Source organism: Desulfosporosinus acididurans, assembly GCF_001029285.1.
In the GTDB taxonomy this organism is placed as follows: Bacteria; Bacillota; Desulfitobacteriia; order Desulfitobacteriales; family Desulfitobacteriaceae; genus Desulfosporosinus; species Desulfosporosinus acididurans.
In genome coordinates, this window is record NZ_LDZY01000006.1 from 230,686 (window position 1) to 318,145 (window position 87,460).

76 protein-coding genes, 1 pseudogene and 1 other annotated feature (1 of these 78 cut by a window edge) are annotated in these 87,460 nt (G+C 43.6%); of the genes and pseudogenes, 14 read left to right on the forward strand and 63 right to left on the reverse strand.

The features are described 5' to 3' along the window. A protein-coding gene (locus DEAC_RS10340) for a phosphodiester glycosidase family protein (RefSeq protein WP_047809966.1) crosses the window boundary here: on the reverse strand, nucleotides 1–554 show its 5' portion. The gene continues 412 nt to the left of window position 1, outside the view; the window shows 554 of its 966 coding nt (coding positions 1–554); it begins with the start codon at nucleotides 552–554; the stop codon falls past the left edge of the window. Between the two features lie 312 nt (nucleotides 555–866). On the opposite strand from DEAC_RS10340, the gene DEAC_RS10345 reads away from it, so the two are divergent. The 6 genes from DEAC_RS10345 (at nucleotide 867) to DEAC_RS23535 (ending at nucleotide 5,154) form a co-directional block, all read left to right on the forward strand. Continuing rightward, nucleotides 867–1,487: a DedA family protein gene (locus DEAC_RS10345; protein WP_047809967.1), complete on the forward strand. Its 621-nt coding sequence runs from the start codon at nucleotides 867–869 to the stop codon at nucleotides 1,485–1,487. 100 nt (nucleotides 1,488–1,587) lie between these two features. Next, the gene (locus DEAC_RS10350) at nucleotides 1,588–2,466 is read left to right on the forward strand and encodes a hypothetical protein (RefSeq protein ID WP_047809968.1); all 879 of its coding nucleotides are present in this window, start codon (nucleotides 1,588–1,590) and stop codon (nucleotides 2,464–2,466) included. A 174-nt stretch (nucleotides 2,467–2,640) separates the two neighbouring features. After that, entirely contained in the window at nucleotides 2,641–3,369 is a 729-nt protein-coding gene (locus DEAC_RS10355) for an ABC transporter ATP-binding protein (RefSeq protein ID WP_047809969.1), read from the forward strand. Next, nucleotides 3,369–4,112, forward strand: coding sequence for an ABC transporter permease (locus DEAC_RS10360; protein WP_047809970.1), 744 nt, complete (start codon nucleotides 3,369–3,371; stop codon nucleotides 4,110–4,112). Before DEAC_RS10355 ends, DEAC_RS10360 begins: the two co-directional genes overlap by 1 nt. 91 nt (nucleotides 4,113–4,203) lie before the next feature. Continuing rightward, nucleotides 4,204–4,800: a phosphatase PAP2 family protein gene (locus DEAC_RS10365; protein ID WP_047809971.1), complete on the forward strand. Its 597-nt coding sequence runs from the start codon at nucleotides 4,204–4,206 to the stop codon at nucleotides 4,798–4,800. 207 nt (nucleotides 4,801–5,007) lie between these two features. Beyond that, complete coding sequence (locus DEAC_RS23535; protein WP_161796439.1) at nucleotides 5,008–5,154, forward strand: hypothetical protein; 147 nt, start codon at nucleotides 5,008–5,010, stop codon at nucleotides 5,152–5,154. Between the two features lie 3 nt (nucleotides 5,155–5,157). On the opposite strand, the gene DEAC_RS10370 is transcribed toward DEAC_RS23535, so the two are convergent. The 4 genes from DEAC_RS10370 to DEAC_RS10380 all read right to left on the reverse strand — a co-directional run bounded on the left by DEAC_RS10370 (nucleotide 5,158) and on the right by DEAC_RS10380 (nucleotide 10,565). Continuing rightward, a complete protein-coding gene (locus DEAC_RS10370; RefSeq protein WP_047809972.1) occupies nucleotides 5,158–6,714 on the reverse strand; it encodes an ABC-F family ATP-binding cassette domain-containing protein in 1,557 nt (518 codons plus the stop codon). Nucleotides 6,715–6,732: 18 nt separating this feature from the next. Next, nucleotides 6,733–6,888, reverse strand: a complete 156-nt coding sequence (locus DEAC_RS23855) for a hypothetical protein (RefSeq protein WP_088188452.1) — start codon at nucleotides 6,886–6,888, stop codon at nucleotides 6,733–6,735. 116 nt (nucleotides 6,889–7,004) lie between these two features. After that, entirely contained in the window at nucleotides 7,005–9,008 is a 2,004-nt protein-coding gene (locus DEAC_RS10375; RefSeq protein ID WP_047809973.1) for an ABC-F family ATP-binding cassette domain-containing protein, read from the reverse strand. 273 nt (nucleotides 9,009–9,281) lie between these two features. Beyond that, the gene (locus DEAC_RS10380) at nucleotides 9,282–10,565 is read right to left on the reverse strand and encodes an L-cysteine desulfidase family protein (protein ID WP_047809974.1); all 1,284 of its coding nucleotides are present in this window, start codon (nucleotides 10,563–10,565) and stop codon (nucleotides 9,282–9,284) included. A 231-nt stretch (nucleotides 10,566–10,796) separates the two neighbouring features. Between DEAC_RS10380 and DEAC_RS10385 the strand changes: the two genes are divergently transcribed. After that, nucleotides 10,797–11,033, forward strand: a complete 237-nt coding sequence (locus DEAC_RS10385; protein WP_047809975.1) for a YkoF family thiamine/hydroxymethylpyrimidine-binding protein — start codon at nucleotides 10,797–10,799, stop codon at nucleotides 11,031–11,033. Nucleotides 11,034–11,154: 121 nt separating this feature from the next. Here the strand turns inward: DEAC_RS10385 and hutI are convergent, their stop codons facing one another. Continuing rightward, nucleotides 11,155–12,414: an imidazolonepropionase gene (gene hutI / locus DEAC_RS10390; RefSeq protein ID WP_047809976.1), complete on the reverse strand. Its 1,260-nt coding sequence runs from the start codon at nucleotides 12,412–12,414 to the stop codon at nucleotides 11,155–11,157. A 457-nt stretch (nucleotides 12,415–12,871) separates the two neighbouring features. Between hutI and DEAC_RS10395 the strand changes: the two genes are divergently transcribed. Then, entirely contained in the window at nucleotides 12,872–13,702 is an 831-nt protein-coding gene (locus DEAC_RS10395; RefSeq protein ID WP_242847121.1) for an SGNH/GDSL hydrolase family protein, read from the forward strand. Between the two features lie 88 nt (nucleotides 13,703–13,790). Here the strand turns inward: DEAC_RS10395 and yhbY are convergent, their stop codons facing one another. The 8 genes from yhbY to rplU form a co-directional block, all read right to left on the reverse strand. After that, nucleotides 13,791–14,084, reverse strand: a complete 294-nt coding sequence (gene yhbY / locus DEAC_RS10400; protein ID WP_047809977.1) for a ribosome assembly RNA-binding protein YhbY — start codon at nucleotides 14,082–14,084, stop codon at nucleotides 13,791–13,793. A 79-nt stretch (nucleotides 14,085–14,163) separates the two neighbouring features. Then, nucleotides 14,164–15,363, reverse strand: a complete 1,200-nt coding sequence (locus tag DEAC_RS10405; RefSeq protein WP_047809978.1) for an ABC transporter permease — start codon at nucleotides 15,361–15,363, stop codon at nucleotides 14,164–14,166. Then, nucleotides 15,360–16,613 carry an efflux RND transporter periplasmic adaptor subunit gene (locus tag DEAC_RS10410; protein WP_047809979.1) on the reverse strand — a complete coding sequence of 418 codons (1,254 nt, stop codon included), beginning with the start codon at nucleotides 16,611–16,613 and terminating at the stop codon, nucleotides 15,360–15,362. Before DEAC_RS10410 ends, DEAC_RS10405 begins: the two co-directional genes overlap by 4 nt. Before the next feature lie 36 nt (nucleotides 16,614–16,649). Next, nucleotides 16,650–17,924: a GTPase ObgE gene (gene obgE / locus DEAC_RS10415; protein ID WP_047809980.1), complete on the reverse strand. Its 1,275-nt coding sequence runs from the start codon at nucleotides 17,922–17,924 to the stop codon at nucleotides 16,650–16,652. 2 nt (nucleotides 17,925–17,926) lie between these two features. Further along, entirely contained in the window at nucleotides 17,927–18,433 is a 507-nt protein-coding gene (locus tag DEAC_RS10420; protein ID WP_242847122.1) for a Spo0B domain-containing protein, read from the reverse strand. A 138-nt stretch (nucleotides 18,434–18,571) separates the two neighbouring features. Further along, complete coding sequence (gene rpmA, locus DEAC_RS10425; RefSeq protein ID WP_047809982.1) at nucleotides 18,572–18,877, reverse strand: 50S ribosomal protein L27; 306 nt, start codon at nucleotides 18,875–18,877, stop codon at nucleotides 18,572–18,574. Then, nucleotides 18,871–19,317, reverse strand: coding sequence for a ribosomal-processing cysteine protease Prp (locus tag DEAC_RS22680; RefSeq protein ID WP_345788161.1), 447 nt, complete (start codon nucleotides 19,315–19,317; stop codon nucleotides 18,871–18,873). Before DEAC_RS22680 ends, rpmA begins: the two co-directional genes overlap by 7 nt. Further along, nucleotides 19,223–19,534, reverse strand: coding sequence for a 50S ribosomal protein L21 (gene rplU / locus DEAC_RS10435; RefSeq protein ID WP_047809983.1), 312 nt, complete (start codon nucleotides 19,532–19,534; stop codon nucleotides 19,223–19,225). Before rplU ends, DEAC_RS22680 begins: the two co-directional genes overlap by 95 nt. Nucleotides 19,535–19,549: 15 nt before the next feature. Next, nucleotides 19,550–19,632 (reverse strand) — a sequence feature (ribosomal protein L21 leader region). A 199-nt stretch (nucleotides 19,633–19,831) separates the two neighbouring features. Here rplU and DEAC_RS24535 point away from each other — a divergent pair. Then, entirely contained in the window at nucleotides 19,832–19,954 is a 123-nt protein-coding gene (locus DEAC_RS24535; protein ID WP_047809984.1) for a membrane protein, read from the forward strand. A 186-nt stretch (nucleotides 19,955–20,140) separates the two neighbouring features. On the opposite strand, the gene DEAC_RS10445 is transcribed toward DEAC_RS24535, so the two are convergent. Genes DEAC_RS10445 through DEAC_RS10460 form a run of 4 tightly spaced genes read right to left on the reverse strand, consistent with a single transcriptional unit; the run spans nucleotide 20,141 to nucleotide 23,884 of the window. Next, entirely contained in the window at nucleotides 20,141–20,623 is a 483-nt protein-coding gene (locus DEAC_RS10445; RefSeq protein ID WP_047809985.1) for a MarR family winged helix-turn-helix transcriptional regulator, read from the reverse strand. After that, entirely contained in the window at nucleotides 20,586–22,214 is a 1,629-nt protein-coding gene (locus tag DEAC_RS10450) for a DHA2 family efflux MFS transporter permease subunit (protein WP_047809986.1), read from the reverse strand. Before DEAC_RS10450 ends, DEAC_RS10445 begins: the two co-directional genes overlap by 38 nt. 15 nt (nucleotides 22,215–22,229) lie before the next feature. After that, a complete protein-coding gene (locus DEAC_RS10455; RefSeq protein WP_047809987.1) occupies nucleotides 22,230–22,883 on the reverse strand; it encodes an HlyD family secretion protein in 654 nt (217 codons plus the stop codon). A gap of 17 nt (nucleotides 22,884–22,900) precedes the next feature. Beyond that, nucleotides 22,901–23,884: an efflux RND transporter periplasmic adaptor subunit gene (locus tag DEAC_RS10460; RefSeq protein ID WP_047809988.1), complete on the reverse strand. Its 984-nt coding sequence runs from the start codon at nucleotides 23,882–23,884 to the stop codon at nucleotides 22,901–22,903. A gap of 205 nt (nucleotides 23,885–24,089) precedes the next feature. Between DEAC_RS10460 and DEAC_RS10465 the strand changes: the two genes are divergently transcribed. Genes DEAC_RS10465 through DEAC_RS10475 form a run of 3 tightly spaced genes read left to right on the forward strand, consistent with a single transcriptional unit; the run spans nucleotide 24,090 to nucleotide 24,943 of the window. Then, a complete protein-coding gene (locus DEAC_RS10465; RefSeq protein WP_047809989.1) occupies nucleotides 24,090–24,305 on the forward strand; it encodes a helix-turn-helix domain-containing protein in 216 nt (71 codons plus the stop codon). A gap of 49 nt (nucleotides 24,306–24,354) precedes the next feature. After that, entirely contained in the window at nucleotides 24,355–24,657 is a 303-nt protein-coding gene (locus tag DEAC_RS10470; RefSeq protein WP_242847123.1) for a DUF1659 domain-containing protein, read from the forward strand. Between the two features lie 58 nt (nucleotides 24,658–24,715). Beyond that, the gene (locus DEAC_RS10475; protein ID WP_047809991.1) at nucleotides 24,716–24,943 is read left to right on the forward strand and encodes a DUF2922 domain-containing protein; all 228 of its coding nucleotides are present in this window, start codon (nucleotides 24,716–24,718) and stop codon (nucleotides 24,941–24,943) included. Between the two features lie 162 nt (nucleotides 24,944–25,105). Here the strand turns inward: DEAC_RS10475 and DEAC_RS10480 are convergent, their stop codons facing one another. Beyond that, nucleotides 25,106–25,564, reverse strand: a complete 459-nt coding sequence (locus DEAC_RS10480; protein ID WP_047809992.1) for a DUF134 domain-containing protein — start codon at nucleotides 25,562–25,564, stop codon at nucleotides 25,106–25,108. Between the two features lie 154 nt (nucleotides 25,565–25,718). On the opposite strand from DEAC_RS10480, the gene DEAC_RS10485 reads away from it, so the two are divergent. Then, nucleotides 25,719–27,371, forward strand: a complete 1,653-nt coding sequence (locus DEAC_RS10485) for an FAD-dependent oxidoreductase (protein ID WP_047809993.1) — start codon at nucleotides 25,719–25,721, stop codon at nucleotides 27,369–27,371. Nucleotides 27,372–27,480: 109 nt separating this feature from the next. Here DEAC_RS10485 and DEAC_RS10490 read toward each other — a convergent pair whose 3' ends face one another. From DEAC_RS10490 to gmd, 8 genes and pseudogenes are all read right to left on the reverse strand, one after another. Further along, complete coding sequence (locus DEAC_RS10490) at nucleotides 27,481–28,077, reverse strand: hypothetical protein (protein ID WP_047809994.1); 597 nt, start codon at nucleotides 28,075–28,077, stop codon at nucleotides 27,481–27,483. Between the two features lie 110 nt (nucleotides 28,078–28,187). Further along, nucleotides 28,188–30,518 carry a hypothetical protein gene (locus DEAC_RS10495; protein ID WP_047809995.1) on the reverse strand — a complete coding sequence of 777 codons (2,331 nt, stop codon included), beginning with the start codon at nucleotides 30,516–30,518 and terminating at the stop codon, nucleotides 28,188–28,190. Between the two features lie 216 nt (nucleotides 30,519–30,734). Then, nucleotides 30,735–31,277, reverse strand: coding sequence for a metal-dependent hydrolase (locus DEAC_RS10500; protein WP_047809996.1), 543 nt, complete (start codon nucleotides 31,275–31,277; stop codon nucleotides 30,735–30,737). Between the two features lie 15 nt (nucleotides 31,278–31,292). Further along, a pseudogene (locus DEAC_RS24165) lies at nucleotides 31,293–31,537 on the reverse strand (UTP--glucose-1-phosphate uridylyltransferase); the annotation flags it as partial. Nucleotides 31,538–31,840: 303 nt separating this feature from the next. Beyond that, a complete protein-coding gene (gene manA / locus DEAC_RS10510; protein WP_047809998.1) occupies nucleotides 31,841–32,848 on the reverse strand; it encodes a mannose-6-phosphate isomerase, class I in 1,008 nt (335 codons plus the stop codon). Next, entirely contained in the window at nucleotides 32,817–34,133 is a 1,317-nt protein-coding gene (locus DEAC_RS10515; RefSeq protein WP_047809999.1) for a sugar phosphate nucleotidyltransferase, read from the reverse strand. Before DEAC_RS10515 ends, manA begins: the two co-directional genes overlap by 32 nt. A 76-nt stretch (nucleotides 34,134–34,209) precedes the next feature. Then, nucleotides 34,210–35,154, reverse strand: a complete 945-nt coding sequence (locus DEAC_RS10520; protein WP_047810000.1) for a GDP-L-fucose synthase family protein — start codon at nucleotides 35,152–35,154, stop codon at nucleotides 34,210–34,212. 19 nt (nucleotides 35,155–35,173) lie between these two features. Then, nucleotides 35,174–36,235 (reverse strand): GDP-mannose 4,6-dehydratase, encoded by a 1,062-nt coding sequence (gene gmd / locus DEAC_RS10525; RefSeq protein WP_047810001.1) that lies wholly within the window; start codon nucleotides 36,233–36,235, stop codon nucleotides 35,174–35,176. A gap of 239 nt (nucleotides 36,236–36,474) precedes the next feature. On the opposite strand from gmd, the gene DEAC_RS10530 reads away from it, so the two are divergent. Next, entirely contained in the window at nucleotides 36,475–37,335 is an 861-nt protein-coding gene (locus tag DEAC_RS10530) for an AraC family transcriptional regulator (protein WP_047810002.1), read from the forward strand. A 300-nt stretch (nucleotides 37,336–37,635) separates the two neighbouring features. On the opposite strand, the gene DEAC_RS10535 is transcribed toward DEAC_RS10530, so the two are convergent. From DEAC_RS10535 to DEAC_RS10710, 36 genes are all read right to left on the reverse strand, one after another. After that, nucleotides 37,636–38,856: a nucleotide sugar dehydrogenase gene (locus tag DEAC_RS10535; RefSeq protein ID WP_047810003.1), complete on the reverse strand. Its 1,221-nt coding sequence runs from the start codon at nucleotides 38,854–38,856 to the stop codon at nucleotides 37,636–37,638. Between the two features lie 33 nt (nucleotides 38,857–38,889). After that, on the reverse strand, nucleotides 38,890–40,371 hold the full coding sequence (locus tag DEAC_RS10540; RefSeq protein ID WP_047810004.1) for an oligosaccharide flippase family protein: 1,482 nt from the start codon (nucleotides 40,369–40,371) through the stop codon (nucleotides 38,890–38,892). 249 nt (nucleotides 40,372–40,620) lie between these two features. Continuing rightward, nucleotides 40,621–41,841 carry an O-antigen ligase family protein gene (locus tag DEAC_RS10545; RefSeq protein ID WP_047810005.1) on the reverse strand — a complete coding sequence of 407 codons (1,221 nt, stop codon included), beginning with the start codon at nucleotides 41,839–41,841 and terminating at the stop codon, nucleotides 40,621–40,623. A gap of 11 nt (nucleotides 41,842–41,852) precedes the next feature. Further along, a complete protein-coding gene (locus DEAC_RS22200) occupies nucleotides 41,853–43,106 on the reverse strand; it encodes a glycosyltransferase (RefSeq protein WP_053006374.1) in 1,254 nt (417 codons plus the stop codon). After that, the gene (locus DEAC_RS10555) at nucleotides 43,103–44,236 is read right to left on the reverse strand and encodes a glycosyltransferase (protein WP_047810006.1); all 1,134 of its coding nucleotides are present in this window, start codon (nucleotides 44,234–44,236) and stop codon (nucleotides 43,103–43,105) included. Before DEAC_RS10555 ends, DEAC_RS22200 begins: the two co-directional genes overlap by 4 nt. A gap of 1 nt (nucleotide 44,237) precedes the next feature. Further along, on the reverse strand, nucleotides 44,238–45,437 hold the full coding sequence (locus tag DEAC_RS10560) for a glycosyltransferase family 4 protein (protein ID WP_047810007.1): 1,200 nt from the start codon (nucleotides 45,435–45,437) through the stop codon (nucleotides 44,238–44,240). A 30-nt stretch (nucleotides 45,438–45,467) separates the two neighbouring features. Continuing rightward, on the reverse strand, nucleotides 45,468–46,175 hold the full coding sequence (locus DEAC_RS10565) for a polysaccharide deacetylase family protein (RefSeq protein WP_047810008.1): 708 nt from the start codon (nucleotides 46,173–46,175) through the stop codon (nucleotides 45,468–45,470). A 36-nt stretch (nucleotides 46,176–46,211) separates the two neighbouring features. Then, nucleotides 46,212–47,306, reverse strand: coding sequence for a glycosyltransferase (locus DEAC_RS10570; protein ID WP_047810009.1), 1,095 nt, complete (start codon nucleotides 47,304–47,306; stop codon nucleotides 46,212–46,214). A 36-nt stretch (nucleotides 47,307–47,342) separates the two neighbouring features. Beyond that, entirely contained in the window at nucleotides 47,343–48,368 is a 1,026-nt protein-coding gene (locus tag DEAC_RS10575; RefSeq protein ID WP_047810010.1) for a polysaccharide pyruvyl transferase family protein, read from the reverse strand. Nucleotides 48,369–48,433: 65 nt separating this feature from the next. Beyond that, nucleotides 48,434–49,171 (reverse strand): glycosyltransferase, encoded by a 738-nt coding sequence (locus tag DEAC_RS10580; RefSeq protein WP_047810011.1) that lies wholly within the window; start codon nucleotides 49,169–49,171, stop codon nucleotides 48,434–48,436. Nucleotides 49,172–49,588: 417 nt separating this feature from the next. Further along, entirely contained in the window at nucleotides 49,589–50,947 is a 1,359-nt protein-coding gene (locus DEAC_RS10585; protein WP_047810012.1) for a sugar transferase, read from the reverse strand. A gap of 33 nt (nucleotides 50,948–50,980) precedes the next feature. Beyond that, a complete protein-coding gene (locus tag DEAC_RS10590) occupies nucleotides 50,981–51,928 on the reverse strand; it encodes an SDR family oxidoreductase (protein WP_047810013.1) in 948 nt (315 codons plus the stop codon). A gap of 380 nt (nucleotides 51,929–52,308) precedes the next feature. Further along, nucleotides 52,309–53,103 carry a tyrosine-protein phosphatase gene (locus tag DEAC_RS10595; RefSeq protein ID WP_047810014.1) on the reverse strand — a complete coding sequence of 265 codons (795 nt, stop codon included), beginning with the start codon at nucleotides 53,101–53,103 and terminating at the stop codon, nucleotides 52,309–52,311. Between the two features lie 119 nt (nucleotides 53,104–53,222). Continuing rightward, complete coding sequence (locus DEAC_RS10600; RefSeq protein WP_047810015.1) at nucleotides 53,223–53,984, reverse strand: CpsD/CapB family tyrosine-protein kinase; 762 nt, start codon at nucleotides 53,982–53,984, stop codon at nucleotides 53,223–53,225. After that, nucleotides 53,981–54,697 (reverse strand): YveK family protein, encoded by a 717-nt coding sequence (locus DEAC_RS10605; protein WP_047810016.1) that lies wholly within the window; start codon nucleotides 54,695–54,697, stop codon nucleotides 53,981–53,983. Before DEAC_RS10605 ends, DEAC_RS10600 begins: the two co-directional genes overlap by 4 nt. A 108-nt stretch (nucleotides 54,698–54,805) precedes the next feature. Further along, nucleotides 54,806–57,133, reverse strand: coding sequence for a cell wall-binding repeat-containing protein (locus DEAC_RS10610; protein ID WP_047810017.1), 2,328 nt, complete (start codon nucleotides 57,131–57,133; stop codon nucleotides 54,806–54,808). 228 nt (nucleotides 57,134–57,361) lie between these two features. Further along, nucleotides 57,362–66,853 carry a DUF4073 domain-containing protein gene (locus DEAC_RS10615; RefSeq protein WP_047810018.1) on the reverse strand — a complete coding sequence of 3,164 codons (9,492 nt, stop codon included), beginning with the start codon at nucleotides 66,851–66,853 and terminating at the stop codon, nucleotides 57,362–57,364. A gap of 717 nt (nucleotides 66,854–67,570) precedes the next feature. Next, nucleotides 67,571–68,857: an Rne/Rng family ribonuclease gene (locus DEAC_RS10620; protein WP_047810019.1), complete on the reverse strand. Its 1,287-nt coding sequence runs from the start codon at nucleotides 68,855–68,857 to the stop codon at nucleotides 67,571–67,573. A 724-nt stretch (nucleotides 68,858–69,581) separates the two neighbouring features. Continuing rightward, on the reverse strand, nucleotides 69,582–70,283 hold the full coding sequence (locus tag DEAC_RS10625; protein ID WP_047810070.1) for a TIGR03936 family radical SAM-associated protein: 702 nt from the start codon (nucleotides 70,281–70,283) through the stop codon (nucleotides 69,582–69,584). Between the two features lie 5 nt (nucleotides 70,284–70,288). Continuing rightward, nucleotides 70,289–72,145: a TIGR03960 family B12-binding radical SAM protein gene (locus tag DEAC_RS10630; RefSeq protein ID WP_047810020.1), complete on the reverse strand. Its 1,857-nt coding sequence runs from the start codon at nucleotides 72,143–72,145 to the stop codon at nucleotides 70,289–70,291. Between the two features lie 110 nt (nucleotides 72,146–72,255). Beyond that, nucleotides 72,256–73,146, reverse strand: a complete 891-nt coding sequence (locus tag DEAC_RS10635) for a M50 family metallopeptidase (RefSeq protein WP_047810021.1) — start codon at nucleotides 73,144–73,146, stop codon at nucleotides 72,256–72,258. A gap of 16 nt (nucleotides 73,147–73,162) precedes the next feature. Beyond that, complete coding sequence (locus DEAC_RS10640; protein WP_047810022.1) at nucleotides 73,163–73,945, reverse strand: murein hydrolase activator EnvC family protein; 783 nt, start codon at nucleotides 73,943–73,945, stop codon at nucleotides 73,163–73,165. A 113-nt stretch (nucleotides 73,946–74,058) separates the two neighbouring features. Further along, nucleotides 74,059–75,219, reverse strand: coding sequence for a rod shape-determining protein RodA (gene rodA, locus DEAC_RS10645; protein WP_047810023.1), 1,161 nt, complete (start codon nucleotides 75,217–75,219; stop codon nucleotides 74,059–74,061). Nucleotides 75,220–75,369: 150 nt separating this feature from the next. Next, on the reverse strand, nucleotides 75,370–75,648 hold the full coding sequence (minE, locus tag DEAC_RS10650; protein ID WP_047810024.1) for a cell division topological specificity factor MinE: 279 nt from the start codon (nucleotides 75,646–75,648) through the stop codon (nucleotides 75,370–75,372). Between the two features lie 29 nt (nucleotides 75,649–75,677). Then, nucleotides 75,678–76,472 (reverse strand): septum site-determining protein MinD, encoded by a 795-nt coding sequence (minD, locus tag DEAC_RS10655; RefSeq protein ID WP_047810025.1) that lies wholly within the window; start codon nucleotides 76,470–76,472, stop codon nucleotides 75,678–75,680. A 37-nt stretch (nucleotides 76,473–76,509) separates the two neighbouring features. Beyond that, the gene (minC, locus tag DEAC_RS10660) at nucleotides 76,510–77,190 is read right to left on the reverse strand and encodes a septum site-determining protein MinC (RefSeq protein WP_047810026.1); all 681 of its coding nucleotides are present in this window, start codon (nucleotides 77,188–77,190) and stop codon (nucleotides 76,510–76,512) included. Between the two features lie 111 nt (nucleotides 77,191–77,301). After that, nucleotides 77,302–79,407, reverse strand: a complete 2,106-nt coding sequence (gene mrdA / locus DEAC_RS10665; RefSeq protein WP_047810027.1) for a penicillin-binding protein 2 — start codon at nucleotides 79,405–79,407, stop codon at nucleotides 77,302–77,304. 27 nt (nucleotides 79,408–79,434) lie between these two features. After that, nucleotides 79,435–79,941, reverse strand: a complete 507-nt coding sequence (gene mreD, locus DEAC_RS10670; protein ID WP_047810028.1) for a rod shape-determining protein MreD — start codon at nucleotides 79,939–79,941, stop codon at nucleotides 79,435–79,437. After that, on the reverse strand, nucleotides 79,941–80,810 hold the full coding sequence (gene mreC, locus DEAC_RS10675; RefSeq protein ID WP_083996061.1) for a rod shape-determining protein MreC: 870 nt from the start codon (nucleotides 80,808–80,810) through the stop codon (nucleotides 79,941–79,943). Before mreC ends, mreD begins: the two co-directional genes overlap by 1 nt. An 18-nt stretch (nucleotides 80,811–80,828) precedes the next feature. Then, nucleotides 80,829–81,848, reverse strand: coding sequence for a rod shape-determining protein (locus tag DEAC_RS10680; protein WP_047810030.1), 1,020 nt, complete (start codon nucleotides 81,846–81,848; stop codon nucleotides 80,829–80,831). Between the two features lie 300 nt (nucleotides 81,849–82,148). Next, on the reverse strand, nucleotides 82,149–82,832 hold the full coding sequence (gene radC / locus DEAC_RS10685; protein ID WP_047810031.1) for a RadC family protein: 684 nt from the start codon (nucleotides 82,830–82,832) through the stop codon (nucleotides 82,149–82,151). Beyond that, on the reverse strand, nucleotides 82,801–83,439 hold the full coding sequence (locus DEAC_RS10690) for a Maf family protein (RefSeq protein WP_047810032.1): 639 nt from the start codon (nucleotides 83,437–83,439) through the stop codon (nucleotides 82,801–82,803). The genes radC and DEAC_RS10690 overlap by 32 nt, the downstream gene beginning before the upstream one ends. A 1-nt stretch (nucleotide 83,440) precedes the next feature. Beyond that, on the reverse strand, nucleotides 83,441–83,704 hold the full coding sequence (locus DEAC_RS10695; RefSeq protein WP_047810033.1) for a DUF4321 domain-containing protein: 264 nt from the start codon (nucleotides 83,702–83,704) through the stop codon (nucleotides 83,441–83,443). A 675-nt stretch (nucleotides 83,705–84,379) separates the two neighbouring features. Then, nucleotides 84,380–85,789, reverse strand: coding sequence for an aspartate ammonia-lyase (aspA, locus tag DEAC_RS10700; protein WP_047810034.1), 1,410 nt, complete (start codon nucleotides 85,787–85,789; stop codon nucleotides 84,380–84,382). A gap of 263 nt (nucleotides 85,790–86,052) precedes the next feature. Further along, nucleotides 86,053–86,400: a hypothetical protein gene (locus tag DEAC_RS23545; protein WP_053006375.1), complete on the reverse strand. Its 348-nt coding sequence runs from the start codon at nucleotides 86,398–86,400 to the stop codon at nucleotides 86,053–86,055. A 165-nt stretch (nucleotides 86,401–86,565) separates the two neighbouring features. Beyond that, on the reverse strand, nucleotides 86,566–87,460 hold an 895-nt coding region (locus DEAC_RS10710), incomplete at its 5' end, for an RNA-guided endonuclease InsQ/TnpB family protein (protein ID WP_047810072.1).

The following is an 87,460-nucleotide window of genomic DNA, read 5'->3' on the forward strand; positions in this document are numbered from 1 at the left end:
TTAACCGCCTGATTGCCCACATTATTATGGACTATATTCCCATTTTGCACGGTGAGTCCGTCCGGAAATGCTCCGTTCCCTTTACCATTGGGATCGTAGAATCCACCCGCATTAATGCCGGCAACCGCTCCCGTGTCCTTAACAAGATCACTGACCCTTTCACCCGTTACGCCAATCTCTTTAGTAACTGCTACCTTCACTCGTTTCGGGTCTTTAATCAGCATTACTTTCCCTTTGAAGCTTGGTCCTTGAATATCTTCAATGGTAATACCGGAACTGGCATCGGCCATCACTTCTTTACGCCCAATCGTTTGACCGCTGCTAACTCCTTGGGAATCATTAAGATTCATAATTCGATCGATTTCTGCTTGGGAGAGAAATGCCTTGACAACCTGGGGATGACGGGAAGTATAAACGGAACCAACTGCCATCACTTTAAGGGCCTGAAAAGGACCCCAGAACAAAATAAATGGAGCTAAAAGCACAAAAAGGACGAGGTTATAGGCCAAAAATGCAATAATTACTTTCGCTCGAATTCTGCGTTTTCGTTTCATGAAAGAACGTCTTCCCCTTTTCTAAACTAAATCACTAAGAACTTCTCAACTCAAAAGCTATGCTATTTTACCACCCAAAGATTAAAGCAAGATGAAAAATGGCGAAAATTGATGATTAAAAAATATTAATCCAGAGAGAGTTTCTAAGAAAAACTAAAGGTTCGTACTTTATCATGAGGATGAACAAGAGGTTCGAAACTTGTTATTCAACATTTGTTGCGACAGCAATTCCTTTTTATGGAGGTGAAGCTAATCATAGGACATTTAACATTTAGTTAAAGACCTAAGAAATTAAATATAGGGAGAATCAACGTGGAAGCTATTTTATCCCACCTTGGTCAATTTGTTGTCAGTGTTATTTCTCTGTTCGGTTATCTAGGCGTTTTTCTGGCCATGGCTATTGAAAGTGCCTGCATTCCCTTACCCAGTGAGATCATTCTTCCTTTCACCGGTTATATGGTCTTTCTTGGCCGTTTCACTCTATGGCAGGCAACTCTGGCAGCCACCTTGGGCAACCTCTTTGGGGCACTTATTGCCTACTATATCGGACTGTGGGGAGGCCGACCGTTCATAAAGAAGTTTGGACGCTATATTTTTATCCGTGAGCGAGAATTGTCCAACACCGAACAATTATTCGAACGACGCGGCGAATTAACCGTATTTCTTGGCAGGCTCTTGCCTGTAGTACGAACCTTTATCTCCCTGCCCGCGGGAATCGCGAGAATGAATGCTCTCAAAATGGCTGTCTACACTGTCGCCGGAGCCCTGCCCTGGTGCTTAATGCTTATTATCACCGGCCAGAAACTGGGGGAAAATTGGAATACCCTTAAACCATTGTTTCATCGTCTCGATTTAATCGTTGCGCTTTTAATTTTGATGCTGTTAGGTTTCTGGATTATTCGCAAGAAAAAATCGCTGAAGTCTAAACAATAGTCTCCGGCGAATTTTAGGGTCACAATACTCTTACGTTCTGAACATAACAGATCAATCTTCCTTAATACATCTGTTTAGCTAATTAACTGGAGGGAAAAAAATGAACAAAAAAACTATAGCCATGGCTGCAAGTCTAGCCATTGGAGGATCTCTGCTCTTTGGAGCCGTTTTGACAAACGCTTCGCAATTATCCGGCTATGAAGCCTATAAAAACGCCATCAACGATACGAAAAATGTCCAAAATGAAACCATTGATCTGACAGCTTCCATTACCGATAATGGCAGCAGCTTGGCAAGCATTAATTCCAATCTTAAACGCAATGAAAGTTCTAACGCTATGAGTGAAGTAACTACCTTTAAATCAGCTAATGCCACTCAAACCTTCAGCAGTTACGAACAGGACGGGAAAAGAATCATTAAAAACAGTAACAGCGACCAATACTTAGTAAGAGACGACAATCATGCTAAAGCTGTCAAAGATTCCCAAAACCCAGTTGTCGAAAAGAGCATGGGAGTTGTCATCGATACCCTAGTCGGTAGTATGCAGAATAAAGTTACTACAACTGACAACGCGGACGGAACAAAGACTGTCGCCATCAACATCGGTGAAAGTGATGTAACGCCTCTGGTCAATGCTTTGACTTCTTTAGCTTTCACGGCAGAAAATCACAGGGGCTCCTACCAAAACACCGGCAATGAGAAAAATAATATGAAAGACTTCAAAGATCTTATCCCTCAGCTGCAAAACGATATTAAAGTTGTGAGTGTTAACTCAACAGGTAATATTAACAGCAATGATATTATTACAAACCAGACTGCAACAATCGTTGTTTCAGGGACAGATGCTCAAGGAACTCAACATCAACTGACATTTAAAATTGACTTGAACCTGTCCAATATCAACAGCACAACTCCGGATAACGTTGACTTAACCGGAAAGCAAGTAAAAACCGTCAGTTTTCATAATGAGGAAAACTAGTAACTGATTCGAATTAGGAACGGGGATTCGGATTCTGATTAGATTCTGATTTAACCAGATTAGATTACTCTGAGCGAATTGAATTACCTCAGGCTATAAAACAGATGGCAGAAAATGAGCAATTGTTGATTTGCTCATTTTCTGCCAATAAACAAACAAAAATGGGTGAAGCAAGTGGAAAAGGTATTAGAAGTGGCCGGACTTACCAAGATTTATAAAAATGGACGAGGGGTAAAAGATATTACCTTTGATGTTTACACAGGCGACATCTTTGGTTTCTTAGGCCCTAATGGAGCAGGAAAAACCACGGTCATGAAAGGCATTACCGGGTTAAACACAATCCAAAAGGGGAATGTTAGAATATTAGGCTATGACCTGAACTTCCAATTTGAAAGTGCCATGCGAAATGTCGGTTCTATAATCGAGACTGCCGATGTTTATGAATATATGAGTGCTTATGAAAACCTGAAATTTGTTTCTCGCTTTTATAAAAATGTTAACGAAGAAGATATTGATAACCTCTTGGAATTGGTAAATCTGACAAAATACAAGCAAGAGAAAGCCGGTAAATTCTCCCTGGGCATGAAACAGAGGTTAGCACTTGCCAGAGCTTTGCTGCCAAATCCCAAGTTAATAATTCTGGATGAACCTACTAATGGCTTAGATATTGAAGGTACAGTGCAAATGCGCAATCTAATCAAAGAACTTGCCGAAAAAAGAAAAATGACCTTCTTTATTTCCAGCCATTTAGTTCATGAGGTTGAACTAATGTGCAACAAAGTTGCCATTATTCATGAAGGACGTCTTGTCAACAGCGGCATATCCATAGAGAGCATAAAAAAAGATTTTAATTCTCTGGAAGACTTCTATCTGGATCAGGTCAAGGAAGGAGGAAAGGTTTGATGGATAGCCTGAAAGCAAATGTCATAAATGAAGTTAGAAAATTATTCTTAAAGAAAAAGACTCTTGCCTATCTGATCCTCATGGCTATGATGAGCTTTTTGACAGCACTCTTTATATCCAACATTCAGGCCAAGCTCATATTTATTGCTGTCAATTCAATCAGCTATCCCATAATGCTTTTAGCCATCTTTACGAATAGTTTTCTGCCCTTATTTGTTTTTATGGCAGCCTCAGATTTATTTCCCGGCGAAATAGCAGATAGAACGTTAAAGTTGGTTCTTACGATGCCCATAAGCCGTTTCAAGATTTACATCTCGAAACTAATTGCCATCAGCAGTTATGCCTTATTGAATTTTTGCGTTATTTTCTTTGTTTCCCTGCTTTCTGCACTTTGCTTGAATATCAAAATAACAAGCATTACAAATGTTGCCCTCAGTTACTTAGCCGATCTTGTTCCAGCGCTCATTCTGGTTATTTTCGCATCATTTATTGTCCAATTCTTTCGAAGCGGAAGTACAGCTCTCATCAGCTCTATCTTCATATTTATTGCTGTCAAAACCTTGTCACTATTTAATACCTTAGTAAATAACAACCTTTTTACCACCTATTTGAATTGGTCCTCATTGTGGCTGGCAAGTGGAACAAATCCTTTCCGAGAACTAAACTTGCTCTTGCTCCTTTTAGCCTATGGAATTATCTTCTTTACTGCCGGGTATTACTTATTTGACAGAAATGAAGTATAATCTATTTTTAATCTAATTTTAAGATTTTTGTTGTATCATAATATTTATTCCACTCAACTTATTAAACTGACTTAAGGAGGAACCCCAGTACATGAACTCATTTGACCTTCGAGGATACCACCTGTTTAACCAATTTGCCGGACACCACGCGATACTCGATAAGATGTTTTCTTTCTTCGCCCAATACTCTCTTGAAGTTTATGTCGTTCTCTTCATCATCGCCTGGTTTACTATGCCCAAATACGAGACTAAGCAGCGCCACGCCCTGCTCATCATGGGTTTATCCGGCGTCTTAGGACTAATCATCAACGTCCTTCTATCGCACATCTACTTCAGACCGCGACCTTTCACAGTACTTCCAAAAGGGACGTTTACTCAGCTTATTCACCATAGTGCAGACGCTTCCTTTCCCAGTGATCATACAACCGGCAGCTTCGGTTTTGCTGCAGCATCCTGGGGAAAGGCACCCCGCTGGATTACAACCAGCTTTACTATCTTAGCGATACTTAACGGAGTCGGACGCCTCTATGTTGGTGTACATTGGCCAACGGATGTCATTGCCGGAATGATTATCGGCATGCTCTGCGGCCGCTTGCTGTGGAAGTTCAGCTCCTTCTTTCAGCCAATCACAGACTTTGGACTGCGCTTATTCCATTATGGAGCATTTGAACGAAACGCTTTTAAATAGCAGATGACCAAATAGAGATACTCTGTCTGGAAATTCAAAGTATACAGCCCCTAATGGCATCAATTATGCCATTAGGGGCTGTGTACTTTATCCAGTTTTTAAGCCCCCTACTTCTATAAGTGAGGGTGGGTCCTTCGTTAACTTCACGTGGGGTAGAGTCCTCCTTCGCCGATAAGTATTCCTATTGGGTAAGGCGGCTCGGCAATAATGTCACTGGACATTATTGTTCCCTTTAATAAGACTATAAATACCGTCCAATCTAAGCGGCTGGACGGCATTTATAGTTTCTATATTATTGTTCTTTTAACGAGAGGAAATGAGTTCTGCTGCAGTGAACGGGTTTTCTCAGGCTAATTGCTAAACGATCTTTGTCGTCCACTCCTCTAAATTCCACACATCCGTCACCCAATCCTCATAAAAATCAGGCTCGTGGGAAACAAGAACCACCGTTCCGCGATAATTTATAATCGCTTTTTTCAGCTCTTCTTTGGCTTCCACATCCAGATGATTCGTCGGCTCGTCGAGAACCAGCCAATTCACATCTTTAAGCATCAGCTTACATAACCGTACTTTGGCGTTCTCTCCACCGCTCAAAACCATCATCTTGCTGGAAATATGCTCGCTGGTTAAGCCACACCTAGCTAGAGCTCCGCGGACTTCGGCATTAGCCATACTGGGATACTCATCCCAAACTTCTTCTAAGGCCGTCTTCTCATTTCTTCGGCTCGATTCCTGCTCGAAATAACCCGGATACAGGTAATCCCCAAGTTCTACAACTCCGGAAATCGGCTGGATATATCCCAAAAGAGTCTTAAGCAGTGTCGATTTGCCCAGTCCATTAACCCCGCGAATCGCGATCTTCTGACCGCGCTCCAGCGTCAAATTCAAGGGACTGGTCAAGGGTTCATCATAACCCAGAACAATATCTTTAGCCTCAAAAATCACTTTTCCCGGTGCCCGAGCTTCACGAAACTTGAAGGTCGGCTTAATCTTTTCCTTTGGTTTCTCGATTAATTCCATCCTATCCAGCTGCTTCTGGCGGCTCTTGGCCCGACCTGTCGTGGAGATTCTCGCTTTATTGCGGGCAATAAAATCCTCTAAGCGATCAACTTCCTTCTGCTGTTTGTCATAAGCCTTAAGTTCCTGCTGTTTGCGGGTTTCGGCAAGCTGGACAAATTGCTCATAGTTCCCGGTATAACGAGTTAAACTGGCATTTTCCACATGATAAATGACATTAATCACATCGTTTAAGAAAGGAACATCATGAGACACCAGAATAAAAGCATTTTCATAGTTAATCAAATAACGCTTCAACCACTCAATATGCTCAGCATCCAAGAAATTTGTCGGTTCATCCAAGATCAAGATCGTAGGACTCTGCAGCAAAAGCTTCGTCAATAAAACCTTCGTTCTTTGTCCGCCGCTTAAATCGGTGACATCTTTGTCTAAACCGATTTCACCTAAGCCTAAACCATTGGCAACTTCCTCGATTTTGGCATCCAGCATATAAAAACCGTTGTGCTCTAAAATACTTTGGATTTCCCCCACATCATCCAGAAGTTTCGTCATTTCCTCTTCTGAAGCGCTGCCCATCCGATCATATAGAGTCATAATCTCCGCTTCTAAATCAAACATCCCTTGAAAAGCTTCTTTCAGCACATCACGGATCGTCTTGCCTTTGCTTAAGACTGAATGTTGATCCAAATATCCGACGGTAACCCGGTTTGACCATTCGACTTTTCCTTTATCAGGCATCAGCTTCCCGGTAATAATATCTAAAAAGGTAGTCTTTCCTTCTCCGTTAGCCCCTACCAGGCCGACGTGTTCTCCTTTCAATAAGCGGAAACTTACCTCTTCCAGAATCTTGCGTCCGCCAAAACCATGACTCACGTTTTCTACATTTAAGATGCTCATTGACCCTTACTTCTCTCCTTACTTATCAAACATGCCTCCGACTTTACGTCGTTTGATGCCTTTTCGTGTTTCACCGATCTTTTGCGTCGATTTAACGGGGCCTCCCTGCTGCGAACTCTTCAATTTTTTAGCAGCCAGAATCTTCTTCATCTGTTCAATTGTCTTATCATCCATTAATTTATCTCCTATCGATCTAATTTCCCTCATTACGCTATCGAAATTCCTTTGTCCATCTCTTGACCATATCTACGAGATTGTCAATACTCACGTCATGCTCAATTGTCACTTCTTCAGTTCTTTACTTTGCTCTGGGCAATTTTTTCGGCCAGCTCATTTAAATAAGTCCAGCGCTCAATCAGTTCATCGAGCTTGATTTCCAACTCTTGCTGAGTCCTCGCTAACTCATTTAGTGTTCCAAAATCACTGCCTGCCTCATTCATCTTTTGCAGATTTAGTTGCAATTCCTCTTCAACCTGAGCGATGCGGTCATCGATTTGAGCAAATTCCTGCTGCTCCTTAAAGGTCATTTTCAGAGGACGTTCTTTTCTCCCTTCACCTGTTTGGCTTTCTTCACGTCCCCCTGAACCGGTACCTATGCCGGAAGACTTCGCGGAACTATTCCCGGTCTTGTTCGGATTGGCAATCGCCGCTCGTAAAGCCGCTTGCCGAACCTCCTGAGCTTCTTCCTGGGCTGCAGCGTAAAGCTGCTCCCGATAATCCGAATAGTTTCCTACATATTGCCGAATTAAGCCTTCTCCCTCAAAAGAGAAAATCTTCTCCGCCATCCGATCCAGAAAATAACGGTCATGGGAAACAGCAACGACTGCGCCCGGAAAGTCATCGAGATAATTTTCCAGGACCGTCAGGGTCTGAATATCCAGATCATTGGTAGGTTCGTCCAAGAAAAGGACATTCGGAGCTCCCATTAAAACCTTTAAGAGATACAGCCTGCGTTTTTCTCCCCCGGAAAGCTTACGAATAGGAGTCCACTGGGAAGCCGGCGAAAAGAGAAACCTCTCCAACATTTGCGAGGCCGTCAAAAAACCGCCATCTCCCGTTGGAATCACCTCTGCCACAGCCTTGATTTCCTCAATCACACGCCATTCCGGATTTAAAGCCGAGTTTTCTTGAGCGAAGTACCCAATTTTGACCGTTGAGCCGACATCAATAACGCCTTGATCCGGGCTTAAACGACCCGCCAACATGTTTAACAATGTTGATTTCCCGCTGCCATTCGGACCGATAATTCCTATCCGGTCATTGCGCAGCAAAACATAATTAAAGTCTTTAATGACAGTCCCCCGGTTCGGAAAACCCTTTTGCACTGCCTGACATTCGAGGACTTTTTTACCCAGACGGGAAGCCCCGGCAGTGATTTCCAAGTGATCGTTGTTTTCTGAAGGTTTCTCAGCTTGAAGCTTTTCAAAACGTTCGATTCTGGCTTTTTGCTTTGTCGAGCGGGCCTGAGCCCCTCGGCGCATCCAGGCCAGTTCATTGCGCAAGAGGTTCTGGCGTTTTTTCTCGCTGGCCTCTGCCTGCTCTTCCCGTTCCACCTTTAACTCCAAAAAACGACTGTAATTGCCGGGATAAGGATACATCTTGCCCCGATCTAATTCCAAAATGCGCCCTACGACACGATCGAGAAAATAGCGGTCATGTGTGATCATGACTAAAGCACCCTTGCGTTTATTCAAGTATTGTTCCAGCCAATCCACCGTGTCATTGTCAATATGGTTGGTGGGTTCATCCAAAACTAAAATATCCGCCGGGTTAATCAGGGCACTGGCCAAAGCGACCCGTTTCCTCTGTCCTCCTGACAATGTTCCTACAACCAAGTCAAATTTGCTAATTCCTAGCTTCGTAAGAATTGTTTTCGCTTCATTTTCCAGCTGCCAGGCATCCAGTTCGTCCATTCGTTGACCAAGAGCTATTACCTCTTGCTGAAGCTTGGAATCCTCCGGCCGGTCATTCAATCGTTCCAAAGCACTTTCATACTCGCGCAGCAATTTCATAACGGGGGAATTTCCGCGAAAGACCTGCTGCAAAACTGTGGCCTGATCATCAAACTCAGGATTTTGCGGCAAGAACTCTAACTTGACGTTATTGCCCATCGTAATACTGCCTTGATCCGGCGGTTCAACCCCTGCCAGAATTTTAAGCAGGGTAGACTTACCCGTTCCATTTACCCCGATGATCCCGATCTTTTCCCCTTCGTCAATGCCAAAGGTAATATCCTGAAAAAGGATCTTATCACTATAACTTTTCGTCAGATTTTCAGCAGTCATGATATTCATGTCAGTTCCTCCAAATATCTCATTATATCATGCTTTGCGCCAGGATTCCCGCATAAAAGTCCCATAACGATATCGCCTTAGGACATTCGTTATGGGACTAATTTTAAGGTTTCTTGAGCTAATTAAAGTAGTTGTTTTAGATTTGACCCAGTCGTAAGGCTCCCGCTTCTATAAATGGGAGTGGTTCCCACACCTTGCTTCAATAGGGTGTAGAGTCCATCCTCAGCGCGATAGCATTTGTTCTGGGCTAGACGCTTTCGGTGAACGAGTTCTCTAACCAACTTTCTTATTAACCATGATATCAAGAATAATCCGATCCACTTCTTTAGTGCCTTGAGTCGCGAGGCGGCCAAGGTTAGCTATGGTCTGTTCGGCCGTCTGCTCAATAATACCGTCGGTAGACTGAATGGCAAGCCCCTCCATTGCCATGATCGCAGACTGCACCGCAGTGCTCGTACAAGTCGACAGTTTCAGAGCACATCCGGCCTTTGCCCCATCACAAAACATCCCGGCCACATTACCCTGCATATTCTGAATGGCCCTTTGAATTTCATTCTTACCGCCGCCTAACAAATAGGTAATACCACAGCTGGCACCGCTGCCTGACGCTGTTGCTCCGCAAAGAGCCGAAAGACGGCCGATTTTGGTTTTGATATAGATGGCGATGAGATTGCTTAATGCCACGGCCCGTATTAATTGATCCTCAGCAGCGCCTAATTTTTCCCCCACAGCTACAACAGGCAAGGTAGCTGAAATTCCTTGATTTCCGCTGCCCGAGTTACCCATGACAGGCAAGGGACATCCCGACATTCTGGCATCCGAAGCGCCTGCGGTTAAAGCCATAGCCCGGGTGATCAAATCATCCGCAAATAAGCCTTTACGGATATTCTCTTTGATCGTTTTGCCGACTTGTAAGCCATACTCATTGAATAAGCCTTCTAAGCCAATCGTTTTATTCAGCTCAATCGCCTTCTTAATAATCGTCAAATCCTCTGGGTTTACCGCTTGCACAAAGTCCCAGATCGAGTCCAGAGATAAAAAGGAATACTCCGTCTCCTCGTTGTCATCCTTTCCCTCTTCAGCCAATGTATTAAGAATCGTTTGACCATCAACTTCGATAAGAGCAACACGGGTATGTTCATCAGCAACAATAACTCTGGCAAACGATTCAGACGTCGCCAAAATCACTTCAATATATAATTTCTTTGAGGTCTCTGCAACCTCGACAGTAACCCTCTCTTCCCTGATCATAGACCTGGCCTTTTCAACATCGAGCGAACTCAGGCCTTCCAGAACCTCCAGCCCTTTAGTGCTGTTTCCGGCAATAACCCCCAATGCAGCAGCCAAATTAACGCCGCTGTTCTTTGTCCCGGGAATAGTGACAGACATTGCATTCTTAATAATGTTAGCGCTTGCAAATACGTTTATAGACGTGACCTCTCCTTTGACATACGTCTTAGCTAAAGCGGCGGCAAAGGCAATGGCCATAGGCTCAGTACATCCTAAAGTAACGACAAGTTCCTTCTCCAGCAGCCCTAAAAATTCAACATCGTACACTAATTATCCCTACTTTCTCAGCTAAAATAAGTGCATTTTACTTTATTCTTCCCGATTAAGAAAACTCCTTTATTTATTTGCGATGATTTTCTCTTCATTTGAGAAAGAATTACCGGAACGAGAATTATAAACTGAGAAATACATTATATCGATTCATTAGATTTGTTGAACTTGGGAAGACTATTTTGGGATCAGAAATAATTACGAGAAAGTTAAAGGAGGTTATCGCTTATGTTATGCGCCGAAGTATCTGTTTATCCGCAAAAAACGAATAGTTCCAGCGATGTCATCAACAAATCAATCAGCTCTCTTTCCAACGAAAATATCAAGTATGAAGTCGGTTCACTCAGTACTCACATCGACGGAAATGACGAACAAGTATGGAATGGCATCAAGAAAGTTTTTGATGCTGCCAAAACCTCTGGAGAAGTCAGTATGGTCGTAACTATTTCTAATTCAGCTCATTAACTCTGTTGGTATTAAATCTAACTGACACCAAAAAAGAGCCTTGCGGACTTCAGGATCAGAAGTTCACAAGGCTCTTTTAAGATCAAGAAAATCTCTCATGGAGGGAGACAAAGCTCACATCTCAAACTCTCCAGACGATCCTGCCGTTCTTGATCACCACATCAACAGGATTATTGCCAAAATGATACGGTAAATAATCGAGATTAGGAACATTCAGAACTAAGATATCTCCTTGCTTGCCGACTTCCAGACTGCCTGCCTGAGCGGCTCTGCCCACCGCATGGGCCGCATTGATCGTTGCCGCTGTCAAAGCCTCCTCCGGAGTCAGATGAAGATAAAGACAGGCAAGAGTCAGAACAAAAGGCATTGATTCCGTCGGCGATGATCCGGGATTGCAATCTGTTGCCACAGCAACAGGCACCCCTGCTTCGATCATTGCCCGTGCCCGAGCATAAGAATTTTTAGCAAGATTAAAGGAGTTTGCCGGGAGGAGAACAGCAATAACTCCCTGTTCAGCCAGAGCTGCAATGCCTTCAACAGAAGCCTGCAGCAAATGATCGGCACTAACGGCCTCCAGTTTGGCCCCTAATTCAGCGCCTCCGGCGGATTCTAATTCATCCGCGTGAATTTTAAGCTTTAAGTTCAATTCCTTGGCTTTGCTTAAAATCCTCTCACTTGATTGGACACTGAAAACTCCCGGCTCACAGAAAACATCACAAAACTCTGCCAGCCCTTGAGAAGCAACTTGAGGCAGCATATCCTCCACAACATAGTCCGTATACTCATCTTCAGTATACCCAGAGGGGACGGCATGGGCGCCCATAAAGGTTGGAACGAGGTCCAAATCCTGCTCCAGATTTAATTCCTTAATTAAACGTAACATTCGCAGCTCTTCCTCAACGGTAAGTCCATAGCCGCTCTTAACTTCTGCCGTCGTCGTTCCATGACTTAACATCGTCTTCAGACGGCTTCTGGTTTGCGCCTTTACCTCCGCATCAGAAGCCAGCCGCGTATCCCGAACCGTAGCATGAATTCCTCCGCCTTGCTGGAGGGTTTCCATGTAGGGTACACCCTTTAATTTCAGGGATAACTCATTTTCCCTCGAACCTGCATAAATGACGTGGGTATGCGGATCAACAAACCCAGGTGTTACCACTTTACCCTGAGCATTAATTTGCACGGTATAGGGGCCAACCCATCCCTCTGCTAAAATATCCTCTGTCGAACCAACTGCAACAATCTGACCTTCGCGCAGAACTACTGCGCCGTTTTCAATTAACCCGATCTCCGCCATTCCCTCTCGGCGCGCCGGAGAGTCAGAGTGTCCTCTCATCGTCACCAGCATATCAGCAGAATGAATTACAAGATCTGCGCTCGGCATGATATCATCTCCTCTAGAATCTGATTCCTAGTTCCTCTCTTATCCTAAAACCCAAAAACTCTCTTCACTAAGAGCTGCCGATAACAACTATCCCCATTTTCTCTCATTATTGTTTGCCAAACTTTCCCCTCTTACTATACCAGTTAATGCATTGATATCAAGATCTTTTGCCGGTCTTTTTAAAGCCTTTAACAAAGCCATTGCTTACTATATTAAGGACAAGTCCTTCAGAAATAGTGATTATTTTTGTTTTTTAGACATTTTTCCCCTTACTTCGCAAATAAATTATGGGATCATTATGTTAGAATGTTATAAGATAAAATAAGTTTTCGTTCGATAATTGCCCTTTGTTTATCTTACCGACCGATCCGATTTCAATGTCAGAAAGAGAGATAATGATTTAATGACCATTAAAAATAAAACAGCGATAGTTTTGTCCATAGCAATACTGTTCACCATGGCAAGCGTTATCGATTCAAATAATGTTCAAGGAGCGGAGAATACCGCAGCTGCCTCAACAACTACTACAACTACCACAACTACTACAACTACTACTCCTACTACAACTACTACTCCTACTACAACTACTACTCCTACTACGTCTACTACTCCTACTACGTCTACTACTCCTACTACGTCTACTACTCCTACTACTTCTACTACTCCTACTACTCCTATGATTTCTAAGTTAACCGGAATTAAAAAGCTAAAAAACAGTAACATTCGCGTTGTCATACTTGGAGATTCCATCGCGGTAGATCAAGGGGCTTCCAATCCTGCAACAACAGGATGGGAGTCAAATCTTTTTACCTCTTTGACCTCACTCTATTTACATAATATATTATGGTACAACAAAGCTTCTTCCGGTAAGCTTGTTGATTATTGTTTACAAAGGGCAGATGAAATCGAGAAAAATACAGATGCTGTGTTTATTTGCGTAGGAAGAAATGATCGAAACTATTATACGCCTGATCAATTTAGCCAAAAATACATTCAGTTAATCCAGCTCATAAAAAGCAAAGCACCAAATGCGGATATATTCTGCATTGTTGAACCTCCAATGGTGTCCTCTGATGAATCTCTATTTAAAGCGATAAGATTGCAAATAATCAACGTTGCCAAAAATCATGGAGCAAACTTATTGGATGTCTGGAGTGCTTTTCCAACGAATCAAACTGATTTGGCTGCCGTATTATCAGACGGACTTCACCCCAAAGACACAGGTTATAAGCTAATGTCCGATTACATATACAAGCAATTAGTAACAAAGATAAATGAAGATAAGTAAAATACCTATAAAAAAGGCTTCCGGGCTAATCCCCAGAAACCTTTTTCCGCTTCTTTAGCAGAACTTTCGGAGCAACACGCTAAAAGCTCTAATCAGGCAAGACAATCAGCGGCTTTTCTTTCGACGGTCTGTAAAGCAAAAAATTCCTGCCGATGACTTGAACCAGCTCAGACCTTGTCTGTTCGGCCAGTTCAGCTGCGACACTTTTGGGCTCCTCCAGGCAATTTTGCAGAACCCGGCCTTTGATCAGTTCACGAGCCTCCAAGGCCTCATTGGTCTGAGTGACGACGTTTTCCCCAATTCCGCCCTTACCGACTTGAAGAATCGGGTCCATTTCATTACCCATCGCCCTTAAATAACGTTTTTGCTTACCTTTTAACACAAAGTTTCCTCCTTAATTAAACGAAACGCCTTTGTTCCTTCTTTTTTATCATCCTTAATTCGATCTCTTTTACTCAAGCTCATTCATATCTCAAAGCTGTAATCGGTTCAAGTTTCGCAGCCTGCAGCGCCGGGTAATAGCCAAAGAAAAGTCCGACTGCCAGGGAAAACGTCACGGCAAAGAGAATCGCCCATCCAGATAACAGCGGCGGCCAGTTTAAAAGATTCGCCGCCGTCAGAGCACTTCCCACACCCAGGGCAATCCCCACAATACCTCCCGTCACTGCTAAGACAATCGCTTCCAAGAGAAATTGCAGCAAAATATCGCGCTCTTTGGCCCCGACAGCTTTCCGCAGGCCTATTTCATGCGTTCGTTCCGTCACCGATACCAGCATGATATTCATGATGCCAATCCCGCCGACCAGAAGCGAAATCGCGGCGACCAAGCCAACGATACTCGTTAAAATTTGAGTAATTTTATCGGCAGACTGCACTAACTGCTGGACGTTATAGGCTTCATACTGATCAGTCGTTCCATGACGCACGTTCAGAATGCGTTTCGCACTGGAGATTACGCTGTCCAGATCAGATTCCTGATACGTTGCCCCCTCTAACTGATCAACCCGAGTCGATTGGAAAATATCAGTCCAAGTCCCCCAGGGAACATAGGCATAGGAATTCTGTGGACCCACTTCAAACTGAGAAAAGGCCGAGGTATCTTTAGCCAGAACTCCGATAACTCTGCAGGGAACGTTTTGGATCATCACCTGCTGTCCCAAAGGATTACCGGCTCCAAACAACGTATCTGCCAGGCTTTGGTCAATGACTACAACACGCCGTTCCGCATCATATTCCTCCCCGGAGAAAAAGCGTCCCAAGGCCACATCCCGGCTGCGCAAACCGGCGAATTCCGAAGTTGTTCCCACGATCATGGCTGAGGAATCTTTTTGATTAACTTCCAAAGCAGCATAGTTAACACTCGCCGGAAGCAGCGTCTTAACTTGGGGTAAGGACCTTTTTAACGTTTCACAGTCCTGCAGGGTCAAGACGCTATTCTCGGATTGTGCCGTTTGGGCAGAAGATTTCGGATACAAAACAAAAAGATTAACACCGCTTTTTTCCATTTCCTGCATAATAGCAGCTTTGCCGCCCAAGCCGATGGTTACCACAGCGATAACGGCAGCAATTCCTATGACAATACCCAACATAGTCAGGCCTGTCCTCAGCTTGTTGGTCCGCAAACTAAACAGGGCTCCCCGCAAGGCCTCGTACAGACTCATGCTCCATCACTCCCCAAATCGGGCGTTACAGCCTGACCCTCGGAAAGTTGATTCGTCGGATTGAGAACAATCTGATCCCCGGATTTAAGACCGGCGGTAATCTCCTGATCGGTATCATTGCCAATCCCCACCTTGACCTCCGTTTTGTGAAGAAGCCCGTTCTGAATACGATAGACGTAATTCTTGCTTCCCTCCTGAAATACGGATTCCAGAGGAACTGCCAGAACATTTTTCTTCGTGGCCACAATAGCTTGAACTGTCACGGAATAACCCGGCTTCAACAAAACGGGCGCTTGATCTAAACGGACCGTCACCGCCACAGTTGGAGATGCATTTCCTTGAGCGGATGGCTGAATAACCGCCTCAGGTGCAATTTTAGCAATAACTCCCGTCAGAGAGGTGCTCCCTAGAGTCTTGCTGGTCACTGTCACTTTTCCGCCCATCTTCAGCTTAGCGGCGTCCATTTCATTCAGCTGCATGTTCACATTCATATGCTTCAGATCCGCAATCACTACTAAGGGCTGTTGGACCGGTGCCGGATTGCCGGCCTGAACATTAACCTCAAGAGCTGTCCCGTCAAGGCTCGACTTATAGGTTAATTGGTCTCTCTGGGCCTGAGCAACCTGCAAGGCTTCCTGGGCCTGCTTTAAGGCGGCCTGACTCTGGGCCAAAGTCCCTTCAGCCTGGTGAACTGAACTTCCCAGGCCGCTGCTTGATAAAGCACTTGGGAACGCTGAACCCCCTGATGCCGGATTAAGGCCGGCACTCCCAGAATTACCGTTGATATTTCCGCCGCCGGTTCCGCTGATATTAACAGTACCTGCACCCGCTTGTGCGGCTCCGGCAGTTGCTGCAGAGCTTTGAACAGCACTCTGAGCTTGCTTCAAATCTGTCACATTACCTTGGGCAGCATTTACGCCCGCCTGCGCCGCATCGACATTCGCCTGAGCCTGAGCGACTTGAGCATTGGCCAACGTCTGATCAAGGCCGACCAGTACCTGACCGGTTTTGACAGAGTCGCCCGCCTTCACGGTAACCTTAGAAACAAGACCGGGGTTTAAGACATAAACATCCTGGCGCGAATTAGGAACGACACTTCCTGTGGCATAAATGTCTTCCTGCATCGAAATCGGAGACACTTTGCCGGCACTGACCTTCAGCGGACTCTGAGCATTTCGCGAAAACCACCAGCCGCCAGCCGCCAGAAGGACAACTACGATTCCTATTCCCCACCAGAGACGTTTCTTCACAGTACTACCTCCAAAGGTCCAAATTCTTTTGGCTGCCTACTCCCATTCAAAGGTTACTCCAGCGATCTCTACGCTGTCTCCCTCTTTAATTCCTGCGTCACGCAGAGCATCGTCAACCCCCATGGCTTTTAAGATATTTTGAAAACGATAAACACTCTCTTCGTGGTCAAATAACGTCATGCGCACGTGTTTCTCAATTTCTTTCCCTGTAATCAGATAATGATCATTGTCTTTAGTTATTTCAAAGCGTTTTTCCGGCTCTGCTTTTGTAACCAAATGTTCCTCATCATAGTTTGCTATTTCCGGCATAGGAATATCCGGTAAAAGTTGAGCAATCCGATAAATCAGGGCTTGCAGTCCCTCACCCGTTGCCGCAGAGATAGGGAAAACTTCCTGCCCCTCCTCCAGCTCATCCTTAAGGCGCTGAAGATTTTCTTCCGCGCCCGGAATATCCATTTTATTAGCTGCAATCAGAAGCGGACGCTCAGCTAAGGCCGGACTATACAGCCTAAGCTCCTTCCGAATAATGCGAAAATCCTCCAGGGGGTCTCGTTCTTCCGACCCGGAAATATCCAAAACATGCAAAATTAGGCGAGTTCTCTCCGTATGCCGCAGAAATTCATGGCCCAATCCTGCTCCGGTATGGGCGCCTTCAATCAGGCCCGGAATATCTGCCATAACAAAACTCAGCCCGTCTTCAAGTTCAACGACCCCGAGATTCGGCACAAGGGTCGTGAAATGGTAATCGGCAATCTTGGGCTTGGCGGCCGAAACTTTAGAAATCAAGGTCGATTTTCCTACATTGGGAAATCCGACTAATCCCACATCCGCCAAGAGTTTCAATTCTAATCTCAGCCAACGTTCCTCGCCTGGTTCCCCATTCTCCGCCAGAGTAGGCGCTTTATTCGTATTGCTCATAAAGCGGGCATTTCCCCGGCCTCCTCTGCCGCCGGCGGCAACAATCACTCGTTGTCCATGTTCCGTGAGATCGGCGATGACATTCCCGTTGTCATCATCCAAAACTACCGTGCCCACGGGAACACGCAGAACGATATCGTCAGCGCTTTTTCCGGTCATATTCTTCGACTGCCCATGCTCGCCCCGATCCCCTTTATAATGGCGTTTATAGCGAAAATCCACCAGAGTGCTCATGCCCTCGTCACCGACAAAAACAACATCGCCGCCCCGGCCTCCGTCTCCGCCGCTGGGACCGCCTTCCGGCACGTATTTCTCTCGGCGAAAGGCGACAGCACCTGCTCCGCCGTCGCCTCCCTTAACATAAATCTTTGCACGATCATAAAATAACGACATGGCTATTCTCCTTGTATCCCAAAATAACTCATCTTCTCAAAGAGCACTTTCTCTTCATCTTCCAGAATAAACTGGCAAGAAAAGCCTTCGTTCTCTTCAAATAAATAGACTTCCGAATTTAAATCCGGCAATCCATTATACTGCTGTACCTTCTCTAAACACTCTCTAGTGTACCCGAATAAGCTCTCTCCATATTCTTTTTGCCAATGATCCTGCCAAAAATCTTCCAGTCGCATCGCATCCGGGAAACTCAAAGAGGTCGTAATATTTAGCTGCCTAAGGTGAATAATCCAGCTGAGCAGAATTGCCGAAAGCACGGGGACCGAGATTTGGCCAATCTTCTGCTCCTCCTGAGGCCTGATCACCTCGCGGATATAATCAAGAGCCTTCTCCGGCTTCTGGAGCTGTATATTTCCCATCACGACCTGCCAGTGGTTAAAAAAATCATGCCGCTGCAGACGATACCACTCAACCATCTCCGCTAATAACTGATGTTCAAGTTCTGACATTATCATCCTTTCCTCTCATGGGTAACTTTTGTTCCCAGTGAACTCGTTGCTGCGTATTTATGTATGTATAAAGAAAACTCGGCTTATGCCGAGCATAGAAAGCCCCTGGGGAAATCCCAGGGGCGTAAGAGAAACAGCTTATTTTGCAGCAACCGCCGGTGTTTTGCGTTCCGCATAAACGCTCACTTGTTTGTGCACCCTGTCTTTATGCTCAAATTTAACATAACCATCGATGAGTGCAAATAAGGTATCGTCTTTACCGATGCCGCAATTTTTAGCGGGATGGAACTTCGTTCCGCGTTGGCGAACGATAATTGTTCCGGCTGTAACGAATTGTCCGTCGCCTCGCTTTAACCCGAGACGTTGGGCATTACTGTCACGACCGTTTCTGGAACTACCTACCCCTTTTTTATGGGCAAAGAGCTGCAGATTCATGTTTAACATGGAGTCCACCTCCTTTGATCAATTAATATATATGCCGGCCCGTAGACCGCTTCTATTTGTTCGATACCAAGCTTTAAGGTTTGCAGAATCCACTGCGCCTGATCCAATTCCTGCTCAGGAATTCCTGAGAGCTGACAAGACAGAAAACCTTCGTCTTCCTGCACTTGAGGAGCCTGAGAAAGAAAATGTTCCAAACCATTGGCAGCCGCAATGCTCAGAGCGGAAACCCCTGCACAAACAATATCGTGACCTGCTTCTGCATATCCGGAATGACCGGAAACCTCAAAACCGCGAATCCGCTTCAGCTCATCCAGCCAAACCAGGAAACGAATTCCCTCTTCTCCTTTAGGCTTGGAGCGCTTCGACGCGAACTTTTGTGTAAGGTTGACGATGTCCTTGTTTACGGCGATAGTTTTTCTTCGCCTTATATTTGAAAACAATAACTTTCGCCCCTTTGCCGTGCTCTACAACTTTAAGCACTGCGCTAGCACCTGCTACAACAGGAGTACCGACTTTGACAGCACCCTCTTTTTCCAAGAGCAGAACTTTGTCAATAGTCACCGTATCTCCAACATTTGCTTCCAATTTCTCAACGAAAATTTCGTCGCCTTCTTGGACTTTAAACTGTTTGCCGCCGGTTTCAATTACTGCGTACATAATTACATTACACCTCCCATACCCTAGACTCGCCATTGCAGGCCGGCTTTTAAGCTTAAAAACCTGTTAATACCTGATTTGAGCGGTTGCGGTGAGAAGCCACCACATTTAGATATTTTAGCATTTGGTCACATCATTTGTCAAGTGAATAAAGTTTAAGCAGATAAGGTTATGGCAGATGATTAGAAAATGATTAATTGTTGAGAAAGATTATCCCAAAATATGTTATGGTTGCAAAAGGAAAATTTAGCTCTGTGTGGAATATATACCTATCTATTCATGCAAGGAGTGAAGACGATGCCCTGGAAGCACCTTAACAATTCTCCCCTCCATCTGCCATCCCGCCAGGATCTGCTAATTATTGCGGGAGCAGTGGTTATTTGCCTTCTGATTATTGCATTTTTTATCTGGCGTTCTTAATTTAGTTTTCCCAAGCACAGAAGGCCTAACTGCGACAATCCAACTCCCTTTAACGTTTAAATGTCACCAAATGGAAGCATCCAGCCTATACATAACAAATAAAAAGGCTCAGTTGAGTAAAATGATATGCTCCCTTGGTGGACAGGGAGCAGTTCAAAATCTCAGCCGAGCCTTTTAATTTTTCGTCTAGGAGGGACCATTATCACCTTTAGTCAATAGGTTATAAAGGACCTCCAGACCGCCAATTATTTTTTGGAGTTCCTCATCACTGGCACCCTTAAGTGAATCCGAAATGTAACTGTTGAACAATTCTTTAATTACGTTATTTCTTTCAAATTCCGGCGATAGCGATAAACGAACAATGCGGCGATTATTCTCAGGAATCTCGCGAATAACAACTCCCTGACCAACCAAACGGTTAACAATTCCGGAAACAGTACTCTTAGACAAGCCTATATACTCGCTCAGTTCATTCAAGGTGGAATAGGGGTGTTTGCTCAGGCCGAAGATCAGGCCTAATTGCGGTCCAGTAAACCCATATTGCTGCGACTTTTCAAAAATCTGGTCTCGGTAGATTTTCTGAACCGCTTTGAATAAAAATACGATTCGCTCCGAAGGGCTCTCTGGAGGATTACTCCATAATTGCTGCGACTCCTGTTTCTGATTCATGAGCCACCTTCTCTCCTTCCTGAGTTGGGCCCTTCTTCTGCCCAGTTGCTTTTTTAGAACTCATCATGAGAACTAACACGACCGCCACGAAAACTATCGGTACAGTAAGAGCAATCGCATGATTCATGGCATCCAGATAAGCTTGACCATAAATCACCTGTCCAAGGGTTGCATAAGCATTTTCCAGGGCATCCACCTGCGGTAACCCGTAACTCCAATAGACACCTTTCAACATAGTGATAACCGAGGAGGCCGTCCGATTAAAAGGAGTTATCTGTTCAGCCAGTCTGGCATAGTTAACATTGGTCGATCCAGAAATAACAGTCGTCATAAAGGTAATAGAAACAGCTTGCAAAATACTGCGGATCGTCGTGGAAAGAGCGGTTGCTTTCCCGTATAAATGCCTGGGAACAGCGTTCATCGCCGCCGTGTTGACAGGCATCATGGCAAGGCCAAGACCGATTCCCCGGATCGCCGCAACAAACGTAATATAAGTCGAGGGCGTATTCATATTGAAGAGCGACATTTGATAAGTAGCAAAGGCCAGGATCAGAAGACCGGGAAGGGTAACCACCTTGGCCCCAAACTTATCAAAAATCGCACCGCTGACGGGCATCATCAAACCTGAAGCAATGGCCGAGGGAAATAGAATTAACCCTGTTTGCATCGCCGTATAGCCTCTTAAGTTTTGCAGGAATAAAGGAAGCACATAAACTCCGCCCATCAGAGCTAAGGTCGTAATCCCCGTAATAAATTGGCTGAGGGTAAAATCATAGATCTTAAGAACACGCAATTCCAGCATAGGGTTAGGATGGCTTAGTTCATTAACCACAAAGATCATGAGGCCAAAAACACCAAGGGCTATCAGCAGCGGGAATTTTACATTTCCCCAGTCGATCGTATCTGCTTCACCAAGCACATAAAGAAGACTCACAATACCTACAATCGAAGATACTAAACCAATAAAGTCAAAATCGCCTTTATAGGGCACTAAAGGCGTGTCTTTAAGTAAAATACTGGCAAAGATAACCCCGAAGATGCCGATAGGAACATTGACATAGAAAATAAAACGCCAATCCATGTATTGAATGATATATCCTCCCAAGGTAGGACCGATAGCCGGAGCAGCCATAGAGGCAATCCCCCAGAAGCCTAAAGCTTTTCCCCGCTCTTGAAGAGGGAAAATCTGCATAATATAGGACATTCCGACCGGCATAATAGCTCCGCCGCCTATCGCCTGAACAACTCGGAAGATAACCATCACATTATTGCTCCAGGAAAAACCACATAGGAAAGAACCGATCGTAAACAAACTCAGCGCACCAATAAAGAGTTTTTTAATACCAAACGTATCACTTAAAAAACCGGTAATCGGGACGACGGCACCCATGGCCAGGGTATAACCCGTCAGAACCCACTTAATAGAGTCCAAATCCGTGCCGAAAACATTCATCATTTTAGGAATCGCAATATTAACAATACTGCTGTCCAACATAACCATGAAGGTACCTATGACAACCACAAATAAGGCTAACCACTTATATGAATTGTCACCTGCGCCTTCCGGTTCAGGATGGTGATGTTCAGTCATACTTATCTCACCTCATCACTTGATGTGAATATGGACCACAGCATTTGTCCCTGGCAGAATTGAAGCATCGTTTTTATCAAGAATAATTTTTACAGGTATTTTTTGAATAACCTTGGTAAACGTTCCGCTTGTTGAGGTCGGCAGCAGCGAAAAGGTAGAGTTTGCGGCTTGACCGACATATTTGACCGTACCCGTAAATTGCTTGCTGCCAAATTGGTCAATCGTAAGATCAACTTTTTGGCCTGCTTTAACAGAACCAAGTTTTGTTTCTTCGATGTTCGCCGAAACATAGAGCTTCGAAGGATCAATAAGGTAAGCAATGGTTTGACCCGGGGAAACAACCTCTCCCACGGTTGCTTGTTTCTTAATCACAATTCCGTTAATCGGTGCTCTGAGAACCGTTTCATCGATGTTGGTGTCCGAAGGATTATCAATGCCCTGGCGGCCGACAATTTGGCCCTGAATCACTTTATCTCCTTCTTCGATATCCAACTCAACCAGTTTACCAGAGATCTGCGGACTTACAGCAACGAGGTCACCCGTTACGGTAGCATCCTCTGTAGAAACATAATACGTGTTTTGATACCAGTAATATCCGCCAATCCCAGCAAAGACCATAATCATGACTACAAGGATTGCTAAAATCATTTTTTTACGCTTTTCGTTCATCTTATCGTATCGCCTCCTTACTTTTTAAGGCCTATTTCCGCCAGCATACCTGGTTTTAACGCGGGATCCGGATTATTAATCTGGATTTTCACTAATACACTTGTGTTTTGGGAATCAACTACAGAGTTGACCATTGAAACAGTCCCTGAGAAATTTTTATCAGGCATCTCGGAAACTTTAACATCAACGTCTTGACCGACCTTAACACTGCTCGCAAGGCCCGCCGGCAAAGAGGCATTGACAAATAAAGACGTATTGTTCGTAATCGTAAGTAAGGTTTCTCCGGGGGAAGCCAATTCCCCGATATTGATACTTTTTGCACTAATTGTGCCCGCTATAGGAGCCACAATGGTTCCATTAGCCAACATGGTTTTGGCATAATCCAAAGCTGACTGAGCTTGTTGAACTTGAGCCTGCAGGGCATCGATAGCTTCCTGAGTTTGCCCCTTCTTTAACAAATCCAGCTGATCCTGGGCCGAGTTATACTGTGCTTGAGCAGCTGTGAGCTGAGTCTGAGCAGCGTCTAACTGCGCCTGCGGAAGAGCTCCTGACTGAAAGAGCTGTTGATCCCGGTTATAACTCGTTTGAGCATTCGTATAGGCGCTTTTCGCCGCATCTACTGCTGCCTGAGCCTGAGCAATCTGTTCAGGACGTGCTCCGGCCTGAGCATTGGCCAAGTTGGCCTGAGCGGCAGCCACGGCTGCTTGGGCTTGGTTCACTTGAGCCTGAATATCATTTGTATCTAAGGTAACTAAAGTATCTCCTTGTTTAACGACAGAACCAACGTCGACCGAAATCCCTGTAACCTTGGCGGCAATCTTTGTCGTGATATTCGCCTTATCATTGGCATTAATAATTCCTGCCATGACATAGACAGGTTTCGTCGTTTGAACATTGGTACTTGCTTTAGCAGCTGATTGACCTGCAGCCGGTTGACTCGTTGTACCACAGCCCGTCAAAACAACTGCCATGGCCAGCACGATTAAAGCAACTCTTTTCATTCCAATCCCCCTTATGTTTGTACTGCAACCGTTCGTATGCATATTGTTTGCTAGCATGACTAATTCTCTTCCAATCTGCTGTTCTTGTCAAGACCTAAAATTCATCATTTCCGGCAAAATTCCTTCAAATAATAACCCCCCGAGCACCCCTACAAGGACATGTCCATATAATATTAGGATTAACCAGTGAAGGAGGGCCGGAGGTTTGAGTAAACAGAAGCAAGTAGTCTATTATGGTCAGAAATTAAGAAAAGCACGCCTCAAAGCAGCAATTGGGACTCAAAAGGAATTAGCCGAAAAAACAGGCATTTCCGCCAATATTATCAGTGATCTGGAACGGGGCAAACGCCGCATGAGCCCTTCCTGGGCCCGGCGGATCGCCGAAGTGTTAGGGGGAGAATGGACGGATTACATGGACTGAGCGGGGTGTGATTTCATTCCCTGTCTTTCCCTTTCTGTGACAGGAAGTCATGCCCTTCAATATACTGAGATTAGGACAAGCACTCTCCCCAAGAGTCAGTCCTAATACTATTAAGAAAGGGTGTGAAATTATGCCAGTTGTCGCCAGTGCCAAAGATTCCGTGATGGTCGTAACCTATCAGATCGGTTTGACCGAGCAAGGTTCCCCCAAACTCAGCCAGCGCAGTTTCCCCAATATCAAATCCACCAGTTCAGACCAAGATGTCTATGATGTTGCCGCAGCCCTTTACAGCCTTCAGGACTATCCCCTAATCAGCGTCAGGAGAGACAATCGAGTTGACCTGACTCCGTAACGAAGAATGGACAGTAAGCAAAAACAAAACTCACCCCGCAATGAAAGGAGGAATAATCGTGGCCAGCACCACCAAGAAAGTCCTGAGAATGACCTTTAATAACGCTGCCGGAAACGCCGTAACGATAACCATGCCTCAGCCTAAAGATAGTTTGACTGCCGCCGATATTGAAGCCGTCATGGATCAAATCATTACCAAGAATATATTTCTCACTTCCGGCGGTGAACTCATTTCCAAACGGGATGTAAAAATTGTTGATACGACAACCAACGACCTTTTCGATTAACGATTAATTGAATAGGTTATTAAAAAAGTGATGGTGTCCCATTAATTGCTTTAATTAGTCGCTATAATAATAGGTAATTCAAACTAAGTAATTCGAAGGATAAGAGAACTGATCACTTTCAATGGAAAATAAAAGTGAAAGCACCGGGTTTGCCCGATGCTTTCACTTTTCACAGGGTGTCTGACAACATTGCTTCTTATCACACTCAACTTTATTTGAGCCGCAGTGCTGGCAAATCAGCCTGCGTTCTTCATAAGTAGCTGTCATCTCATTTCCACAAGACCTACATTTGAAATAACAGACATTCTTGGTATAGTGGCCGCCTTCAATCCTGATCGCTCTGTTCTCCAGAAGCGCCTTGGCAACTTTCTTCCGCGCCTCATCAATAATATTTTGGAAGGTTTGCCGGGAAATCTGCATCCGGGCAGCACACTCTTCTTGGGATAATTCCTCAATATCCTTCAGCCGCATGGCCTCCAACTCTTCTATTTTAAGCTGAATCTGCTCAAGCCGGCTCTGTTCGTCCCCCTCCAAACAAGCGCATTTACCCTTGGGACAGGGAGCGAAAAATTTATTCTCAGGTATATATTCAACCCTTCTCCATTTCACCGGTCTAGGCATAGGGTCTCTCCTTTCGGTTTAAGCTGCTCTGCAAATACCTAACTTGAGGATAACACGATTATTGTCAAATGCCAATAATCGTGTTATTATTTTCTTGAATTCAGTTACCCCTTAGGGGTGGGGTTTTAATCTATAAGCCGAAGGAGACGTTGTGATGGGCAAGAAAGTAGTCATAGTCGGCGGAGTAGCTGGAGGAGCCAGCGCCGCAGCACGGTTACGCCGTCTGGATGAAGACATGGAAATCATCATCTTTGAACGTGGAGAACATATTTCTTACGCTAACTGCGGTTTACCCTATTATGTCAGCGGAGTCATTAACCAAAGAGACGCTCTGCTGGTTCAAACACCCGAAGGAATGAAAAAACGCTTTAACATTGATGTCCGAATCTTTAGCGAAGTCACCCGCATTATTCCCGCAGAAAAAGCCGTGGAGGTCCAAGAAGCTTACGGTAAAACCTATCGTGAAACCTATGACCAATTGATCCTTTCTCCCGGAGCAGCACCGCTTCGCCCGCCGATTCCCGGAATTGACGATATCGAAGCACTAGTCGTGCGCAACGTCACAGATATTGACCGTATTAAACACTATATTGATGAGAAGCAGCCTCGTTCCGCTGCCGTTGTCGGCGGCGGATTTATCGGCCTGGAAATGGCAGAAAATCTGCAGCATAAAGGAGTAGCCACCACACTGATTGAAATGAGCAATCAGGTCATGGCCCCTTTGGACTATGAAATGGCTGCCATCCTGCACGAACATATTTTCAACAAAAACGTTGACCTGATCTTAGAAGACGGCGTAAAATCCTTCGCTCAAGAAGGAGATAAGACTCTTATCACCCTGCAGAGCGGCAATCAGGTTGAGACAGAACTGACTATCCTGGCCATCGGAGTCAAACCCGAAATCAAACTCGCTAAGGAAGCCGGACTGGCTATCGGCGAACTAGGCGGAATCAAAGTCAATGAAAAACTCCAAACCTCAGATCCCAACATTTTCGCTGTCGGTGATGCCATTGAAGTGAAACATTTCGTCACTGAAAAGCCGTCTCTTATCCCTCTGGCCGGTCCCGCCAATAAACAAGGCCGCATCGTCGCCGACGTCATTGCCGGGCGCGACAGTAAATATGAAGGAACTCAAGGAACCTCCATTGCCAAAATCTTTGATATGGCAGCAGCCTCTACCGGTGCTAATGAAAAAATGCTTAAACGATACGGAATTCCCTACGAAGTCATCTTCACTCACTCCGGCTCCAATGCCGCTTATTATCCCGGAGCCACCCGCTTGTCCACGAAACTCCTTTTTGACAAAAGCAACGGCCGCGTCCTGGGAGCGCAAATTGTCGGCATGAACGGTGTCGATAAACGAATCGACGATATCGCCGGCGTCATCCGCCGCCAAGGCACCGTCTATGACTTACAGGAACTCGAATTAGCCTATGCTCCCCCCTTCTCCTCCGCCAAAGACCCGGTCAATATGGCCGGCTACGTGGCCGAAAACGTCATCAATGGCGATGTCCGCATGGTTCAATGGTATGAAGTCAAAGATATGAACCCTAACGATGTCTGTATCATCGATGTCCGCACCATCGAAGAACGCCGCGGAAAATTCATCCCCGGATCCATCCACATCCCCATCGACGAACTCCGCGACCACCTCTCCGAACTGCCTAAAGACAAAGATATTGTCGTCTACTGTGAAATTGGCTTACGCGGCTACGTTGCCTATCGGATTTTGACTCAACACGGATTCACCCGTGTCAGGGATTTGACCGGAGGCTGGGTGACCTATTTCCCTCCTGTATTCGGTTAAGAATAGAATCTCTATATCACAAATAATTGATCAAAAAGGGAATCCCTGAAGGCAATTGGTTTCGCCTTTCAGGGATTCCCTGTCTGTTTATCTGCATACCCAAGATTTCCTACTTACATATCTCCCTATACTTAGATAACTCAGCGGTATACAACTCTCGATCTTTTGTCATCTTTTTGGTCATTTCAACAGGATCAATATCAGTAGTCTGATTCGTCAACGTCAATTGTTTGTAAATAAGCAATGACCTGAAGTCCAGATTGTATGCCGCTAAATAAGATTGTAACTCGTATGGATTGAGGGTTCCAGTTGGATCATTAGGTACTTTTAAGGCGTATAGTTTATCATTGATAATCGATACTTTATTCAGGCTCGCCTTCACAGAGTCGAGATTACTTGGGTCGGTCGTATTCGTAAGATCATCTATTTCGTGTAAAAGAACCTCTGTATCGTCGAAGAACTTCGTAAATGCTGCTTTATCCAGATTTTCAGATTTACTGACAGGATTATTACTATCTTGAGCTTTACTAATTGGTTGATTGGCATCATTACTTTTACTCACAGATTGATCAGTACCTTTAGACTGAGTCACCTGCGCAGCATCTGACGTCGTTTTTGAAGAAACCTCAGAGTTTTGAGTTTTTGAACTTCCACATCCAACTAAAACAATGGCTGCCATAATAATTGCGACGACAAACTTCTTCATTTTTTCTACACCCCTCCATTTGTATTATATACTTCATTGGGGGCAGATGTGGATTTTCGTTCAAATTTTTGTTGATGAATGCGCATTAATGAATCATTCTAACCTTCATTTTATTGGACCGTTTTACTATAAGTTAATTTTTTATTCACATCATCGATTAAGCTTTGAATTTCTCCTAAGAGCAAATCAGAACCTTTTACCAACTTTGCTGCTGCAATTACCTTATCATAGTTCCCTTTATATTTTCCTACAGCGCCTTTGATTCCCACTAAGGCGAAATCAGAGAACTCTTCCGTTCCATTGTTGATAAATTGTAACCTTAACGGAACATTTACACCATCGACTACTTTTTGAACTTCAGCTAAAGTTAAGTTAGATCCTTTTGCTTTAAGTGCCGCCGCTATTGCGGTATCATAACTTGCTTTGTCTGCTTCAATTACACTGGTTACTCCTGCATTTAAAAAATCGCTGTAACTGTCTGTTCCTCCATTAAGTGCCGATAAAGCACTTGCTGCTCTTGTATTTATAATATCCACTGCCATTTGTACATCTTGAAGGGTTAAATTTGCCCCCTTCTGATTGACAGCTGTTTTTACTGAACCGTCATAGTACCTCTTAAGTCCGCCAATAGCTCCCTTTACTCCTGCTATTTCATAATCAGCGAAATCCCTTGTCCCTTTATTAATCGACTTTAAGGCAATTTCAGCAGCTGCCGCATTGACTATATCCACTTGTTTTTGCACGTCTGCTACCGTTAAAGGAGGCCCGTTAGGTATTTTTGCCGCTTGTATTGCCGTATCATATTGCTTCTTGTTTCTGGAGTTCGCATTTCTTATTCCGACGATAGCGAAATCGGTAAAGCTTTCACTTCCTGTGTTAATTGCCAAAAGTGCAGTTGACGGGGACATACGATTCACTTCTTCGACAATACCTTGGACATCGGCACGTGACAATATCGAATATGCTTCTTTTCGTGCCGTCGCTATGGCAAGATCATAACGATCTTTATTCGCTTGCACCGCTTTTGTAATTCCAGCTGCTGCGAAATCCGAGAAACTCTCTGCTCCCGAATTAATTGCCGTTAAAGCATCTTCAGCAACTGCTGTGTTAACCTTATCCACAGTGTCTTGAACTTCAGCTAATGATAAACTGGCGCCTTTCCTTTTTACAGCCGCAGCAATTGCCGAATCATAGTCTGATTTATGGGCTTTAGAAACTTTAGTAACCCCTGCCGCTGAGAAATCCACAAATTCTTCGCTTCCTGTATTAATGGCCGTTAAAGCGGCAGCGGCACTAGCCGCATTTACGCTCTCTATGACGTTCTGCATTTCCGCCAAGGTCAGATCGGATCCTTTTTTCACACGATCAGCTGCTATTGCAGAATCATATCCTGCTTTGTTAGCCTGAACCGCCTTGGTAATTCCAGCCGCCGCAAAATTAGAAAATTCTTCTGTTCCCCGATTAATTACCATTAAAGCATTCGCTGCAGCCACTTTATTTACGCTATCCACATTTTTTTGGACTTCAGCCGCAGTTAAGTTAGAACCTTTAGCTGTTAGGGCATCCGAAATCGCTGAATCGTAACTCACTTTATTGGCCTTAGCCGCCCTCCATACCCCGGCCGCGGCAAAATCAGAAATGTCCTCTGTCCCTTTATTAATTGCGGTTAAGGCAGCTGCAACAACAGCTGCATTGACGCTGTTCACTGTATTTTGAAGTTCAATTAAATTTAAGTTTAAGCCTTTATTTTCACGGGCATCTGCAATTGCCGTATCATACTTGTCTTTGTTAGCTTTTACCACTTTCGTAATTCCGGCCTTTGCAAAATCTTCAAATAACTCTGTCCCAGAGTTAATCTCGGACAGAGCAGTTGCCACAACCGTTGTATTTACGCTGTCTACCGTATTTTGGACTTCAAATAGGGATAGGCTGGATTTTTTAGTTTTTAAAGCCGCTGCAATTGCAGAATCGTAGTCGGCTTTATTAGCCTTAATCGCTTTTGTTACTCCGGCAGAAGCAAAATCATCAAAAATCTCTGTTCCGGAATTAACAGCGTCTAGTGCGTCAGCAGCAACTTTTGTATTGACACTATCTATAACGTTTTGTACTTCCGACAAGCTTAAGCTGAGCCCTTTAATTCCTACAGCATATGCGATAGCTAAATCGTATTTTTCTTTGTTTCCTTTGATCTGTCTCTTTACACCAGCCGCTGCAAAATCCGAAAAGCTCTCGTTCCCGCTATTAATAACCGTTAATGCCTTTTCAGCGGATGTATTGTCCTTGGTAAGATTAGCGTTAAGTATCTTAAATGAATCCGATTGATAACTTACGTTTGGTGATGGAATAGGTAATGCTTGTACAGGCTGAATAGGCAACATACTTAAGAGCAATACATTTATTGTAAACACAGTAATTTTTGTTTTGACGCGACCTGAAGACATAGTAACTCACTCTCCCTTTTTTGAATAATAAGTCAATTGATTATCCCCGTTACCGTTTGAATTCTCATGACCTATGTAATTCGCTACATTATTAGAAAATCCTGTCATAATATCATGATTTATCTTAAAAATATTAAAATAGGATATCCTTCAGAAATGTTCCAAGGAAGTTGAGTTTAAGAGCTATGATAAATTGCTGCTGTGATTGTCAATTCGTTAGAATATACTCCCATTTTTTAAGAATGTTTTAAACCCATGATGTTTATTAAGCCTTAAAACAAAATAAATGATAATAATCGCACCTATTATTTCTGGAATATAAGTATGTTGATCGGTGATTAAGCGATGGTATTCTGGGGAAAGCCAATTCAAGGATCCTTTAGCTGCTGTATGAGCAGGTTTCTTAAATGCTCCACTTAATAAGGGCCAGAATAGTATTTTGGGAAACATCCACATTTGATCCAATATATCATGTAATATGGTGCCTCCAGCTAACACTAGCCAACCAATCTTTTTATATCTATATAATCGGTATAGGCCCATACTAATTAAGAGCAATATAAAGGCTAAGGTATGAGCAAAAACGCGGCCACTCTCAAACCTACTTTGAAAAAGAATCCTCCCAATGGGTTTATCAATGAGATCTGGTAGTAATGAACCAATAACCACAAGTCTGTAATCTATTCTCTTTTCATTTGTGCTTTTCTGAATTGCCCTTGCTGTTAGAGTGGTTAAGCCAGCATGACCAAAGATAAACATATAAATAGACCTTTCTTACTTACTGACTAGATTCAGTAGGAACGTCATAAGTTCTTCGGCAAGATCACCCCGATGCAAAGCGTATTCGATCGTTGCTTCCACAAAACCTAATTTGTCCCCAACATCATACCCTCTGCCTTCGAATTCATAAGCATGAATATCTTGATATAGCCCAAGTTCCTTAATCGCATCTGAATCTCTCCACCTTTGTCAGTGGGAAGAGAACTCGAAATATCAAAAACTTCCGAATTTAGAATATATGATATTATTGCTTTACGAATTTTACGGATCACAGTTTTCTCCCATTAACATCAACCAAAGAATTTCTAGAATTTCTTTGCTTATTACGAATAATTCATCTTTCTTTAGTCAAAACGTTAAGCCTTGCTACTTTATTGATAACAACTATTTTTTACGTAGTTACCAGTTAAGTAAGCACTTAAGAGGTTTAAGTGTCCCCTTGACAGGACTCAACAGGGTGCATATCAACGCCCCCGGCATAATTCCGGAGGAAACCAGAGAAATTATAATCAACATTAAGAAGTCAGGGTTTATTCTACCCCTTAACAACAAACCTTCAGAATCTGTGCCTTCCCGTGGAGCTTCAGGAGAATGGAATCTGCTGGGACAAAAATACAGTCTCCCTTAAAGAAATTGATAGATTCCCCATCTTCCATAAACAGAACACCGCACCCGTTTATACATAGTAATACTTGGAAAGAGTTACTGTTTGTTCGGAACCTAACCATCTGTCTCGACCGCTCTGTATTGATCAGCAGGCGCTCCACCTGAAAATATTTGCATCGGCACAAAAACTCTGAAGCACAACCATTAGCGTATTTCAGCACACGCACGGGTTGCCTAGGCTCTGAACTTCTCTTCAGATTTGCCACGTCAAGCGCCTTATCGATATGCAGTTCTCTAGCTCTCCCATTTTTATCAACACGATCATAATCATACAGACGATATGTGAGATTAGAGCTTTCTTGAACTTCCGCAATCAAGGCACCTGCGCCAATCGCATGAACTGTGCCGGCCTCTATATAAAAAACATCGTCTTTTTCTATTCTTACTTTCTGCAGATACTTCTCTATGGTTCCCTGCTGCAAGCTCTTCTGCAGGGTTTCTTTGTCCATATCATGATAAAAGCCATAAATCAGGCTGGCATCTCGAGACGCATCCAGCACATACCACATCTCCGTTTTACCCAGAGAACCATTTTCGTACTCTTTCGCATAAGCATCATCAGGATGCACCTGGATGGATAAATCCTTTTTGGCATCGATGAACTTAATCAGAATAGGCAATTCCCCTTCTGTCCTTGGATGGGTTCCCAGGTAATCTGGATGTTCCTTAAGCACCTCAGATAAAAGTCGTCCAGCATGCTCTCCGCAAGCCACAGTGCTTGGGCCGTCCGGATGGGTGGAGCACTCCCATGTCTCAGCTAAGGGCATAAGATCGATCCCTTTGGAAAAATCATCATTTAAGCGGTTTCCACCCCAGAGATAGCTTTTTCCTGCTGGTTTCAATAGAAATGGTTTAGTCTTCGAGCTCGAATTTTTGTTTATCATGCACACTGATCTCCTTACCTAGCTGCACCTCAACAACCTTAAGCTCCGTATCGGCAATGATGGTGTGACGGCAGCCTGCCTGCATAGTCACCACATCTCCAGCAGTCACCGGTTGCACCATACCGTCCACGATGGTTCTTCCTTCACCGGAAATAATTGTCCATACCTCATCTCGGGTCTCATGGCTATGGTAGTTCATGCGGTGTCCAGGATTCAACGTCACCTTAATGCTCATGCTTTTGTCTTCAATATCTAGCACACGGAAGCTTCCCCATGACTTCTCCGCAAACATGACCTGCTGGTCAAGCTGGTCCACATAAGGCTTAATATAACTGGACTGCTCCTTGTCTGAAACCAGGATCCCCTCCGGACTTGCCGAAACAACTACATCTTTTAGTCCCATGCAGAGCACCGGTACATCCAGTTCATTGATTACATGGACATTCTCACAGGTGTCGTTCAGCATAGCTTCCCCGACACTGGATTCCTCCATCGCTTCGGTCAGTGTATTCCATGTCCCCAAATCCTTCCACTGCCCAACAAAGCGCATGACCTGAATCTGTTTCTCTTTTTCTACTACCGCATAATCAAAGCTGATCTTCGGCAGAGAATCATACTTCGCAAACAAATCCTCATAGTCGGTAAAGTCAATCAACTCATGGGCTTTTTGAAGTACATATTTCAGTTTGTAGGCGAACACACCACCATTCCACAGTGCACCCTGACGGATATATGTCTCTGCTGTTCTTAAATCCGGCTTTTCCTTAAATGTATCCACCCTGCTGACATTCCTCTTGTCCGTCGGAATGATATAGCCATATTTTTCACTTGGATAGGTAGGCTCGATTCCCATCAGCACCAGATTGGCATTTCCATCATCAGCAAGCCTATCCAATTCCTGCAAAGCCTCAAAGTATTCATCCTCTACATAAGGGTCTACAGGGCACACCACTACGGATTCCTCTTCAGAGACTCCTTTTACATCATGGAGATAAGCCGTTGCCAGGGCAATAGCAGGAAACGTATCCCTTCTGCAAGGCTCCACACATACCCCAACATCATTCCCAAGCTGATTATGTATAGCGGATACCTGAGCTTTAGATGTGGCGATGGTAACATTAGCCTCCGTATCGACAGAACAAATCTGGCGATACACACGCTGTACCATAGATTCGTATTCTCCATCTTTTGTCTTAAAAATCTTCATAAACTGCTTGGAGCGGATGTCATTGGAAAGCGGCCACAAACGCTTCCCCGACCCGCCTGATAATAAAATGATATTCATAGCCAATTCCTTTCTGCATACTTAGCATACACAGAGTGTCGCTTCAAACTTTTTTAAGACGTGAGCGGCATTGCCTTTATCTTTCAGCTCTCAGTGGATTGTTCAGAAAATCATCATAGGATAAACAGATACCTTCCTCCAATTCGGTCGTGTAGTGCCAACCAAGTGAAGCGCTCTTGGAAACATCCAGCAGCTTGCGAGGCGTTCCATTTGGCTTGCTGAGGTCCCAGCAAATTTCACCTGTATAGCCTATCACCTTGGCAACAAGCTCGGTCAATTCCTTAATTGTCAGTTCTTTGCCGCTTCCCGCGTTTACCGTCTCATTACCACTGTAATAGTTCATAAGGAACACGCAAAGGTTGGCCAGATCATCCACATACAAGAATTCACGCAGCGGACTACCATCGCCCCAGCAGGTCACAAGAGGTAGGTTTTGTTCCTTTGCCTCATGAAAACGACGGATCAGTGCAGGTAGAACATGGCTGTTTGTCGGATGGTAATTGTCGTTTGGCCCGTACAGGTTTGTCGGCATCACTGAAATATAGTCCGTACCATACTGGCGATTTAGAAACTCACAATATTTTAATCCAGAAATCTTCGCCAGCGCATAGGCTTCGTTGGTTTTTTCCAGCTCACTGGTCAGCAGGCAGTTCTCCTTCATCGGCTGAGGAGCCATGCAAGGATAGATACATGAGGAACCCAGAAATTCCAGTTTCTTGCAGTTGTTCTGCCAGGCCGCGTGAATCACATTCATTTCCATCATCATGTTGTCATACATAAAGTCTGCCAGAGCGCTCTGATTTGCCATAATACCGCCGACTTTAGCCGCCGCCAAAAAAACGTATTCTGGCTTTTCCTCGGCAAAGAACTTCTCCACCGCATCCTGACGGGACAAATCCAGCTCCTTATGAGTACGAGTAATGATAGTGGTATAGCCCTGACGCTCCAGCTCACGCACAATTGCCGAGCCAACCATCCCGCGATGACCGGCTACATATATTTTGGCATCCTTCTCCATCATAATGATTGCCTCTCTTCCTTTACCGGCTCTGCTCTGTTGCCTTTAATGCTGCTTCTCGCCTGGCAAGGGCTCGGTCATGCTCTGCCATGAGGCGTACCAACTCCTCATAACTGGTCTTCTGTGGATTCCAGCCGAGAACGGTCCTTGCCTTGGTCGGATCGCCCCAAAGGTTGTCCACATCGGTCGGGCGAAACCAGGCCGGATTCACACACACCAGCATTTTACCGGTTACAGCATCGTAGCCCTTCTCATTTAGGCCAGTGCCTTCCCAGTGGATTCCAATGCCGTTGGCCCTGAAGGCCTTCTCCGTAAAGTCCCTTACCGTATGTTGCTCACCGGTAGCAATCACAAAATCTTCCGGCGTATCATGCTGCAACATCATCCACATACACTCGACATAGTCTTTGGCATAGCCCCAATCCCGTAGGGATTCGAGATTGCCAAGCTCCAGATGGTCCTGTAACCCTTCGGCGATTCTTCCTGCTGCCAGGGTGATCTTTCGGGTCACAAAGGTCTCTCCTCGCCGCTCGGATTCGTGGTTGAACAAAATTCCATTGACCGCGAACATGCCATAGGCTTCCCGATACTCCTTGGTAATCCAAAATCCATACTGTTTGGCTACCGCATAAGGGCTGTAAGGGTGAAACGGAGTTGTTTCTTTCTGAGGTAATTCCTCCACTTTTCCGTAAAGCTCAGAGGTAGAAGCTTGATAAATTTTCGTTTTCTTCGTCAGTCCAAGGATTCGCACCGCTTCTATAGTACGCAAAACGCCTAAAGCATCTACATCCCCAGAATATTCAGGCACGTCGAAAGACACCTGAACATGGGACTGTGCTGCCAAATTATAGATTTCATCCGGCTGAACAAGCCCAATAATACGGATCAAGGAAGAAGAATCCGAAAGGTCTCCATCATGCAAAGTAATTGCGTTCTTTGCAATCAGATGATCTATTCTTGCTGTGTTGGAAATAGATGCACGACGGATAATACCGTGAACCTCATATCCCTTCTCAAGGAGGAACTCTGCCAGGTATGAACCATCCTGACCCGTAATGCCGGTTATCAATGCTTTCTTTGTCATCGTAAGTCTCCTCTACTTTCTCACAAATCATCTAAATTCTTATACTCAAACACAAGTCTCCTTCAAACACAAAAACGCATCATTTCCAGAAGACGCAGTCAATTTTCGCCAAGGATTATATAAGGTATTGTAATCGAAATAAATCCACTTTTTTAGTAACGATATTGCTATCAAGTAGCACAATATTGACCTTTGTGTTATTCTGGATTCATTGGAAGAAGAAAGAAAGGAGAAAATCCATGGTTTCATCGCTTTTTTACGGTAATCTTATAACCTCTAATCGTATTCTTTACACCCCATCTTCCTTTGCCAAAACAAGTCTTATCTATCTTCAGGAAACCGGATCTTTGCAAGCACAACAACCTCACACCAGCAAACGTGAGAATCTGTCTTCATACCTCTTTTTTTTGATACTTTCTGGCTCCGGAACACTGGAATACGATGGAACAACTCATTGCTTAAAAGTCGGTGATTGCGTGTTTTTGGATTGTAAAAAACCTTATTCTCACCGAACTTCCGATGATTTGTGGAAACTGAATTGGGTGCACTTTAACGGACCAAACATGAGCAACATCTATGCCAAATACACCGAACGTGGTGGACGTCCCTGCTTTCATCCAGAGGAAATCACTCCATATGAAGAGCTACTGCAGGAATTATATGAGATTGCATCATCGGATGATTATATCAGGGACATGTTGATTTTTTCGAAAATTTCTTCTCTGCTCACACTGATTATGAAAGAGAGCTGGCATCCGGAAAATACCAGACGTAACTCTCCAATGAAGCATAATATACAAAGCGTTAAGAGTTACCTTGACGTACACTACATGAAAAAAGTAAATCTGGACAATCTTGCTAATACGTTTTTTATTAACAAATATTATTTGACACGAATTTTTAAAGAGCAATTTGGCATGTCGATCAACAGGTATCTCCTACAAATAAGAATCACCCATGCTAAACAGCTTCTTCGTTTTACGGACGATACCATTGAAACGATTGCTGCCGAATGTGGCATGGGTGATTCAAATTATTTTGCAAGGATGTTTAAAAAAGTTGAAGGTATTGCACCTAGTGAATTTAGAGAAACATGGTAACTCAAGTTTTATTCACAATTTAGAAAGTCCAAAATATTTCTAAATTTATAGAAATATTTTGCATATAACCGTTAATTCTACCATATTAATCCCCAAAATCTTAGTTTAAAAATGTATCAGATAATTTGGGGATAATCTTGCTTTGTCAAGTTGCTTTTTACACTAATTCCCACCTTATTTTGGTCATGTTTACTACTTAAGTATATTTTGTTAAAATGTCGCCCACTGAAGGAGTTCGACAAATTCCGAAATGTTCAATCCCTACTGAGCGGGAGCCGCGAGGCAAGCAGACATTCAATTTTAGATATAACATACTCCAGGCAGATCAATAATGTTATGGCAGTCAAGAACAACCTTATCTGTCAGCTTTGCCATATTCTCCTTAATCTCGTTATGCTTAACCATAACGACAACCATGTTAACGTCACCCAGAAAGCTATCCAAATCATGGTACTGGTTCTTAACAACATCCTTCTTGATAAACGGATCGTAAACCTTCAGCCCCGTTGCCAGATGACGCTCCTGGCTTTCCAAAAGTTGCAGAGTCGGAGACTCACGCATATCATCAACATTTTCCTTATATGTTAGACCATACAAACCAACACGGCTAATGTCAGTCAGGCCCTTTTCCTTCATAATCTCGTAAATACGATTCAAAACGAAATCAGGCATACCATCGTTTGTCTTCATTGACTCATCTATAACCTTTGCCAGAGACGGATAGTCGCCAACCAGGAACCAAGGGTCAACAGAGATACAGTGACCACCAACGCCAGGACCCGGTTGCAGAATGTTCACGCGAGGATGCATATTGCAGATACGGATAATTTCATAAACATCCATATTATCATGGCGGCAAATCTTTGCCAGCTCATTTGCAAATGCGATATTAACAGCACGAAAGGTATTCTCAACAACCTTGGTCATCTCAGCAGTACGGATATCAGTAAGTACAATCTCGCCCTGGCAGAAGGAAGCATATAGAGTCTTGACCTTTTCGCCAATCTCATGATTATCTGCACCAATGGTACGATTGTTGTGAAGCAGCTCATAAACCATGTTGCCAGGTATGATGCGTTCCGGTGCGTGAACCAAATTGATATCCTCGCCGATGTGGAAGCCGTTATCTTCAATCACAGGTCGAACATACTTGTCAATAATACCCGGAGAAATAGTGGACTCGATAACCACAGTTGCACCCTTCGGACAAACTTCCATAACATTCTCAACTGCCGCAACAACGTGGCAAGCATCAACCTTCTTGCTGAATTTATCATACGGGGTAGGAACAGAAACAATATATGTATCCGTCACCTGATATTCAGTACTAAATTTGATACCAGCTTCTAAAGCAGCATCAAACAGATCATCCAGACCATTTTCTTCAAATGTAGTTTGACCTGCATTCAGGGTTGCAACAATCTCCTTATTATAATCAGTACCGACAACTTCCACTCCGTGAGATGCCATCATCAATGCCGTAGGAAGACCGATGTAGCCAAGACCAATAACATTAACCATTTTTTATTTCCCCCAATTCCAAATTCTCGAAATTCATTTTAATACGCTAATAATGTGCAGACACTCAAATATTCTCTTCCAGTTTAAAGCAAGCATAATCAATATAAATGTACAATAGATTAACATTAGAACAATTATCGAAGAACTAATTACAGAATACAAAAACATTTTTAATGTGTAGCATATACCCCCAATAGCCAGAAGTTCTACCACTATTAGACTGACTTCTTTCAAGTTAAACAGCTTTACAATATTGGTATTTATCTCCCTTGCTCCGAGTACTACAAGCGCAAGCGTCAAGCACAGCGTGAAAGCCAATGTCGTAATTGCAGGTCCAATCATGCCAAACATTTTAAATGATATAACATTGAACACCAAGTGGGCTCCAAGAGATATTAAGGAACAATACATCAGAATCTTTGTTTTTCCTTTTGCTGCGAGAACAAGTGATGTATTAGCAAAGCGGGTCATATCCACAAACCGATAAATAATAAATACAGACAATCCTGGCAAATACTTTTTATCATAAAAGAAAAGCATCAATTCCTTAGCTACCACAATTGCTCCAGCAACTAGTGGCCATGTTGTGATGTATCCAACTCGCAAATATGATTTAAATGTAATTTGTGCTTCCTCATATTTTTCACTCCGAATTTGACGCGTAATAATAGGTATCATTACTGTCAAGAAAGAGGCTGTTAACAAATCAAAAGGTAACCCCTTTGCCGCATTCGTATATATAGCCAACGTCTCTGTGTTTGTAAAGTAACTGATAACATACTTGTCGATATCACGTGATAATGCATTGGTAAGCACATATATGGCCATTGGAATACTAAATTTTAAGATTGCGGGAACAAGACTCTTTCTAAAATCAAATATTCTGATTTGAAATCGTAATTTCGATAAAGAACCCATAAAATAAGCAACTTGGATTATATCGAGGACGAGCAGTAAAACAAATATTGTTTTTATATCATTTGTGACAAAGCACGCCAATACCACAATTAATAGCCTTGCTAATGAGATAATAAAGTTTCTTACCGCTATCAATTTTGCTTTACCAATGGATACAAATAAAACCTGTAGCATTGGCAGGAGGTTTTCAAGCAGTGGCATCCAGGCTGCAAAATAAATAACCTGTTTCAGTTGATCATTATCAAAAAATTCAATGATTGGAGCACTAAGAAACATTACTATTATCGCTGCTGTTGTTCCGATAATATATTGCAAACCAAAAACTGTTGCGATATTCTTCTGTTTCTGAGTCTCGTCATCTGCTGCGTTGTAAAAAAAGTTCGTTGCATCTGTGAGGCCAAGAACAGAAATAGATGTTATCGTAGAAACGATTAGCATGGCCTGCGAATAAGTACCATATTCCTGTAACGTAAATTGCGAAGATAAAAGCTTTGTAAGTAATAGCCCTAGTACAGCTGTCACAACTTTTACAAACGTCAATATTAAAGAATCTGCGGCTGCTCCTTGCAGTTCCAGTTTTAATTTTTTTAATGCCATATTATAACCTCGCGCAAGATGCTATTACAGGCATCCTATTTTAATTTCTTAACAAATTAGCTGGATTACCAGCGACTATGGTATACGGCGCTACATCTTTTGTGACAACAGAATGGCAACTACACTGGACACTAGTGACTGCGTTAACCTTGGCGGGAAAAACAATAATAAGGAATATTAGCTAGGCTACATAAGAACCAGGTATTGTGCGTTTTACGTGTCTACTTAATCGGGGTAGGTTCAGTTCTTTTAAAACAATTTCTTCTTAAATAGAGGTTTCGGAAAACTTTTAGCTTCTAACATTTTAAAATTTTTGTACAAATCATCTTGTAACTCCCTTTGTTTCGATAAAACTGCAACAGTAGAAAAAATAATTGAATTCCAGAAAAATCTTTGATTTTGAGCTCCAATTAATGCCCCCGGAATTATTCCGCTGATAATCAACATTAATGCGACTATGTTTCTTTGCTTGAAAGCCTTTGCAAATATCCAAATCAAAATACTAAAAAATACAGATGTTCCAACTAGTCCAACGTCTACTAACATAGTAAAAAAGGTTCCATGACATTCATAAGTTCCCCAACCACAGCCAAATAGGAAACCTTCATTCCACCACATATTTAATCCCGTACTCCATCGCTCTAGTCTTCCTGTCCCATCTATGAATTTCAAAGGACCCAGTCCTAGTATTCTATCTAAAACATCAGTCGGAACATAAAGACTTGCTATAATACCAATTAGAGCAAGGACAATAATCAAAACAAAAAGTTTTCTTACAATATCAATTGGTTTCTGCCTTTCTTCTCCAAGAAATATAACCAATACAATTTGCGCAATCAAAATAACCAGTCCTGATCGAGAACCAGACATAAAAATTCCGTATGCATTGATAAGTAAAGTTAAGCCACTAAGTATTTGTAATTTCTTCTTAACAAACAAGTTATACAGGCTCAATCCTGTTCCTATGCCATAAAGTGCGTCTAGCCCATTTGGGTCCATATATACACCAAGCAAATACAAAGTGTTTCTGGTACCCCAATCAAATGATTGTGAGAAAAACAATCCAAAAATTCCAAGCGATAAACTTATAACTAAAAAACAAGTCATAAGACTATCGAAGACATCTGTAGTAAATCTTATACCAGTAATGATAAACATAAATGCTACCATCGCAGTAATAGTCAAGAAATATTGTTCCCATCCATTATTAGAGGCCCACAAAATGCTCACTAAATATAACCAATACCAAATTATTACTGCAGTCTGTGCATAATTTCTTACTAATTTAAAATTTGTCATTATCAAAAGGATCATTGCTAATGCTATAATATAATATTTTGTATACGCACCAAATGCACCATTGATGTATGCTTCATAGACACTCAATATTAAATAACCGACTATAAGGATGTAACCAACTAGGAAACCGCAGTATTTCTCATTAAAATTATATTTAATATCTTTTCCCATTGTTCTTCCCCTTAAATTTGCACTCTTATTTCCTCAAGGAAATTTTTAGCGTTATTTCGCGCATTAAAATATGTATTCCAAAATATTCTCGCATTTCTACGATATTCTTGTCTTTGTTCCGTGGAAAATTTCGCATATTCCTCAATAAGTTCAGTTAACTGGTGTGGTTTAAAGTCTTTCGATAAAAGGAAACCTGTATTCTCTGTGATAATTTCCCTGCTCCCACCCACATCCGTAGCAATTGCAGGAATACCATAACTCATACATTCCATTAGAGATACCGGTAATCCTTCAGCCTCACTTACATTTATAAAGAGATCAACTGGATTTTCAACATAATATTCTTGAACTTTCTTGTTCGGGAGTGTACCCTTGAAACTATAATTTACTTTTTTCTTCTTCGATAGTTTTGCTTCAGCAAGTGCCTTTAATTCTTCTAAATCTGGCCCACCGCCAATATGAATCCATTCAATTCTTCCTCCATTCCAGAACGATAGCGCATCTACAATCAAATGAACTCTCTTTATCGGTATTACTCCAGAACAGGATGCGATGCGCAATGTATCATCTACGGATTCCTGTGATTCCTTATCTGGATAAGCTTTCTCACTTCCTAAATAGCGAACAATAGTGGAGTAGTCCTTAATTTGCGGATATATTGTACAAATATAATCAAAATATTGTTGTCTCATCACATATGAAATAAATACAATTCGGTCGCATCCCTCATGCTTTACCTGATTATATCCATAAGCCATGAGCGCATTTTTGTTCACATCAATCTCAAATGAGTGCGCATATGAAATACTTCTAAAATCAGGATACATTTTTTTTAGTTTCGCAGTTGCATATGCCTCATTAGAGAACCAAGTGGCTAATATCACAGTTTCTTTTGGCGTTATCTTCGAAGCAACAATCAATTCACACACTTGTTTTTTCAAAACTTCACTGCATACAGAATACCTGATAAGTTGTTCCAAAAGCGCTCTCTTGCTGACATTTTGCGTTCTTGCAATTTTGATCTGATTTTGAGAATCGGTATTTAGCATATTAACCGGAGATTTTAAAAGTGCCCATCTCCACTTGCTGCGCGGCACCTGATATACTTCCAATTTAGTCGCTCTACACGCATTCCTGTTATCATTATAGAGTTCCGGTGTTATATATATAATTTTTTCATAGACATCATTTGCAAAGTGAATTACACTCTGCATAAATGGAGGTATTTCTCTTTGGTAATTTAAAATTACCAATGTATTTCTCAACTTTTACTCATCTCCTTGTAAAGCTGTGAAAGTTTATCAGCTTCTGTTTCCAAATCAAATCCGGTATTAGAAATCGTCCGCACCATTTCATCTCGATTTATATAATGCTTATGTTCACATCTTATGATTCGTTCGGCCCATTTTTTCACTGCACCATCGCCTATGTCTATAAAACACACATCTTTACCTATTTTAACTTCATCTGTCACGTTGCTAGAAACAATACAAGGTAATCCGTTAGCTCTTGCCTCTACAATACTAAGCCCGAATCCTTCGAAATGCGATGGAAGTAAAAAACAATCTGCAGCATTTAACAAATCTGGCACATCTCTTCGATCGCCTAAAAAAACAACACATTCATCAAGATTTAAATTACTGCATTTTCCTTCAAGTTCACTTCTAATGCCCCCATCACCGACTATAATCAGTTTTATATTTTCTCTTGAATTATTTTTTAGATACCACATTATATCCAATAGAAAAGACTGATTTTTATTATCCGATAAAGTAGCCACACACATGCATATAAATTCATCGTCAATCTTTAGCTCTTGCCGGACTCGGCGACGTCTTGCCACATCAAATGCGTACTTCTTGCTATCAACAGAGTTGTGTAAAATAAAGCTGTGTATATCAGATAATACTAATTCCCTTCCATATAGCCAAGAATATGCCGCTTTCCCACAAGCCCAAAGATCCGTTGATGCAGCAATAAGCATTCTACGATCAAGGCCCTTTAATATTTCCTTTACCGCTGTACTCTTCGGTCTACTTGAGTGACTATGCGAAATTCGCACATTAACTCCTGCAATTTTTGCTATCCATAACGGAAGTGTGTTCTGGTAATTTTGATGTATATGTATAATCTTATATTCTGGATACATTTTGAGCAATCGGAATAAATTCCCAGAAAAACCAATGGGATGTTTCGTCATTTCGGGAAGATAGTATATTTTGCTTCCATTTAAAAGGCACTTATTTTCTATATCCGGGTTGCCTTTACCCTGAACAATATAATCAAAGATTACATCATATTCTTTAATCTTTTTCGCATAATTCAATACGACTTGTTGCACACCACCTGAGACTAGCGTAGTCAATAAATGAAGCACTCTAATTTGTTCTGCCATGTCAATTACCTTCTTTTGCTTCAAAATTAACAACCGTTTTCTCTATAATTTCAAGATATCGATCTGAAATATCTGCATAGTCATATGTTACTTTAACGAACTCAACGCCTTTCTTTGACATGGCATGATACTCAGCTTTATCCATATTTACTACTTTACAGATTTTATTTTTGAAATCATCTATCTGTCCAGCATTAAACACCAACGCATTTCCATGACTTGCCCTGTCATAATTTATGCAGTTATTTTCAAATACTACTGGGAGCCCACAAGCCTGTACATCATAGAAGCTTAAGCTGCATTGCTTAGGAAATACTGCTAAATCGGCTGCCTGATAAAACATAGCTAAGTCTGAGTATTTCTGCGTTGGAAATCGAAGGATTTTATTTTCACTCGCTTGGAATGCTGACTCAACCTTTTCACCATATTCACCAGCGGTCTTCCCTATAATTAGGAAGAAAACTTCTTTATCCACAGGCAACTTTTTTGCGACGGCCTCAGCCAAAAGCATGCCGCCCTTATTTTCATCTAATTTACCCGCATATAAAATAATGAAAGCATCATCACTTATATTATTTTCTCGTCTGAACCTCGCTCTAACATTATTATCCGGATGAAAAAGAATTGTATCAGAGCCAACAGAAATAAACGGTGCTTGGGAAAGCGGTATTCCCAAACACTTTTCCACATAATTATCGTCTTGGATTCGAATAACTGGAATTTGTTCTTTAATGAGAATTGGAGTAACAAACTTCCGATAATACCACCTAAAATATTTACTAAATTTATTTTTAGACGCAATTTCCAACATATGAGTATCCAACACTATGGGACAATGGAATGTTTTCCACTTCATTGTACATATTAAACTAGAAAGTTTATCATTATCATGTAAAAACAAAGCATCTGGTTGCTCCTGTTTAATTCTTTTTATTAATTCTTTTGTGAAAATAGCGCGTCCACTCATATATGCCAAAATCGGCAGACGAATAATTTTTACCCCATAATGCTCAGTATATTCTTTGTCCTTCGCTGAAATATTGTCTCTTCCAAAAAAGCTTATCAAATTTCGAGGCACTTTATCCATTTCAGAAGTGATTATTACGACTTCATTTCCAGCCTTAACCATATATTTGGAAATTATATTTATTTGATATCCTGCTTCAGGATGAAAAAAGTCTTCGACTTGAACAATCTTCATTTGCTATCCTCCATTAAATGTATAAGTTTGTCATTTTACCTCATACATGTCCGCATAATGCAAAGACTTTTCTTTAAAATTATTTTGAATTGTAGTAAACAAATTCTCTAGTTCATCCCATAACTCAAATTTTTCAAGCTCCCAACTATGCCCCCAAATCATCAATACATTATCGTTCTTCTTGCTTGCTTTCTCAATAATTTTATTTACCAGTTGGAAATAATCATTAGTCGGATGAGTCAATAAAAAAATGAGCTCACTATAGCTTCTATTTCTCCATGCATTTCCAAAAAGAGATTTAAAACCTCTAGGATAAAAATGAATCGCTGGCTTTAATACTCCTCCAGAATAATTAAAGTTCATTGTATCTGCTGTTCGTACAGTTTTATAATACCGATAAACTATCTTTAATATTTCCTCATTATACTTGCCTCCAGGCAAGCAAAAATCGCACACCTCATGTCCTAAGATATTCTCCAGATACTCTTGATTTGCCTTAACCTCTTCATCTACATCCTCAATAGGAATGCTTGTTAAATATGTATGGTTTTCTGTGTGTCCACCAAATGAAACATACTGGGACTCTGCATTCCTCATCATTTCTGGCGTTATTACAGTTCTACCTTCTCTATTTCTAGTAGGCACGAAAAACATACCAGGAATTTCATACTTTTCATGTAATTCAAATAGTCTTTTATCTTCTGGTGCACCATCGTCCCAGCTAAATGCTAATTTCATTGCTTGCTCCTCTATCGCTAAATCACTAAGTGGCTTTTAAATGTATTCAAGAACTTTCTTGTACTCTCCCACAGGAATTGCTATTGATTTTCCATCATGGAGCGTTTCCTTTGCGCCACCAACCTCATAAGTTATTACTCTCGTTCCACACGCTTGTGCCTCAAGATTAACAGTAGGATATGTATCTTCTCTAGTCGGATTAAAAAATATATTCGCCGTTGAGTATATTTCCGCAAGTTCCTGAGCATTATTAGTTTGTTTTATTCCAATAATATTAAAAGGCAATTCTTTTATCTGTTTATCACTAACTCCTACCATTACAATTACAGTACAATCATCTAGTAAACCGGACAATTCAATAAAATCTCCAATTCCTTTTCTTTCACTCCATCGACTAGCAACACCTAAAATAATCTTTTTATTTTGAATATGATATTTTTCTCTAAATAAGCTCTCTGTAGGTTTGAAAACAGTTTTATCTATAGTATTATAGTGTACTTTAACAGGATACTCCTTAAGAAAACTATCCCTTGTCAAATCTGCTAACCACTTAGACGGTGTGAAAAGTGTCAAATTCTTAACACCGCAAAAAGCTTCTTTTTTCCTTAAATAATTTGATTCAGAATTATCAAAGAATCGACTTGCTGGATATCTAGTCTTTTGAGGGCAGTCTTTACACAGTGTTTTCCATTTGTGACAGTTTGTAATTAAGAAATGAGTACAATGTCCAGTAAAAGACCAACAGTCGTGTAAAGTCCATTTAACCTGCATTTTCGATTTACGTTTAATCCACTCAAAAAGTATCTCTATATTTATAAAATATCCGTGTATATTATGTAACCACACTATGTCCGGATTATAATGATCAGCCCACTGGATAAACTTTTTAGTTGCAATTTTTGAGCCAAAACCATGCTGATCAAAAATAAGCGTTTTTACCGCATGGAGATAAACATCTCTATTTGCACCAATACGAATAGCGTACTTTTTGCATTTATCTGGCACGAAAGCTTTTCTTCCATAAGCTATCTTAACTTCATTTCCGTTATTCTCATAAGTCTCCGCAATTCCAGCGCAAATTTTTCCTGTACTTCCAGTGCCGCAGACTTCATTAATTAACAACAATCTCATATTTATTCCTCATATAAGTTCATAAAGAATCTGTAATTAATATTGAATATTTCTCATCCATTCAATTAGATTATTCTTTTCTTTTGCTAGATTCTCCAAATCAATCTTAACCGGATGATCATTAATACCTTCAGCTCCAACTCTAGTTAACAAAGCACTTCTACCTGTCTTTGCAAACAAATATGCAGCATTGCCATACGCCAATGTCAATGCACAAGCATGAACGCGGTCTGACAAAGTAAGTTTAGATTCCGCGTAAATATTCGCATAGGTATGTGGAATATCTGCACAGAACGAATTTACATATCTAAATGCTTTGCGAATAAACATCGGACAAAATCTGTGATCTGGACGAATGACTGTATAATCACCAATTTTCGCTGGTCTTTTACCCCTAGGCAGAGGACTAGACGCATATATCAATGCATCCGTAAATCTATCTGTTCTTAATCCAACACTTGCTAAACCTTTAAATTTCATTCCGTAATGATGGTCTTCAAAATTGAATTCAACATCAACTTTCTTATTTGACTCATCTACATAAATATATGGTTCATCAATTTTATCAAAGTTAACAGCCATCACTGGACCTAAATCTGTCTTCACAGGCTTGTAATAGTCTGGAACAAAAAAGGCAAAACAAATCCCATCATAAATCTTCGGAACAAAATCTTTGAAGGTTTCATACATATCTCTGTCGCGAGTGGTAATAACATATGGTGGGTTCTCGTTAAAATACTTTTTAATCTCAGTGATATCATCATAATTATGTTTCATCATGCCAGAGCTAAGAATCATATAACGAATTCCACGTTTTTTTAAAGTATCAAGTGTACTTTTCCAAATTGGCAAAAAGTTACGTGAAATGACAGGTCCCAGCATAACAACATAGTCAACATCAAGATGTGCCCAATAATCAATCGCCCACGGCATTTTGCCTTTCGATTTCTTCCATCCAGGGACATAAGCAGATTGATCAAAAATCATACTCACATTATCATTTCCGAATACTTGCTTTAGGACATAATCAGCTCCTAGATTAAAGAAAATCCAATTTCCCAATCATTAGTAGACCAATATCCGCCTATATATGCCACTTTCTTATCTATCATTGTCATATTTTCTCCTTATCCAAGAATATACTTTGCCATCTCCAATGCAACTCGGTGAAACCAGTAGAACCGACTCATTCCATATTTTCTGTAGATACCGTAAGTGATTCCGATTCTCTTCTTAACCTCAGTAAAGCTTTTCTGTGTACTCATGCCGCCGAAAGTGAAGTTACTGATCACTTCGTTAATCGTAATTACTTTCTTGCCAGCTCTATATGCACCTGTTATATAATCGAAATCGTCATACATGGTTTCTAATGGATATGGAAATTCAAGCAAGATTTCTCTGCGAGAAAACATTCCTGGATGGCACCAGCCAGAAGTCGTCCACAGCTTACCTATCTTGGCATGTTTAATCATGTCACCCGAAGGCTTCTTGATACGAATACTGCCCCAGGCAACATCATAATGTTTTTTCTCATAGAGCTTGACCATCTTTTGGACGGCATCTGGCTCATACCAGTCATCTGTGTTGATCTGCCCAACCAACTCACCATGCGCTAGTCTTGCTCCTTTATTCAGACCGTCGTACATACCTTTATCCGGTTCAGAGATTACCGTCAGAGATCTGCCAACTCTTTCATCAAACGCGGACTGGTATGATTTTGCCACCTCGACAGTCTTATCTTTGGAAACTCCATCCACTATAATGTATTCAATATATTCATAAGTCTGATTCAGAACAGACTCTATCGTTCTTGCAAGTGTCGCTTCACTATTAAAAGCGACACTTATAATCGTAACTAATCTCATCGTTTCAGGCTCCCATGACAATGGAGGCCTCAGCTCCTAGAACTGAACAAAGGCCACCACTTTCTTTTATATATAATTTTTTAGAATTAATCTTAACTTTTTTGGCCCCCGTCGATTCGGGCGAATATAATTCTTAAATCTTCCAAAACACTAGGATAAAATACATAAAGCCCATCAGCAACTTATCATATGGCGTCGTGTTATACTTACCATAAACCTGCGCATAACCAGTTGAAGACGAAAACTGAACTCATACATCTATTCTTAATACTGTGCTGCAATTTCAGGTCTCTCCGGTCTCGGCCCAACGACACTCATGCTCTTGCCTAGGATATAAGAATCTTGGAAAGCTCATCAACTCGAATTTTTGGAACCTTTCTACCGGAGTGATTCGAAAAACGTCTACCAAACTCGCTATCAAGTTTTCGCGACAGCCTTCATATTATTCTCCACCCCAGCAGCCTTATCTCTCTGAAACACTACCCGCGCCGTTAACAATAGTATCTTTAAGTCCATTAAAATGGAATAATTCCTTATATACATCAAATCAAACCTTAGCTTATCCTCTGCGGAGGTCGTATACTTACCCATCACCTGTGCCAATCCAGTAATTCCAGGCTTAACTTCCATCCGATATCTATAATATGGTATTGTATCTGAAAACTGGCTAACAAAAAACTCTCTCTCCGGCCTCGGACCCACAAGGCTCATGTCACCTTGAAGTACGTTTATAAATTGCGGTATTTCATCCAACCGCGTTGCTCGTAAAAATGAACCAAATTTTGTTATTCTTGGATCTCTATCTATTGCTAGTACCGGTCCAGTTAACTTCTCAGCATTATTAACCATAGACCTAAACTTAAAAACTTCAAACGATTTTCCATTCTCCCCCAGTCTTTCTTGCTTAAACAAAGCCGATCCAGGGGAAGTAATATGAATTATTAGCGCGATAAATATCATGACAGGACTCAAAATTCCCAGGAAAATTAACGAACATATAATATCAAAAGTTCTCTTCAATAGCTTCTGGCCCGGCTTAATTCCAGGAGGTTTCAATGCAAACATTAAAGTATCATCAACATAACAAGTATCCGAACTGTTTAATAGAACTGCCGTGATATCCGGGACCATAAATATTTCCTTATGTTCTTTTATGCAAATATCAATTACTCGTCCTTTTCTCAGTAAAGTCGAGTTAATTGCTACTATATCATGGTCCTTTTGTTTAATTCTCGATTCAATTTTCTTTATGTCATCCGTATAAACGACCATAGTTATTTCAAATCTACCCTTAGCGTGACAAGAAAATTTATTGGCCACCATCATTGCTTCTTGTGCATCTTTTCCAATAACTATAACTCTTTTGGTTGAGCTAAATCTCTTATGAAAATACCACAAAAAAAGACGATATAGAGCTAAGAGTGCAGCTTCAAGTACCGGGGCTAGAATTGATACCGAGCGAGGCATAGCAAATGCCTGGGTAAGATAAAGTAAACCCATGGCCAATAAATTCGTTATGATCAGAGCTAGAATTAACGAATAAATGACATTATTTAAATCTCGGTGCAGCCATCCATTGTACAAATCAAAGACATAGAATACCAATACAGCCGCTAAACATATCCAAGGTGCTACATGAAGATAAGCACTAAAGTTCTTTCCTGGAATTTGTTGACCTGATTTTAATATAAAGATTGCTATATACGATAAATTAATAATGAATAAATCCAAAAAAACTAATCCCAGCTTGCCTATAGTCAATTTCCCCTCGCTCAACTACCAACCCACCTTTGAAGATTTCCTGAAATCTTAAGCGTAACTCTTTTCCGCCGAGTCATATAATAAAGAGTAATATCTTAAGGTTAGCTCTAATCCCTTATACAGACTAAACTCAGGTTTCCAACCCAGTTGATTAAGTGCTTTTTCATTACTTAAGTAACTATCCTTGATATCCCCATGGCGTTCCGGCAGATAGACAGGCTTGATAACGCTTTGGTTTATTTCATTAAGTATTTCTGATAGTTCATTGACGGAAGTCTGGGAAGACGTACTAATATTAAAAATCTCTCGATCTCCTTTGCTCAGAGCAATTATATTGGCTTTTGCAATATCTTCGACATATATAAAATCCCGGGTTTGCTTACCGTCACCGTAAATAACAAGCGGCTTCCCTAACAATAAATTATTGGTAAAGATCGCCACAACTCCACCCTCTCCCAGAGGATCTTGTCGCGGGCCATAGGCGTTCGAATATCTAAGTACGGTGTAATTTAACCCGTATAACTCGGCATACATTTCCATGTAATGTTCGGGAGTGTGCTTTGATATTCCGTAGGGCGAGAGTGGGTTAACACTATATCTCTCATCAATTGGAAGATATTCCGGGTCGCCATATACAGCAGCCGATGATGCGTAGATAATCTTTTTCACACCAAACTCTCGGCAGCATTCTAATAAATTCAATGTCCCTAAAATATTATTTCTTGCATCATTTGATGGATTACTCACTGAATTTTGAACGCTGATTTGAGCCGCATGGTGGATTACATAATCTGGTTCCTCAGTCCTAAAAATAATCTTCAGTCTTTCAATATCAGTAATATCACATCCATAAAACACCGCAGCTTTATTGATGTTTTCTATCTTGCCAGTAGAAAGATTATCAATCACGACGACGTAGTACTTTTCATCAATTAGCTTGTCTACAATATTTGAGCCAATAAAGCCAGCCCCACCGGTAACCAACACTTTCGTCATTGCTTCTCCCCCATCTTGTATAGTGCTTTTCTATTTCATCTCGATGATCTAACACCGAGATGATAATAGGAGCAAATCTCCTTTTCAAACCACTAATTATGCCAACGATCTTATGATGCTCATAACAAGAACCGCAGACCTAACCGTATGAGTCTACGGTCCTAGGACAAACGTACTTCCTTGTATTTACAATTAATTCGGCATATGCCTGCAATATCCTTTAAAAATAATAACAATTAATCTTCAAAATAGTTACATTTTTACTCTAAAATTCTGCGCAAATAGATAAAATAAAAGAAATTACTCATTTAAATTGAGTAATTTCTTTTATTTTATTTCACAATTCATTACATAGTAGTTTAATAACAACTATTTCGACATTATATTTTAAAAAATCTACTAATTCCTCGTTTTTTCTTCTTTATATCAACATTTTTTAACACATATTCTTCATTAACCCTTATTTCCTTTCCTTCTAAGATGCATTGCGGGTTTCGAACAGTAACCTCTTCGAATTTTTCCTCACCTATAATTTGTCGAAGACTTTGAAGAGTCTCTGCATCCGATTCGCTGTGGGATACACGATGAGCATCGGAGCCGATAAAGTGAATCAAACCGCTGCTGAGCATCCTTTCCGTGAGCTTCTTAACCTGTGGGCCGTATCTCCCGCTTAAACTCCTAAAGTCAATCTGAAAGAGAATCCCCCGCTTTGCCCATTCTATGAGCCGTTCCGGTTCAGCGATTATTTCTCGATATCTCTCCGGATGGGCAAGGACCGGTGTCAGCCCTTCAACGTTCAGATCAAAAAAAACCTGGTCCGTATAACGGGGTATTTCCATCAGCGGCAGTTCGACAAGAATATACCTTTTAGTGTTGCCTAAGGTCAGCAATTTTCCTTCGCGAACCCATTTCGCCATCTCAGGAAAAATATAGTTCTCTGCTCCCGGGAGAATTTGCACAGGGATTCCTGATTCAATAACCGCTTGGCGCACCTGCTCAACTGAAGCAAGGATTTCGTCGGGATGCAGGTAGTCAGTTCCTTCAATGACGTGCGGTGTCGTCAGGATTGTCTCAAAGCCTGCTTTCTGTAACTGACGCACAATTTCCAATGTCTCTTCCAGGCTTTTAGACCCGTCGTCTAAACCAGGGAGTATGTGACTGTGAATATCAATCATGTAAACGCTCCTTTAATCTAATAACTAAAACTCTTTTCGCAAACCGTATAATAAAAACCTCCTAATGCAGATAGTTTGGCTTCTGCATTTAGAAGGTTTTTGTCCTTTACGTTTAGTTTTTAAGATACATCCTTTTGGTTTCTGTGCAAAAGATTAAAAAACGTTGTTTTCTTCTCATGTTTATGCCGTTTGCGCTTTTTCGCTGGGGCCTCTGAACCATGATAATAGTAATAGTAATAATATTCACTGGTTTTCAGGTCGGCCTTATTGAGCACTGCGCCAAGGATTTTGGCCCCTACTTTATCCAGCTGCTCTTTAGCACGCTGCGCATAATCTCTATTTACCTCTGCCGAAGCGACTACTAAAATGACACCGTCAACTTCCTGGGCAAGAATGGCTGCATCGGTCACGGCAACTATGGGAGGGGTGTCAATTAAAATAATATCAAACTGTCCGCTGACCTCTTCGATCAATCGTTTCATGCGCTTGGAACCGACAAGCTCGGCTGGATTCGGAGGAATAGGGCCTCCTGTCAGAACCATGATCCCGGGCACAGAGCTTTCCTGGATAAAGGTATCCAACTCATACTCCTGAACCAAGGCCATGGACAGTCCGCGGCTATTGTCCAGGCCAAAGAGTTTATGCTGTGTAGGATTACGCAGATCGGCATCGATGATGAGCACAGATTTGCCTGTCTGAGCCATACTAACCGCAAGGTTGGCTACGGTTGAAGACTTTCCTTCCCGTGGACCGGCACTGGTAATCATTATCTTCTTCGTTTCAGAATCCACGCTGGTAAATTGAACATTCGTTCTAAAGGTTCGGAAAGCCTCCGAAACCGGAGACTTTGCCTGCTCAACGGTGATTAAGGAATATGTCATGATGCTCTTCCCCTCTTAGCCTTTTTTTCAATATCATATCTTGGAATAACACCCAGTACCGGAATCCCCAGAAGATTTTCTATATCGTCGGAGGTTTTGACCGTGTTATCCAGAAATTCCAATACTAAGGCCAGCCCAACAGCAGCCATTAAGCCAACGACAAAAGCTATCAGAACGTTAAGCTTCTTATTTGGTTTAACCGGCTTATCGGGGGGGACAGCTTTATCTACGATGCTGACACTGTCAACCTTCTTAATCTCAATGACCGCTTTGGAAAAATCAGCTGCTAAATCGTTAGCGATCTTAGCTGCCAGTTCAGGATCAGTATTCGTGACCCCGATTTCCAAAACTTCCGTGTCCTTTACCTGATTGACATCTATCAAGGCATCCAATTGTTCCGCTTCCAACGGTAAGTGTAAATCCTGAATAACATTCTCTTCAACGGTGCGGCTTTTGGCAATCGTCGCATACGTTCTCGCCAGTTGTTGATTAGCCAGCAAAACGTTATTATCCAGCATTTGGGCAGCAGCTTGTCCTTCTTCGGCGGCCTTTTTCCCAACAATTAAGGTTGTGGAAGCTTGATACGTCGGTTTAATAATCAGGAAGCTGATAATACCACTAGTCAAAGCGGCAATAAGAGGTAAGGTTATTACAATCAGCCAGCGTTTTTTGATTACTTCCCAGTACTGCCGAAGGTCTATTTCTTCTTCCATGTGATCCTCCCGATTAATTCAGACTAGTCTAAACATAGTAGTATTCTCGTTGATTTGTGATTTTCCTCTCTAATTGGATAATTATTCTTCTAAAGTAAAATTATATGGTTAACTTTTATGGTTTCCCAGTTTAATCGTGAAGGTCAATTCGTCACTGTCCTGATAGCCATCTTTCGTTATCTTTCCTTTAAAGACGACATTTCCTGTTCCAAGAAAACTTCTTAAGGACTTAAGAGATAAGCCATTTTCTCCCTTGCCTAACCCTCCCAGCAAATCACCCGTTGTGACTACCCCGCTGCTGTCAATCGCTGCACTGATACTGCTGTTAAGCAGTTCCACTCCGCTGGATAGGCGGATGGATTCAATGACCAATTTAGGAGACGATTGATTGGCAGTAATTTTTAATCCCGTAAAAACAACACTATCGCTGGTTCCAGTAAAATCGAAGGTATTATCACTTGTAACTTGCCGGGTCACATTGTCACTTGCGAGAGCGTAAACAGATGTCACAGTTAGTTTGTTTGAGTCCGTGGGGGGCGTGGGCTGTGTTGGTGTTGTTGATGTTGTTGTCGGAGCTGCACCCCCGCCTGATGTCGGCGTCGTGGTGATCTCGCCTGGAGTAGGAGTCACCGGTGTTATCTGCCCATTAACTTTTCCTCCGCCGCCAACAAGGGAACCGGTGGAACCGATGTCCAAATTGCCTATCGTTGCAGTGCTGGGAACTATAATCTCAGCCTTGGCCAAACTCTTCATAGTTTCAACGGCGGAATTTGCTGCTAAAGTCACGTTCCCTTGGGTGGTCATTTCAACATTCTTAAAACTGCCGTCTAAAGTCACCGTTTGCTTCGGATTCTCTGGACTGATAACGACGGAAGGTATCACCGCGTCCGACGCTGCTTTAAGATTAACTTCTCCAGAGACTGTTACCGGCTGAGTAAAAGTCCCCCTCAGTTCTACGACAGGGCTCTGGTCTGGGGGGCTTTGAATAGCCAGCGTACCCAAATTTGCTCCGTCCGCCTCTATAATGGCGGAAGACCGGACAACAATATTATTGATAGTCGTAGTTCCTGCAGCTTCGACGTGGACATTTTTGCTGCTGTCAACTGTGAGACGTTCTGTAGAAGTGTTCTTTAGAAGAATGCTGTTTTGAGCCCCGGAGAGAATAACAATATTGGCAGCGGTTACACCATCTAAAGCGGCTGTGCCATTGTCTCCAGGATCCAGGAAAACAGTTCCTTGAACATTTACGTTGCTGAGAGTGATATTATCTCCTTTGACATAAATACTGTAGTCGGCTTTGGCATTGCTCAGCGTTACATTGCTGCCTGTTATTTGAATATTATCCGTCAGCTCCTGGGGCTTTGCAGGATCTTTCGAACCCAGCGTCTCATTGTCCGTGGAATACGCTACTGTCGAATTCAAAGAATTTAGCTCAGCTGAAGGGACAACTGCTTCTCCGCCTAAGACAACCATATCTTGAGTGGAGATCATAGATTTCACAAAATTCTTAGTCCCACTATCTAATGAACTATTTACCAGCAGGATAGGTGCATGGTCAGCCGCGGCCAGAGAAACGCCGGCTAAAGCGTCAACCAAGGTTTCACCATTGGCGACATAAACCTTATTATTCCTGTAGTCCCCTGCCATATCTTTCAGAATCTGAAGGTTGGTATCATATTTCGTTTGACCAAAGTAACGGTTTACTTTACCGGGTAATTGGTTGGCTACCGTATCAGAAACTACTGCAGTACCGCCGATTACGTCGGATTCTGTAACATTAGTCTTAATACTGTCCAAATACGTTTTTACCGAGTCGGGAAGTTGGGACTGGGTCGTCGTCAGAATCGGAATACCCTGAGCCGCTGCAATAGAAGCTATGGAAAGGGCATCCGACGGGCTTAACCAACCCGCAGTGACCATAACTCGGGAAATGGGAACCCCCTGCTGGGCTATTTCTTTAGCTATGTTTACCGAAGTTTCATATTGATCGTTTCCACCCAGTTGAACGGGCGTTATCCCCATACCCTTAATTTCCTCAATGACAGAGGGCTTTATGACAGCAGAACCACTGGTTATATAAACGTTTTGCGGTTTTAACCGGAGTAATTCTGATTTAGCATACGAATTTAATTGCTGCCCGTTATCTGTTAAAAGAATTGGTGCTTTCAAGCTCGCGGCCAAGGGTCCTGCAGCAAGAGCATCAACAAGATTATTTTTCAGTCCCGTCGAGAGAACGACACTCGCACAGGTACCCGTCCAACCCTTTTGCGAAATCAAAGCTGCAGTCTCGTATTGGTTGGCCCCGCCGATTCTTGTAACGGCACTTGGACCATTGGCGGTCGCTGCGTTGGCGGCTAAAGGGGATAGAGTCGATGATAAAGCCACAACTGTGGCGATACATCCTTTTATCAATCGTTGTTTTGTGCTTCTTTTCAAGTTATGTCCTCCTCTTTTTACTTCTTTTCTTAAGTGTCACTCTGAGGAAATCCAGATGTAATTCGCCGCCGAATATGGATATTCCTCTATTTTAACCCATAATTTTAGTTACTTTCCATATTGTTCATTTTCTTTCTTAACGAGTAACAGAGAGTTGGAAATCCAACTCTCTGTTACGACTATACTCAGAATAGGAATTAGACTGAAAACGTTAACGACATTTGCTCATTAATTTACCTGAACCGTTATGAACAATACGGCGTTACTGCTACCTGGAGTGCTTCCATGCTTATAGGCAGAAATAATTGTCGTTCCGGCACTTATGGCATTGATCTGTGGTTTGCCGGTGGACGTTGAGATTGTTATGGTAGCTGCAGCTGGATTACTGCTGTACCAATCGACCAGACCCGCCAGGTTAATCCAGCTTGTATCGACGCCTTTGACACTGATATCAAACTCCTTACTTTGTCCAACCGATAATTGAGTTGGAATTGTGCAAGTAATTTGAGATCGGATGGCAGCCAGGACGACTGCTTTCTCAGCGGCGTTAGATGGATCAATGATGGTTCCGAGCTGACGTTGGGCTTGTACTAACATATCAATATTCCAGCCAAGTGCCGGAAGCTTCGTAGCAAAGGTTGAATATTGACTGTTACTATTCGCAGCGTCTCTCATTGCTTCCTTAGTCCAGGCAACCATTTGGTCTTTAATCACTGTGTTGGAGGCACCGATTAGATCAAGTAAACTCGTACTTGAATTTGATATGACCGTAGGGAGTTCATTCTTGGCTGCCAACAAGTAGCCGTAAACTTGGTCCATCGTGAAATCATTGCCGAAAAGAGCCCTGAATGTTGCGTGATTCTCAGACTTAAACTTATTGAGATTGGCCTCGAATGTATCCCTGTCATCTGAATACTGTACCGTGCTCATGTCCTTCACAAACTGAATTAGCGCTGTTTTAGCTGTTCCTGCATCCGCAAAGCGAGCAGTTACCTGAGGCGTAAGAAGAGGATTTACTACACTGTCCCAGCGCTGATCGGTAACCGGAAGGGCATTAAGGGCATTTCTGGCACTCTTCAGTGAAGCTTTCTCTGCTTCACTCAGGTTGGCATACATGCTCATGACATCATCAATCAATTGATCTTCTGCTGCTGAAGATGCAGCATTAATGACAATCGTATAGGTTGTGGTTTTCCCGTCATACGTGATCGTCAACGTTTGAATGGCTGACGGGGTGGTACTGTCAAAACCTGTGACATTATTGACTGTTATCGGCTCAACTTTCGTGCTGCCGTCGCTGTAAGTTCCTGTGACGACAAGGCCTGAAATGTCCAGGCTCTCTCCCACTTTATAAACAAGTTTTGTCGCCGGTGTAGTAATGGAAATGCTTTCCAAGACAGCAACAGGAGCCGGTTTAACGGTGATGGTGTACGTTGCCGTTTTACCGCCAACAGTAATGGTCAAGGTTTCGCTGGCAACCGGAACCGAGCTGTCAAAACCGGTCACATTCTGAAGGGTGATGGTTTCCGTTTTAGTACTGCCGTCACTATAATTTCCTGTCACAACTAAGCCGGAAATGTCCAGGGGTTCTCCGACATAATAGACCGTCTTTGTTGCAGGAGCAGTGATGGTGATGCTGTTCAGAACGACTGGGGCCGCTTGGATTTGAACTGTATAGGTTGTGGTTTTACCCTCTATAGTGATGGTCAAAGTTTGGCTGGCAACAGGGCTTGAGCTGTCAAAGCCTGAGACATTCGCCGCTGTTACATTCATAACCTTCTTACTGCCGTCACTATAATTTCCAGTCACGACTAAACCGTTAATATCCAGCGCGTCACCTACGGTGTAAACCAACTTAGTGGCCGGTGTTGTAATGCTGATGCTTACCAATACAATAGGATTTTTGGTAAACACTAAGGGTTTAGCGGCACTGGCCGGGAAGTTGGCAGTTGCTGCCAATCGTACCAGTACAGTTACATTCCCGCTGAGGTTCGGAGGAGTAACCGAGCTATACCTGAGATAAGTTGTCCCCCCATCGAGACTGTACTCCATGGTACTGTCAATACCTACAATGACATTGTTCGCATCATCAGCACTGACATTAGGCGCTGCAGGTGCCCCATTGGCAGGAATAGAAATTGTAATCGGAGAGCCCTGAATGCTGCCGACTTTCGTGGACGTTGGCGATGCACTTAAGGTGAGAACTAAATTTTGCTCTTTAGCTGTTTTTGTTACCGGTGTAAACGTGAACACGCCATTTGCATAATTCAAGTTTCCCAGAGTATAAGGAGTATTATTCAGCGCAGCTGAGAGGCTGAAATCAGCTTTCGTCAGAGAAGCTGAACCATTGCCGCTGAAGGTCAATGTTAACTGTCCATTTGTGGCACTCAGTCCTTTGACGTCAACGACTCTCTTTACACTTTGTGTTGCTGTGGAGGTCCATTTAGCCTTGTCAGTCGCCTTCACCGTTATTGTGTTATTGCCCAAACTTAAGGGGATATTGGAAAGGACAAAGTTCCCGGCAGTTTGCCCGCTCAATGTTGCGATTGGCGCTGCAGCATCGTTTACAAAAACTGCAACATCCGCCGTTTCATCCAAGGTCCCTTGCACTTGAATTGAATCCGACTCTGTCGGATTTGCTCCAACGGTACACGTTAAAACTGGAGCCTTCTTGTCAATGCTGAACGTCAAAGACTGATTGGCAATTTTAATTGCCCCATCTGAAGTGACTTTCAGAGCCATGGCAATAAAGGCATAGGTATGCTGACTATCTTGATTACAGTGTGCAGTTTCGCTGCCGCCGGCTGCGCCAAGATTCCAGGCATTTGTTACAACGTTGTCTACCGTTTCGGTTAAGAATACCTGTTGAGAACTCGAAGCAGTAACGGTCACGTTTTGATCTTCCGTATAGGTTTGACCATTGCTGACGGCACTGAAACTCAGTAAGGGACTGCTGCTGTCCATGGTGAAGGTGACGGTTTTTGTCGTTGTATTTCCGGCCAAATCCGTAATAGATGCTGTTAAAGTATGCAGTCCTTCATTGGCAGCACTGTAAGTATAGGCGCCATTTGAACTGTTTGCCGTCTGGAGCGCACCGTCAATCTTAACCACTGGAGTTTGATTTTCATCGGACGTGACAACAATACTCAAGTCATTTGCATAGACCCCTCCGTCACTAACTCCAACGACATTCAAATTCGGAGATATGGTATCTTTCCGAACGATAAATGATTGGCTGGCTTCGTTGCCGAAGGAATCAATGGCATCAATAACAAAGTTGTTGTTGCCTTCACCAGGCAAATTGAGGGTTAACGAAGTATTGCCATTCTTCTGACCTACAGACTGGCCATTGACAAAGACTTCCGCATTCTCAGAGAGTTTGAAATCAAGCACAACTTTTTCTGTATTGGTGACAAAAATGTCTCCATCTTTGGCAACATACCCTTTCAACGAGACTGAACTAAACACCGGAGGTGCAGTATCCACGTTAAAGGTTTTTCTGAGAGTTGTGCTGTTTTCAGCACTGTCTTCAGCGGTAATTTTTACTTTGTGCTGTCCATCCGCCAGATTTAGGGGAATATTAAAGGATTTCCCTTGAACATAGTTAGTCACCAGATCCGGTTGAGAAACGCCGTCAATTTCCACCTTTGTAATTGTTGCAGCAGGATCGAGGTCACTGACGGTACCTTCTAACTTCATCTCTCCTGCTTGTTTTGCAGCAGCATTGATCTGGATCAATGTGTTAGTGTTCGTAAAGTTAATTACAGGCGGTGTGCCGTCTAAAGCGGCCTGGTAATCGGAGAAGTTTTTCGTCTTCAGCCAGACATAGCCGGTATCAGACAGATAGTACCCTTCATCAACCACCATGGCGTTAGGATCGAAAGCACCGCTTGTCGTGCTGTGAATTACGATCGGCGCACCGATTGTTCCATCTTCACTGATATGGAAGAGGGTAACGCCCTTTAATCCCACTCCAACTAAAATCTTCAGGGTGACAGGATTGATCGGTTTTTCGCTGAAGTTGAAAGACAAGGAGCCGCCAAGCAATTTATACGTAGAATCCCCGGCAAAGGTTCCTGTACGTACTGTCATCTGGATTGCACTTCCAGTTGTGCTTCCCGTTTGACTAAAGGCATTGGCAGGAATGTCCAGCATAGCATTCTCACTAACTTGGACATTGCTTTGTGCCACAGCGGGCGGAATATAGTTGGAAGTCAAAGCCCCATTCCCTACATTTCCAGCCATATCAGTAGCGCTTAGATATAAGCCATTTGCTCCAACTTGCGGCGAAGGCGTCGTGATGACATAATTTCCGGCAGCATCCGGACCGGTAATATTTCCGGCCGAAATAGTTGTTCCATTATAGGTCGCAGTTAAACTCTTAACAGCTTCATTAACAGAGACACTGTAATGTGTGTCATCGACTATAGTTACCGCAAGAACAGGAGGTGTGCTGTCCAGCTTCAGGGTATAATCCTGCGGACTACTCTCATTACCGGCATAATCTACGGTAACAAGTGTCAAAGAATTTAGACCTTCAGTTAATGGAACACCGTTGACACTGAACGTGCCGTCTTGGGCAACGGTTCCTTCAGCCAAATCGACACCGTCTTTGCGAACAATAACAGTAGTGTCAAAGGGGTTTGCATCTCCGGCAGCCGCGGAAACCGTTCCGGTAATATTTACAATTCCCGTCCGGACGGTACTTCCTGCCACAGGCGACGTTACCACAGGTGCAGAAGGTACTACACTATCGTAGTCAAAATCAAATGACATTAGACTGCTGAGATTCCCCGCTTGATCCTGAACTTGATAGGTTAGTCTGTTATGTCCCTGAAGCAGCTGATTGCCGCTAAGCGTGACAGTCCCTGAGTTATTAGTTTTTGGAGAGTTTTGGTTAAGAGTATACGTAATGGTTTCGCCGGCAGCAGCTTGTAATTGAATTGTTAAGTTTGCTGCTTTGAAGTATCCATTTTGTCCATCGGGTGCAGCAGGATTTGTGATCAGGCTTACATCCGGTGGGGTGTTGTCCAGGATGATTGGTTGTGCCCAGGCAGATTTCTGCACATTCCCGGCTTTGTCCTTGGCAGTAATATTAAGCACGAGGTTGTCCAAATCTCCGCCGCCCGCGCTCCAGGTTCCTGTGAAGGTTCCATCCCCGTTCGCGGTCAAAGGAATGTCCCCGCTTATGGATCCAGACGGTGAATCAATACTGAAGCTCTGATTTTGCAATTTAGCATCCGTAATTGTTGCAGTTACGGTGACAGTATTTCCCGCTCGAACATAAAGGGGTGCATTTAAGTCAGCTGATTGACCATCTTTGGCAACGCCGCTTAAGGTTACGGTTGGTGCAGATCGATCGACTGTGAACTGAATCGTCCTGGAATAGGACTGCCCTTGATATTGAGTCGTAACGATCAGCATATGGTCTCCGTCCCTTGTCGGAGCCGAGCCTGAGCTGAAACTGTTACCATCCAATGTGGCAGTCGTCGCATCGGTTAGGAGGGTCTCGCCAGCGTAGGCAGAGAAAGTGATTGTTGGCAGATAGTTGAGATACTGACCTTCAGTGACACCCGTTATGGTATTCGTTACCTTAAGTTTATCAATGCTGAAGCTGATCTGTTTCGTAGTCACGTTGCCGGCTGAGTCAGCTGCGGTAATGACAACAGTATAGTCTGTTACAGCATTGTCTGCGCCGCTAAAGGGATATTGGCCATTAGGCGGTAACGGTATCTCATCGTTTTTATTTATTTTTAGAGACGTGTTACCTTCAGAAGCGTTCACTTTCATCGTGACATCATCTCGGTAAGTAGTCCCATCTGTAATGCCAGTAACGGTAACTACAGGCGGGGTCTTATCAATGACAAACCTAATGAGCGGCGAAGTTCCTACATGAAAAGCTCCATCCGTCGTGGAGACTTGGAGGGTGTATGCCCCTTCGCCGGATATCGCATCTCCAATCGCGTAGGGAACTGTGGTGCCATCCTTTGTAAGAACGGTCTGAGCGTTTGCTTTTAAAAGCGATTGACTGGCTACCGTATCGGTAAAGTTGATAACCGGAGTCACTGAGGTATTATAGCTTTTTCCATCTTGAACTCCTGTTACAGTTACCGTTGGGGCAGTTTTATCAATCCAAAACTGTATTGTTTTGTGGCTTGCAGCGCTCACATAGCTGGGATTCAGGGCATCTATGCTAATGGTATATTTGCCCTCTGTTGTCAACACAGGGATAGGATCACCTTGATGATAAACACCCTGTGCCTGGGGTCCTGTAAGGGTGGCTGTATAGGTGTAGTTAGCAAGATTGTTGCCGCCGTTTAAGGTGATCGCCGGACTAGCGCTCTCCAGAGCAGCACCATCTGTTACTCCGGCAATCGTAATATCCGGAGAAGTAGTGTCCCAATCGATCGTAAAGCGTACGGTCGCCGACCCGATATTTCCTGCAGCATCTTGCACCGATGCTGTCACAGTATGTTGTCCGGGTTGTGTAATCGCTTGGCTGATGTCGAAAGGATTGCCGTCTAACAACACACTTGCACTTGCTGCAGCGGGCAGAGATATTCCGCTGTACGTAACGCTCAAGGACACTCCTGAATTTTGAATTATACTGTTGTCGGTTACGCCGTTTATTTGTACTACTGGAGAGGTTTTGTTAATAGTAAAGGAGAGATTAACCGATTGTGTTCCTGAAGTTATGGTCAGAGCATGTACCCCTTCACTCGCAATCGTCTTAGAGGCCACACCGGATCCAGTTACATCAGGGACACCTGTTTCCTTAATCGTAATCGGTTGATTATCACACATCGCTGTAACGGTGACTTCATGATTGATCACCGCTCCATCAGTGATACCGCTGACGATCAAAGCGCCTTCGGCAAATGTCGTAGCAGTAGCCAAACCGGAATTCAACGAATTGCCTTCCGCATTATAGGCAACCACATAATAACTGTGTGTGCTTTGATAATCCAAACCGGTATCGGTATATCCCGTGGTAGTACTCGGGATGTTATCCTGAATTGGATTAGGATTATCATCACGATATAGTCTGTAACCCTCGGCGCCCTCCGAGGCACTCCAGTGGATATTAATTGATGTTCCGCTGACTGGAGTTGCGGAAATAGAACTTGGGGCTGCTGGCGGGGCCGATTTAATTGTTACATCAAAATTAGCCGTGCAGCCATTTATGGTGACCGTTAAGGTAATTGCACCGGCTGTGGTACTGTTAAAACCAGTAATGTTATCCGATGTAACATCTATTTGGCTTTCCGTACCATTATTGTAAAGTCCCGTAACAACTAAACCTCTGATATCAAAATCATCACCTACAATGTAAGTTGTCTTAGTAGGCAGATGGTCGATCCGTATGCCCGTAAGCACTGGTGGTAAGGCCACAATTTTAATCGTGTAGGAAGTCGTCTTCCCATTAACCGTAATCGTGAGTGTTTGACTATCAACAGCCCTGCTGCTGTCAAATCCAGAAACATTCGCCGCAGTGATGGGTTCCTGTTTCTGTGTGCCGTCACTATAAGTCCCGGTCACAACTAAACCTGTGAGGTCCAGGTCTTCTCCGACATTATAAGTCAGCTTCGCGGCCGGACTGGTGATGGCTATGCTTTGTAACTCGGCTGGGGCCGGGTTAATCGTAATCTTAAAGGTGGTTGTTTTCCCATTAACCGTGATCGTCAGAACCTGGTTTGCTGCCGGGGCAGAACTGTCAAAACCCGTGACATTGGCCGCAGTAACAGCTATCTGTCGCTGGGCACCGTCACTGTATGTTCCCGTAACAACCAAACCTGTGAGATCCAGTGGTTCACCTACGGTGTAGGTCAGCTTTGCGGGAGGAGTGGTAACGGCAATGCTGTTCAGTACAACTGCAGATGATCCTCCGCCTCCGCCGCCACCGCCTCCACCGCCTCCGGTTGTGCCTACATTTCCGCCTCCGGTTGTCGTGGAACCGGTCGTTCCCGGATCAAAATGCGTAATAGATGAGGTTGGAGGAACTGTGATTTTGGCAGTATCCTTAGTAACCATGTTTTTCACGCTGCTATTGCTGCCCAGGACAACATTTGCTTTGGTATTTACCGTAACAGCGTCAAAGTTGCCTTTCAGTGTCACCGTCTCTTCCGGATTGTCTGTCACTACCTCAAGGTTAGCTATCTTAGCGCCCGCTGCTGCAGTGACTGTTACTCCGCCCCCTACCTCGATAGCATCTGTAAAGGTCCCGATTAACTCGACGACGGGAGCAGCTCCGGGTGATTGAGACGAATACGTAATTCTAATCATACCAAAGGAACCGTCCGAAGCTTCAAAACTTGCTGATGCTGAGGATTCAGTCCGTGTGATATTAGTACCTCCGGAGGCTACAATATGCACATTGGGACTGTTGCTCTGGTTACTTAATAATTCTGCGATGACGTCCACCAAGTTTATACTGTGCTCGCCGCCAGATAAAACTACGATGTTCGCAGCCTTGACGTTTTTTAAGGTTGCGCTGCCATTGTCTCCGGGATCTAAGAAAATTGTTCCATTAACTGTTACATTAGTCAGGCTGACATTGTCGCCTTGGACGTAAATACTGTAATCAGTCTTGACATTTTTAACAGTTGCCTTGTTCCCAGTTACTCTAAGGATACCTGACAGCTGCTCTATGTTTGCAGGGTCTTCTGAGCCAATAGTTGAACCGTCTTGACTTAATGTTATAGAAGGTGCAAGCTCCTCCAAAACATTAGCAGGAACAACTGCTTTTCCTCCCAGGCCAATAACGTTGGATGACAGGTTAGCCAAGGCATAGTTTTTGCTTGCTTCCGGCAATGTTTTGCCGGTTAAAAGAATCACAGAATCGTTTTTAACAGCTAAGGGCGCGCCTGCCAAAGCATCGACCAGAGTATCACCATTGGCTACATAGGTATATTTGTTCTTGCCTGCTCCTGTAAAGTTTTTCAGGACATCAATATTTGTGTCATATTGCGTCTGTCCGGAGTACCGTTCGACTGTTCCTGGAATTTGAGCTTTCACAGCATCATTGATTACTGCTGTTCCTCCGATTACATAAGTTTTCGAAAGATTACCCTTTATTCCATTTAAATAGTCTGAGACATAGCTCGACAAGGAAGCACCGCTGGTGTAAAGAATCGGCATACCTTGAGCACCCGCAATAGGTGCAATTGACAATGCATCTGAACCTGCTCCGCCTGTTAAAACTACTTTCCCTATTTTCACTCCTTGATTTGCCATTTCTTTGGCAATATTCACGGAGGTCTCTGAAGCATCATAACCGCCTAGGGATACGACGTCGGTAACAGTCGGCACAGACTTAACTGCGTCAATGACACTTTGTTGAATAACCGCTAAACCGCTGGTAATATAGACTTTCTTGACTTTCAGGCGATTTAGTTCCTCTAAGGCATTTTTATTTAAGGCATTGCCTTCCGTTAACAAAATTGGAGCATTAAGTTTCGCTGCTAATGGTCCCGCGGCTAAGGCATCCATAAGATTTCTGGACATGCCGGCAGCTAAAATAGCGCAGTCCGAAGTTCCTGTCCACCCATTCTCGGCAATCTTGGCCGCTGTTTCATATTGGTCGAGACCATAGATGCTGGGGGGACCTGAAGCAGACTGAGTTACTGGTGCCGCTGCTGCCATTAATGGTGATATTGCATTAGCTAAGGTAAACCAAACAGCTAAACCAACACTTAGCAGCTTTCGTTTAGGTTTGTGCACTAAACCATCTCCTCTCTTTGAATTTAGATTTACCTTCTGATTTTCGACACCATACTAAAAATTGAATAAACGCGTTACCCTCCTTTCAGCAAAAAAACAAATAAGAATAAAGATATGTTGTAATCTTGTAAGTAAATAATCAGAGGCAAATCTACATGGTTATTTTCTCCTTTAATATTGTAAATTCCTGCCTGCAATTTAACAGATGAACTATAAACGTACTATTAATTTTAATTTATGTCTTGTAATATCTACATTATTTTTGCATTTCAACATATTCCACAATTATCTTAGCATATTTTATGAATATAATTGCTAATAACCAATGTTTAATGTTAATTTTCTAATTTAGTAGTATATTCGACATGTTCTACGAATCAGTATCGTTTATTGCCGAATCCCGAAAAAGATCACAGCAGCTATAAACTTACAGACTTTAATGGTTTCAAGGCCTGTACCAAAATTTGTTAGGCCTCTCATTTGAGTCTCCAATTTGTTCACCTAATCGTTAAATCAAGGGGATGTGTAGAAACTTAACATTAAAAATCAAAAGTGGGTTCAAATAGCGAAAGGCGATCTCGCTTCACTGGTATTGTGGAGCGAGATCGCCTTAAATTGAATGTATTCATAGTTCGCCATTCATATGCTTTCCTGAGCAACAAAAAAGCCCTGCTATTTTAGCAAAGGCTTTTTCCCAAATTTTATACTTATTTTGTTTCATACCCTTCCGCTTCCGTCACAAGTTGGACAGGGCGCCGTATAGCGCACGGCTAAGGTCTGACCGACCTTCTTGCGGGTCATTTCCACCAAGCCAAGCTGAGTCAGTCCTAAAACCTGAGACTTTGTTTTATCTATGGCACAAGCCGCTTCTAAGGCTTCAATCACCTGCTGCTGATTTTCTTTCGCTTCCATATCAATAAAGTCAATAATAATAATTCCGCCCAGATTTCTCAGCCGCAGCTGCCGGGCAATCTCCCGAGCCGCTTCCAGGTTGGTATGAACGACAGTCTCCTCCAGAGAACGCTGCCCGACATATTTTCCTGTATTCACATCGATAACACTTAAGGCCTCTGTTTGCTGAATGATTAAATATCCGCCGCTTTTTAACCATACTTTCGAACGCAGGGCCTTACGGATTTCATCGTCAACCCCGTAACGGACAAACAAGTTCTCACCCGGCATAACAAAGATCCGCTTGGCAGCCGGATGTTCTATTTCCCGCAAAGCCTGACGCAAGATCTCAGCCGTTTCCTCCTGATCGACGGTAATCTTCTCCACATCCTGATCAATCCAATCCCGAACTAAACGTGAAACCAGATCAACATCCTTATGTACTAATCCCGGGACAGAGACATGGGGAATTTTATGTTCCAGAGCCTGCCAAGCCGTCACCAGATGACCAATATCTTCAGCAATATCCTCACCATCAATTCCTACTGCCAAGGTGCGAACAATCACACCCATTCCTTCAGGTTTGACCTTCTCCGCCAAATCCTTCAACCTTGCCCGTTCCTGCGCATCGGTAATCTTCCGCGACACCCCGACATAACTCACCTGAGGAAGAAGAACAACATACCTCCCCGGCAGCGTCAAGTTAACACTAATCCGGGCCCCCTTCGTGCCCACAGGTTCTTTAGTAATCTGAAGCAAAAGTTCCTGACGAGGCTTTACGATGTTCTCAATCCGCTCTTTAATCACCGAAGAACCCTTTTCCTCATCCTCAAAACGAGAAGGGGAAGGAATAGCATCACCAACATAGAGAAAAGCATTCTTCTCCAAGCCAACATCAACAAAAGCCGCCTGCATCCCGGGCAAAACATTCTCCACCCGCCCCCGGTAAATATTCCCCACCAAATGGGAAGAATCACCCTCATCCTCAAAGACATCCATCAATTCACCATGCTCAAACACAGCCGCCCGAATCCTTTGAGATTTAGATTTCGTTAATTGTTCACTTTGAAGAACCAGTTCCTTCTTACAGCCCCCCGAGCTTTCAAGTTTCATAGATTGATTACACCTCCCCAAGAAAACTTGCGTTACAACGCTCACCGTCATGATCTCGTGGGCCACTCTATCAAAGAGGCTCCCTCTTGTAAGCGCAAGTTCTAAGCTAATTCTGCCCCCAGCGTCTCTAATAGGAATACAAGCAAGAATGCCAGGTCGCCATCCGAGCTACAGCGAGGGGCGCGATCACCGGCGTGAAACCTTTGCGGGAGCCGCTTGCCAAAAACTCGGCTTTAAATTCGCTTGCATACAGCAGGGCGGGAAACAGGACGTTTCCCGCCGGCCTTGCGACAGGACGTCGCATAGGCCGGGCACCCTGCCCTCTTCCATCAAGAATTTAAAGCCCTAGTTTGGCCGGCTCACGCATGGTTGAACAAGGTGACGCGCCACTCGCTCCCCAGCAGGACCCGCAACACAGCCCACTACTCAGCGAGCCCCAATAGGAATACCCAAACGTTGCGCGCCCAAGCTTCAGAGCGAGGGGCGCGATCACCGGCGTGAAACCTCTGCGGGAGCCGCTCGCCAAACTCGGCTTTAAATTCTCATGCATCCGGCAGGGCGGGAAACAGGACGTTTCCCGCCGGCCTTGCGTCAAGGATGACGCATAGGCCGGGAACCCTGCCCTCTTCCATCAAGAATTTAAAGCCCTAGTTTGGCCGGCTCACGCATGGCTGAACAAGGTGACGCGCCACTCGCTCCCCAGCAGGACCCGCAACACAGCCCACTACTCAGCGAGCAACTCAAACGGCGAACTCTTCTGCCCCTGATAACTCACATGCACACCCGTCCTCTTAACCCGCAAATTATCCAAATCAAGCGGCAAATTCTCCAACTCCCGGAGACTGCCCAGAACTTCCTCCGGCCGAACGCTGCCCGCGTTCCCCATCTCAACTTCCAATTCAAAGACAACCTCATCACCCTGAATATTCCCCGTTAAACTCTTCACCCAAGGCCGAATATCCTTATCGGTCGGTCCCTTCTTCGAATAGCGGGAAAACGTCACATGCTCCCGAGCCAGCCAGGCCTGCAGCCCTTCTTGGAGTCGATCCTCCTGAATCGGCAGAGCCATAGGAACACGCATCCGGTAACTCGCCGCATTCAAAACAGCCATCAACGGTTTGGCTCCCGTCGTCAGAACTTGGCCTTCCAGAAGCCGGATTCCCGAAGGCAATTGTTCCTGAATACGTCCTAAGACATCTCCCAGCTCCAGTCCCCGTTCCAGATCAATATCCACATATTCCCGTTCCCCTTCTGTTCCCACCGCTAAAGCAAAACCGAAGGAGATTTTGGGCCGGGGATTAAAACCTTCTGTATAAACCATTCTAATCCCTGCCCGCCGAATTGCCCGCTCAAAGACCCGAGTTAAATCGAGATGAGCAATAAACTTAGCATCTTCTTTTTTGGTATAGGCGATTCTTAGCCGCATGGCACTCACCCTTTCAAATCAATCTGAACTCCTCTGCCCGGGCAAATACCACACCCAGTGCAGACATCATACCGACAATCAATGGTTCTCGCTTCCTGCAGCGCCCGATGATGCTCTTCAACCAAGAATTGTTTCGTTACACCACTTTCTAAATGGTCCCAAGGCAGGATATCATCATAATCCATAGCCCTGTTGGCATAAAACTTAGGATCGATGTCCAGTTCCTTAAATCCTTCCATCCAAGTCTCTTGGTCAAAATGTTCAGACCAACCATCAAAACGGCAGCCATGTTTGTACGCCCATTCCAAAAGCGGAGCTAAGCGCCGGTCTCCCTTGGCAAAAACGGCTTCCATATAGCTGGTCTCCATGTCATGGTAATTATATTTTATGCGCCGATCCCTAAGTTTCTCTTTAAGATATTTCTGTTTCAGCTTAACGGAAAGATGTGACTCCTGAGGTTCCCACTGAAAAGGGGTATGCGCTTTAGGAACAAAAATACTGGTCGAAACCGTCACATTCACATTGCGACGCCCATTCTGAGTTCCCAGATTAGCTACTTTTTTAGCCAAATCTGCAATCCCGTCAATGTCTTCCTGGGTTTCCGTAGGCAGTCCCATCATAAAGTAAAGCTTAATGTTGGACCAGCCTTTTTGGAAAGCAGCCTCTACGGCGGCCAGCAGGTTTTCCTCGGTAACGCCTTTGTTAATCACATTGCGCAAACGCTGAGATCCGGCTTCCGGAGCAAACGTCAAACCTGATTTGCGGCTTTTTTGGATGGACTCAGCGAGATCCACATCAAAAGAGTCAACTCTCAGAGAAGGCAGGGAAACCCCCACTCCTTCACAGCTATGCTTTTCCATAATGGACTGAATCGTCGGCTGAATACAGGTATAATCTCCACTGGAAAGTGACGTCAAAGCAATTTCATCATACCCTGTGGAGCGTACCAGTTCCTCCGTCTGTTTAAGGAGAGTTTCTGTCGATCTCTCCCGTACAGGCCGATAAATCATGCCCGCTTGACAGAAACGACAGCCCCGGGAACAACCGCGCATGACTTCCAGCATCATCCTGTCATGAACAATTTCCATATAAGGGACAATAGGTTTCGTCGGGAAAAAGGCTTTGTCGAAGTCTTCCACGATGGCCTTTTCTACGACAGCCGGAACACCGGGCTCCGCCTTAATCTCCTCAATCCGTCCGTCCGGCTTATAGGATACATGGTAGAAATCCGGAACATAAACCCCTTGGACTTGGGCCACTCGCAGCAAAAACTCCCGGCGCGGCAGAGGGTGTTTCTTCTGCTCAGCAATCAGACGCAGCACTTCCGGCAATTGCTCTTCGCTTTCACCCAGTAAAAAGAAATCAACAAATCCGACCAGAGGTTCAGGATTAAAAGCACACGGTCCCCCGGCAATAATCCAGGGATCCTCCTCTTTACGTTCTTCACAGCGCAGAGGAATACCTGCTAAATCAAGCATATTAAGAATGTTGGTAAAACTCATTTCATACTGCAGTGTAAAGCCGATAACATCAAAGGCTTGCAGCGGCTGAAAGGATTCGAGGGTATAAAGAGGAAGCTTCTTTTGCCGCAGCATTTCCTCCATATCCACCCAGGGAGCAAAAACCCTTTCACAGAGAAACTCCGGAAACGAATTTACCAAATGGTAAAGAATCTTAGTTCCCAGATGGGACATTCCTACTTCATAGACATCCGGGAAAGCAAAAGCCATGTGCACCTCTGTTTTATCCCAGTCCTTTTTTATCGCGTTCCATTCCGAACCCAGGTAACGGCTTGGTTTCAAAACTTTAGGCAAAAACATTTCTACCTGCCGGCGAAGCTCCGCCGCAGTAAGTTCACTCATGATTTTAGTGAAGCCTCCTTGTACTCCTTTGTGAACTTACATTATATCACAGATTGTACAAAATACCCAATATTCTGTCCAAGTTCCCTGAGGTTTCCAGAAACCCTTAATCAGCTGATCTTTTTGTCCAGCTTGCCCACAGGAAAACGAATTCCTTCTCTCAACATGCCCTCTAAGACATCCGTTTCTGTCAGAATCTTTTCCAGATCCATTCCTTCCTTTGTCAAACTAATGAGAGTATAACGATCTGGGGTAAATTCCTCAACAATGCGTACTAAGGGAGTATTGGGCTGGACAGTGAGCCATTTGCTGCGCATAAGTCCCTTCTTGAGCAATTCCTCCTTCTTATGGGTTAACTGCCGGAGAAAGGTGATATGCGCGGCTGAAATTTCCTTGCTGCCTGCCAGCCAGAAAAATCCCCCCAGGATTATGAAGGTCAAAGGGCCTTCAGAAAACTGTCCCTTACTCAAGAGAAAGATGCCATAAAGAGTCAGCAGAACGCCCAGCCCTTTCCCTGCCCAGGCCAGGAACTTCGTCGTCCGCACAAAACCGAAAGCATCCGCCCAAAGAGCCCGCATAATCCGCCCGCCGTCCAGAGGCAGGACAGGAAACAAGTTAAACACTGCCAGCCAAAGATTATAGCGCACAAAATCATCCGCAAAGTCTCCTGTCCAAATCCCCTGCCACCTTAAGCCTTGGGCAGCAAAGACAAGAACGATATTAAAGGCCGGACCGGCCAGAGCCATGATACTCTCCTCGATTTTTCGCCCCTCGAAAAGATCGTCACAATAGGCTGCACCGCCAAAGGGGAAAAGCTCCAGACCGACGACTCTGAAACCATAGGCCCGAGCCGTTAAAAGGTGGCTCAACTCATGGCCTAGGACCAAAGCAAAGATGAGAAGAGCCTGGGCTGCAAGACCCAGGACTCCATAAATCGCCAAAAAAAGAAAGAACGTCGGATGGATTCGCAGGCTTATCCCAAAAACTTTAAAAAGCTCCATAGTTAAATCCGCTCCCCTAATTTTTAGACTGAGGTGGAATCAAGTAGGGTATTGGATCAAGGGGTTTGTTGTTCTTGCGCAGTTCGAAGTGCAGCCAAGGCTTCTTCAGAGGAGCCGATAAACCAACCGTCCCCAGAACACCTCCCCGGTTGATCCGTTGACCTTTTTTCACATAAACTGTCCCCAGATTTCCGAGCACCGTCGTCCATCCGTCACCTAAATCTGCCTTCACGATATTCCCCAATTGCGGATCACTGCCCACAAAGGTCACGACTCCGTCGGCAGGCGCAGCCACAGGGGCTCCCAAGGAGCTGAGAACGTCAATGCCTTGATGGACTGTACCGGCAGCATTCGTTCCGTCATCACCTTTAATCCCAAATTTAGCCATCACCTGCCCGGAAATGGGCGGCAGAAACTGCCCTAACATCTTGGCATCAACAGGAACGCTCTTATTGCTGACTCCACTGAGAGACAAGGCATCTTTGGCCATTCCGTTCAGACTGTCATAATAATTTCCCGAGTCCATGGCGCTGCGGTAGAGACCGTGGACCATTTGCGAGATGCTGTCCGTGCCATTAGCACTGAAGAAAACCAGAAGAAATAACATAGCTGCGATAAGTGTCTGTTTCTGGATTCCGTTCCAATGCTTAAACATATCTACCCAGGTTTCCCTGGGCGATGGCCGCTGCCTACGGGGATTGTAATTACGGCTCCCCGCTCTTCCCTGTCCTCTTTCTTTGCCAACCTCTTGGATCGCTCGTTCCCATTCCCAATCATCCCAACGTTCAAAAGGATTCATACTGCAGGCCTCACTTTACCGTTGATCGCTAGGACCAAGCTCGTACTAGTTCTTTACTAGTCTATGAAAGGGCAAAAAAAATAGAACTCCTAAGAGTTCTATTTTTGATTCACTCAGAACATTAGCCTTTGACTCCTGAGATTGATGCTCAGCAGCAGTCCGACGGCCGCCATATTGGACCACATGGCACTTCCGCCAAAGCTTATCAGCGGTAAAGGGATGCCGGTTACAGGCATAATCCCCGAAGTCATCCCAACATTGACTAAGATATGGAAGGTAAACATGGAGATGATTCCTGTCCCGACCAGCATCCCATAAGGTCCTCGAGCTTTCATGGCAATACTGACACTGCGGAGAATAAAGATCAGGAAAATGAAGAGCAAGGTCACCGTACCGATAAAGCCAAATTCTTCACCAACAACGGAAAAAATAAAATCCGTATGATGTTCGGGGAGAAAATTCAGCTGCCCCTGCGTTCCCATGCGATACCCTTTACCCCAGAACCCCCCCGAACCAATAGCCCAGATAGACTGAATAATATGGTAACCGTCACCTGTGGTATCTGCCGCCGGATTCACGAAAATCGTCAGCCGCTTTAACTGATAGTCCTGCATGGGGAGCGGAAGTCCTTGAGCCCAATGCAGCCACCAAGGGAGGTCCGTCGCGAAGTGAAGCCAGAGAGCAACCGCCACTATACAGACACCGCCCAATAACAAACCGCCGAATTTATAGGGATTCGCTCCGGCAACAAACATCATACCGATGAAAATCGCCGCAAAAACCAGAGTGGTTCCCAAGTCAGGCTGTTTAAATATCAAAAGCATGGGGATTAAAACAAAGAGAAAGGGCGGAATAAAATCCTTGAAATTATTCAGTTTTCCTTGTCGTTCCGCTAAAAAGTCCGCCAGGGTAAGGATAATGAAAATCTTAGCGAATTCCGAAGGTTGGATCGTAATCGTTGAGGTGATGGGTATCCAACGCGTCGCTCCTTTGGCGCTGGAACCAAATAGAATTACCGCTCCGAGCAAAGCGAGATTCAACCCGTAAATCCACCAGCGAAAATGCCGCCATTTCTGATAATCAATGGAAGCCAGAACGATCGCGATCACAATCCCGCTGGCAATCCAAACCGCTTGGGCTTTGACATAATGCATCGGGTCCGCCTTGTCCACATTAATAGAAGCGGTGCTGAGGATAAATAAGCTCGCTGCTAAAAGCAGGAATGTAAAAACCACAAATAACAGATCTACGTTTCTATATACACGTTTATCCACAAAAATTGTCCCCTTCAGTTAACATCCTTAACCATTATATCACAACTCGACTTTTCTCCCCAACAATAATAAAAGGAAAGAAATAGAAAAACACTGCAGCAACTTATTTCTGTCGCTGCAGCGTTACCAACATTCTCTCAACGTATTACCCTAACATTTTGCCGCATAATCACGCTTCATCTTAAGAACCGGAATATTTGCCACCAAGGCCACATCCCGTTCATCTTGACAAAGATTAAATTCCAGGGCGGTTTCGTCAATTTCCATGTAGTTGGAAATCACCTGAACCAAATCTTCCCTCAAGCGGTTGAGCATAGCTGGTGATATACTGGCACGGTCATGAACCAAAACGAGTCGCAGACGTTCTTTAGCCAACGACTTGCTCGAGGCAGTTTCCTTGCCAAGGATGCGGCTGATAAATTCTAACAAGGACGATTCCTCCTCTCACTACCGAACGATTAACGTAGGCCGACAAGTTTCTTAATTTTATCCATAAATCCTTCCGGTACATCCAAATTCATCAGAGGAACCTCTTCGCCCTGAATCCGCTTGGTGATTCTGCGATAAGCCTCTCCTGCTTTGGAGTTTTTATCCATAACACAAGGTTCTCCCCGGTTCGTGGAAACAACAATACTCTCATCTTCCGGAACAACCCCGATCAAATCAATAGCCAAAATATCCAAAATATCATCGATATCCATCATATCCCCGCGTTTTACCATCTGAGGACGAATGCGATTGATAATTAATTTAGGGTTTTTAAGATCTGCCGCCTCTAAGAGGCCGATAATCCGGTCAGCATCCCGTACCGAACTGACTTCAGGAGTACAGACAACAACTGCTCGATCTGCTCCGGCAATAGCATTGCGGAAACCTTGCTCAATACCTGCAGGACAATCGATAATTGCATAGTCAAATTCTTTCTTTAACTCCTCTGCCAAGGCCTTCATCTGCTCCGGACTGACGGCTGTTTTATCCTTCGTTTGGGCAGCCGGAAGCAGGTGGAGATTCGCAAAACGTTTATCTTTAATGAGCGCTTGCTTTAAACGGCAATTTTCGCTCGTCACATCCACAAGATCATAGACAATCCGGTTCTCCAGCCCCATCACTACATCAAGATTACGTAAACCGATATCTGTATCGACTAAAACGACGCTAAAACCTGCCTGCGCAAGTCCAGTCCCGATATTTGCTGATGTTGTGGTCTTGCCTACGCCCCCTTTACCGGAAGTTACGACGATTACCTCTCCCATAGTTTGACCTACCTTTCCGCATAGTTCTTTATTCTTCTCAACGACCCTTGCCGCGATAACCAATTAAACCGGCTGCTTCTACAATCAAGCGGTCATCTTTGATTCTGGCAATTTCCGGTCCACGTTCCTCTGAATCCTCATCCGGCGCTCTGGTAACTAAATCTGCGATTCTTAGCTGAGTAGGAGCAAGATGATAGGCGCTAACTGAGGCATTCCGTTCACCGGTTGCTCCTGCATGAGCAACACCGCGCAAGGATCCTAAAACAACAATGTTCCCCGTTGCAATAATCTCAGCACCAGGATTGACATCACCCAGTACAACTACATGACCCTCATATTGCACACTATTGCCGTTACGCAAGTTGCGCTCTACGAAGAGGCAGTGTCCTTCCACCATTCCTTCATCTCCAAGTCGCGTTTCTTTCTCAATTGCCTGGGATTGAACTTTTCCTGGCACGTACACTTCCTCCGTCGTTAACCATCCCCCAAGTTCCAACTGATGCTCTTGTAAAAGATTTGTTAGCTGGTCATGTTCATCCTCTGAGTATTCTTTGTCTCCAGCAAAACACCGAACTGTCGCACCTTGCAGGAATTGAACTGAATCCTTCAGGAGCTTGTTGAGTTCCGTTAGCAACAATCCGAAATCCGCGAGGGGATCAAAGTATAGCACTAATCCTTCGCGGGTGCCCTTCAGGGCAACATGTTCTGTCCGTGTCAACCTGCACAATCCTCCATTGCTTCTCATAATCGATGCCTTCTATAAATTCTACAAGCCTGTCCCAATTCCCTTTTCTTCTTAAAAAAAAACGAGGAGAAATTTCCTCGTTTTTTAGCCCCCATTCGTGGATTTCCAACCAAAATACTTCATAAATGCCGCTCTAGCGACGTATCCTGCGGTATCCCCGCCGTGACTGCCATATTCAACAACACCGGCAAAGGCAATTTGAGGATGATCATAAGGAGCAAAGGCCACAAACTCTCCGTTATAGAGCTCACCCGAAATTGTATCTTTCGACCCGATTTGCGCGGTACCCGTTTTGGCACCCCCCGAGAATTCCGGAAGGTCGGAGAATAGAAAGGATGCTGTTCCTTCCCCTCTTGTCGTAGCCTGCATGGCTTGTTTAACCGTATTTAAAACACTAGGCGAAATGGACACTGTATTGATAACTTTCGGTTCATTTTGTTTGACGACCTTTCCCGTGATGGGATCTGTAATTTTATTGACGATATAGGGCTGATAGTGTTTTCCGCCGTTCACTATGGTTGCCACATAATCTGCCAGCTGGAGTGGGGTATAATCATTATACCCTTGCCCAATAGCGTTGTTATAGCTGTCATAAGCTTGCCAATTGACATTCTGACTAATCATTTGCTGATACCAAACCTGAACCTGTTTTTTCTCCTGATCTTCCTGAGCTTGGAGTTTTTGCTTAGTCTGAGTATCTTTCGCCTGGGCAATTTTTGCATCATATTTGCTGCTGATGTCAGCGAGTTTCTGATCCCGCTCTTTATCATATTTAGGCTGATTATTGGCTTTCTTCCAGGCTGCCGACGGTACAAGTCCCTTCGCTTCTCCGGGCAAATCGACACCGCTGTACGTACCTAAGCCAAATTCATGGGCAATCTGACCAATAAATTCCGGATTTGCGTCAAATACCCGCCTGCCTATGACCTCAAAATAAATGTCTGACGATAAGGCTATAGCCCGATAGAGGTTTACAAGGCCAAAGTTATTTCCGCCCCATTCTACAAAGCCCTGACGCTGCGCTACAATATTTCCTAAAGATGAAAGGACATCACTGATCTGTTCCTGCGGGTTCGTCACTTTCAGCTGTAAGGCAGCCATGGCTGTGATCATTTTAAACGTGGAACCAGGCGGGTAAAGACCGGCAATGGCACGGTCCAGGGAAGCGGCAGGTGCATCTTTATTGGTAAAGTATTTATCCGATACGGCCTGAGAAATATTACCAATTAAATCATTCGGGTCCATACTCGGGCGGGAGGCCATAGCCAGAATCTTGCCGGTATTGACATCAATAACGACTGCTGCACCCGACTTGGCGTTAGGATTCGTTGTCTTCTGAACATTGGCGATAACCTGATCGAGGCTGTCTTCAACCGTTTTTTGCAAATCGGCATCAATCGTTAACTGAACCGTCTTTCCCGGCTCGGGAGGCTGAACCACTTTTTTAGACAGAGGGCGGGCATTATTGTCAACTTCTACTTGCTGAACGCCTTCCTTGCCGCGCAGCCAAAAATCATAGGATTTCTCGACGCCGTCCTTACCGACTAAATCTCCTTGAGAATAGGTGAATCCGGCCTTTTTCGCATCAGGATTTTGATTGAACTGGTCTATCTCATTAGGACCAATCTCCCGCACATAGCCAAGAATCTGGCCTGCCAAGGTATGCTGAGGGTAAGAGCGAATAGGTATAGCGTCGACACTGACACCGGGAAGCTCATCCTGATGTTCAGCAACGATCGCTTGAAGTTCCTGTGGAACATTCTGCATAATGGTCACAGGACGGTATCGTTCCCATTGATGGTTTTGGACGTTGACTAAAATATCCACATCAATGTTATCAACGCTCTCATTAGGGTTAGGCCAATAAGGTTTAATAAAGCCCGCTAAACGTTTGACAACGTCCTTCCAGTTTGTTGTCTTCGACTGCTGCAAATCGAGCCAGTCCAGGGTTAAAACAAACTCCGGCACACTGGTAGCAAGAAGTTTATTGTTCTTATCGACAATATCCCCGCGAGTTGTTGGAATTTTCACGACCTGCATCACGTTGCCCTTGGCCATTTCCGAATAATAAGATCCTTCAGCAATCTGCAAGCGCCATAGGTTAAAGCCTAAAATTAGAAATACGAGCAAAACCACTGTGGAGAGTCCCCAAAAACGATGCGTATATGGCTTTCGTTCTTTATCATCCATCTCAAAAACTCCTCCATTTTACTCTCACTATCTATCATACCTTGGGCGATAGCGCAGCCAACCGTGTAAAAAGGACCGATGAATCAAAGGATAGGTTATAGGAACCAGAACAGCGTTATATAAAGCAACACCAAAGATTAATTGAACAACATCTCCCAAAGACCATTGCAGCCCCGCTCCAAGTCCTAAAAAGGCAACACAGGTTTGGCCGGCGACCGTGACAATAAAAACCATGAAGGTGGTTAACAGAAAATTGTCACGATACCAACGTTCTGTCAGCCAGTTACTTAGGAAGGCTACGATTAATAACGTGAGTGTGTACATTCCTATATACCGGCCTAAGTAAAAGTCTTCCAATAATCCTGCCCCCAAACCCCAAAGGACGCTCGAAAGACGCCTGTGGTGCATAGCCATATAGATGGTTAACAAGATTAGAAGATCCGGTTTAATACCCGACCAGGCCCAGAAATGAAAGAGGGTTCCCGGCAGGATCAGACTAAGGAAAAACATTAAAGCAATTAGGATGTAGCGCATTATTTCGCCCCCACCACTTTAACTATATACACCTCTTCCAAGGAATCAAAATCAACCAAAGGCTGGATATAGGCAGTTTTGAGAAGTCCTGAAGGATCAAGTTCGATTTGCTTGACTTTCCCGATAGGAACATCTTGAGGATATACTCCGCCTTGGCCTGAAGTCAAGACCAAATTTCCGACATTAACATTGTCGGCCCGACGAAAGAGCATTTCAAGATTTCCCTCAGGGGTCAGACGCGAGCCTCGTTTATACGTCCCTTGGACAATGCCGAAAGTACCGCTGCCGGTGCTGCCGCGGACAACAGCGCTCACTTCTCCTTCACCATCAAGAATCATCAAAACTTCGGACGTCGTTGGCGAAACAGTCACCACCTTACCCACAAGCCCCAAGTCTCCGATCACAGGATCATTAACCTGAACCCCGTCCTGACTTCCCCGATTGACAGTCAGTGTCCGGTACCAAGTCGTCGGATTACGATTGATGATCGAAGCCCCGACTTTAGTATACTTGTCAAGCGTCGGGCTGCGAAAGATCCCCTGATCAAGCTCATTGTACCTTAATCCGGCTAAAACTTGCTGCTTAAGTTTAAGGTTATCGCCGGTTAACTGAGCGACTTTTTTTTGTAATTGTTGGTTTTCTAGTTCTACATTTCTAAAATTCCATAAGGCTTTGGTATTATCTCGAATTCCGTTTCCTAACTGAAGCATTGGTTTTTCTACAACACTCAGCACTCGCTGCATAGCTCCCCCAACAGGATTGGGAAACCGGCTGCCGAGACCTGTCAAGCGAATACTGATCAATACCCCTAGCAACAGAAAGAAAACGAGAACCGCAATTCCCGTTACATTAACTCTCTTCCCCACCATGATTCCTCCCCGCTATCCCTAGCTTTTTTGCGAGGCAGCTATTTTACGAAGAACATCAGCGTGTTCCAGGACATGCCCTGTCCCGTGGACAACACAGGACAGAGGGTCCTCCGCCAAGTGCACCGCAATTCCTGTTTCATCTGAAATCAACCGATCGAGATTGCGCAGCAATGAGCCTCCTCCCGCCATCATAATCCCGCGATCCATAATGTCAGATGATAATTCCGGCGGAGTTTTTTCCAAACACGACTTCACTGCATCGACAATAGCCATGACAGGTTCCTGCAGCGCATCCTGGATTTCTTCCGCCGAAACGTCAATGGTTTTGGGAAGTCCGGTCAACAGGTCACGCCCTCGCACAGTGTAATTTCCCGGTTCAGACATATAAGCATAGCCAATTTCAAATTTTAATGATTCAGCAGTCCGATAACCTACCGTCAAATTATAGCGTCTCTTAATATGGGCAATAATCGCATCATCCATTTCATCGCCTGCAACGCGAATGGAACGGCTGGTGACAATACCTCCCAAAGAAATAACGGCAACTTCCGTCGTTCCCCCACCGATATCAACAATCATGTTGCCTGTAGGTTCACTCACTGGAAGTCCGGCACCAATAGCCGCTGCCATAGGTTCTTCCAAAATCATTGGATCTTTCGCTCCGGCGGCCATAGCTGCTTCTTTAACCGCCCGTTCCTCAACAGGAGTTACACCGGAAGGCACACAGATTACCACCCTGGGACGAATAAACGGATGATCTGTGCCAAGTGCCCGGCTAATAAAGTATTTCAGCATCTTCTGAGTTATATTAAAATCCGAAATAACCCCATCTTTAAGAGGGCGAATAGCAACAATATTGCTGGGAGTACGGCCAATCATTTCTTTAGCCTTGTCTCCTACAGCCATCGGGGTCTTCGTCATAATATCCATCGCAACAACAGAAGGCTCACGTACAACAATCCCTTTTCCTTTTAAATGAACTAATGAGTTCGCTGTCCCAAGGTCAATCCCTAAATCCCGGCTGAAAATACTAAACATGGTTTCTAAAAACTCCTTCCAGTCACTCTCTATATACAAACAGTATACCCGTTAAACCCTTAAACTACCAAATCTTCTCTTCGAACCTGAGCACTGATTGCTAATTAATTATGAACATATTTCGCTTGTCTCATTTATCCAGTTTTTAAGGCCCCCAACTTCTATAAGTGGGGGTGGGTCCTCCTTCGCCGCTAAGCATTCCTATTGGGAAAGGCGGCTCGGCAATAATGTCCACTGGACATTATTGTATCTGAAACCTCGATGTTCAGCTTTAGCGTAAGCGAGTTCATTGATGTTCTTTTATAGGATTCCCCGTTCTTTCAAACTAACATAACGGTTATCACCAATAATTACGTGATCAAGAACTTCAATCCCTAGTATCTTTCCCCCGTCGGCCAGACGGCGGGTAACGTCTATATCTTCCTTACTAGGTGTTGGGTCGCCGCTGGGATGATTATGTAATAAAATAATGGCATTGGAGTTTCTCCGAATAGCCTCTTTAAAACATTCCCGCGGATGAACCAACGATGAATTCAGCGAACCAATAGAAACGGGACTGATCCCCAAGACATGATTTTTCGTCGAAAGAGAGACGACTCGGAAATGTTCCCTGTCGAGATAGCGCATCTCTTCCATAACAATATGGGCCACATCCTGCGGTGAATTGACGGTAGGCCTTGACATTGGGTCCACAGAAACCGAACGGCGTCCCAATTCAAGGGCAGCTTTCAGCTCAGCGGACTTCGCCTTGCCTAAACCGTGAATTTGAGCTAATTCGTGAACGGTAAGCTTTCCTAACCCCGAAAGACCGCCAACCCCGGCTAAGATACGCTCCGCCAGAGTTAAAACGTTTTCCCCTTTAATACCGGTGCGCAAGAGAATTGCCAGAATTTCACTATTGGACAATACCTCAGGTCCCAGTAAGCAAAGTCTTTCCCGAGGCAATAATTCCTCAGGTAAATCTTTCAGACGCCGATACTCCATGATTCACCCCGCGTGAAGCGATATTTATCTGCTCAATCCCCCACGCCTTCAACTGTTCTGTTAGATATTCCATGGGAAGACCAATAACGTTTGTCAGCGATCCCTCGATGGCTGTGACAAACTTTTTAGCTCCCCCCTGAATTCCATAAGCACCCGCTTTATCCATCGGTTCACCGCTACTGACATAATCTTTTATTTCCTCAGTGGAAATCGGGCGAAAAACCACAGAGGTTTCTATCACCTCAATTTTTAATTTTCCCAAACCATTGAGCAATGCCACACCGGTCAGCACTGCGTGATTGCGTCCGCTTAAGTCGTGCAGCATTTCTTCTGCTTCCTGCGGATTCGCTGGTTTCCCCAAGATTCGAGTATCTAATACAACCATAGTATCCGCACCTAACACAGCATCCAAGGAGTTTCCCCCAAGTTCCAGCCACTGCTTAAGACCTGCTCTTGCTTTGCGTTCTGCCAATTCTCTAACCCCGGGCTTCGGTAACATTCCAACAGGCAGCGTTTCCGAAACAATTGATTTAACTGTTTCAAATAAGAAGCCGGCCTCTTGAAGCAGCATTGCTCTGCGGGGAGATGTCGATGCAAGTACAAGCACCTTACCACTTCCTTGATAACATATATCCGCCCAGGGCACCAATCAAGGTAGCACTGGTAATACTCAAACGAAAACCAAAAGAAAGAGAGAGAAAAAAGAAATCGAAGTAAGTATGTGATGGAAAATCAATGACGGCCGGCTTTAAAAACGGCGCAAAAATGCCATATTTATCCAAGCCGAACCCGACTAGAGTTCCCAGGGCAGCACCTATCAAAATGAGCAATATCATTCTTCCTGTCCCCGAAGAATTACGCCCAACCGCCATAGTTTTTTCCCCTTCCATCTCAGAAATTCAGTCTTTTTATCTACAAATCCCCAAACTATGACTTCTCACTAAGTTTAGCATCTTCCCCCTGACTAAGCAAGTTCAACCCCTTGCCTGAAGCCTAAAAAGAACACCTTTAAAAAATAAAAATACTATAGAATTATTTGATAAAAGGTATCCGTTATAATTGCTTTGAATGAAGAACGGTTCTTTACGGCATGAAAATTAAGTTCATACAGTAAAGAACCGTCCCTTGTTTCTTTCGAATTTTTCTTGTCCTTGATTGGTCAACAGCTAATCGGTCAGTGAAACAAAAGATATGAAACACCTATGACACAAAAAGCAATTAGGACACACACCCCGATGATAATTTTATTTTGTTTTCCAGCATTCATTTTATGCCAAGGTAATGGTTTATTCGACAAATCAAGGTCCTCCTATACAAAATTCCTACCTCAACTGTAAAATATAGCATAGAAGGTGTAAATAGTCCATATAGCCTATCTTTTACTAAGGATTCGCGTCACAACGCGTGATGCCTCTGCACGAGCCGCAGCCAAACTCAGCTTTAAATTCTCTTTCATTAGTGGGGCCCCACCCGCTTGCATTAAGAATTTAAAGCCCTAGTTTGGCGCGGCGACCGCATGGCTGAACAAGTGTGACGCGATTCTCGCTCTATTTCCTCTCCAACAACTCCGCCCCCGCAATGCCGGGTTTTGTCATTTCATAAGGATGTAAAATTATATCAAGCTCTTCAGAAGTCAAAACTCCCTTTTCCAGCACAATATCCCGAACTGGTCTGCCGCTCATAATCGCTTCCTTGGCCACACCGGAAGCTACTTCATAGCCTACATGCGGGTTAATCGCGGTAACAATTCCCACACTGTTTTCCACCATGTAGCTGCAGCGTTCGACATTTGCCGTAATCCCCTCCACACATCGTTGACGGAAAACACGCATCACATTGCGCAAGATGTCTAAGGATTGCAGCAGATTAAACACAACAACAGGCTCCATAACATTCAGCTCAAGCTGACCGGCTCCACAAGCTAAGGCAATCGTAAAATCATTCCCCTGAACCTGAAAAGCAACTTGGTTAACCACTTCTGCCATTACCGGGTTTACCTTCCCAGGCATGATCGAAGACCCTGGCTGCATCGGGGGCAGATTAATCTCATTCAAACCGGTTCTCGGCCCTGAGGCCATCAACCGCAAGTCATTCGCCACTTTAGAAAGATTGACGGCCAAAGTTTTCAGAGCTCCCGAAACCTCCATAAAGGCATCCGTGTTCTGAGTGGCATCAACCAAATCATCGGCCATACGCATTGGCAGGTTTGTCCATTCCACAATACGTTCCGTAACCTTCTCAATATACCTGGGGTCTGCATTCAAACCTGTGCCTACCGCAGTAGCACCCATATTAATCACTTCAAGAGATTTCATCGCCTGCTTTATCCGCTGAAGATCGCGGCCCATCATATGAGCATAGGCCGAAAACTCCTGACCAAGACGAATCGGCACAGCATCCTGCAAATGAGTTCTGCCCATTTTAATGATCCCGTCAAATTCCTGAGCTTTCTTCTCCAGGGATTGGCGCAATTCATCCAAAGCCTTCAGCAAATCCGTAGCCACATTCAGACTGGCAATACGAATTGCCGTAGGAAAAACATCGTTGGTACTTTGTGCCATGTTAACATGCACATTGGGATGAACTTTAAAGTACTCTCCCTTTTTACCGTCAAGAAGCTCTATCGCCCGATTGGCAATAACTTCATTGGCGTTCATATTTATAGAAGTCCCGGCCCCTCCTTGAATCACATCAACAACAAACTGATCATCAAACTTCCCGTCAATAAGCTCCTTCGAAGCTTCAACAATCACTTTGCCTATGGCAGGACTCAGAGAACCAACAAACATATTAGCCTCAGCAGCCGCCCCTTTAACCATGCCCAAAGCACGAATCAATTCTCGATGAGGATGATACCCCGTAATGGGGAAATTTTCAGTTGCTCTTAATGTTTGAATCCCATAATAAACATCATCCGGAACATCATGAACACCTATTAAATCTTTTTCTTGACGCATACTATGACCTCTCCAATCCTTAGCGAAGTAAGCATAATGTATTTTGTATACATTATACAACTATTCTAAAAGGTTGTCGACGGAAAACTTCCCTTTACTTATTCGCCAAGAGGGGCCAAATTATACGGGATTACTTTTTGGGGTGTCGATTCTATTGAAAACAACAAGAACCCTTCTCTCTTTAGATTCTTCTAAACCTAGAGAGTAGGGTCCAAGTTAGCGATATAAATATTTCCACGTTTTCTTACCCGATTACTACCCCCTTAACTATTTCTCCTGCGAAAAATATACGTAACAATAAATCCTCTATCATCTTCATTTTCGCTATAGTTTATTAACTCAAAAAATTTATCCAGATCATCGAAATCATTTTGTTGAATTAAATCCTCTTTTCTGATTCTAGAGTCAATCTTATGCTTATACCCAAAGCCACAAATAAATAAAACTCCATTATCCGTAATATGATTTTTAATTTCTACGAGCTGTTCTCTACCTAATCTAAAATGGTTAATTACTATGTTATCAAATGACCCGATATCCCTTAATGAATCACTAATGCTTAAATCTAGTTCTCTTGTCCTAACATAATGATTATTTCTTCTCGCGAACATCTCCAGACGAGTGAGTGCCTCAACACTAAAATCAACTCCTGTAAGAGTGACATACTCCCACCACCTATGCTAACGCTTAGAGGTGGGGGCTTCTTGGGACATACCAGCTTATGCCAGTATAATTACCAAGCTAACCCCGTTTGCCCAACGGTTCTTAGTTATGGATTAGGCTATGCCAAGCAAGCGGCAGCCCTCATTTTTGATATTGATAGCAGCGTTTATGTCGCGGTCTAATTCTGCTCCGCAATGACTACAAGTCCAGGTCCTATCTGATAGAGTTAGTTCTTTATTTTCGTTGTTGCAGAACCTGCACATCTTACTGGATGGAAACCACTTATCAATAACGACTAACTGTTTTCCCTGTTCAGTAAGTTTGTATGTTAGAAAAGTTCTTAGCATACCAAAACCATTGTCATTCGTGGATTTTGCAAGATTGAGACATTGAGCTATGCCAAGCATATTTAGGTCTTCAATGGCAATAGCTGAGTAATCATCGGCTATTTGCCTAGACAGTTTATGCAAGAAGTCCTTTCGTTGATGAGCTACTTTTTCATGCAGTTTGGCAACCTTACGACGTTGTTTGTCACGGTTTTTACTACCCTTTTGGCGTTTAGATAGTTTGCGTTGTGCTTTTTTCAATTTTGCTTCGGCTTGACGGTAGAACTTTGGATAATCGGCATTATTTGCTTGGCTATCGACAAACAATGTCTTTGATGAATAATCCAAACCTAGTACCGTTTCTCTCGTTGGTGTTACGGGCTTTATAGCGGCTTCAAACTCAACCAATACGGAAATATAGTAGTTCCCTGTAGGAGTTTTGCTTATAGTCGCAGACTTTATAACGGCTTCTTTAGGTAATTGTCGGTGTAGCTTAATCCGTACATCTTTTAATTTTGGCAATCGAATTATCTTACTGTCAATAAGCCTGATTGTTCCACCTTGATTGTTGGTAGTATAGGATTTCTTGTCACGATGCTTGTTTTTGAACTTCGGAAAGCCTATTGATTTATCCCGAAAGAAGTTTTTGTATGCGGTCTGCAAATTCAGTTGAGCATTAGCC

Bases quoted from the DNA above. Each gene is read 5' to 3' on its own strand.
- DEAC_RS10590 (WP_047810013.1), bottom strand. From the start codon at position 51,928: ATGACGAAAGTGTTGGTTACCGGTGGGGCTGGCTTTATTGGCTCAAAT.
- DEAC_RS10470 (WP_242847123.1), top strand. From the start codon at position 24,355: ATGCCCTTCAATATACTGAGATTAGGACAAGCACTCTCCCCAAGAGTC.
- DEAC_RS10520 (WP_047810000.1), bottom strand. From the start codon at position 35,154: ATGATGGAGAAGGATGCCAAAATATATGTAGCCGGTCATCGCGGGATG.
- DEAC_RS10420 (WP_242847122.1), bottom strand. From the start codon at position 18,433: ATGTCAGAACTTGAACATCAGTTATTAGCGGAGATGGTTGAGTGGTAT.
- DEAC_RS10445 (WP_047809985.1), bottom strand. From the start codon at position 20,623: ATGAATCAGAAACAGGAGTCGCAGCAATTATGGAGTAATCCTCCAGAG.
- DEAC_RS10480 (WP_047809992.1), bottom strand. From the start codon at position 25,564: ATGCCTAGACCGGTGAAATGGAGAAGGGTTGAATATATACCTGAGAAT.
- DEAC_RS10565 (WP_047810008.1), bottom strand. From the start codon at position 46,175: ATGAAATTAGCATTTAGCTGGGACGATGGTGCACCAGAAGATAAAAGA.
- aspA (WP_047810034.1), bottom strand. From the start codon at position 85,789: ATGCGTCAAGAAAAAGATTTAATAGGTGTTCATGATGTTCCGGATGAT.
- DEAC_RS10365 (WP_047809971.1), top strand. From the start codon at position 4,204: ATGAACTCATTTGACCTTCGAGGATACCACCTGTTTAACCAATTTGCC.
- DEAC_RS10405 (WP_047809978.1), bottom strand. From the start codon at position 15,363: ATGAGTCTGTACGAGGCCTTGCGGGGAGCCCTGTTTAGTTTGCGGACC.
- DEAC_RS10595 (WP_047810014.1), bottom strand. From the start codon at position 53,103: ATGATTGATATTCACAGTCACATACTCCCTGGTTTAGACGACGGGTCT.
- DEAC_RS10555 (WP_047810006.1), bottom strand. From the start codon at position 44,236: ATGGCAGAACAAATTAGAGTGCTTCATTTATTGACTACGCTAGTCTCA.
- DEAC_RS23545 (WP_053006375.1), bottom strand. From the start codon at position 86,400: ATGTTCGCGAGAAGAAATAATCATTATGTTAGGACAAGAGAACTAGAT.
- DEAC_RS10500 (WP_047809996.1), bottom strand. From the start codon at position 31,277: ATGTTTATCTTTGGTCATGCTGGCTTAACCACTCTAACAGCAAGGGCA.
- mreC (WP_083996061.1), bottom strand. From the start codon at position 80,810: ATGGTGGGGAAGAGAGTTAATGTAACGGGAATTGCGGTTCTCGTTTTC.
- DEAC_RS10580 (WP_047810011.1), bottom strand. From the start codon at position 49,171: ATGAGATTAGTTACGATTATAAGTGTCGCTTTTAATAGTGAAGCGACA.
- DEAC_RS10545 (WP_047810005.1), bottom strand. From the start codon at position 41,841: ATGGGAAAAGATATTAAATATAATTTTAATGAGAAATACTGCGGTTTC.
- DEAC_RS24535 (WP_047809984.1), top strand. From the start codon at position 19,832: ATGCCCTGGAAGCACCTTAACAATTCTCCCCTCCATCTGCCATCCCGC.
- DEAC_RS10560 (WP_047810007.1), bottom strand. From the start codon at position 45,437: ATGAAGATTGTTCAAGTCGAAGACTTTTTTCATCCTGAAGCAGGATAT.
- DEAC_RS10630 (WP_047810020.1), bottom strand. From the start codon at position 72,145: ATGAGTGAACTTACTGCGGCGGAGCTTCGCCGGCAGGTAGAAATGTTT.
- mrdA (WP_047810027.1), bottom strand. From the start codon at position 79,407: ATGGATGATAAAGAACGAAAGCCATATACGCATCGTTTTTGGGGACTC.
- minD (WP_047810025.1), bottom strand. From the start codon at position 76,472: ATGGGAGAGGTAATCGTCGTAACTTCCGGTAAAGGGGGCGTAGGCAAG.
- DEAC_RS10570 (WP_047810009.1), bottom strand. From the start codon at position 47,306: ATGAGATTGTTGTTAATTAATGAAGTCTGCGGCACTGGAAGTACAGGA.
- DEAC_RS10620 (WP_047810019.1), bottom strand. From the start codon at position 68,857: ATGAAACTTGAAAGCTCGGGGGGCTGTAAGAAGGAACTGGTTCTTCAA.
- DEAC_RS10535 (WP_047810003.1), bottom strand. From the start codon at position 38,856: ATGGTTAATGTTATTGGTCTTGGCTACATCGGTCTTCCTACGGCATTG.
- obgE (WP_047809980.1), bottom strand. From the start codon at position 17,924: ATGTCGTTATTTTATGATCGTGCAAAGATTTATGTTAAGGGAGGCGAC.
- DEAC_RS10540 (WP_047810004.1), bottom strand. From the start codon at position 40,371: ATGGCATTAAAAAAATTAAAACTGGAACTGCAAGGAGCAGCCGCAGAT.
- DEAC_RS10640 (WP_047810022.1), bottom strand. From the start codon at position 73,945: ATGAATCCTTTTGAACGTTGGGATGATTGGGAATGGGAACGAGCGATC.
- DEAC_RS23855 (WP_088188452.1), bottom strand. From the start codon at position 6,888: ATGGATGATAAGACAATTGAACAGATGAAGAAGATTCTGGCTGCTAAA.
- DEAC_RS10385 (WP_047809975.1), top strand. From the start codon at position 10,797: ATGTTATGCGCCGAAGTATCTGTTTATCCGCAAAAAACGAATAGTTCC.
- rplU (WP_047809983.1), bottom strand. From the start codon at position 19,534: ATGTACGCAGTAATTGAAACCGGCGGCAAACAGTTTAAAGTCCAAGAA.
- DEAC_RS10490 (WP_047809994.1), bottom strand. From the start codon at position 28,077: ATGAAGAAGTTTGTCGTCGCAATTATTATGGCAGCCATTGTTTTAGTT.
- DEAC_RS10375 (WP_047809973.1), bottom strand. From the start codon at position 9,008: ATGAATATCATGACTGCTGAAAATCTGACGAAAAGTTATAGTGATAAG.
- DEAC_RS10605 (WP_047810016.1), bottom strand. From the start codon at position 54,697: ATGGAAGAAGAAATAGACCTTCGGCAGTACTGGGAAGTAATCAAAAAA.
- DEAC_RS10455 (WP_047809987.1), bottom strand. From the start codon at position 22,883: ATGAACGAAAAGCGTAAAAAAATGATTTTAGCAATCCTTGTAGTCATG.
- mreD (WP_047810028.1), bottom strand. From the start codon at position 79,941: ATGCGCTACATCCTAATTGCTTTAATGTTTTTCCTTAGTCTGATCCTG.
- DEAC_RS10600 (WP_047810015.1), bottom strand. From the start codon at position 53,984: ATGACATATTCCTTAATCACCGTTGAGCAGGCAAAGTCTCCGGTTTCG.
- DEAC_RS10495 (WP_047809995.1), bottom strand. From the start codon at position 30,518: ATGTCTTCAGGTCGCGTCAAAACAAAAATTACTGTGTTTACAATAAAT.
- DEAC_RS10350 (WP_047809968.1), top strand. From the start codon at position 1,588: ATGAACAAAAAAACTATAGCCATGGCTGCAAGTCTAGCCATTGGAGGA.
- DEAC_RS10515 (WP_047809999.1), bottom strand. From the start codon at position 34,133: ATGAATATCATTTTATTATCAGGCGGGTCGGGGAAGCGTTTGTGGCCG.
- DEAC_RS10625 (WP_047810070.1), bottom strand. From the start codon at position 70,283: ATGCGGCTAAGAATCGCCTATACCAAAAAAGAAGATGCTAAGTTTATT.
- DEAC_RS10370 (WP_047809972.1), bottom strand. From the start codon at position 6,714: ATGAGCATCTTAAATGTAGAAAACGTGAGTCATGGTTTTGGCGGACGC.
- DEAC_RS23535 (WP_161796439.1), top strand. From the start codon at position 5,008: ATGTCACTGGACATTATTGTTCCCTTTAATAAGACTATAAATACCGTC.
- DEAC_RS10460 (WP_047809988.1), bottom strand. From the start codon at position 23,884: ATGAAAAGAGTTGCTTTAATCGTGCTGGCCATGGCAGTTGTTTTGACG.
- DEAC_RS10635 (WP_047810021.1), bottom strand. From the start codon at position 73,146: ATGGAGCTTTTTAAAGTTTTTGGGATAAGCCTGCGAATCCATCCGACG.
- DEAC_RS10530 (WP_047810002.1), top strand. From the start codon at position 36,475: ATGGTTTCATCGCTTTTTTACGGTAATCTTATAACCTCTAATCGTATT.
- radC (WP_047810031.1), bottom strand. From the start codon at position 82,832: ATGGAGTATCGGCGTCTGAAAGATTTACCTGAGGAATTATTGCCTCGG.
- DEAC_RS10695 (WP_047810033.1), bottom strand. From the start codon at position 83,704: ATGGCGGTTGGGCGTAATTCTTCGGGGACAGGAAGAATGATATTGCTC.
- DEAC_RS10485 (WP_047809993.1), top strand. From the start codon at position 25,719: ATGGGCAAGAAAGTAGTCATAGTCGGCGGAGTAGCTGGAGGAGCCAGC.
- DEAC_RS10360 (WP_047809970.1), top strand. From the start codon at position 3,369: ATGGATAGCCTGAAAGCAAATGTCATAAATGAAGTTAGAAAATTATTC.
- DEAC_RS10395 (WP_242847121.1), top strand. From the start codon at position 12,872: ATGGCAAGCGTTATCGATTCAAATAATGTTCAAGGAGCGGAGAATACC.
- DEAC_RS10680 (WP_047810030.1), bottom strand. From the start codon at position 81,848: ATGTTTAGTATTTTCAGCCGGGATTTAGGGATTGACCTTGGGACAGCG.
- DEAC_RS10450 (WP_047809986.1), bottom strand. From the start codon at position 22,214: ATGACTGAACATCACCATCCTGAACCGGAAGGCGCAGGTGACAATTCA.
- gmd (WP_047810001.1), bottom strand. From the start codon at position 36,235: ATGACAAAGAAAGCATTGATAACCGGCATTACGGGTCAGGATGGTTCA.
- rpmA (WP_047809982.1), bottom strand. From the start codon at position 18,877: ATGTTAAACATGAATCTGCAGCTCTTTGCCCATAAAAAAGGGGTAGGT.
- manA (WP_047809998.1), bottom strand. From the start codon at position 32,848: ATGATAAACAAAAATTCGAGCTCGAAGACTAAACCATTTCTATTGAAA.
- hutI (WP_047809976.1), bottom strand. From the start codon at position 12,414: ATGCCGAGCGCAGATCTTGTAATTCATTCTGCTGATATGCTGGTGACG.